Genomic DNA, 115,343 nt, shown 5'->3' with positions numbered 1-115,343 from the left:
GCCTACATCCGCGCCTGGTGCGCGCTGTTCAGCGCCGTGGTCTGGGGGCAGTTGACCCTGGCGCTGTTCCTCGACGCCTTCCACGCCAACTCCCCCTCGCTCAACATCCCGGTCTTCGGCACCCTGACGATGTTCGAGCTGCTGTCCTGCTACATCGCGCGCCGCGACGCGGTGCGGCGCAAGGACACCCTCGAGGGCCAGATCGAAGAGCTAAGGGCGTCGGCCGCTGCGAGCGGTCTGGTGCTCACGCCCAAGCCGCGGGCGCACGGGGGAGAGGTCACCGATGCTTGAGGCCGGGTTCCTGAAGGGGGTCTACGACAGCCTGTCCGGTTTCCCGGTCCTGCAGGCGGCGGTGGGAGCGCTGATCGTAATCTTCGGCCTGAGACTTATGCTCAAGGCCGACAAAGCGAAGGATGCCGCAGCCGCGCCAGCCGCGCCGGCCGGGGCGACGCTCGCCGCGCCGGATGGCGCTCTGCATCTTCAGGGCGCGGTGGCCTTCACGGACATGACCCGGGAGATGCGGGACATCCTGCGCGAGTGCGTCGAGCTTCAGCGCCGGATCGCCGAGTGCGTGAGGATCATGCGCGAGGAGGCCCGGAAGCAGACCGAGATCCTTGAGCGCATCGAGCGGGAGCAGGACGTGCAAGGCCGATCGCGGCACCCATAGCCTCCGCCTTCCCGAGACGCCTTCAGCCCCGCCGGCAGCCGCCGAGCGGGGTTTTTGCGTCTGGGGCCTGCTCATCCGGCTCCAGCATCGTGCGGAACGGCTTGGACTCCATCTTCCATCCGGTCTTGGCCTCAAGACGGGCGTAATGGGCCTGCATATCCATCATCACGCCGACGCGCTTGCCGCCGCAGGACGAGCAGCGGAGGCGGAGCGCGATGTCCGGGAACGGCAGATTGTCCGGGAACCGATCGGTGCTGATGACGACGTGCCGCTGGCAGCCGTGGCAGGTGACGGCCGCGGTGAAATCGCCTTGGGCCCGCATGTCGCCCACGGTCGGCGGCGCAATCTCCCGGCCGGTCTCGTCGTACGCCCGGCGGGGGTTGCGGCGGGTCACTCTTCCCCGCCGCCGGTCATCGCTTGGTCTCCCAGATCGGGATCATGCCCGGCATCTTCACAGGCTCGTGTCGGTAGGCGGTCCACCTCCCGAGCTTGATCCATTCGGGCGTGACCTCGTGGATTTCGACCGAAAGGGTCACGAGGATCCCGCTGTAGTCCCCGCGGATCGTGCCGAGCTCCGGGTGGACGCCGAAAAGCCGCAGCGTGTCCCATCCGGCCTCGTGCGCCTGCATCCCCCACCGCTCGACGAACTCCTGGCAGCGCTGATGCGTCTCGCGCCACTCGTCGGGACGCAGCCCGCGGCACGGAACGACGCCCGGGGAGAGGCTGGCGAGGCCGCGGGACCAGGAAAGGACGGTGTCGGGGATGGTGGGGGTCATGATCCCTGCCCTACCCTGCTAGCGGCACGATGGCGAGATCGAACGGGGCGATTTGGACACAGGTCGGATAATCTTGGACACTCCGGCCAAATGGCCGCATCGTCGCAACCGCCTAAGTCGTTGATGTAGACTAGATAAGTGGTGAGCGCGCTGGGACTCGAACCCAGGACCTACAGATTAAAAGTCCGTTGCTCTACCAGCTGAGCTACGCGCCCGCGTCCCGGACGACGGCGCGGCGCTGGTGGGCCGGCCCGATCCTGCTTGGGACAGACGCGGACATAGGGGGTTGACGCGGCCGGGTCAACCGGGAGACCAGGGCCGCCCACATCAACCCGCGTCCCGATGCTGCCAGACACCGCAACGCCCAGCCCTCCCGCCCACTGGCGGCGTTTCGCCGGCCTGCTCCTCGGCACGGCCGGGGCCCTGGGTCTCGGCGTGCTCGCCTTCGTGACGATCCTCGACCCCTACGGCCTGCGCGCCGCGCCCGGGCGGGCGCCAGGGCCGATCATGGATCTCAACCAGCGCTTCATGTACCCGCAGGTGGTGCGGGGCGGCGCCTTCGACGCGGCGGTGTTCGGCACCTCGACCGCCCGCCTCCTCGATCCCGAAGCTCTCGACCGGGCCTTCGGCGGCCGTTTCGCCAACCTCGCGATGAACGCGGCGACGCCCTGGGAGCAGACCCGGCTCGCCCGGCTCTTCCTCGCGCGGGCGCCGGCGACGGCAGTCCTGTTCGGCCTCGACGCGCCGTGGTGCGAGACGGAGGCCGACACGAAGCGCCTGACCTTCCGGCCCTTCCCGCCCTGGCTGTACCGGGAGCCGCTCGGCTGGGATGCGCCGTTCCATCAGTGGAACCAGCAGAGCGCCGAGATCGCCGGCCGGGTGCTGCTCCACGCCCTCGGACGGATGCCGGCGCGGATCCGTGGCGACGGCTACGAGGTCTTCACCCCGCCGGAATCCCGCTACGACGCCGCGCGGGCGGCGGCGCACATCCACGGCGAGGGACCCGGCCCGGAGGCGCGGTCCGGTGCGGAGGCCGGCGAGCGGCCCGTCTCCCTGCCGGCCCTGCCCTGGCTCGACGACCTCCTCGGCCTCGTCCCGGCGGGGGGGCTCAAGCTCGTCGCCTTCATGCCGGTCAACGTCGCGGCGCAGCCGCGTCCGGGCAGCCGTTCCGCGGCCCGCGAGGCGGCCTGCAAGGCGCAGGTTGCCGAGATCGCCCGGCGGCACGGCGCGACGCTGGTCGATTTCCGGATCCCGTCGGCGGTGACGCGGGACGACACCCTTTATTGGGATGCCCTGCACTACCGCCTGCCGATCGCGGCCCGCATCGTCGCGGGCTTGAAGCGGGCGGTGGAGGATCGGCGCGACGATCCGGACGGGTTCTATCGCGTGCTCGCCGCCCCGCCCGACACGACGAGGTAGGCGCCCGTCCAGGCCTCGGGCGCGGCAGTTCCGGCACTCGAAAAAGCCCGGCGGCACGGGCGGGCCGGAGGCCACGCCCGTCGGCGCCGGGTCGGAAGGCCGTCGGCCTCGCCTACCGGGCCCGCGCGATGCAGAAATCCACCGCCTCGAGCAGCGCCTGCTTCATCGGCGAGTGCGGGAACAGCGCCAGCGCATCCTTGGCCATGGCGCCGTAATGGCGCGCCCGCTCGATCGTGTCCTCGAGGGCATTGTGGCGGCGCATCGTCGCGAGCGCCGTCTCGAGATCGCCGGGCTCCTCGATCTCCTGGCGCTCCAGGGTGCGGCGCCAGAAGGCCCGCTCCTCGTCGCTGCCGCGGCGGAACGACAGCACCACCGGCAGGGTGATCTTGCCCTCGCGAAAATCGTCGCCGACATTCTTGCCGAGATCGGCGCTGGTGCCGCCGTAATCGAGGGCGTCGTCGACGAGCTGGAAGGCGATGCCGAGATTCATGCCGTAGCTGCGGCAGGCGGCGATCTCGGCCGCCGGGCGCGCGGCGATGACCGGGCCGACCTCGCAGGCGGCAGCGAACAACTCGGCGGTCTTCGCCCGGATCACCGCAAGATATTCATCCTCGGTGGTCTCGGTCGAGCGGGCGGCGGTGAGCTGCATCACCTCGCCCTCGGCGATCACCGAGGCGGCGGAGGAGAGGATGTCGAGGGCGCGCAGGGAGCCGACCTCGACCATCATCTTGAAGGCCTGGCCGAGCAGGAAGTCGCCGACGAGGACGCTGGCCTCGTTGCCCCACTTGATCCGCGCCGCGACCTTGCCGCGGCGCATGTCGCTCTCGTCGACGACGTCGTCGTGGAGCAGCGTCGCGGTGTGCATGAACTCGACGCTGGCGGCGAGCTTCACGTCGCCGTCGCTCGCCGGGTCGTAGTTGCTCAAGCTGGCGGTCGCCAGGGTGAGGATCGGGCGCAGGCGCTTGCCGCCCGAGGAGATCAGGTGGTTGGCGACCTCCGGGATCATCGTCACGTCGGAGCCGGTGCGCGACAGGATCATCGCGTTGACGCGCTCCATCCCGCCGGCCACGAGCCCCACCAGGGCGTCGAGGCTGGCCTCCGGATCGGAGGGTCTGTCCTGAAGGGGAAGTACGACGCCCACGCCCGCGCGATCTCCTCAGCGCCGCCCCGCACCACGGGGCTCCTCGATCTACTCCCGCCCCCTTTGGCACGCGAGCGCCCCCGGCGGCAACACGCAAGCTGCCGCAAGGCCCTGAACCCGGGGCCGAGGCCTGGGGATGCGCAGCAACCGGCGCGACACTGTGGTATGGCCGCCGCGATCCGAGCAGGAACCGGCGCAACGCACCATGATCGAGCTGATCCGCACCAACGATCTCGTCCTGATCGGCTTCGCGGAATCCCTTCTCACCGGCGCCGAGATCCCGGTTCTGGTGGCCGACAACCACATCAGCGTGATGGAGGGGATGATCGGCGCCTTCCCGCGCCGGCTGCTGGTGCCGGAGGACCATGCCCGCCAAGCCCGGCGCATCCTCACCGATGCGGGCCTCGCGCACGAGCTGCGTCATGCATGACGCCCCTCCCCCCTCCGAGCCCTGGCTCGGCGGACGGCTCGCCTTGCGCCAGCCGCCGCGGGGCGGTCACCGGGCCGGGACCGACGCGATTCTGCTCGCCGCGGGCGCCGGGGCGCGGCCCGGCGAGACCGTCTGCGACCTCGGTGCCGGCACCGGTGCGGTCGGGCTCGCGGTCGCCCGCGCCTGCCCGGGAGTACGGGTAATGCTGGTCGAGCGCGACGCCGAGGCCGCTTCGCTCGCGCGTCTCAACGTGCAGGAGAACGGTCTGTCCGACCGCGTCGGGGTGATCGAGGCCGACGTGACGGCGCCCGGCCGCGAGCGCCGGAGCGCGGGGCTCCTGCCCGATTCCGTCGATCTGCTTCTCACCAACCCGCCCTTCTTCGAGGCCGGGCGGCATCGCGTCTCGCCGGTCGCGGCCCGGGCTGCCGCCCACGGCTTTCCAGAGCCGGGCGGGCTGGAGGCCTGGCTGCGCACCGCGGCCGACCTCGTCCGCCCCGGCGGCCGCCTGGTGCTGATCCACCGGGCCGATGCGCTGCCCGCCTGCCTCGACGCCCTGGCCGGCCGGTTCGGCGGGCTCACGGTCACGCCGGTCCAGCCCCGGGCGGAGGCGGCGGCGATCCGGGTGCTGGTGGCCGGCATGCGCGGCAGCCGGGCGCCGTTCACCTTGGGGCCGGCCCTGGTGCTGCATGGACCGGATGGGCGGTTTACGGAGCGGGTGGAGGCGATGCACCGGGGCGAGATGCCGTAAGGTTTTGCCACGACATCGTTGTCAGGCCGCTCCCGAATTTCATATCCACCGCGTCATTCCGGGGCCGCGAAAGCGGAGCCCGGAATCCAGAGCCGCCGACCGCTCAGAAAAAGGCTGGTCGGGTTCCGCCTTGTCCTTCTCCACCGGCGTGTCTGGATTCCGGGCTCCGCTGCGCGGCCCCGGAATGACGCGGAGGGTACAAAGATTGTCGAGCCGATCGGCTGGCGCTGGTGTGAGCGTCGATGTCCATATGCGGCTGGTGATGGCTGTTACCGCAGCGACACCGCCCCACCCGGATGCCGCCAGATCTTCCCGTCGAGCTCCAGTTCCATCAACAAGCCCTGGACCACCCGGGCCGACAGCCCGGCCTGCCGCGCCAGGGCGTCGACCGGCACCGGCGAGGGCCCGAGGAGTTCGAGCAGGATCGCCCGTTCGTCCTGGCGCGCCGACGGCGTCGCAGGCTCCTCGAGGGGACGTTGCGCCGGCTCGGCCGCCATGGCGGTGACCGGCTCGGCGGAGAAGTCGATCTCGTCCCAGTAGAGCGCCGGTTCCGGCCGGTCGGCCGCGTCCTCGGCGCCGCTGTCCGGCGCCGGCCCGCCGATCAGGGGTGCGAGCACCGCCATGACGTGCTCGGGGGCGGCGCAGAGGGTGGCGCCGTCGCGGATGAGGTCGTTGGTGCCCTCCGCACGGGGATCGAGGGGCGAGCCCGGCACGGCGAAGACCTCGCGGCCCTGTTCCAGGGCGAAGCGGGCGGTGATGAGCGAGCCGGAGCGGCGCGCCGCCTCGACCACGATCGTGCCGAGGGAGAGCCCCGAGATGATGCGGTTGCGGCGCGGGAAGTCGCGGCCCCGGGGCTCCCAGCCCATCGGCATCTCGGCGACAACCGCGCCGCCGTTGTCGAGGATGCGCGCCACCAGTTCCTCGTGCTCGGAGGGATAGATCCGGTCGTGCCCGCCGGCGAGCACCGCGACGGTGCCGTTCTGGAGTGCGGCCTTGTGGGCGCGCGCATCGACGCCGCGGGCCAGCCCTGAGACGATCACCAGCCCCTCGGCGCCGAGCGCGTGCGACAGCCGCTCGGTGAAGGTGAGGCCGGCGGCGGACGCGTTGCGCGAACCGACGATGGCGACGGAGGGGCGCTTGAGGCAGGCGGCGTCGCCGCGCAGGCAGAGGAGCGGCGGCGCGTCGGCAGTGGCCTGGAGCGGGAGAGGATAATCGGCCTCGCCCATCGCCACGAAGCGCGCGGCGAGGCGGGCCGCCGCCGCGATCTCGCGCTCGGCCTCCGCCTTGGTGGTGACCCGGATCGGCTTGCCCCGAGCCTTGGCGAGGCCGGGCAGGGCTTTGAGCGCCGGCCCGGCCCCGCCGAACTTGTTCACCAGGCCCCGGAAGGTGCGCGGCCCGACGCCCTCGGAGCGGATCAGCCGGAGCCAGTCGAGGCGCTGCGCATCGCTTAACTGCAAGACCCTCTCCCCTCGGCAACCTGCCGAACCTTGGGTGAGGGTCGCTGTCAGACCTTCAGCCCTTCTGCCCGATGCGCCCCTCCGTCCCCGCCAGGAGGCGGCGGATATTGGGGGCGTGCTTCCACCATAGCAGCAGGGCGAGCACGCAGAACAGCACCGCGAGGCGGCCCTGACCGAGGGCCCACAGGGCGGCGGGGGTGGCGGCCGACGCCGCCAGCGCCGAGGCCGAGGAGTAGCGGAGCAGGAATGCGAGTCCGATCCAGATCGCGGCGAAGACCAGCACGCCGAGGGGAAACAGGCCGAGCAGCACGCCGATGAAGGTGGCGACCCCCTTGCCGCCCTTGAAGCCGAGCCAGACCGGGAAGAGGTGTCCGAGGAAGGCGCCGAGCCCGGCCGCCAGCGCGGCTTCCTGCCCGCTGAGGCGGGAGGCGAGCACCACCGCGGCGGTGCCCTTGAGCGCGTCGCCGACGAGCGTCGCGGCGGCGAGGCCTTTCCGGCCGGTGCGCAGCACGTTGGTGGCGCCGATGTTCCCTGAGCCGATCGACCGCACGTCGCCGAGGCCGGCAAACCGCGTGAGGATCAGCCCGAAGGGAATCGCCCCGAACAGGTAGCCGATGCCGAGCCAGAGGGCGATTTGCATCCAGTCCGGCGTCATCAGCGCGTCTCCTCGGCACGGTGGACGATGCGGCCGGCGACCAGGGTGAGCGAGGCCTGGCCCTGCAGCCGCGCCTCGTCGAAGGGCGAGTTCTTCGAGCGCGACTTCAGCTGGCGCTTGTCGAGGACGTAAGGAGCATCCGGGTCGATCAGCACGAGGTCGGCGGGGCACCGGGGCTCAGGCGCCCGGTCTCGCGGCCGAGCACCCGCGAGGGCGCGGCCGAGAGGGCGGCGAGCAGCCGCGGCAGCGCGATGTCGCCGGCATGGACGAGGCGGAGGGCGGCCGCGAGCAGGGTCTCGATGCCGAGCGCCCCGTCGGCGGCCTCGGCGAAGGGCAGGCGCTTGGTCTCGACGTCCTGCGGGTTGTGATCGGACACGATCACGTCGATCACGCCCTCGTTGAGGGCCGCGACCACCGCCTGCCGGTCGGCCTCGGTGCGCAAGGGCGGCGAGAGCTTGCAGAAGGTGCGGTAGTGGCCGATGTCGTTCTCGTTCAGCACCAGGTTGTTGACCGAGACGCCGCAGGTCACCGGCAGGCCGGCATCCTTGGCGCGCCTCACGATCTCGACCGAGTCGGCGCATGAGATCATGGCAGCGTGGTAGCGCCCGCCGGTCAGGCGCACGAGGCGGATGTCGCGCTCGAGCAGGATCGTCTCGGCCTCCCGCGGGATGCCGTGGAGCCCGAGCCGCGAGGCCATCTCGCCCTCGTTCATCACCCCGTCGCCGACCAGCGTCGGCTCCTCGACGTGCTGCATCAGGAGCACGCCGAAATCGCGGGCATAGGTGAGCGCGCGGCGCATCACCTGGGCGTTGGTGACGGCCTTGAGCCCGTCGGTGAAGGCGACGGCGCCGGCCTCGGTCAGCAGGCCGAACTCGGTCATCACCTGGCCGGCGAGGCCCTTGGTGATGGCGGCGGCGGGCAGCACGTGGGTGGTGGCGGTGTCGCGGGCGCGGCGCAGCACGAAATCGACGATGGCCGGCTCGTCGATCGGCGGGTTGGTCTCGGGCATGCACACCAGCGTGGTCACGCCGCCGGCGGCCGCCGCCGCGCTGGCGCTGGCGAGGGTCTCGCGGTGCTCGGCGCCGGGCTCGCCCACGAAGGCGCGGAGATCCACGAGGCCGGCGGTGAGCACCTGGCCGCCGCACTCGATCACCTCGGCGCCCTCGGGCACGGAAGCGGGCGTGCCCCAGTGGATGTCGGCGATCACCCGGTCACGGACGAGCACCGCGCCCGGGCCTTCGCGGCCGGTGGCGGGGTCGATCAGGTGGGCGTTGGTGAGGAGGAGTGTGGTCATGGATCAGGCCGCTCGGGGTTCGGCGGAAGCAGGGCGGAGCGTTGCTCGACTGCCGCGAGTACGGCGTCGAGTGAGAGTTGGGGGTTGCCGAGGAAGGTCTCGTTCGAAACCCGCATGATCTCGAAGGCTTGACCCCGCAACCAGGCATCGCGCGTGGCGTCGCGCTTGCGGCGTTCGGCGGTCTCGTGCGGCTCACCGTCGAGTTCGACGATCAGCCGGGCGGAGGGGCAGAGGAAATCGACGATGTAAGGGGTGATGGGGACCTGCCGCTTGAACGTGTGGCCGGAGAGGCGGCCAGCGCGGACCTGGCTCCAGAACAGGGCCTCGGCGCGAGTCGCAAGAGAGCGCTGATCCTTCGCGAAATCCCTGAGGCGTTCGGAGACCGGATTTCGCTTCTCTTGCTCCACCGATCTCTCCTCAAGCTCGCCGCCCGTAACCCCTCCCCCCTCTGCGGGGGAGGGTGCCCCGCGGATGCGGGGCGGGAGAGGGGACGCCGCTTCCGGATACGTCGCGACCGTAATGAAGGGCGCCAAGTCTTGCAGCGTCGCGCTGCCCCTCTCCCGGCTCGCTCCGCTCGCCACCCTCCCCCGCAGAGGGGGGAGGGTTAATCCGTGGCGCCCTTCACCAAAGTTCACCCATTCAAGGTCACGCGTTCGGCAGGTGCGTCGCCAGAGCCTCCAGCACCGCCATCCGCACCGCGACCCCCATCTCGACCTGCTCGCGGATCAGCGACTGCGCGCCGTCGGCGACCTCGGACGAGATCTCGACGCCGCGGTTCATCGGGCCGGGATGCATCACCAGGGCGTCAGGCTTGGCATGGCTCAGCTTGTCGCCGTCGAGGCCGAAATACCGAAAATACTCCTTCACCGAGGGCACGAAGGAGCCGTTCATCCGCTCGCGCTGGAGGCGCAGCATCATGACGATGTCGACGCCCGCGAGCCCCTTGCGCATGTCGGTGAAGACCTCGACGCCGAAGCGGGCAAGGCCCGGCGGCAGCAGGGTCGAGGGGCCGATCACCCGCACCCGGGCGCCGAGCGCCATCAGCAGGATGATGTTCGAGCGCGCCACCCGCGAATGCAGGACGTCGCCGCAGATCGCGACCTGGAGCCCCTCGATCCGGCCCTTGTTGCGGCGGATGGTGAGGGCATCGAGCAGCGCCTGGGTCGGGTGCTCGTGGGCGCCGTCGCCGGCATTGACCACCGAACAATCGACCTTGCGGGCCAGGAGTTGCACCGCGCCGGCCTGGTGGTGGCGCACCACGATGATGTCGGGGCGCATCGCGTTCAGCGTCGCGGCGGTGTCGATAAGGGTCTCGCCCTTCTTCACCGACGAAGAGGCGACCGACATGTTCATCACGTCGGCGCCGAGGCGCTTGCCAGCCAGCTCGAACGAGGACTGGGTCCGCGTCGAGGGCTCGAAGAACAGGTTGATCTGGGTGCGACCGCGCAGCGTCGTGCGCTTCTTCTCGACCTGGCGGCTGATCTCGACGGCCTCGTCGGCACGGTCGAGGAGCGCCACGATGTCGAGAGGCGAGAGGCCCTCGATGCCGAGAAGGTGGCGGTGCGGGAAGCCGGGGAGTGACTGGGTGCTCATCCTGAGACCAGGGCTATAGGAGCCGGGCGACCGCCCCGCAAGGACGGGCGTGACGGAACGCATCCGACCATCGGCGGTATTTGACAAGCGCCGCGTCATCACCCACTTGTCCGCTTCGCCGCGCGAAAATCCGCGCCAGCCGCCCCGCACAAGTTGAAGCCCGATCTGCCGCGGTGTGCTCTTCGAAGAGGCAGCCCGTCCATGAAAGTCGTCGTCGTCGAGTCGCCCGCCAAAGCCAAGACGATCAATAAATACCTCGGCAGCGACTACGAGGTGCTGGCCTCGTTCGGGCATATCCGGGATCTTCCGGCGAAAGACGGCTCGGTCGATCCCGAGCAGGACTTCCACATGCTGTGGGAGCTGGAGGATCGCGGGGCCAAGCGCGTCGCCGAGATCGCCAAGGCCGTGAAGGGCGCCGACAAGCTGATCCTGGCGACCGACCCGGATCGCGAGGGCGAGGCGATTTCCTGGCACGTGCTCGAGGCGCTCCAGGCCAAGAAAGTGCTCAAGGACATCCCCGTTGAGCGCGTCACCTTCAACGCCATCACCAAGGATGCGGTCGCGACCGCGATGGCCCAGCCGCGGGCGATCGACCAGGCCCTGGTCGATGCCTACCTGGCGCGTCGCGCCCTGGATTACCTCGTCGGCTTCAACCTCTCGCCGGTGCTGTGGCGCAAGCTCCCGGGTGCCCGCTCGGCGGGCCGCGTGCAGTCGGTGGCGCTCCGCCTCGTCTGCGACCGCGAGCGCGAGATCGAGACCTTCAAGCCGCGGGAATACTGGTCGATCGTCGCCACGCTCAAGACCGAGAGCGGCGCGGTGTTCGAGGCTCGCCTCGTCGGCGCCGACGGCAAGCGGATCCAGCGCCTCGATGTCGGCAACGCCGAGGAGGCCGAGGCCTTCCGGCGCGACCTGGAGCTCGCCACCTTCACGGTCGCCTCGGTCGAGGCCAAGCCGGCCAAGCGCCATCCCCAGCCGCCCTTCACCACCTCGACGCTGCAGCAGGAGGCCTCGCGCAAGCTCGGCCTCGCCCCGGCCCAGACCATGCGGGTGGCGCAACGTCTCTACGAGGGCGTCGAGATCGGCGGCGAGACCGTCGGCCTCATCACCTACATGCGGACGGACGGCGTCGACATGGCGCCCGAAGCGGTGGCCCAGGCGCGCGAGGTGATCGGCGCGGAGTACGGCGACGCCTACGTGCCCGGCGCCCCGCGTAAGTACAGCGTCAAGGCGAAGAACGCCCAGGAAGCCCACGAGGCGGTGCGCCCGACCGATCTCGCCCGGCTGCCGAAGGACGTCGCGCGCTACCTCGAGCCCGAGCAGGCCAAGCTCTACGAGCTGATCTGGACCCGCACGGTGGCGAGCCAGATGGAATCGGCGGAACTGGAGCGCACCACCGTCGAGATCTCGGCCCAGGTCGGCCCGCGCCGCATCGACCTGCGCGCCACCGGCCAGGTGGTGAAGTTCGACGGCTTCCTCACCCTCTACCAGGAGGGCAAGGACGACGAGGAGGACGAGGAATCGCGCCGCCTGCCGCCGATGAAGGCCGGCGACGGGCTCACCCGCGAGCGCATCGCCGCGACCCAGCACTTCACCGAGCCGCCGCCGCGCTATTCCGAGGCGAGCCTCGTCAAGCGGATGGAGGAGCTCGGCATCGGCAGGCCCTCGACCTATGCCGCGGTGCTCCAGGTCCTGCGCGACCGCGAATACGTCAAGATCGACAAGAAGCGCCTGGTGCCGGAGGACAAGGGCCGGATCGTCACCGGCTTCCTCGAGAGCTTCTTCCGCCGCTACGTCGAGTACGATTTCACCGCCGACCTGGAGAGCCAGCTCGACCGGGTCTCGAACGCCGAGATCGACTGGCGCGCGGTGCTGCGCGACTTCTGGCGCGACTTCTCCGCGGCGATCGCCGGCACCAAGGAGTTGCGCACCACCGAGGTGCTGGAGGCCCTGAACGGGCTCTTGGCCGAGCACATCTTCCCGGCCAAGGCCGACGGCTCGAACCCGCGCGCCTGCCCGACCTGCGCCAGCGGCCAGCTCTCGCTCAAGCTCGGCAAGTTCGGCGCCTTCGTCGGCTGCTCGAACTACCCCGAGTGCAAGTACACCCGCCAGCTCAACGCGACCGGCCTCGACGGCGACGGCGAGGGCTCCGGCGAAGGCGGCCAGCCCGGCGTGCGGGTGCTCGGCGACGATCCCGAGACCGGCCTGCCCGTCACGCTCCGCGACGGCCGGTTCGGCCCGTTCCTGCAGCTCGGCGAGGCCTCGACCGAGAAGGGGGCGGAGAAGCCCAAGCGCTCCTCCCTGCCCAAGGGCCTCGCTCCTTCGGCGGTGGATCTGGAAAAGGCGCTCAAGCTCCTGTCGCTGCCGCGCGAGGTGGCGCGTCACCCGGAGACCGGCGAGCCGATCCTGGCCAATATCGGCCGCTACGGTCCCTACGTGCAGCACGGCAAGACCTACGCCAATCTCGGCAAGGACGACGACGTGCTGGAGGTGGGCGCCAACCGCGCCATCGACCTGATCGTCCAGAAGGAGCAGGGCGGCGGACGGCGCCCGGCCCAGGATCCCGGCCGCGTGATCGGCACCGCGCCAGGCAGCGACACCCCGATCACCGTCAAGGCCGGCCGCTACGGCGCCTACGTCACCGACGGCGAGATCAACGCGACCCTGCCGAAGGGGGCGGATGCCGAGGCGGTGACCCTCGACGAGGCCCTGCGCCTGATCGCGGCGCGGCGCGAGGCCGGCGGCGGGACGAAGAAGAAGGCGGGGGCGCGAAAGGCGCCGGCGAAGGCAGCGGCCAAGACGAAGACCGCGAAGGCCAAGACCGCGAAGGCGGAGGCTGCCGACGGGGCCGAGGGCGAGGCGGCGACGCCCAAGCCGACGGCCCGGAAGGCGGCGGCCAAAGCACCCGCGACGAAGACCACGACCGCCAAGAAGGCCCCGGCGAAGAAGCCGGCAGCCAAGAGCGCGGCGGGCGAATAGGGGACTGCGCCTGAACCCTCCCCCTTCTGCGGGGGAGAGTTGTCCGGGGAAAAGAAGAGGCGCGGGATCCCCTCTCCCGTGTGGGAGAGGGGTAGGGGTGAGGGTGCTACGGTGCCGCGTATAGCGCGTACCGTGGAGCTGCCAGCACAACGGTCACAGCTTTACACGGAAGCGTGTCACCCTCACCCCCGGCCCCTCTCCCACACGGGAGAGGGGAGGCGCGCCATTCCTTTCCCCGGACAGCCCTGCGCAGAGGGGCGGAGGGTTGAAGCGGCAGCGCCCTACCCCTCCGAAAAATCCTCCTCCCCATCCTCACGCAGCCCGTCGAGCACATCCAGGCAGCCCTGCAGGATGTAGGCGGCCGCCAGCTTGTCGACGAGTTCGCCGCGCCGCGCCCGTGAGGCATCGGCCTCGAGCAGGGTGCGGGTGACGGCGGCCGTCGACAGACGCTCGTCCCAGAACAGCACCGGCAGGGGCAGGATGGGTTTGAGGTTGCGGACGAAGGCCCGGGTCGATTGCACCCGCGGGCCCTCGCTGCCGTCCATGTTGAGCGGCAGCCCGACCACCAGCCCACCGACCGCGTGCTTCGTCGCGATCGCCGCCAGGGCCGCGGCATCGGGCGTGAACTTGACCCGCCGGATCGTCTCCAGCGGCGAGGCGATCCGGCGCTGCACGTCCGAGAGGGCGAGCCCGATCGTCTTGGTGCCGAGATCGAGCCCGAGCAGGCGGGCGCCGCCGCGCGACTCGGCGGCAAAAGCTGCGATCGTCTCCCGGTTCACGGTCGGCCTCCGCGCGTTAGGTAGGCTCTGCCGGCCCTACCCCGCCCGAGCGTCCGGGCGGCCGGCCGCCCATTCCGAAAAATCCTTCGCCCGGAGGTCATCCGATGCGCATCACCTGGTTCGGCCATTCCACCTTCCGCCTCGATTTCGGCTCCCACCACGTGTTGATCGATCCGTTCTTCAGCGGCAACCCGGCCTTCGAGGGCGACCGCAAGGCGGCGACCGCGGGCGCGACCCACATCCTCGTCACCCACGGCCACGGCGACCATGTCGGCGATACGGTCGAGATCGCCGGTGAGACCGGCGCCACGGTCGTCACCAACTACGACCTGTGCATGTGGCTGTCCTCGAAGGGCGTGACGAAACTGGAGCCGATGAATACCGGCGGCACCGTCGACGTCGGGGGTTTCCGGGTCAGCCTGGTGCGGGCCGACCACTCGGCCGGCATGAGCGAGGCCGGGGTGACGGTGCCGCTCGGCCTGCCGAACGGCGTGATCGTGCGCGCCGAGGGCGAGCCGACGATCTACCACATGGGCGACACCGACATCTTCGGCGACATGGCGTTGATCCAGGAGATCTACCGGCCCGACGTGCTGATGGTGCCGATCGGCGACCGCTTCACCATGGGGGCCGAGACCGCGGCGCTGGCGGTGAAGCGCTTCTTCAAGCCGAAGGCGGTGATTCCCTGCCATTACGGCTCCTTCCCGATCGTCGACCAGAGCGCCGAGCGCTTCGTGTCCGCGCTCGACGGCAGCGGCGTGCAGGTGGTCGTGCCGCACAAGGGCACCGCCGTCACGGTGTAGGGGACCGGCGGCCGCCCTCCCCCGGGGCGGCCCTCGCGGACCTGCACGGACGGCGCCGTTAGGGTTAACGAAAGGTTGACGTAGCGGGGCGGCACTGGCGAGATTAACGAAACGTTAATCGCTCGTCTCCCCGCACCGAGGTCGCCGTGGCTGCCGTCATCCTCCCCTTCTCGTCCGGCCCCGGCCGGCAGGACGAAGTCCCCGCGCCGCAGCCCGGCGCTCCGGCCCAGGGGCGGACGACCCTCGACCTCGACGGTGGTGCGAGCCCGCTGCGGGGCGGGAGCTTCGCTCCGGCGGCCCCGGCCCGCCGGGTGCCGGCCGAGGCGATCCTGGCCATCGGCCGCCGGATCTGCCGGGCCGCGGCTCTCCCGGACGAGCCGGCGCCGCAGGCCGGTGCCCCCCGGCGGATGCCGCGCAAGCACAAGCTGATGCTGCTGACCGCGGCCGCCGTGCTCTATACCGGCGGCATGGAGGCGCGCCGGACCTTCAAGCCGCGGGCGGTGATGATCGAGGCGCCGATCAGCCGGGCCCACGACATCGCGGCGCTTCCGCTCCAGCGGCCGGCGGCCTGACCACCCGCCCGTTGCGGCAGCGCGAAAGCCGGTGTTATAGCGCCTCGCGGCCGTGAACCGGCCGCCGGGCTTTCGACGAGCCCGGTTTCCCGCTTGTCCGAACGGAGTGCCCATGTCGGTCGACGCCAAGACGGTCCGGCGCATCGCGCATCTGGCGCGGATCGCGGTCACCGACGACGAGGTGGCGCCGCTCCAGGACGAACTCAACGCCATCCTGTCCTTCGTCGAGCAGCTCGACGCGGTCGACGTCGCGGATGTCGAACCGATGACCTCGGTGACCCCGATGGCGATGAAGAGCCGCGAGGACGTGATCACCGATGGCGGGCATGCCCGCGAGATCGTGTTCAACGCGCCGCTGACCGAGGACAACTACTTCGTGGTGCCGAAGGTCGTCGAGTAGTCGCGTTCGAGACCACCGAGACCGACGACAGCGCACCCATGGCGGCCGCCAGGCCCCGACAGGACGAGACGATCGTGAGCACCAAGCCGGCAGAGCTGACCGACCTCACCCTGGCGCAGGCCCGCGACGGCCTGCGGGCCAAGGACTTCTCCGCCCGGGAGCTGACCCAAGCCCATCTCTCGGCGATCGAGAAGGCCCGCGTGCTCAACGCCTACCTGCTCGAGACGCCCGACCGGGCCCTCGCCATGGCCGACGTCGCCGACCATAAGCTCGCCGCCGGCGAGGCCCGGCCCCTCGAGGGGCTGCCGCTCGGCATCAAGGACCTGTTCTGCACCCACGGGGTGACCACCACGGCGGGCTCGAAGATCCTCGACGGCTTCCAGCCGCACTACGAATCCACCGTCACCCACAACCTGTGGCGCGACGGCGCGGTGATGCTCGGCAAGCTGAACCTCGACGAGTTCGCCATGGGCTCCTCGAACGAGACCAGCGCCTACGGCCCGGTGATCTCGCCCTGGCGGCGCAGGGATTCCGACACCAAGCTGGTGCCCGGCGGTTCGTCGGGCGGCTCGGCCGCCGCGGTCGCCGCCCGCCTGTGCCTGGGCGCCACCGCCACCGATACCGGCGGCTCGATCCGCCAGCCGGCGGCCTTCACCGGCACGGTCGGCATCAAGCCCACCTACGGCCGCTGCTCGCGCTGGGGCACCGTCGCCTTCGCGTCGTCCCTCGACCAGGCCGGGCCGATCGCCCGCACGGTGCAGGACACCGCGATCCTGCTGACCTCGATGTCCGGGCACGACGACAAGGACACGACCTCGGTCAACCTGCCCGTCCCCGATTTCGAGGCGGCGGTGAATCGCGGCGTGAAGGGCCTGACCATCGGCATCCCGAAGGAGTACCGGGTCGACGGGATGCCCGCCGAGATCGAGCGGCTGTGGCAGCAGGGCGCCGACTGGCTGCGCGCGGCCGGCGCCAAGGTGGTCGAGGTCTCGCTGCCGCACACCAAGTATGCTCTGCCGGCCTACTACATCGTCGCCCCGGCCGAGGCCTCCTCGAACCTCGCCCGCTACGACGGCGTCCGCTACGGGTTGCGCGTCCCGGGCAAGGACATCGCCGGGATGTACGAGGCGACCCGCGCCGCCGGCTTCGGCCGCGAGGTCAAGCGCCGGATCATGATCGGCACCTACGTGCTCTCGGCCGGCTATTACGACGCCTATTACGTCCGGGCGCAGAAGATCCGCACGCTGATCAAGCGCGACTTCGAACAGGTCTACGCCTCGGGCGTCGACGCGATCCTCACCCCCACCACCCCGTCCGCCGCCTTCGGCTTCGGCGAGAAGGCCAAGGCCGACCCGGTCGAGATGTACCTCCTCGACGTGTTCACCGTGACGGTGAACATGGCCGGCCTTCCGGGCCTCGCGGTGCCGGCGGGCCTCGACGCGCAGGGTCTGCCGCTCGGCCTCCAGCTGATCGGCCGGCCCTTCGACGAGGAGACCCTGTTCGCGGCGGGCCAGGTGATCGAGGAGGCGGCGGGCCGCATCGCCCTGCCGCAGGCGTGGTGGGCGTGAACCACCCGACCGTTCCCTACTACCCGCCCGAAGTCTGGATCATGGCGGCGTTCGATCCCGTCCTGATCGGGCTCGCCCTGTATCTCGGCTGGAAGGCGGACCAGTTCGGCAAGGTCGTCCTCGTCGCGATGATCGCGCTGGTCGGCTCGGTGCTGGTGTCGTGGGTGCTGACCGGCATCGGCGTGCCCTGGCCGGCCCCGATCGGACGGGAACTCCCGACCTTCTTCCCCGTCCGCACCGCGGCGGCGCTGATCTACGCGATCGTCGGCTACACCGCCCGGCGGACGATCGCGCCGCGCGCTTGACGGCTTCGCGCGGCCCTTCCTACTAGTCGGGAAACCATCCTCTTTCCTGCGGGAGAGGGGACGATCCTGCGAGAATCCGAGACCCTCATGAACGCTCCCGTGAACCCCAAGAAGCTGATCAAGGGCGCGCTGGGCGACTGGGAGGTGGTGATCGGCATGGAGATCCATGCCCAGGTCACCAGCCGCTCCAAGCTGTTTTCCGGCGCGCCGACCGCCTTCGGCGCCGAGCCGAACGACAACGTCTCGCTGGTCGACGCCGCGATGCCCGGCATGCTGCCGGTGATCAACCGCGAATGCGTCGCCCAGGCCGTGCGCACGGGTCTGGGCCTCAAGGCGCAGATCAACCACCGCTCGGTGTTCGACCGGAAGAACTACTTCTACCCGGACCTACCCCAGGGCTACCAGATCAGCCAGTACAAGAGCCCGATCGTCGGCGAGGGCGAGGTGCTGGTCGACCTCCCCGACGGCGAGAGCATCACGGTCGGGATCGAGCGCCTGCACCTGGAGCAGGATGCCGGCAAGTCGCTGCACGACCAGTCCCCGACGATGAGCTTCGTCGACCTCAACCGGTCGGGCGTGGCGCTGATGGAGATCGTCTCGAAGCCGGACCTGCGCTCGTCGGAGGAGGCCAAGGCCTACGTGACGAAGCTGCGCACCATCCTGCGCTACCTCGGCACCTGCGACGGCGACATGGAGAAGGGCAACCTTCGCGCCGACGTGAACGTCTCGGTCCGCAAGGTCGGCGACCCCTTCGGCACCCGCTGCGAGATCAAGAACGTCAACTCGATCCGCTTCATCGGCCAGGCGATCGAGGTCGAGGCGCGGCGCCAGATCGCCATCATCGAGGATGGCGGCACGATCGACCAGGAGACCCGCCTGTTCGACCCGACCAAGGGCGAGACGCGCTCGATGCGCTCGAAGGAAGAGGCGCACGATTACCGCTACTTCCCCGATCCGGACCTGCTGCCGCTCGAATTCGACCAGGCCTTCGTCGATGGGCTGGCCGCCGGCCTGCCGGAACTGCCCGACGCCAAGAAGGCCCGCTTCATCGAGGCCTACGGCCTGTCGCCCTACGACGCGACGGTGCTGGTGGCCGAGCGGGCCTCCGCCGACTATTTCGAGGCGGTGGCCAAGGGCCGCGACGGCAAGATCGCGGCGAACTGGGTCATCAACGAGCTGTTCGGCCGCCTGAACAAGGAGGCTAAGTCGATCGAGGACAGCCCGGTCTCCGCCGCCCAGCTCGGCGCCATCGTCGACCTCATCGGCGACAACACCATCTCGGGCAAGATCGCCAAGGACGTGTTCGAGATCGTCTGGAGCGAGGGCGGCGAGCCGCGCCAGATCGTCGAGAGCCGGGGCCTGCGCCAGGTCACCGATACCGGGGCGATCGAGGCGGCGATCGACCAGATCATCGCGGCCAACCCCGAGAAGGTCGAGCAGGCCAAGGCGAAGCCCACCCTGCTCGGCTGGTTCGTCGGCCAGACCATGAAGGCGACGGGCGGCAAGGCCAACCCGGCGGCGGTGAACGCGCTGCTGAAGGCGAAGCTCGGCATCGAGTGAGGTGCCGACGCGGCCCCGGGGAGGCCCGGGCGATCGCATCCCTTTCCCCGGCCAGCCCTGCCGAGACGGGGGAAGGGTGCGGGGCGCGCGACCTGTGAGGATCATCCGCAACGTGCGCCACCGCACATTCCGACGCCCCCGTCTCAATCGGGCATGCGCGGTTTGTGCGGTGCGGTGAACCTTCCGCTGCGTTCGTCGTTCTATCCCGGAGCCGCCCGCCCCCGATCGACGCGCTGGCGCGTCGCTTGCGTGAGGCGGGCACCAACCAACCCGGCATGACGAGGACCCTTGATGCTGAAGACCATCACCTACGCGATGATCGGTGTCCTGGCCTGCGGGCTCTTGGTGGCCGTGGTCGGCGTGACCGGCGCCATCGGCGGCTGACGCAATCGCCGCGAGGCCCGTCCCGCGCGGGACGGGCCTCGCCCTCGGTTCCCTTTTCTCACTTCTCCCGGAATGCCCTCGCGACCTGGTCGGTGAGCGGCTTGGTGAAGAAGCTCAGCACCGTCCGGCTTTCCGTCTGTATGAAGGCCTCGACCGGCATGCCGGGGGTGAGGCGCACCGTGCCGAGACGCTTCATCTCGGCGTCGGACACGGCGACCCGGGTGGTGTAGGTGCCCTGCCCGGTCCGCGGATCGGTGGTCAGGTCGGGAGAGATCCGCGACACCGTCCCCATGACGACCGGCGTGGTCCGCTGGTTGAAGGCCGAGAACCGCAACGATGCCGCCTGCCCGACATGGACCTGATCGATGTCCTGCGGCGCGAGCTTGGCCTCGACGGCGAGATGATCGGCGGTCGGCACGATCTGCATGATCTCGGCGCCCGGCGCCACCACCCCGCCCACCGTGTGGACCGCGAGCTGGTGGACGAGGCCGTCCTGCGGCGCACGGATCTCGACCCGTCGCAGCTGGTCCTCGGCGGCGATGCGCCGCTCGGCATATTCCGACACCTTGCTGCGGATCTCGGCCAATTCCTTGCCGACCTCGGTGCGCAGGTCCTGGTCGATCTGGAGGATCTGGAGCCGCGTCTCGGTGATCCGGCCGCGCACCTGGGCGATGGTGGAGACCAGCGTCCCCTTCTCGCCCTCGAGCCGGGCGAGGTCGCGCTCGAGCGCGCTCACCCGCTGGATCGGCACCAGCTTCTTCTCCCACAGGTCGCGCACCCCGCCGAGTTCCCGCTCGATCAGGGTGATCTCGCGGGCCTTGGCGGCGATCTGCTCGTCGAGGCCGCGGATCTGCTCGTCGAGCTGGCCGACGCGCTCGGCGAGCTGCGACTTCTGGCCCTCGCGGGCGCTCGCCCGGGTCTGGAACAGGCGGCGCTCGCCGTTGATCAGGCTCGCCACCACCGGGTCGGCGGAACGGGCGGTCAGCTCGGCCGGAACGGCGAGGTCCGAGGCGCCGTCGCGCTCCGCCTCGAGGCGGGCCCGGCGGGCGGTCGATTCGTCGATCGAGCGGGTGACGATGGCGAGGTTGGCCTGCACCACCGTCTCGTCGAGGCGCAGCAGCACGTCCCCGGCGGCGACCCGGTCGCCGTTCTTCACCCGCAACTCGCCGACGACGCCGCCGGTCGGGTGCTGCACCTTCTTGACGTCGGATTCGACCACCAGCGAGCCGGCGGTGACGACGGCGCCGGAGAATTCCGCCGTGGCCGCCCAGCCGCCGGCGCCGACGAACAGGAGGGCGCCGCCGATCGCGCCGGCCAGCAGGTGGCGGCGGATGGAGGCCTGCGTGTCAGGGGTGATCGGGCTCATCACGCGCGCCCTCCCTGGGCGACCTTGAGGGTGAAGGCCGGTGCGAAGCTCGCCGAGCCGGCCTGCATGCCTTGCATCGGGCGCTCCGCCGGCATCGGGCGGGGGCGGTTGAGGGCGGGCAGGACCTCGTCGCGGGGGCCCAGCGCCTGGACGCGGCCCTGGGCCATCACCATCACCTGGTCGAGGGCGGCCAGCGCGCTCGGCCGGTGGGCGACCACCACCACGATGCCGCCGCGCGCCCGCACCCCGGCGATCGCCTCGGTGAGCGCCGCCTCGCCCTCCTGGTCGAGATTCGAGTTCGGCTCGTCGAGCACCACCAGGAAGGGATCGCCGTAGAGGGCGCGGGCGAGCGCCAGGCGCTGGCGCTGGCCGGCCGACAAGAGCGCGCCGCGCTCGCCGATCTGGGTCTGGTAGCCCTCGGGGAGCGCCAGGATCAGGTCGTGGACCCGGGCGGCCTTGGCCGCCGCGATGATCCCGTCGGCCTCGGCCCCCGGCCGGAAGCGCGCGATGTTGGCCGCCACGGTGCCGGGAAACAGCTCGACCTCCTGCGGCAGGTAGCCGACATGGCGCCCGAGATCCCGCGGCCGCCACTGGTCGAGGCGGGCCCCGTCGAGGCGCACCGCGCCGCGATCCGCCGGCCAGATCCCGACGAGGAGGCGGGCGAGCGACGACTTGCCCGAGGCGCTGTGCCCGACGATGCCGAGCCCCTGCCCGGCCGCCAGCGACAGGCTGACGTCGAGGGCGGTGAGGCGCGGCCCGCCGGGCGGGCCGACGCTCGCCTGCTCGACGGTGAGCCCCTCGCGCGGCGCCGGCAGGGTCAGGCCCTCCGGCTCCTCGCCGGCCGCGTTCAAGGCCGCCCCGAGATGGCGCCAGCATTCGCGGGCGGCGGAGAAGGTCTTCCAGTAGCCGATCGCCTGGTCGATCGGTGCCAGCGCCCGGGCGCTCAGGATCGAGCCGGCGATGATGACGCCGGCCGTCGCCTCCTGGCGGATCACCAGGAAGGCGCCGACGCCGAGCACCGCCGATTGCAGCACCACCCGCAGCACCTTCGCGATGTTGTGGATCGCCCCCGTGATCTCGGCGGTGCGCTCCTGGGTGGCGTGCGACGTGGCATTCACCTTCGTCCAGAGCCCGGCGAGGTCGGGCTCCATGCCCATCGCCCGCACGGTCTCGGCGTTGCGCCGGCTCGCCTCGGCGACGAAGCCGCGGGCGGCCGCCGCCTCGCGGGCGTCGCGGGCGTGGTGGCGGGTGAGGATCTCGGCGAGCACCGTCAGGCCGACGAGCGCGAGCGCCCCGAACAGGGCAGTGAGCCCGATCCAGACGTGGAAGGCGAAGAGCAGGCCGAGATAGACCGGAATCCAGGGCAGATCGAACAATGCGCCCGGGCCGCCGCCGGCCAGGGCGGAGCGGATCTGGTCGAGGTCGCGCATCGGCCGCAGGCCGTCGGCCTCCGCCCGCCCGCGCAACGGCAGGGTGACCACGGCGCGAAAGACGTTCCGGCTCAAGGATTCGTCGAAGGCCTTGCCGGCGCGGAGCAGCAGGCGCGAGCGGATCAGGTCGAAATAGCCCTGGCCCAGATAGAGCACGAGCACGATCAGGCTCAGGCCGACCAGCGTCGGCACGCTGCGGCTCGGGATCACCCGGTCGTAGACTTCGAGCATGTAGAACGAGCCGGCGAGCGCCAGCAGGTTCACGGCCCCGCTCAGGACCGCGACGCCGAGGATCACGTGGCGCAGCCGCGCCAGGGCCGCCACCATCGGCGGGGCCGAGGCCGCGCGCGACCGCCCGAGGCCGAAGGCGGTGAGCGCGTCGTGGCGCAAGCCGTCGTCGCCGGGCGCGGCATGTCCGGGCTCGGGCTGGCCGGCTGGCCCGGTGGAGGCGAAGCGATCGCGCAGCCGGTGCAGGGCCGGCGCGGTCAGGCCACGGGCGCGCCGGGCGGCGCCGGCCAGGGAGACGTGCGAATCGGGGGATGTCACGGGATGGCTGGGCTCCGTTCGGCGGCGCGCGGCAACGGGCCCGGACGGGGCAGGCGGCGCAGCGGGAATGAGTGAGGCAATTTCCGATTGAACTTCGAATATCGATGAGGCGCGGGTTTCCCCTCTCCCCGCGGGCGGGGAGAGGGCTGCTGACCCCTTGTCGGGTCAGCGGCAAGCCCGCAGGGCGAGGGTGAGGGGGTGTCTCCGGATGAGGCCCCTCCGGCACCACCCCCTCACCTTCGGCTGCCGCCTCGCTGCGTTCCCTGCACGGGAACACAGCCCTCTCCCCGCCCGCGGGGAGAGGTGACTTAATCTCGATCCGATCAGATCTTTTGGGGACCGCACGAGACGCGAATATCCCCGCCCACCTCCCGGCGGGCGGGGCCGTCACGCCCCTCAGACGAGGTAGTCGTGGAAGGTGAAGTGCTTGGCGCCGTTATCCGCCAGCGTCAGGTGGGCGGTCGGGACGTCCTGGCCGTGATAGCTGGCGCTGTCGACGTAGAGGTTGCGGTCCTTCGCGTCCGTTCCGCCCCAGGCGTCGTTCAGGAACTTGACCGCCACGTCGTGGTCGCCCTGGCCCCAGTCGCCGCGGACCGAGATCAGGTCGGACTGGCCGGCACCGTGCAGGGACTTCGCGGTCTGGACCCCGCCGATCTGCTTGCCGTCCACCGAGATGGTGTATTGCGCGTTGCCGTTATAGGCGTCCTGGCTGATCTTGAGCAGCAGCTGGTCGGAGCCGCTGCCGAGGCTGACGCTCGGCTGCGCCGTGCTGCCGGTGGACGGGACGGTCACGGGGGTCGTGACCGGGGCGGTCGTGACCGGCGTCGTGGTGGCGGGCGTGCCGGTCACGCTGTGGTCGCCGCCGCCCGCCGGGGTCGCGGCGGTGTTGTTCGTCACCATTTCCAGGTGCGAGCGGATCGCCCCCATGTCCTTGAACAGGTTGTCGACCTGGGTCTGGCTCACGCCCTTCTCGAGATAGGCGAGCTGCAGCGTGTTCGGGCCGGCGGTGTCGGTGACGTAGCCGCCGTAATTCTGGTAGGCCTTGGCCAGGGCCATGCCCTCGGAGGTCGTGATGCCGATCTTGGTCAGGTCGACGTCCTTGGGGATCGCGAACAGCGAGCCGAGGGGGATGGAGCCCGAATAGCTGCCGCTGAAGCCGTCGGCGGAGGTCGCCGGCCAGACATAGGGCGTGCTGCTGGAGCCGGCCTGGGTGGTCGAGATCGCCATCGCCACGGCGTGGTCGATATGGCCGGCATCGAGGTCCGCCTTCTGGACCACGCCGCCCATCAGCGACATGCCGGCGGCACGGATGCCCTCGTGCGCGCCCGGCACGTTGGCGATGCCGTCACCCGTCAGGGTGTTCTCGACGACGTAATTGGCGTGGTAGCTGTTGGTGCCGGTCTTCGCGCCGAGCCAGGTCTCGATGTAGTGCTGGCCGTCCTCGGAGACGATGATCGCCCAGCCGTCGCCGGTCTTGAACTGCACGTCGGTCGGCGTCCGCATCTGGAACGAACCGTTCATCGACGAGGTGTTGCCGAAGGTCCAGTCGGCGTTGGTGCCGCGGCTGTCGTAGTTCCAGGTCGCCATCGGGTCGGTCGACTTGGCCTGATAGATCGGAATCGCATCCTGGCCGATCCAGGTGTTGACGCCGGCCTGATGCTGGAGGGAGGCGGTCTGCGCTCCGGATGCAGCCTGGAACTGGGCGTTCGACCCGATCGGGGTGTTCCAAATGCTGCTCGGCGCAAAAGGCTGCGCGACCGTTTCATAAGCCATGTATCACGTCCAGATCTGTGGAACGGGTGCCGGACCGCAGAACGCGGCGGCATCGATGCATCATCGTCAAAAGATCAGCGCCCGACCGGGGCCCGATCCGATGTGCGAGCCGGACAATAAGTAGCAATGTTCGGGTGTCAAGCCTAGGTTAACCATTGTAGTCTTGTCGATACTTTATCAAGTGATTCGGCAGCGATCCGGGATGGGTCGCCGATTCGCGGGAACCGACCGGTAAAATCTGTGCAGTGAATGGCGGCCGGAGCGGCATTCGGCCGTCGTTGCGCCAAGAGATCCGGCCCGACAACTCTCACGCTCGTGATGCAGCGCAGCAACTCGGCCGTATCGAGAGCATGCGGATTGGTCTTCAGGGCGGTCGCGTGGTCTCGATTGGTCGCCGTACATAAGATGAATGATCGTCCCGATGTGAGACATGGCGTGACGGCCGGCGATGAGAGCCGGTGTTGCAGACCGCGAAGCTGTGCCCCGATCTCGCGATGCGTCGGTGACCGGCAGTCCAGACAGACAATACGGGCAATCGACCCGGGCCGGATGATTGCGGCGGCCAAGACGATCCACCGATCGATACCCGCGACGACTTGCGAAAGCCGACCTCTCCTTGGCGCTGCGCAGATCTGTCCAGACGCGGCGCGCCGACGACACAAGCACTCTGTGCACCAATCGTGAAGCACCGTCAAAAGGCGTAGGCGACAGTTGTCGGCAGCGCCGAAAGGCTGCATGCGCCGCGGGCTTAAGGCTCCTTCCACAATCCAGGTCCAGGTGTGACAGTGCCGTTCACCGCGAATCTTTCTTGTCGAAAGCAGACGCCATGCTCTATTCCGACGAGACGACCGTCGATCCGGCGCTCAATCCCATTCAGACCGGCACGAATGCATCGTTCTCGGCAGCGGGATCGATCGAGCCGCCGGCCGCCGCGGTCGGCAGGAGCGACGCGCCGGAGAATGCCCCGTCCGCGAGCAGGGTCGCGGCGCTCACCGGCGCGGCGCCCGTCGGCTCGGGCGGCGTGCCCGATGCGGCCTCCGTCCAGACGGGCCAGGATCTCACGGCAAAGCCGGGACCGGCCGCGACCTCGAACGCGATCTTCTGCTGCGGCACCTGCGGCTACGTGAGCTGCCCGAGCCGGATCCTCGACCTGCCGGCGAGCACCATCCTGTCGGCGGGCGGGCAATTGCCCGGCTACGGCAGCAGCGCGCCGATGGGCGCCGTCACCACCCTGCCCGGCGGGGCGGAGACCGCCACGGCCGGCCCGACCAAGACCCAGATCCCGCGCATGAGCGGCCCGATCACCACCGCGGTGGCGCCGACGAAGGGCACCGGCACCACGAGCTCCCTGACCGTCAACTCGCTCAGCACCACCGCCACCGCGTCGAGCACCAACAAGATCGTCCTGGAGAACCAGAAGGTCGGCAACCCGGTCAGCGAGTGGGGCATCAACGGTTCTGGCGACGACAACATCGAGGGCTTCGCCACCGACATCAGCACCAATGTCGGCAAGACGGTGAACTTCAAGATCGATACCGACTCGAACAACTACCGGATCGACATCTACCGGCTCGGCTATTACGGCGGCCTGGGTGCGCGCAAGATCGACACGATCCAGCATACCGGGGTGCAGACCCAGCCGAATCCCTTGCGCGACGCGGCGACCGGGATGGTCGATGCCGGGAACTGGGCGATCTCCGCCTCGTGGACCGTGCCCACGGATGCGGTCTCGGGCGTCTACATCGCCAAGCTGACGCGCCAGGACGGCACGGCGGGACAGAACGAGATCCCGTTCATCGTCCGGGACGATGCGAGCACGAGCGACATCATCTTCCAGACCGCCGACCAGACCTGGCAGGCCTACAACCCCTGGGGCGGGGCCAACTTCTACGGCGGCAACGGCCCAGCCACCGGCCAGGGCGCCGGCCGCGCCTACGCGGTGAGCTACAACCGGCCGATCACCACCCGCGGCGGCGGCCTCGCGGCGGGTCCCCAGGACTACATCTACGGTGCCGAGTTCCCGGCGATCATGTGGCTGGAGCAGAACGGCTACGACGTCTCGTACATGTCGGGCGTCGATGCCGACCGCAACGGCGGCCTGATCAAGAACCACAAGATGTATCTCGACGTCGGCCACGACGAGTACTGGTCGGGCCCGCAGCGTGCCAACGTCGAGGCGGCGCGGGATGCCGGCGTCAACCTGGCCTTCTGGAGCGGCAACGAGGTCTATTGGCGCACGCGGTTTTCCAACAGCATCAGCAGCGATGCCACCCCGTACCGGACGCTCGTCTCCTACAAGGAGACCTGGAGCGACAACCAGAACCTCGACCCGACCAACCAGTGGACCGGCACCTGGCGCGATCCCCGCGGACCCGCCGGCACGGTCGGCAACAACAGTCCCGAGAATGCGCTCACCGGCACGATGTTCCAGGTCGACGCCTACGTACTCGACACGATCACGGTGCCGTACGACGACGCGAACCTGCGCTTCTGGCGCAATACCAGCGTCGCCAACCTGCAGCCGGGCCAGACCGCCTCGCTCAACAAGAACTATCTCGGCTACGAATGGGACGAGGCGCCCGACAACGCCTCGGCCCCGGCCGGGCTGGTGCGCCTGTCATCGACGACGCTCGACGAGACGACCTATCTCCAGGATTTCGGCAACACCACCGGCAAGGGCACGGCGACCCACAGCCTGACGCTCTACCGCGCGCCGAGCGGCGCCCTCGTCTTCGGCGCCGGCACCGTCTACTGGTCCTGGGGCCTGTCGGCCAACCACGACAACGAGGCGACGCCGACCGATCCGCGGATCCAGCAGGCGATGGTCAACCTGCTCGCCGACATGGGCGTGCAGCCGGGCACCCTCGACCCGAACCTGACGCCCGCCACCGCCTCGACCGACCACACCGCGCCGACCTCGACCATCACCACGCCGAATACGGGCTCCAGCGTGACGGCCTTCACGCCCGTCACGATCACCGGCACGGCGGTGGATGCGGGCGGCGGCGTGGTCGCGGGCGTCGAGGTCTCGACCGACAACGGCGCGACCTGGCGCGCGGCCAAGGGCGACGAGAGCTGGAGCTACACCTTCGCCCCACAGGTCGCCGGCACCTACCAGATCCGCACCCGGGCGAGCGACGACAGCGTCAACCTGGAGACCCCGTCCGCCGGGCGCAGCCTGACGGTGACGGCCTCGCCCTCCCTCACCCTGTTCCCGGGTTCGGCCAAGCCCACGGTGACCAACACCGTCGACAGCACCCCGGTCGAGCTCGGCGTGAAGTTCCAGAGCTCCGCCGCCGGCACGATCAGCGGCATCCGCTTCTACAAGAGCACCCTCGACCGCGGGGTCCATGTCGGGACCCTGTGGTCGAGCACCGGCCAGAAGCTCGCCACCACGACCTTCACCAACGAGACCGCGGATGGCTGGCAGACCGCCACCTTCTCGAACCCGGTCACCATCACTCCGGGCGCGACCTACACCGCCTCCTACTACTCGACCCTCGGGCATTATTCGAGCGACGTGAACTACTTCAGCAGCACCGTTACCAGCGGCCCGCTCTCGGCGGCCGGCGGCAGCAACGGCGTCTACGCCTATGGCAGCACGAGCCAGTTCCCGACCCAGACCTTCAGCAACACCAATTTCTGGGTCGACGTGCTGTTCAACCCGTCCTCCGGCACGGCCAACCAGCCGCCGCAAGCCGTCAACGACACCGGCCCGGCGGTGACGAAGGACACCCCCGTCACCTTCGCGACATCCACGCTGCTGGCCAACGACACCGATCCGAACGGCGACACCCTGACGGTGACGGGGGTGAGCGGGGCGACCAACGGGACGGTCGCGCTCAATGCCAATGCCACCATCACCTTCACGCCGACGACCGGCTACACGGGTGCCGCCGGCTTCACTTACGCGATCTCGGACGGGCGCGGCGGTACCGCGTCGGCGAGCGTCGCACTCACGGTCTCGGCCCCGGGCACCAGCCCCCCGGTCAGCCTGTTCTCGTCCTCGGCGACGCCGGCGGCGACCAACACCAACGACACCAACCCGGTCGAGCTGGGCGTGAAGTTCCAGGCCTCGACCGCCGGCACGGTCAGCGCGATCAAGTTCTACAAGGGCACCCAGGATACCGGCACCCATACCGGCACGCTGTGGTCGAGCAGCGGCCAGGTGCTCGCCACCGCCACCTTCACGGGCGAGAGCGCGAGCGGCTGGCAGACCGCCACCTTCTCGAACCCGGTGACGCTGACGCCGGGCGCCACCTACACCGCCTCCTACCACACCAATGCCGGCCGCTACTCGACGACCGCCAACGGCTTCTCGAGCGCGGTGACGAACGGCCCGCTCACCGCGCCGGCCACGGGCAACGGCGTCTACGCCTATGGCAGCTCCAGCCTGTTTCCGACCAACACCTACCAGAGCACCAATTACTGGGTCGACGTCGTCTTCAATCCGAACGGCAGCGCCGCCAACCAGGCGCCGACGGCCGTCAACGACACCGGCCCGGCGGTCACGAAGAACACCCCGGTCACCTTCTCCACGTCCACGCTGCTCGCCAACGACACCGACCCGAACGGCGATCCCCTGACGGTGACGGGGGTGAGCGGGGCGACCAACGGGACGGTCGCGCTCAATTCCAACGCCACCATCACCTTCACGCCGGCCGCCAACTACACGGGGTCGGCCGGCTTCACCTACGCGATCTCGGACGGGCGCGGCGGCACCTCGTCGGCGAGCGTCGCGCTCACGGTGCTGGCGCCCAGCACCGGCTCGGTCAGCCTGTTCTCCTCATCCGCGACGCCGGCGGCGACCAACACCAACGACCTCAATCCGGTCGAGCTGGGCGTGAAGTTCCAGGCCTCGACCGCCGGCACGGTCAGCGCGATCAAGTTCTACAAGGGCACCCAGGATACCGGGACGCATACCGGCACGCTGTGGTCGAGCACCGGGCAGAAGCTCGCCACCGCGACCTTCACGGGCGAGACCGCCAGCGGCTGGCAGACCGCCACCTTCTCGAACCCGGTCGCGCTCACCGCGGGCGCCACCTACACGGCCTCGTACCACACCAGTGTCGGCCGCTACTCGCAGACCGCGAACGGCTTCGCCACCGCGGTGACGAGCGGCCCGCTCACCGCGCCGGCCACGGGCAACGGCGTCTACGCCTATGGCAGCTCCAGCCTGTTCCCGACCAACACCTACAACAAGACGAATTACTGGGTGGATGTGGTCTTCAACCCGTCGGCGGCGGCGTAATTCCATAAAATTCAGTCTAACACTTCTCAATTTTTGAAAAGTGCGCGCCTCCCCTCCCCCTTGTGGGGAGGGGCTGGGGGTGGGGGTGGTGCCGGATAGAGCGAGGCGGTGCCTCCTGCACCACCCCCACCCCTAACCCCTCCCCACAAGGGGGAGGGGAAAGCGCCTCTTCTTTCCCCAATAGCCTGACAGGACGCGGCAGGCGTCGACTCTGCCGAGTCTTTCAAAAAATGCCACTCGACTGGAGAAAACCCCATGATTCACGAAACCTACACCGACGGCATCAGCGAGATCACCGTCACCGGCTCGATCGTCCGGGTCGACCTGATGAGCCTGTCGCCGTCGGAGCGCGACATCCACGGCAACCCGGTGCCGGTCCTGCGCCAGCGCCTGATCCTGCCGGCCGACGCCTTCGCCAATGCCGCCGACCTGATGCAGCAGGTCAAGAACAGCCTGATCGAATCCGGCGTGATCCAGCCGGGCCAGCCGCCGCAAGAGGCCGTGCCCTTCGCAGGCGCCCGCCCGGGCCGCAACACCTCGCCGAACTTCTCCTGATCCCTCCCAAAACCACTCGGGCGCCGCCGTGGATACCGGACTGCACTGCCTCGTCGCCGTCGCGCGCCACCACGGCGTCGACCTCGATGCCGAACGCCTCGCCCACGCCTACGCGGTGGGGGAGGAGGCGGTCTCGAGCCCGCGCCTGACCCGGATGGCGCGGGAGGTGGGCCTCAGGGCCGGCCGCACCCGCCTGTCCTTCAGGAGCCTCACCGATCTCGGCGGCGCCTTCCCGGCGCTGGCTCATCTCAGGAACGGCAACTGGGTCGTCGTCACCGGCACCGACCGCAACGCCGAGGCGCCGCGCCTGGTCGTGTTCGACCCCAAGGCCGCCCGGCACGAACCGTTCCTCCTCGACGAGGCGGCGTTCTGCGCCGCCTGGGGCGGCGAGGTGCTGCTGATGCGCCCGAAGGCGCGACGGCGCAACGCGGACGGCCGTCGGCCCTTCGGTCTGCTGTGGTTCGTGCCCGAGATCCTGCGCCAGCGCCGGCTCTTCTCCGACGTGATCGTGGCGGCGCTCGCGCTCTACGCCGTCGGCCTGGCCGTCCCGCTCTTCTCGCAGCTCGTCATCGACCGGGTGCTGACCCACGAATCCTATGCCACCCTCACGGTGCTGGCCGGCGGCGTGGTGCTGGCGCTGGTCTTCGAGGCCTGCTTCACTTTCTTAAGGCGCTACCTGCTGCTCTACGCCTCGAACCGCATCGACATCCGGGTCGCGGTGAAGACCTTCGCGCATCTCCTCGGCCTGCCGCTCGCGCATTTCGAGCAGGTGCCGGCGGGCATCCTGGTCAAGCACATGCAGCAGGCCTCCCGGGTGCGGGAATTCCTGACCGGGCGGCTCCTCACCACCGCGCTCGATGCCTGCTCGCTCCTCGTCTTCATCCCGGTGCTGCTGCTCTACAGCCCGAAGCTGACGCTCGTGGTGCTCGCCTTCACGGGCCTCGTGGCGCTCACCATCGCAGCCCTGATCGGGCCGTTCCGGCGCCGGCTCCAGGCGCTCTACGATGCGGAGGGCGAGCGCCAGGCGCTGCTGGTCGAATCGGTCCAGGGCATGCGGACCATCAAGTCCCTGGCGATGGAGCCGTTGCAGGGACGGCAATGGGAGGATTCCTCCGCCCAGGCCGTGCAGATGCGCTACGGCGTCGAGCGCATCTCGGCCATCGCGCAGGCCGTGACGGGCTTGCTCGAAAAGCTCACCTCGGTGGCGATCATCGGGCTCGGGGCGCTCGACGTGTTCGACCGCTCGATGACGGTCGGCGCACTCGTCGCCTTCAACATGCTGGCCGGCCGCGTCTCGGGCCCGCTCGTGCAGATGCTCACCATGGCGCACGAGTACCAGGAAGTGGCGCTGTCGGTCCGGATGCTCGGCGAGGTGATGAACCGGGCCCCCGAGGCGGAAGGGCCGAGCCGCGGCCTGTGCCCGCCGGTGCGCGGCGAGATCACCTTCGAGGATGTCCGCTTCGCCTATGGGCCCGACCGGCCGCCGGCCCTCGATGCGGTGTCCTTCACGCTGGAGGCCGGCAGCATCGTCGGCGTGGTGGGGCGCAGCGGCTCGGGCAAGACCACCATCACCCGGCTGATCCAGCGGCTCTATCCGGTGCAGCAGGGGCTGGTGCGCCTCGACGGGCACGACATCCGCGAGATCGACCTCGCCCATTTGCGCCGCCAGGTCGGGGTGGTGCTCCAGGACAGCTTCCTGTTCCGCGGCACGGTGCGGGAGAACATCGCGGCGGCCAAGCCCTCGGCGAGCTTCGAGGAGATCGCCGAGGCCGCCCGCGCCGCCGGGGCCGACGAGTTCATCGAGCGCCTGCCGCGCGGCTTCGAGACGATGCTGGAGGAGAACGCCTCGAACCTCTCAGGCGGGCAGCGCCAGCGGCTCGCCATCGCCCGGGCCCTCGTCACCGATCCGCGCCTCCTGATCCTCGACGAGGCGACGAGCGCGCTCGATCCCGACAGCGAGGCGATCATCCGGCGCAACCTGCGCCGCATCGCCCGCGGCCGCACGGTGCTGATCGTCTCGCATCGACTGGCCACCCTGGTCGACGCCAACGCGATCCTGGTGATCGATGGCGGCCGCCTCGTCGCGACCGGGCGCCACGACCAGCTGCTGACCTCCTGCACGACCTACCGCCACCTGTGGAACCAGCAGACGAGGCAGGCCGCATGAGCGCTCCCAAGCCCGACGATACGGCCCGGCCCTCTCTCGCCTCGGTCCCGGATTCAGGGCCGGCCCCCGAGACGGCGCCGCCCCGCGGCGAGGTGGTGATGCTGCCGGCCCGGCGCCGGCCGGCCGTGGTCTCGGAGTTCCAGCCCGACGCGCTCGCGGTCGAGGAACGGGCGCCGCCCCGCGTCGCCCGCGCGACGCTCTATGCCGTCGCGGCGCTCCTGGCGACCGGCGTCGCGTGGTCGTGCCTGTCGGAGATCGACGAGATCGCCACGGCGCGGGGCCGGCTCGTCACCACGGTGCCGAACATCGTCGTCCAGCCGCTCGAGACGGCGGCGATCCGTTCGATCGCCGTCACGGTCGGCCAGTCGGTCAGGGCCGGCGAGACGCTGGCCGTCCTCGACCCGACCTTCAGCGAGGCCGACGTGCAGCAGCTCACCGCCCGGCTCGCCGCGGCGGAGGCCCTGGTGCGGCGGCTCGAGGCCGAGGATGCGGACAGGGACGCCGCCTTCGACCTGACGCGCCCCGAACAGTCGCTGGAGGCCCGCCTCGCCCGGCAGCGCCGGGCGCTGCGCGACAGCCGCCTGCGCGGCCTCGACGAGGACCTGGCCCGGGCCGAATCGAGCCTCGCTCGCAACCGCCGCGAGGAGAGCGTGCTGCTCGCCCGCCTCGACGGCCTGCGGGAGATCGAGGGGATGCGCACGACGCTGCTGGAGCAGCAGATCGGCTCGAAGCTTAACCTGCTGCAGACCCGCGACGCCCGCCTCGACGTCGAGGCCTCGCTGGTGCGCACCCGCGGCGCGCAAACCGAGGCGCGTCACGACCTCGCCAAGGCCACCGCCCAACGGCAGGCCTTCCTCGACGAGACCGGCCGCGCGGTGCTCGAAAACCTGGCGGAAGCCCGCGAGAAGCGCATCGTCGCGGCGGAAGAGCTGCGCAAGGCGACCCTGCGCCGTCAGCTCGTCACGCTCACCGCGCCGGCCGACGGCATCGTCCTCGACATCGCCCAGCGCGGCGCCGGCTCGGTGGCCAAGCAGGCCGAGCCCCTGTTCACCCTGGTGCCGGCGGGAAGCCCGCTGGAGGCCGAGGTGATGATCCATCCCCGCGACATCGGCCACGTCGCGGCGGGCCAGACCGCCCGAGTGAAGCTCGACGCGTTCCCGTTCCAGAAGCACGGCACGGTCTCAGGGCATGTCCGCACGGTCAGCCGGGACGCCTTCCCGTCGGATGCGGAAGGCCGCGGCAATCCCGGCCCGGGCCAGCCCCCCGCCCTGTTCTACCGCGCCCGCATCGCCCTCGACGATACCGCCTTGCGCGCCCTGCCCGCGGGCGCCGGCCTGATCCCCGGCATGGCTTTGCAGGGCGAGGTCCGGGTCGGCCAGAAGCGGGTGATCGCGTATTTCCTGTACCCGCTGATGCAGGTGGCGGATGAGGGGATCCGGGAGCCGTGAGAGGCGTCAGGCCAGGCGCCCACCCTCTCGCAGATACAGACGAGGAAAGGCGAGATCGTCATTGTCGATGATCGCGTCGCTCTTCGCCTCGGGGTCGCACAGGCTTTCATACAGGACGTAGGCTGGGCGGTAACGCCCGGCGTAGAGATCCCGCGCCGCCGCCTCGCCACCGAGACGATCCCTGTCCCGGCCGAGCCCCCGCGCCTCTGCAGTTTCCACCGAGGTCCGGACGAACAGCGTCGCATCCCAGTGGTCGCTCAGTTCGGAGCGCTGGAGGAAGGTACCGTCCACGATCAGGATCGCGTCCTCGGCCGCCCGGCGCGGTTCCTGCGCGATTGGCGCGTCGGCATCGAGGTCGAACGACGCCGTGCGGTAAGTGCCATCTCCCCTCGGCCCGAGCGGTGCGAGCAGAAGCGTGACCACCGCCGGCAGATCGCGGGCATCGTGGTAATAGCCTTCGGGCGAGTGGCGACCCCTCGCGTAGCGCTCGACCCGCGGGCGATGGAAGCCGTCGATGGAGGTCCGAATCACGGGTCGCCCCAATCCGACGAGCAGGCCAGCCAGTTCATCGGCCAGGGTGGTCTTGCCGGAGGCCGTGCGCCCGTCGATCGCGACCCGGACCGGATGACCGTGGCGCAGCCGATCGATCCGCTCGGCGACCTCGCGCAGCACCTCCGTCCTGCTCGTTTCACTCATGCTCGCGGCCTCCTGGCTCGGCTTCCGATTCCTGGAAGCCGAGCTTACCGGCAAGGCATGATCATTACGCGTCGCAGTCCTCACCGCACCACCCGCGCCCGCACCCCCACCAGAACCGGCCGGATCGTCTCCCGGACATGCAGGGCCACCGGATGGTCGAGGACCAGCATCGCGACGAGCCAGGCCCCCGCACCGCCGAAGCCCGCGACGACTCCCTCCGGGATGGTCAGCGCGAAGCCCCGGCCCGACAGGGCGATGACGGCGAGCGGCGGCAGGGCGGTGGCGAGCGTGACGAGGGCGCTGACCCTCAGCGCGCCGGCGAGGTCGGCAAGGCTGAACGGCACCCGGCGGCGGATGAAGTGGAGCGCGATCCCGACCTGGAGCGGAACGGTGACGAACTGGCTCGCCGCCACCGCGAGCGGCCCGTGGGCGGCCGAGGCGGCGATGATGGCGGCGCTCGGCGGCAGGCCGATCAGGCTCGCCGTCAGGGTGTCGCGAAGGCCTCCGCTCGCCAAGAGCACCGGATAGGTCAGCATCGCCGGGAAGGTCAGCATCGAGGCGAGCGCCAGCACCTGGACGATCGGCACGCTCGGGAGCCACTGCGCGCCGAGCAGCACCAGCACCACCGGCTGGGCGATGAGCGCGAGCAGCAGGGCCACCGGCCATAGCACCACCGAGATGTTGCCGATCGAGGCGAGGTAGGTCGGCGCGAGGGCCCGCCCGTCGCGGCGTTCGGCGGCGAACATCGGCAGGATCACCGCGCCGAGGCTGCCGAGGATCATCTTGTCGGGCAGCTGGCTCACCACCTGCGCCCGGCCGTAGAGGCCGACGAGGTCGGGCCCGCCGAAGCGTCCGAGAAGGAAGATCGGCAGGAGATCGTAGGCGCGGTTGAGGAGGGTCGTCACGCTGGAAAAACCCCCGATCGCCAGAGCCGTGCGCCAGCCCTGGAGGCACGGACGGTACACTCCCGGCTCCGGCCGGCCGGCAAGGCTCAAGGCCACCGTGGCGACGGCACTCGCGACGGTCGCCCAGGCAAAGCTCATCGCGCCGAAGCCGAGGAGCGCGAGACCTGCCAGCACGAGAGCGTAGGTCAGGCAGGTGCCGACATTGACCCACATCAGGGCGGCGAACTGGAAGTCCCGGCGCATCAACGCCATCAGGGGGCCGGAGAACGGCACCAGGAGGAAGCTCGCCGAGAGCACCCGCAGGTAGGATTCGAGCAGGGGCTGGCCGTAGAGCCTCGCCCACAAACCGGCCGAGGTGAACAGCACCACGGCGAAGACCAGCGACAGGGCGAGGAGCACCGTGAAGGCGGTGCGGGCGCTCTGCCGCGAGGTCGTCGGCTCGTGGATGATGTAGTTGGTGGTGCCGAAATCGCGCAGTCCGTCGACGACCTGCACCAGCGCGACCCCGAGCATCGACAGGCCGACCTCCTGCGGGGTGAGCAGGCGCGAGACAAGCGCGGTCTGGCACAGGGTGATCGAGAGGACGAGGTAGCGCTCGCCCGAGACGAGCAGGACGGCGCGCTTGACGAGGCTCATCAAGAAACCTTTTTCGGTTCGTGGGGAGGCGGGCGGATCAGGGCGAGCCGGCGAGCGCCCGGGGCGCCGGCCCTCCCCATCCGGCGCGCCAGGCGCGGGCATGCGCCGCGAGGTAGCGGGCCGGATCGAGGTCCGGGATGCAGTCCCGCGCCAGCACGGCCCGCGCCTCGGCCGCGCGCCCGAAAGCGGCGAGATTTTCGGAATGGTCGAGCATCAGCCGGTTGCGGCAGCGCCGGGCGGAGGGCGCCAGCTCGGCCGGCACCGCGCCCTCGTCGAGGCGTTCCTTCAGGGTGGCGGCGAGCAAGGGCGGCGCCGGCACGCGCCGCGACGGCGGGACGCGCGCGAGCACCAGGGTCGGCCGGGCGATGATGCGGAACGGTCCCTGCAGCGCGAGGCGCCCCCACAGGTCGAGGTCCGGGCCGGCGCAGCAGCGGGTCGGGAACAGCCCGGCATCGATCGCCGCCGCCCGCTCGATCAGCGCGGCACTCGCCCGGAACGGCACGGTCCCGACCCGGAGCGCGAAATCGAACGGGTCGGAGACCCGCCCCGAGGGCACGCTCATCGGCAGTAGCGGCCGGCCGCCCTCGCCCAGGACCGGATTGCCGAACACCGCGACGGCGTCGCCGAAGCGGGTCGCGGCGACGAGCTCGGCCAGGTGGTCCTCGCGCCACGCATCGCCCGCATCGAGGAAGGCCACCCACTCGGCCCGGGCGGCGGTCACGCCGCGGTTGCGGGCGGCGGCGCGGCCAGACTCACCATCGCGCAAGGCCCGCACCCGCGGATCGGCGGCGAGGGCCGCGACCTCGCCCGCCCCCTCCCCGACCACCAGGACCTCGTAATCGCCGAAGGTCTGGAACCGGAGGGAATCCAGCGCCGGCCCGGTGCAGAAGCCCGCCCGGAGCCGCAGCACGACCGAGACGCGGGGGACGCTCGCCATGGCGCTCACGCCCCCCGTCGCAGGATGCGGGCGGGATTGCCCACCACGGTGGCGCCCGCCGGCACGTCGCGCAGGACGACCGTGCCGAGGCCGACCAGGGCCCGGTCGCCGATCGCGACGCGCTGGCGCAGCGCGCTGCCGGCGCCGACGTAGCAGGACCGCCCCAGGCGCGCGAAGCCGCTGACGACGCAGCCCGGCGCCAGCACCGCCCCGTCCTCGATCACCGTGTCGTGCCCGACGATCGCGCCGGGCCCGATCGCCACATGGGCTCCGACCACGACCCGGCCGGCGACGCTGGCGCCGGCATGGATGCAGGTGCCCGGGCCGAGCACGGCCCGCGACGACACCGCCGCCCGGGCATGGACCAGGGTGGCGAAGCGCGTGGGGTCGAGCCCGGTCCCGGCGACGATCGCCAGCCGCTCGCGGTGGCTCGCCTCGCTGCCGATGGCGTTGAGGAAGGCCGCCTCCGGATTCTCGGCGAGGCGTCGCGCCGCGCCGAGGCGCCCGAGCACCGGCAGCCCGACGATGTGATCGCCCTCCGGCCTCGCATCGTCGAGGAAGCCGGCCACCCGCCAGGGCCCGGGCAGCGACTCGACGAGGTCCAGGATGTCGAGGGCGTTGCCGCCGGTGCCGAGGATGATCAGGGGACGCTGCATGGCGGTGCCGACGCTTCGCCGGGGCTTGGTGGGGCAGGACTGGCCGCGGCTCGTGAGCAGGCTAGCCGGCCCTGTCCGTCGGGTAAGCGTCGCAATCGTCGGCGCCGGGACCTTCGAAAGGCGTAGGTCGGCCCGCCGTTCTGGGCGGGGACGCCGCCGAATTCCGCCGCTCCCGCGCGGGGATGCAGTCCCTAGGCTGGTCGCCAACGATCGCGCGGCGCGAGGATGCCCGCCTCGCGCGCGACGAGACCTCGGGAGCGTCGTCGCCCATGAAGATCGCCTATCTGGTCAACACCGCCCCGGTGACGAGCTCGACCTTCATCCGGCGCGAGATGGCGGCATTGGAGGCGCAAGGCGTCACGGTGCGGCGCTTCGCGCTGCGGCGCTGGCACCAGCCCCTCGTCGATCCCGACGACGTCGCCGACCAGGCGCGGACCCACTACATCCTGAGCGGCAACCTGCGCGGGCTGGCGCTCGCCGCGCTTCGCCAGGCGGTCACCGGCCCGGCGGCGTTCCTGCGGGGGGCCTGGCTCGCCGCGCGGCTCGGCCGCTCGGCCGGCGGGGCGGTGCGGCACGCGGCCTATTTCCTCGAGGCGGTGTATTTCCTGCACGCCCTGCGGCGCGAGGGCATCGCCCACACCCACGTGCATTTCTCGTCGAACGCCGCCGCGGTGGCGCTGATCGCCCGGACCATGGGCGGGCCGTCCTACAGCTTCACCGCCCACGGGCCCGACGAGTTCCTCACCGCCGCCGAGGACGGGCTGGCCCTCAAGCTCTCCGGGGCCGCCTTCGCGGTGGCGATCTCGGATTTCTGCCGCGGGCAGCTCCTGCGCTTCGGCGGCGCCCGGCATCGCGACCGGATCGCCGTGGCGCGCTGCGGCCTCGACCTGAGGGACTTCGTGCCCTCGGACAAACCGGCGGGGGCGAGCCGGATTCTGGTCTGCGTCGGCCGGCTCTGCCCGCAGAAGGGGCAGGTCTACCTGCCGGCGGCGGTGGCGGCGTTGCGCGCCACCGAGGCGCCGTTCCGCCTGGTCCTGATCGGCGACGGCGAGAGCCGCCCGGCGATCGAGGCCGAGATCGCCCGCCACGGCGTCGGCGACCTGATCGAACTGCGCGGCTGGCGCGGCAGCGCCGAGGTCCGCGAGGCCATCGCTCGATCCCGTGCCCTGGTGCTCCCGAGCTTCGCCGAGGGGCTGCCGATCGTGCTCCTCGAAGCCCTGGCCCTGGAGCGGCCGGTGGTGACCACCACCGTGGCGGGCATCCCGGAACTGGTCGACGAGGAGTGCGGCCGCATCGTGCCCCCGGGCGACGCCGCGGCCCTGACGCAAGCCTTGCGCGACATCCTGCGGGCCGACGACGCGACGCTCGCCGCGATGGGTCGGGTCGGCCGCGCCCGCGTCGCCCGCCACCACGACCTCGCGACGCTCGCCACCACCCTGCGGGGGTTGTTCGCGGCGGCGATCGCCCGGGAGGGAGGGACGGCGATGCGGGTGGAGCGGGCGGCCATCGGGCGGGAGGCGGCGGAGGTGGAGTCGTGAGGGCCGCTTTCCTTGACGCGCAATCGTTTCTCCCGACTTCCCTGATACCCTCCGCGTCATTCCGGGGCCGCGCAGCGGAGCCCGGAATCCAGAACCGCTGGCGTTTCAAAAGAAGACGGATCGCTGTCCGCTTTACTCTCTCCGACCTGAGCGTCTGGATTCCGGGCTCCGCTTTCGCGGCCCCGGAATGACGCGGAGGGTGTCAGGGAAGTCGGGGAAATAACCGCCCTCACCGCACCCCCGGCACCTCCCCCGACAGCACCGGCACCGGCCTTCCCGCGAAGGTCCACACCCGGTGGCCCAGAAAATTCCAGAACACCACGACCCCGGTCGCCAGCGCTTGCGCAGCCAGATAGGGCAGGCCGAAGCCGCGGGTGAGCCCCGCCATGATCAGCCAGGTCAGCCCGAAGCCGATCGCCGCCACGACACCGAAACGCCAGGTCGCCTCCGCGTGGGGCCGCGCGCTGGCATAGGTCAGGCGGCGGTTGAGCCCGTAGGAGACCACGGCGCCGGCGAGGTAGCCGGCGAGCGCCGCCGGCACCGGGTCGGCCCGGCCGGTCTCGACCAGGGTGGCGAGCAGGGCGTAATGCACTGCCAGCGCCGCGAGGCTCACCCCGACGTAAGACAGGAATTGCCGCGCCAGGACCGCCAGGGCGCCGGCTTTCCGGGTATTCGCTCTCGGTTCGCTCGCCACGACGCCACTCGACAAGGCCGACGGCCCGGGCCGCCCCGCTCATCTCCTAGCGCCCGGCACTGAACCGAAGATGACCCGAAAGCGGCGGAATTCGTTCATCCTTTCCGGTGATCCCCCTCGGCCGCTCAGCCTTGCAGGCGCGCCGCCACCTTCCGGCTGAGCCAGCGCGGCATCAGCCGGGCGCCGATCACCGCGGCGCGGTTGGCCGCCCCCGGGATCACCACCGCGCGGCCCGCGAGGTAGCCGTCGACCGCGGCACCCGCCACCGCCTCCGGGCTCATCACGTTGCCGGTAAAGCGCTTCGCCCCGCCGACATCGGCCCGCGCCGAGAATTCCGTCGCGGTGGCGCCGGGACAGAGTGCCGTGACGGTGACGCCGCAAGGCCGCGCCTCCTCGTAGAGCGCTTCCGAGAGCGAGAGCAGGTAGGCCTTGGTGGCGTAATAGGCCGCCATGTTGGGCCCCGGCAGGTAACCCACCACCGAGGCGACGTTGAGGATGCCGCCGGATCGACGCGCGATCAGGCCCGGCAGCACGAGGCGGCTGAGCACCGTCGGCGCGGCGACGTTCACCGCCACCATCTCGGCCTGATCCCGCGCCGGCAGCTCGGCGAACCGGCCGCGCAGGCCGAAGCCGGCATTGTTGACGAGGGTGTGGAGAACGATCCCCCGGGCATCGAGCGCCGCGAGCAGCCCCTCCGGCCCGTCCGGCCGCGCCAGGTCCGCCGGCACCACCAGCGTCGGCACCGGCAGTTCCGCGGCCAGGGCCTCCAGCCTGTCCGCCCGCCGGGCGCTCAGGACCAACGGGTACCCCCGGCCTGCGAATTCCTTCGCGATCTCCACGCCGATTCCGCTCGACGCGCCGGTGACCAGCGTCCAGCGCGCATCTCCCCTCTGGTCCATCGCCTCGGCCACACCCTTCCCCTGATCTGTTCGCCTATGCTAAGGGCGCCCAACGCAATCCCCGCCGCTTCCGCCCGTTCCGCTTCCGCCACGACACGCCCCGCCGGGCCCGAGGCCGGAAACGAGGAACGCGGCAGCGCGCCGCACGAGTCTGAAGCGTCCGATGCCCAAGCGCACCGATCTCTCCTCCATCCTCATCATCGGCGCGGGCCCGATCGTCATCGGCCAGGCATGCGAGTTCGACTATTCCGGGACGCAGGCCTGCAAGGCCCTGCGCGAGGAAGGCTACCGGATCATCCTGGTCAACTCGAATCCGGCCACGATCATGACCGATCCGGATCTCGCCGACGCCACCTACGTCGAGCCGATCACCCCGGAGATCGTCGCCCGCATCATCGAGAAGGAGCGGCCCGACGCCCTCCTGCCGACCATGGGCGGCCAGACCGCGCTGAACTGCGCCCTCTCGCTCAAGCGCATGGGCGTGCTGGAGAAGTTCGGCGTCCAGATGATCGGCGCCACCGCCGAGGCGATCGACAAGGCGGAGGATCGCAGCCTCTTCCGCGACGCCATGACCAAGATCGGCCTGGAGACGCCGAAATCGGCGCTCGCCAACGCGTCGGCCGCCAAGAAGGCCGACCGTGAGAAGTACCTCGCCGAGGTGGCCCGCATCGAGGCCGCGGAGAGCGACGAGGGCTCCCGCAAGGCGGCGCTGGCCGCCTTCGAGAAGAAGTGGGCGAGCGGAGAGAACGACCGGCGCAAGCGCTACGGCGAGCACGCGCTCGGCCAGGCGCTCGTCGCGCTCGCCGAGGTCGGCCTGCCGGCGATCATCCGGCCGTCCTTCACCATGGGCGGCACCGGCGGCGGCATCGCCTATAACCGGGAAGAATTCCTCGACATCGTCGAGCGCGGCATCGACGCCTCGCCGACCAACGAGGTCCTGATCGAGGAATCGGTCCTCGGCTGGAAGGAGTACGAGATGGAGGTCGTCCGCGATCGCGCGGATAACTGCATCATCGTCTGCTCGATCGAGAACGTCGACCCGATGGGGGTCCATACCGGCGACTCGATCACCGTCGCCCCGGCGCTGACGCTGACCGACAAGGAATACCAGCGCATGCGCGACGCCTCGCTCGCGGTGCTCCGCGAGATCGGCGTCGAGACCGGCGGCTCGAACGTGCAGTTCGCCGTCGATCCGGCCACCGGCCGGATGATCGTGATCGAGATGAACCCGCGCGTCTCGCGCTCCTCGGCGCTCGCCTCGAAGGCGACCGGCTTCCCGATCGCCAAGGTCGCGGCGAAGCTCGCGGTCGGCTACACCCTCGACGAGATCGCCAACGACATCACCGGCGGGGCCACCCCGGCCTCGTTTGAGCCGACGATCGACTACGTCGTCACCAAGATCCCGCGCTTCGCGTTCGAAAAATTCCCGGGCGCCGAGCCGACGCTGACCACCGCCATGAAGTCGGTCGGCGAGGCGATGGCGATCGGGCGGACCTTCGCCGAGTCGCTCCAGAAGGCCCTGCGCTCGCTCGAGACGGGGCTCACCGGCCTCGACGACATCGAGATCGAGGGCTTGGGGAAAGGCGACGACCGCAACGCCATCAAGGCGGCGATCGGCACGCCCACCCCGGACCGCCTCCTCAAGGTGGCGCAGGCGCTGCGGCTGGGCGTCAGCCACGAGGAGGTCCACGCCTCCTGCAAGATCGACCCGTGGTTCCTGGAGCAGCTCCAGGGCATCATCGACCTCGAGACCAAGGTGAAGCGCTTCGGCCTGCCGAAGACCGCGGGCGCCTTCCGCCAGCTCAAGGCGGCGGGCTTCTCCGACACGCGGCTCGCCGTGCTCGCCGGCATGGACGAGGGCGCCGTGCGCGCCGCCCGCCGTGCGCTGTCGGTGCGGCCGGTCTTCAAGCGGATCGACACCTGCGCGGCCGAGTTCAAGTCGCCGACCGCCTACATGTACTCGACCTACGTGGCCCCGTTCGCCGGGACCGTGGCCGACGAGGCCCAGCCCACGGACGCCAAGAAGGTCATCATCCTCGGCGGCGGCCCGAACCGGATCGGCCAGGGCATCGAGTTCGACTATTGCTGCTGCCACGCCTGCTTCGCGCTGACGGATGCGGGCTACGAGACCATCATGGTCAACTGCAACCCGGAGACGGTGTCGACCGACTACGACACCTCGGACCGGCTCTATTTCGAGCCGCTGACCGCCGAGGACGTGCTGGAGATCATCGAGACCGAGCGCCAGGCCGGCACGCTGCACGGCGTGATCGTGCAGTTCGGCGGCCAGACCCCGCTGAAGCTCGCCCGTGCCCTCGAAGAGGCCGGCGTGCCGATCCTCGGCACCTCGCCGGACGCGATCGACCTCGCCGAGGACCGCGACCGCTTCAAGCGCCTGCTCGACAAGCTGCACATGAAGCAGCCGAAGAACGGCATCGCCTACTCGGTGGAGCAGAGCCGGCTGATCGCCGCCGATCTCGGCCTGCCCTTCGTGGTGCGCCCCTCCTACGTGCTCGGCGGGCGGGCAATGGCGATCATCCGCGACGAGGCCCAGTTCGCCGATTACCTGCTCGACACCCTGCCGAGCCTGATCCCGTCGGACGTCAAGGCGCGCTACCCCAACGACAAGACCGGCCAGATCAACACGGTGCTGGGCAAGAACCCGCTCCTGTTCGACCGCTACCTGTCGGACGCGATCGAGGTCGACGTCGATGCCGTCTCCGACGGCAAGGACGTGTTCATCGCCGGCATCATGGAGCACATCGAGGAGGCGGGCATCCATTCGGGCGATTCCGCCTGCTCGCTGCCGCCGCGCTCGCTGTCGCCCGAGACCATCGCCGAGCTGGAGCGCCAGACCCGCGGCCTCGCGCTCGCGCTGGAGGTCGGCGGCCTGATGAACGTGCAGTACGCGATCAAGGACGGGGTGATCTACGTCCTGGAGGTGAACCCGCGGGCCTCGCGCACCGTGCCGTTCGTCGCCAAGGTGATCGGCGAGCCGATCGCCAAGATCGCCGCCCGGGTGATGGCCGGCGAGCCCCTCGCCTCCTTCGGCCTCAAGCCGAAGACGCTGCCGCACATCGCCGTCAAGGAAGCGGTCTTCCCCTTCGCCCGCTTCCCCGGGGTCGACGTGCTGCTCGGACCGGAGATGCGCTCCACCGGCGAGGTGATCGGCCTCGACCGCGGCTTCGGCGTCGCCTTCGCCAAGAGCCAGCTCGGCTCCGGCACCCAGGTGCCGAAGGCCGGCACGGTCTTCGTCTCGGTGCGCGACGACGACAAGGCGCGCATCCTGCCCTCGATCAAGCTGCTCGCCGAGCTCGGCTTCACGGTGCTCGCCACCGCCGGCACCCAGCGCTACCTCGCCGAGAACGGCGTTCCCTGCGCCCGCATCAACAAGGTGCTGGAGGGCCGGCCGCACGTGGTCGATGCGATCAAGAACGGCGACATCCACCTGGTGTTCAACACCACCGAGGGCGCGGGCGCGCTGTCCGACTCGCGGTCGCTGCGCCGGGCCGCCCTCTTGCATAAAGTGCCGTACTACACCACTCTCGCGGGGGCGATGGCGGCTGCCGAGGGGATCAAGGCCTATCTCGAGGGTGATCTCGAGGTCCGGGCCCTGCAGGAATATTTCGCGGCTTAAGTCGAAAGACCGCGAAAGAGTCCTATCTCATCCCTTCGCGCCCGCGCGAGACAATCGGAAACAGGCCCGGTCGGGAGGATCACCCTCCCGCCGGGCCGATTATTTGTGACGCGAGACGACGACGATGGACAAGGTTCCGATCACGGTACGGGGATTCGCGGCTCTCGAGGCGGAGCTGAAGCGCCGCCAGCAGGAGGAGCGTCCGCGGATCATCCAGGCGATCGCGGAAGCGCGCGCCCTCGGCGACCTGTCGGAGAATGCCGAGTACCATGCCGCCAAGGAGGCGCAGTCGCACAACGAGGGCCGGGTGCTGGAGCTGGAGAGCCTGATCTCCCGCGCCGAGGTCATCGACGTGTCGAAGCTCTCGGGCTCGAAGATCAAGTTCGGCGCCACCGTCAAGCTGATCGACGAGGATACCGAGGAGGAGAAGACCTACCAGATCGTCGGCGAGCCCGAGGCCGACGTCCATGCCGGCCGGGTCTCGATCACCTCGCCGATCGCCCGCGCGCTGATCGGCAAGGGCGTCGGCGACACCGTCGAGGTCGTCACCCCGGGCGGCGGCAAGTCCTACGAGATCACCGGCATCCAGTACGGCGGGTAACGGCACAGGCCGTCCGGCACGCGCGGGACGCGTTGCCGGAACGCCCTCCCGGGGCTATCTCCGCCGTGACGAGGTGGCCCCGTCGGGCGCCGTGGAGACGATCCGGATGCTGCGCTGGTTCAAGACCCTGTTCAGCCGATCCCTGATCGCGGCCGCCCTGCTGGCGGCCGCCGGGCCGGCGAGCGCGCAGGACGCGACCCTGCCGCCGGGCACGCGCTTCTCCGCCATCCGGGTCGATGTCGGCCCCCTCCTCGCCCGCGGCCTCGGCCCCTATGCGGAGACCGTGCGGGCCGAGCTGCAGGCCGCGCTGGCCCGGAACTTCGCCGACCGTGTCGGCGGCCCCGGCCCGACCCTCGTCGTGCGGGTCACCGGCGTCTCGTTCAACCCCTATGCCGGCAGCGAGACCCGCTTCGGCGGCGGCAACGCGACCAACACCGACTATCTCGAAGGTGAGGCCCTGGTGGTCGATCGCGCCGGCAGCGTGCTGTTGCGCCATCCCCAATTGTCCGCCACCAATGCCAGCTCGGGCGGTGCCTGGTACAACCCGGCCTCGGAAGGGCGGCGGGTGACCTATATCAGCGAGCATTATGCGGCTTGGCTGAAGCGCGGGTTGGGGCTGAATTGAGCTCCATCGCAGAGCCCTGGGGATGCCGACCGCCCACCTTCTGTTCGGCATCCTCGGCTCAGGCAAGACGACCCTGGCGCGGGGTCTGGAGCATCGGCATCGGGCGGTGCGCTTCACGCCCGATGAATGGATGGCGTGCCTGTTCGGTGAGAACCCACCGGCCGGCACCTTCCCGCAGCACGCCGATGAAGCGTTCATCGCGGCGGTATCCAAGCCGACTTGATCCGCCCGATATCAGGAGTAGCCCTCACCTCTCCACCCCACAGGGTCATCCCGGGGCCGCGCAGCGGAGCCCGGGATCCAGAACCGCGGGTCGTTCAGGATCGAGCGAGGAGCGTCCCGCTTCGTTCTCCACAACCTGAGGCTCTGGATTCCGGGCTCCGCTGCGCGGCCCCGGAATGACCCTGAGGGCGTACGGGCGCGAGGGGCCGTCTCAATCTGCTGTCTTGCCCGGACGCGTCCTGTCGTGTGAAGCGGGGTGAGTGACGGCGGCCGGCCCCGCCGACCCGGACGCCCGCGATGGAACTCAAGTGGATCGAGGACTTCCTGAGCCTCGCCGAGACCCGCAGCTTCTCGCGCTCGGCGGAGGCCCGCGCGGTGACCCAGTCGGCGTTCAGCCGGCGCATCCGCTCGCTCGAAGTCTGGCTCGGCACCGCGCTCCTCGACCGCAGCACCTACCCGATCACGCTCACCGCCGACGGGCGCCAGTTCCTGGAGACCGCCGAGGAGGTGGTGCGGCTCCTCACCTTGAGCCGGGCGGATTTCCGCGCCCGCAGCGACGGCGCCGGGCTGCCGGTGGTGACGATCACGGCGCTCCACTCGCTCTGCCTGTCGTTCCTGCCGCGCTGGCTCGGCCGGATCCGCGATGCGCTCGGGCCGGTGGCGAGCCGGGTGCTGCCGGACAACTTCAACATCTGCGTCCAGGCGCTGGTCGAGGGCGGCTACGACCTGCTCCTGACCTATCACCATCCGGGCATCCCGATCCCCCTCGATCCCGAGCGCTATCCCTGCCGGATCGTCGGCCGCGACAGCCTCGCGGCGGTCGCCTCCCCGCGCGGGCTGGTGCCGGACGCCAAGGGCCGGCTGCCGCTGCTGCAATATTCCCGCGGCTCGTTCCTCGGGCGCCTCGCCGGCATCGCGCAATCCGGTGACGACGCGCCGGCGACCTACCCGGTCCACACCAACGAGAACTCGATGGCCGAGGCCCTGCGCTCGATGGCGCTCGGCGGCCACGGCATCGCCTGGCTGCCGCGCAGCCTGGTCGAGCCGGAAATCCGCGCCGGGGCGCTCACGGTGCTCGGACGCGAGATGCCGATGGACGTCCGGCTCTATCGCAGCGCCGAGCGCCACCGCTCCTTCCTCGACGAGGTCTGGGCCGTCGCCGCGGAGGATCCGCCAAACTATTCGGATCCGGAATAGTTCTTGGCAAACATAGCATTGGCGCCCTGACGCGGCCGGGATTATCCCGCCGCCATCCGGTGACGGCGCCGCGGCTTCTCGACGAACCGCCCCGCATGTCCCGGCCCCTCGTCCCTTCGACGTGGCCTTGACGCTCCTGCCGCCCCCCGGCGGGCCGGATCGCGGCCGCACGTCAGGAGAGTTTTGATGTCCGACGTTTCGACCCGCATCGAGCACGATCTTCTCGGCGACCGCGAGGTGCCTCGATCCGCCTATTACGGCATCCACACCCTGCGCGCCGTCGAGAACTTCGCGATCACCGGCACCACGCTCGCCACCTGCCCCGACCTGATCCGGGCGCTCGCCGCGATCAAGCAGGCGGCGGCGCTCGCCAACCGCGAACTCGGCCTGCTCGAGCCTGAGCGCTGCGACGCCATCGTGGCGGCCTGCATCGAGATCCGGGGCGGCGCCCTGCACGACCAGTTCGTCGTCGACCAGATCCAGGGCGGGGCCGGCACCTCGACCAACATGAACGCCAACGAGGTGATCGCCAACAGAGCGCTCGAACTGCTGGGCGCGGAGCGGGGCGACTACGCCCGGCTCCACCCCAACGAGCACGTCAACATGGGCCAGAGCACCAACGACGTGTATCCGACGGCGCTCAAGATCGCCGGGATCGGGGCGATCCGCCGGCTGGTCGACGCCATGGCAGCCCTGCGCACCAGCTTCGAGGCGAAACGCGAGGAATTCCACGACGTCCTCAAGATGGGCCGCACCCAGCTGCAGGATGCGGTGCCGATGACCCTCGGCCAGGAATTCGGCACCTATGCCCGGATGCTGGCCGAGGACGAGGCGCGCCTGGGCGAGGCCGAACTGCTGATCCGCGAGATCAATCTCGGCGCGACCGCGATCGGCACCGGCATCACCGCCCACCCGCTCTATGCGGAACTGGTGCGCGAACGCCTCTCGACCATCACGGAAATCCCGCTGATCACGGCGGAAGACTTGGTCGAAGCCACCCAGGATTGCGGCGCCTTCGTGCAGGTGTCGGGGGTGCTCAAGCGCGTCGCCGTCAAGCTGTCGAAGACCTGCAACGACCTGCGCCTGCTCTCGAGCGGGCCCCGGGCCGGATTCGGCGAGATCAACCTGCCGGCGCGCCAGGCCGGCTCCTCGATCATGCCCGGCAAGGTCAACCCGGTGATCCCGGAAGTCGTCAACCAGGTCGCGTTCGAGGTGATCGGCAACGACGTGACGATCTCGTTCGCGGCCGAAGCCGGCCAGCTCCAGCTCAATGCCTTCGAGCCGGTCATCGCCTACAGCCTGTTTCGCAGCCTCGCCCATCTGGAGGCGGCCTGCCGCACCCTCGACGTGCATTGCGTGCGCGGCATCACGGCGAACCGCGAGCGGCTGCGGGCCAGCGTCGAGAACTCGATCGGGATCGTCACGGCGCTCAACCCCTATATCGGCTATCGCAATGCCACGGCGGTCGCTATGGAGGCCCACGCCACGGGCCGGGGCGTCTACGACCTCGTGCTCGAGAAGCGATTGATGGCCCGCGACCAGCTCGACAGGGTGCTGCAACCCGAGCGGCTGACGCGCCCGCAGGCCCTCACGGCGCTCTGACGCGCCGCCACACCATCACGGACGGAAACGCCAGACATCCGCGGGAGACCTCGGGCACGCAGAGTCGCGCCCGGGGCTCTTCCCGCACATCCGTTCACCCTCGGGAGGAACACGAACAATGGCACAGGTTGAATCGACCAAAGGCTCGGGCCGGCTGACGCTCTATACCGGGATCGGCCTCGTCCTCGGTGTCGCGGTCGGCGCGGTCCTGCACGGCATGGCCGCGACACCCGCCGAGGCGAAGGAGATCGCCGGCTACTTCACCATCGGCACCGACATCTTCCTGCGGCTGATCAAGATGATCATCGCGCCGCTGGTCTTCGCCACGATCGTGTCGGGCATCGCGAGCTTCGGCGACACCAAGGCGGTCGGCCGCGTCGCGGGCTTCGCCATGGGCTGGTTCATCACCGCCTCGATCGTCTCGCTGTCGCTCGGCTTCCTCGTCGCCAACATCTTCCAGCCCGGCGCCAGCCTCGGCCTGCCGCTGCCGGACGCCGCGGCGCAGACCGGGCTCAAGGCCGCCTCGATCAACCTGCGCGAATTCATCACCCACGTCTTCCCGACCAGCATCGTCTCGGCGATGGCGACGAACGAGGTGCTGCAGATCCTGGTCTTCTCGGTGTTCTTCGGCTTCGGCCTCAGCGCGATCGACCGCCGCTACGCCGATCCGATGATCCACATGCTGAACGGGCTCGCCGCGGTGATGTTCAAGGTCACCGACGCGGTGATGAAGGTGGCACCGCTGGCGGTCTTCGCCGCCATGGCCTCTGTGATCACCACCCAGGGCCTCGGCGTGCTGATCGATTACGGCAAGTTCATCGCCGTGTTCTATCTCGGGCTGGCCGTCCTGTGGGCGCTGCTGATCGGCGCCGGCTGGCTGGTGCTCGGCCACGGCGTCGTGCGGTTGCTGCGCCTGCTGCGCACCCCGATGATCGTCGCCTTCTCGACCGCCAGCAGCGAGGCCGCCTTCCCGCGCACCGTCGAGGTGCTGGAGAAGTTCGGCGTGCGCCCCCGCGTCACCGGCTTCGTGCTGCCGCTCGGCTACTCGTTCAACCTCGACGGCTCGATGATGTACCAGGCGCTCGCCTCGCTGTTCATCGCCCAGGCCTTCGGCATCCATCTCGGCATCACCGAGCAGTTGACCATGCTGCTCGTCATGATGGTGACCAGCAAGGGCATCGCCGGCGTGCCGCGCGCCTCGCTGGTCGTGGTCGCCGCCACCGTGCCGATGTTCGGCCTGCCCGCCGCCGGCATCCTGCTGATCATGGGGGTCGACCAGATCCTCGACATGGGCCGCACCGTCACCAACGTGCTGGGCAACGGGCTCGCCACCGCCGCGGTCGCCCGCTGGCAGGGCGAGATGCAGGAGGGGACGGAGGACTTGGTCGAGGAGCCCACGGCCGTGGCCCTGCCGACCGGCAAGGCGGCGTAACCGCGGGAGGGCCGGCGGCCGTCGATTGGCGGCCGCCGGCCCGATCAACCGAATTCCTCTGAGCCCTCTCGATGTGGGCTGCAAGACCTGGAGCCCACCATGTCATTCCGGGGCCGCGAAAGCGGAGCCCGGAATCCAGACACTCAGGATCTTCAGAATAGAGCGGGGCGCGTTCTGCTTCGTTCTGCACCACCTACGGTTCTGGATTCCGGGCTCCGCTTTCGCGGTCCCGGAATGACTCGGAGGGTGTGACGCCCGTCGGCGGAAAAACCCCGAAGCACGACCCTACCCCACCCCCGCCAGCACCTCGACAACCTTCTCCGGGTTCGGCACCTCGACATCGTGCGGCACCGCCAGTTCCCGGTACTGCCAGCCGGCCTTGGCCTTGGCCCGCTGCCGGCTCGGCTCGATCGCGGCGAGCGCCGGATTGGTGTAGGCGACGTAGGTCACCGGCAGACCGGCACCGGCGGGTTTCGTGAGCCGCACCGGGCTCTCGTAGGTGCCGATCGGGTGCGGCCGCAGGCGCTGGTGGAACCAGTCCTTGGCCGGACCCGCCGGAATCGGGAAGGCCTCCGGGCCGGGGACCGGCAGGGCGACGCTCGCGCCCTGCTCCATCACCGTCTTCCGCCGGGCATCGGCCATGCCGGCGGGCAGGATCGTGAAGGCGGTGTCGCCGTTCTCGGGGATCAGCGCGTCGAGATAGACGACGTGGCGGATCCGGTCGGTCAGGCGGTCGGCGACCCCGGTCACCGCCATGCCGCCGTAGGAATGCCCGACCAGGATGACGTCGCGCAGGTCCTCGAACGTGATCAGGTTCGCCACGTCCTCGATATGGGTGTCGACGGTGATCTGGCGCGACAGCAGGTGGCTGCGCTCGCCGAGCCCGGTCTGGGTCGGCGTGAAGACCCGGTGCCCCTGGCCGCGCAAGGCGGTGGCGACGTCGCGCCAGATCCAGCCGCCGCCATAGGCGCCATGCACCAGCACGTAGGTTTTCGGCGCCGGACTTTGCGCCTGCCCGGCGCCCGGCGCGAGCGTGGCGGCGAGGGCGGAGACGCCCGCCAGGGCCGTTCTGCGATTGACCGTCACGGTGATGTTTCCTCCGGTTGTTCGTTCTTGAACCCGTTGTAGCGGTCTCGCCGGTCCGATCCACCCTCACGCTTCGATCGCCGCCCATGAATCGCGATCCATGAATCGCCACCCATGAATCGCCACCCATGCGCGGCGCACGGCTCGCGCCTCGCCCCGCCGGTGCTATGGAGGATTTCAGCCGACACGCCTGCCACCCTACGAGGGCACGAGCCACTGATGACCCACGCGGACACCACCCCGGACCTCGCCGCCGGCCTCTCGCCGCGGATGCGCGGCATCGGCACGAGCCAGATCGGCCTCGTCGCCGATCGCGGCCGGGACGACCCGGACGTGGTCAAGCTGTGGATCGGCGAGGGCGACCTGCCGACGCCGCCCTTCATCGTCGAGGCGGCCCACAAGGCGATGCTGGCGGGCCATACCCGCTACGCCACCTCGCTCGGCATCCCCCGCCTGCGCGAGGCGTTGAGCGCCTATCACGCCCGGCACTGGGGCGTGGAGATCCCGGCCGATCGGTTCGCCGTCACCGCCGGCGGCATGAACGCGATCATGCAGGCCGCGCAAGCCCTGCTGGAACCCGGCGACGAGATCATCATCCCCTCGCCCGCCTGGCCGAACCTGGCGGAGGCCGTGCGCATCACCGGCGGCGTCCCGGTGACGGTGCCCTACCGGGTGCAGGGCGACGGGCGCTTCGCCCTGCCGCTCGCCGACATCGAGGCGGCGATCACCCCGCGCACCCGCGTGATCGTGGTGAACTCGCCCTCGAACCCGACCGGCTGGACCATGCCGCTCGAGGAGATGAAGGCCCTTCGCGATCTCGCCCGGGCGCGGGACCTGTGGATCCTCTCCGACGAGGTCTACGCCCACTTCACCTACGGCAACGCCATCGCGCCGTCCTTCCTGCAGATCTGCACCGAGGATGACCGGCTGATCGTCACCAACACCTTCTCGAAGAACTGGGCGATGACCGGCTGGCGCGCCGGCTGGCTGATCGCCCCGCGGGGATTGGCGCCGACCTTCGCCAAGCTCGGCCAGTACAACACCACCTCGATCCCGACCTTCATCCAGCACGCGGCCGTCACCGCCCTGGAAGAGGGCGACGGCTTCATCCGCCAGATGGTCGCCCGCTGCGCCGAGAGCCGCGAGATCCTGGTCGCGGGCCTGTCGCGGCTGCCCGGCGTCACCGTGTCGGTGCCGGAAGGGGCCTTCTACCTGATGGCCCGGGTCGCCGGCCCCGGCACCCCGCGCCCCGAGGAGACCAGCCTCGCCATCGCCTTCCGGCTGCTCGAGGAGGCGAAGGTCGGCGTCGCGCCCGGCACCGCCTTCGGGCCCGAGGGCGAGGGCTTCATCCGCCTGTGCTTTGCCATCAGCCCGGGCCTCGCCCGCGAGGCGGTGGCCCGCCTCACCCCCGTGCTGAGCCGCTGAGGAGAGGGTCCGATGTCCGAGACGATCGCGTTCGTCGGCAATCTCGACGCCGAGGAGGAGGCCGAGTTCCTGGCGGCACTCGGGGCGGCTCTCCCCGAGGAGACCATCCGGCCGTTCCGGCTCCTGAGCGTGGAGGAGCGCGCCGCGATCCGGATCGCCATCGTGGCCAATCCCGATCCCGCCGAGGTGGCGCTGCTGCCGAACCTCGCCTGGATCCACAGCCTGTGGGCCGGGGTCGAGCGGCTGGTACGCGATCTCGGACGAAGCGGCGTGCCGATCGTCCGTCTGGTCGATCCGGAACTCGCCCGCACCATGGCCGAGGCGGTGCTGGCCTGGACCTACTACCTGCAGCGCGACATGCCGGCCTATCGGCGCCAGCAGGAGGCCGGGACCTGGCGCCAGCTCGCCTATCGCCCGCCGGGGGAGACGACGGTCGGGATCCTCGGCCTCGGAACGCTCGGGACCGCAGCGGCGGAGCGGCTGGTCGGGGCGGGTTTCAACGTCGCGGCCTGGAGCCGCTCGCCCAAGGACGTGCCGCCGGGGGTGACGGGCTTCTCGGGGCCGGAGGGCCTGGCCGGCCTGCTGGCCTCGAGCGACATCGCGGTCTGCCTGCTGCCGCTGACCGAGGAGACGCGCGGCCTCCTCGAGGCCGGGCGGATCTCCGCGATGAAGCCGGGGGCGGCGCTGATCAATTTCGGCCGCGGGCCGATCGTCGCGACCGACGCGCTGCTGGCCGCCCTCGATGCGGGCCACCTCTCCCACGCGGTGCTCGACGTGTTCGAGGTCGAGCCGCTGCCGGCGGAATCTCCCCTCTGGCGCCATCCCGGCGTGACCGTGCTGCCGCACATCTCCGGGCCGACCACCCCGGCGAGCGCGGCCGGCATCGTCGCGGCCAACGTGCGGGCCTATCGCGCGACGGGTCGCATCCCGCAGGCGGTGGACGTGGCGCGGGGGTATTGAGAGGCGGCCCGACCTGTCGCGCCGGTCGTCCCGGCACGAGCGCCGATATGTCCCCGCGTCGTCCCCGACTCCGGCGAGCGGGTGCGGGGCGGATGGGAACCGCACCTGCCCCCTTCCGCGGGCAGGGCTGTCGCAGTCGAGCAAAGCAGCTGTTCACCCATGCGCGATCGCCGACGGCCCTTCGCATCTTGTGCTCGAGAGCCTGTTCGAGCGATCGCGCCACTCGATCCGTACAGAGGCCGACATCTCTGTAGGTCGTCCCGGGTTCCGCTTTAGCAGCCCTGGATGACATCGAGGGGTCTCGCTCCGGTCAGCCAACTCACATAAACTCTTAGAGCCTGTTTGACTTGCGAAATTTATCTGCAACGACCTTTTCCATCCCTCTCGCGACCTCATCCTGAGGTGCGACTGAAAGGAGCCTCGAAGGAGGTCTCCAGAAGTATTCGCGATCCCTGGAGCCTTCCTTCGTGGTCAGTCGATTTTCCACCGACTGACACCTCAGGATGAGGTCGTGTGTGGGAGTAAGTGCTTGGATCAAGCAGACAGGCTCTTACAGGCAGCTGCCCCATCCACCCGGGAATAGGGAATTACGCCGCCGCCAGAAGATCCGCCCTGTACAAGCCTTCCACCTCGGCCGGCAGCGACCCAGGCTCGACCTGCCCCGCCGCCGCCATCTCGTCGACCATCCACCGGAGCGCCGCCGGGTCCGGCGTGAGTTCCCGCTCACCCAGCACGAGGTAATCAGCGGCCTCGATCACCGGCCCGCCCGGCGCCGGGCGCAACGTTCCGGCCAGGCCCCGTAGGATCAGCGCCGGATCGAGGCCGAGATGGCGCGGGGCACCCAGTAGGGCGGCCAGGTCCCCGCGGTTGTCCGGATCGCCGCACCAGCGGGCGCTGCGCTTCAGGGCGCGCAGGAGCGGGGCGGCGCGGCCCTCCATCTCGGCGGGCAAAGCCAGCACCTTTTCCGGGCAATCCGGGGCGATCGCGCTGCCAAGGGCCGCGATGCGGCCGACCCCGGCCTCGACGGCGACGCTGCTCCAGGGCGCACCGACGCAGAACCCGTCGATCGCGCCGCTTCCCAAAGCCGCGACGGTGCGGGGCGGCGGCACCACGACGAGCCGGACCGAAGCGAGCGAGCTGCCGCCGAGGGCCAGCAGGCGCCGCCACTGGTAGGTATGGGAGGAATAGGGATGGACGGTGCCGAGCGTCAGCGGACGCCCCTCCCCGGCGCGGGCCTCGGCCACCCGGGCAAGGGCCCGGGCCACGTCCGTCACGGCGTCGGATTCGGCAGCGACTGCCTGCCAGAGCGGCAGCGACAGGGTCACGGCGTTGCCGTTGCGGGCGAGCGCCGCCGGCGCGATCAGGCGGGCCTGCGGTCCGCTCAAGCCCAAATGGCAGGCGAGCGCCAGGGGCGCCAGCATGTGGGCGCCGTCGAGGAGGCCCAGCGCCAGGCGGTCGCGCAAGGTGGCCCAGGACGGCGCCGCCACCAAGTCGACGCCGAGCCCCTCCTCCGCCGTGAAGCCGCGCTCCACCGCGGCGATCAGCACCGCGGCATCGGTGAGCGGGACGTAGCCGAGCTGCAGCCTCATCCGAGCAGGTCCGCGGCGGTGACGATGGCGCGGGCGATGTCGACGATCTTGCGCTTCTCGTTCATGGCCTTGCGCCGGAGCTGCTTGTAGGCCTCGTCCTCGGTCAGCCCCTTGGCGCTCATCAGGATGCCCTTGGCGCGCTCGATCAGCTTGCGGTCGGCCAGTTCGCTCTTCGCCTCGGTCAGCTCCCGCTGAAGCCGCGCGAAGGCGTTGAAGCGCAGGATCGCGATCTCAATGATCGGCTTGATCCGCTCGGCGCGCAAACCGTCGACGATGTAGGCCGAGATGCCGGCATCCACCGCCGCCTGCATCATCGGCGTGTCGGTGCGGTCGACGAACATCGCCACCGGCCGCTCGACCAGGCGCGAGACCCCGAACATCTGCTCCAGGAGGTCGCGGCTCGGGCTCTCGAGGTGGATCACCACCACGTCGGGCGACAGGGCGGAGAGCCGGTCGAGGAGGTCGGCGGTGTCGGGGATGACCACGACCCGGGCGCCCTCGACGGCGCGCAGGCCCTCTTCCAGGATCGCGGCCCGGGCGCGGCTCGGGTCGACGACGGCGATGGTGAGGCTCTCGCCCGGCGGCGGAGCGGAAGAGGCCGGGGCGGGAGAGCCCGCAGGAGGGGTTGCGCGGTCGGGCATGTCGGCGTCGGATCACGCAAATGTTGGGCCTTGCGGGCGGCGGTCCCGCCCGGCTCGGCTGCCCTTACCCCGGGGAGAGCTCAGTGGGGAGGGCCCAGTTGGGGGGAGTATCGGCGCACCCGCCCTCGCCACCGCCCACGGCCCGCCCCTCGACACGAAACCGCAAAGAAACGGCCCCGCTTACGCCCGAAATCCCGGCTTCACTCCGGCATCGATCGGCGAGGAGGTTTGGATGCGGCAGAACGGGCGGATGCGCAGGCCGATGGAGGCGAGCGCGATCGGAAGCCTGCCCGGCGCGTCGCGGGGCTACCTGCCGCTCCTGCCCACGGCCTGCGTGGCGGTCTGTCTCGCGGCCGGCTCGCTGTACTGGCGCGAGGCGCCGCCGCGGGCCCCGAGGGTCACGTCGCCGCGATGCAGCCGCTGCCGCCGGGCGACCTCTTCCGCATCGGCACCGAGGGCGACGGCCGGGCGCGCGCGCCCTACCCGCTCGAATTCGAGCGGCAATTCCCGCTGATCGCCGGCCTGCCGGCCGAGGCCGCCGCGCCGGAACTGCCGACCCTCGAGCCCAGGCCCGACGGCAAGGCCCCGCGCCGCACGGCCGCGCATCGCCCCCACTCGGTGCCGGCCCTGTCCGCGCCCGCGCTAGCGGCTCCCGCGCTCGCGGACCTGCGCCCGCCGCCCCGGCCCGACGACCTCAGGCCCCGCAAGCCGGACGCGGTCAATCCGATGCCGGCGTCCCGCACGGCGAGCACCGGGGGAGAGCCGGAGCGCTCCAGTCCCTGGCTTCCCTTCGCGCCGACCGGCCGGATGGTGACGCAGACCATGGTGGCGCTCGGCGACGGCGTGACCAATGCGGGCGCCGCGATGATCGACCTCATCGACAGCCGGCGCTGACCTCCGCCCCGCACGGATCCGGCCCGCCGGGGCGCGGGTTGGCCGAAGGGAAGGCCGCTCTAGCTAACGGCGTCACGGATTTCGTTCGGGACGCATCATGGCGTTGCTCATCGAGGATTACGCGCTCGTCGGGGATGGGCGCAGCGCGGCGCTGATCGGGCGCGACGGCAGCGTGGACTGGCTGTGCTGGCCGCGCTTCGACGCCTCGGCGTGCTTCGCGGCCCTGCTCGGCACCCGCGAGGATCACGGCCACTGGCGCATCGCGCCCGCCGCCGAGGCGACGACCACCCGGTGCTACCGCGAGAACACCCTGGTGCTCGAGACCACCCACGAGACCGCCGAGGGCGCGGTGCGGGTGGTCGACTTCATGCCCGTCGAGGACGGCACCCATCTCGTGCGCCTGGTCGAGGGCGTGCGCGGCCGGGTGGCGATGCGCATGGACCTGGTGGTGCGCTTCGATTACGGCTCCGCCGTCCCCTGGGTGTCGCGCAGCGAGAACGACGACCTGCGCGCCATCGCCGGGCCGAACAAGCTGGTCCTGCGCACCCGCGCGCCGCTGAAGGGCGTCGGCCAGACCACGGTGTCGGAGTTCACGGTCGAGGCCGGGCAGAGCGTGGCCTTCGTGCTGAGCTACGGCCTCTCGCACGAGGAGGATCCGCCCCCGATCGAGCCGCGCCGGATGCTCGCCGGCACCACCGCCTGGTGGCGCTCCTGGTGCCAGCGCTGCCGCGGCGGGACGCCCTGGGACGCGGTGCTGACCCGCTCGCTCCTGACGCTCAAGGCGCTGATCTACCGGCCGACCGGCGGCATCGTGGCCGCCCCCACCACCTCGCTCCCCGAGCAGATCGGCGGCGTGCGCAACTGGGATTACCGGTTCTGCTGGCTGCGCGACTCGACCTTCACGCTGCTCGCGCTCATGGATGCGGGCTATATCGACGAGGCGCGGGCCTGGCGCGACTGGCTCACCCGGGCGGTGGCCGGCAGCCCCGCCCAGGCCCACATCCTCTACGGCATCGCCGGCGAGCGCCTGCTGCCCGAGATCGAGCTCGACTGGCTGCCCGGCTACGAGGGGTCGCGCCCGGTGCGGATCGGCAACGCGGCGGCCCAGCAATTCCAGCTCGACGTCTACGGCGAGTTGTTCGACGCCCTGTTCCAGGCCCACCAGCGCGGGATGCTGGCCGACGAATCTGGCGTCCGGGTCGGCCGCGCGCTCCTCGATCACCTGGAGCGGGTCTGGCGCGAGCCCGACGAGGGCATCTGGGAGGTGCGCGGCGGGCGCAAGCACTTCGTCCACTCGAAGGTGATGGCCTGGGTCGCCTTCGACCGGGCGATCCGGTTCTACGAGGACCACGTCACCGACGACGAGCCGACGGCCGGCGATTCCGAGGCCGTCGCGCGCTGGCGCGGCGTGCGCGACGAGATCCACCGCGAGGTCTGCGAGAAGGGCTTCGACCGCGAGCGCAACAGCTTCGTGCAGCATTACGGCGCGAAGGACCTGGACGCGAGCCTGCTGCTCATCGCCCATATGGGCTTCCTGCCCCAGGACGACCCGCGGGTCGTCGGCACCGTCGAGGCGATCGGCCGCGACCTGATGCACGAGGGCTTCATCCTGCGCTACGACACCAGCGAGCAGACGACCGACGGCCTGCCCGCCGGCGAAGGCGCGTTCCTGCCGTGCAGCTTCTGGTACGCCGACAACCTGATCGGGCTCGGCCGCTGCGACGAGGCGAGGTCGCTCATCGAGCGACTGCTGTCGCTGTGCAACGATGTCGGGCTGCTGGCCGAGGAGTACGACCCGGTCCGCAAGCGCCAGGTCGGCAATTTTCCGCAGGCGTTCAGCCATGTCGCACTCGTCAACACGCTTCTGAACTTCAGTCGGGCGATCGGACCCGCTAAGGAGCGCGGCGGAGACCCGGACGCGGCGGGCCATCCGGGCGGTCAGCCCGTGATGCACCCGCAGGCGGCCGAGAGCCCCGCGACGTAGAACCGTCGCGGAGCACCGACCCCTTCTTCGACCGACGAGGCCCTGAGATGAGCGCAGCCGACACCAAGCCGAAGGCCGGCACCAGCGAGATCGACCAGCGCAGCATCGACACGATCCGCACGCTGACGATCGATGCGGTGCAGAAGGCCAATTCCGGCCATGCCGGCGCGCCGATGGGCCTCGCCCCCGTCGCCTTCACCCTGTGGAACCACTATCTCCGCTACGATCCGGCGAACCCGCACTGGCCGAACCGCGACCGCTTCGTGCTCTCGGTCGGCCATGCCTCGATGCTGCTCTACAGCCTCCTCCACCTCGCCGAGGTGGCGGAGAAGGACGGGGCCAACGCCCCGGCGGTGAGCCTGGAGGACATCAAGAAGTTCCGCCAGCTCGACAGCCGCACCCCGGGCCACCCGGAATACCACTTCACCACCGGCGTCGAGGTGACCACCGGGCCGCTCGGCCAGGGCGTGGCGAATTCCGTCGGCATGGCGATGGGCGGCCGCTTCCTCGGCGAGCGCCTGGCCTATGGCGACCAGCCGCTCTTCGACTACAACGTCTATGCGATGTGCAGCGACGGCGACCTGATGGAGGGCGTCTCGGCCGAGGCGGCCTCGATCGCCGGGCACCTGCGCCTGTCGAACCTGTGCTGGATCTACGACAACAACACCATCACCATCGAGGGCCATACCGACCTCGCCTTCAGCGAGGAGGTCGCCGCCCGCTTCCTGGCCTATGGCTGGCAGGTGCTGCGCGTCGCCGACGCCAACGACACGGTGGCGGTGTCCCACGCCATCGAGACCTTCCTGCAATCGGGCGACCGCCCGACGCTGATCATCGTCAACTCGGTGATCGGCTACGGCGCGCCGACGAAGCAGGGCACCCCGAAGGCCCATTCGGACGCGCTCGGCCCCGACGAGGTCAAGGGCGCCAAGCGCGCCTATGGCTGGCCGGAGGACTCGCAGTTCCTGGTGCCGGACGGCGTCTACGACAACTTCCGCCAAGGCATCGGCGCCCGCGGCAAGGCCCTGCGGGAGGAGTGGCTGGCGCTGGTCGAGGAGGTGAAGGCCGGGGATGCGGGCCTCGCCAAGGATCTCGCCACCTATCTCGCCGGCGGCCTGCCGGAGGACTGGGATGCCGACATCCCGGTCTTCCCCGCCGACGCCAAGGGGCTGGCCACCCGCGAATCGTCGGGCAAGGTGCTCAACGCCATCGCCAACCGGGTGCCGTGGCTGCTCGGCGGCTCGGCCGACCTCGCGCCCTCGAACAAGACCAAGCTCGAGAGCCCGGAGGCCGGCACCCTCGGGCCGTTCACGCCCGGCGGACGCAACATCCATTTCGGCGTACGCGAGCACGCGATGGGCTCGATCGTCAACGGCCTCGGTCTGGTGGGCCTGCGCGCCTACGGGGCGACCTTCCTGGTCTTCTCCGACTACATGCGCCCGCCGATCCGGCTCGCCGCCCTGATGGAGCTGCCGGTCTTCCACGTCTTCACCCACGATTCGATCGGGGTGGGCGAGGACGGGCCGACCCACCAGCCGGTCGAGCACCTGCTGGCGCTCCGCGCGATCCCCGGCCTCGTCACCTTCCGCCCGGCCGACGCCAACGAGGTGGCGGAGGCCTATCGGGTCATCATGCAGCTCAAGCACCAGCCGGCGGTGCTGGCGCTCAGCCGCCAGCCGCTGCCGACCGTCGACCGGACGAGGTACGCCCCGGCCTCCGGTGTGGCGAAGGGCGCCTACGTGCTCGCTGGCGCCGATGAGGCGAAGCCGGACGTGATCCTGATCGGCACCGGCTCCGAGGTGCAACTCTGCCTTTCCGCCTACGAGACGCTTCGGTCGGAGGGCGTGAAGGCCCGGGTGGTGTCGATGCCGTCCTGGGACCTGTTCGAGCAGCAGGACGAGGCCTACCGCAACAGCGTGCTGCCGCCCGAGGTGACGGCCCGCGTCGCGGTCGAGCAGGGCTCGGTGATCGGCTGGGACCGCTACACCGGCAGCACCGGCACGATCCTGGGCATGCACACCTTCGGCTCCTCGGCGCCGATCAAGGACCTGCAGTCCAAGTTCGGCTTCACGCCGGAGAAGGTGCTGGAGGCGGCGCGCGCGCAGGTGGCGAAGAAGGGCTGAGGCGACGGAAAGACGAAGTCCGCCGGGTTTCTCCGGCGGAACTTCGCATCCTCCCCGTCATTCCGGGGTCGCGTAGCGGAGCCCGGAATTCATAAACTCAGGTTTTTTCCAGGAAAGGCGGAGAGTCTTCCGCCTTACCCTGAACCGCCCTCGGCTCTGGATTCCGGGCTCTCGCCTGCGGCGAGCCCCGGAATGACTCGGTGGGTGCGAGAAAATCCGGTGCGAAAGCTCCGAAAATCGCTACCGCACCGCCAGCACCTCCACCGGCGGCCCCTGCTCGCCCGTGAACACTCCGGCGGTGAGCGGGCCGCCGAACACTGCGCCCGTATCGAGGTTGGTGCGGCGGGCAAGCAGCTCCGGCCGGCCGTCCCGCGTCGGGGTATGTCCGTGGACGACGTGGCGGCCGAAATCGTGGTTCGCGGACAGGAACGGCTCGCGCATCCATAGCCGGGTCTCGCGGTCGCTGCCTTCCGCGCCCCGGGCCGGGTCGAGGCCGCCATGGACGTACCAGCGCCGCGCGTCGCCGTGCAGGGTCGGCAGGGCGGCGATCCAGGCGACGACATCCGCCGGCAGGTCGCAGGGCTGCGTCACGCCGTAGGACCTGAGCGTCGGGCCGCCGCCATTGAGCCGCCACAGGTCGAGGCCGGTTCCGGCGACCGCGTCGAGCAGCATCGCCTCGTGGTTGCCCATCAGGCACGTCACGGAATCCGGCTCGCGGGCCTGGAGGTCGCGCACCATGGCCACCGCTCCGGCGCTGTCCGGACCGCGGTCGATGGCGTCGCCGAGAAAGACCAGGCGGCGCGGGCGCCCGGCGCGGTGCGCCTCGATCCGGGCAAGCAGGCGGGCGAGCCGATCCGCGCGGCCGTGAATGTCGCCGATGGCGTAGGTGAGCATGGCCGACCCCTCCCCTTTCGGGCCGGGCGGCCGGTTCCCGCTCAGGCGACCGCTTGCTGCCGAGCGACCGCCTGGACCGGCCGGATCGCCCGCACCGCCTCGGAATCCAGGTAGCGCAGAGTGTCGGAGAAGCTCATCGGCCGGTGAAAATGGTAGCCCTGCATCAGCATGAAGCCGAGTTCCTCCAGCAGGCGCGACTGCTCGGCGGTCTCGATCCCCTCCACCACGCAGTCGAGCTTCAGGTTGCGGGCGAGCGCGGCGATCGACGTGACGATGTCGCGGCTCGCCGGATCGGTGGTGATCTCGCTGACGAAGCTGCGGTCGATCTTGAGCTTGTCCAGCGGCAGGCGGTGGACGTAGCTCAGGGAGGAGTAGCCGGTGCCGAAATCGTCGAGCGCGATGGCGATGCCGGTGGCCTTCAGGGTCTCGAGCACGGTCTGGGCCTGGGCCACGTCCTGGATCAGCGCGGTCTCGGTCACCTCCAGGATCACCCGCTCCGGCGCAAGACCGCTCGCCCGGATGGCCGCGACGAGGCCGGCGGCGGCCTGCGGCGAGGCGATGTCCGCCATCGACAGGTTGAAGGACAGGGCGACCCGGTCCGGCCAGGCCCGGGCGGCGGCGAGCGCCTGGCCGAACAAGGCCGCGGTGATGCGGGTGATGAGGCCCGAGCGTTCGGCGATCGGCACGAACACCGCAGGCGAGACCGGGCCGAGTTCAGGGCTCGTCCAGCGTGCCAGCGCCTCGAATGCCACCGTGCGGCCGCGCCGCACATCGACGATCGGCTGGAAGACCAGGCTCATCTCGCGGGACAAATCGGCGTGGCGCAGGGCCTGCTCGATCACGCTCTGGGTGCGCAGGAGCCGCTCGTGCTCCTCGGTGAACAGCACGGCGGCGCCGCGGCTCTGCGCCTTGGCGTAGTACAGGGCGTAATCGGCCCGCTCGACCAGCTGGGCCGCCTTGCGGCCCGCCTCCGGATAGGCGGCAAAGCCGATCGACGCGCCGATCTGGGCGCTGCCGCCATGCGGCAGCCGGAACGGCGCCGCGAGCGCGCCGCAGATCGCCTCGCCCGTCGTGGCGAGCGCCGTGGTGCCGCGCAGGATGAGGCCGAACTCGTCGCCGCCGATGCGCGCCACCACGCCGGCCTCGCCCACCACCTCCCGCACGCGCCGGGCCACCTCCTGCAGCACGGCATCGCCCGCGCCGTGCCCGTGGGCGTCGTTCACCGGCTTGAACCCGTCGAGGTCGATGAGGCCGACGACGAACGTCCGAGGCTCCGCCTCCGCCTCGCCCACGGCCTGGTCGAGGGAGGCGAAGAAGCTGCGGCGGTTGGGCAGCTCGGTCAGCATGTCGAGATTGGCGAGGCGCAGGTTCTCCCGGCTCAGGCGGCCGAGCTCGACCTGCTGCCCGATCAGACGGGTGAAGTTGCGGTAGTAGGTCAGGATCACGAAGGCCAGGGCGGCGCTGACGATCACCAGGTTGAGGCCGATCGCCCGCATGACCTGGTTGTCGAGGCTGCTGACGTGGAGGCAGAAGAGAACCGTGACGATCGCCGTCACCAGCAGGGCGGCCGCCCGCAACGGCCCCAGGCAGAACACGCAGGCGATCGTGGTGGTGCCGACATAGAACAGCATGTGGGCCCTGGCGTCGGCGTCGCCATACGCGAAGAGCGTGCAGCACCACGCCATGAAGCCGACCGCCAGCGCGCCGGCGAGAACGACCGTGAGCCGCAGCTTGGCGGCGATCCGGGTCTCGTCGATCGGCTGCCGGGCCCGGCGCAGCCACAGGCCGAGGCGTACGGCGCACACCGCCAGGAGGGCACCCAGCGGATAGAGCGTGAGCCGGTCCGGCGCCGCGCCCAGATAGGTGTAGGCCAGGGCCGTCGAGTTGATCGCCAGGATGACGTAGAGCAAGGGCACCTGGCTGTGCAGGGCCTGGACCTGCGCCCGCATCAGGTCCGGGCTTCCGGTATCGACCCGGAACAGGTCGACGATGGTCTGCACCTTACGCACTGCGCGTCCACCCCGTCCGGTCCCGCCGATCATCGCACCGCGATCCCTGTCAGAAATCACGGCCGCTTGAATCAAAGGTTACCTTCCTGACGCAGTCCAGCAAATGACGGTTAGGGCCGGCCGAAACCCTTCATCCCGTGGCCCCGCGGATCGGGACGGCGTGTCTCGCGGGACGCGCCGCACCGCCAAGCCCAACGCAAGCTTTCTCTTCCCCCGACTGATATTTGAGTGAATTCTGTCATCGGAGCCGGAGCGGTGCCACGGAATTTGCGTCATCGCTCACGGCATCTCCGTCCTCGGGTGGGCGCGTCGACCGGCTGTCCGGTGCTCCCGCGACACGATGCCGTCGCGCCGCGCCCTCCGGCACTTTGCCTCGCGGGCCCGGTTGCGGTTTAACCCCCGGATGCGGGCCGGTCGCGGCACCCCGTCCACGGCGAGGGCAGCGCCCGGTCACGCCCCGATCGGACGCGGCCCCGAGGCCTTTGACCCGGCCGCATGTTCTGCGACGGACGGGTATCCGCTTCGTCGGACGATGCTCCAGCCCCGGCAGCGACAGGAGACGCGATCCCTTGACCGACACGGCCTACGCCCTCTTCCTCGATTTCGACGGGACCCTGGTCGAGATCGCCCCCCGCCCGGACGGCGTCGTGGTGCCGCCCGCCCTGCCGCCGGGACTGGCGCGGCTGCGCGCCCGCCTCGGCGGGGCGCTGGCGCTGGTGACCGGGCGGCCGATCGCCAGCATCGACGGCTTCCTGAGCCCGGAGCGCTTCGACGTCGCCGGCCTGCACGGGGTCGAGATGCGCCGCGGCGGCGAGGTGACCGGCGGCGATCCGGCGGCGCATCCGGCCCTGCGGGCGGGCGTCGAGACCCTGCAGCGGGCGGTGGCCGACCTCGACGGCGTGCTGATCGAGGACAAGGGCTGCTCGGTCGCGGTGCATTGGCGGCTCGCGACCACGGCCGATGCCGCCCGCGCGCAATCGGCCGCCGCTTCCGTCGCCGGAATCCTCGGCGAGGCCTACCGGCTCCAGCAGGGCAAGGCGGTGGCCGAGATCCTGCCCGCCAGCGCCACCAAGGGGCACGCCATCCGGGCCCTCCTGCGCGAGGCGCCCTATGCCGGCCGGCGGGCGATCTTCATCGGCGACGACCTCACCGACGAGAAGGCCTTCGTGCCGGTGAACGAGGATGGCGGGATCACGATCCGGGTCGGGCCCGGCGAGACGGTCGCCCGCCACCGGGTGGCCGATCCGGCGGCGGTGCGGGACCTGCTCCTCGGCTGGGCCGAGGGCGGACCGATCGACCCCGAATCGCTCGCCTTGGCCTGACGCCCTGTCCCTCGACGCCGCTCCGCCCTAACTCAGGTCCCGACGTCACGCACAGGAACGATCCCGTCGATGCGCCGTTCGCCCCTCTTCCTTGCCGGAGCCCTCACGATCGCCATGACCGCCTCAGCCTCCGCCGCCTCGTTCACCACCGCCCCGTCCGGCCTCCAGTACAAGGACGACGTGGTCGGCACCGGCCCGCAGCCGAAGACCGGCCAGACCGTCAACGTCCACTATACCGGCTGGCTCTACCAGGACGGGCAGAAGGGCAAGAAGTTCGACAGCTCCCTCGACCGCGGCCAGCCGCTGAGCTTCGCCGTCGGCACCGGCCAGGTCATCAAGGGCTGGGACGAGGGCCTGTCGACCATGAAGGTCGGCGGCAAGCGCACCCTGGTGATCCCGCCCGAGCTCGGCTACGGCCCCCGCGGCGCCGGCGGCGTGATCCCGCCGAACGCCACGCTGATGTTCGACGTGGAACTGCTCGGCGTGCGCTGAGCGTGTGGCGCAGAGCGGGAGCGACGGCCGCCGCGCGAGAACCCTCCCCCCTCTGCGGGGGAGGGTTCTCGCTCTCGGCCGTCGCGCCTGCCCGCGCAGTGTCCTGTGAACGGCCCTCAGACCTCCAGCCACTCCCGCCGCACCGCCTCGTTGGCGGAGAGCGCCGCCGGCGTGCCCTCGAACACGACGTGGCCGTGGCCCATCACGTAGAGGCGCTGCGACAGCTTCAGGGCGATGGTCAGCTTCTGCTCGACCAGGAGCACCGACACGCCGCGGGCCGCGATCTCGCCGATCATCTCGGCGACGCGGGCGACCATCTGGGGCGACAGCCCTTCCGTCGGCTCGTCGATCATGATGAGGTCGGGATCGCCCATCAGGGTGCGGCAGATCGTGAGCATCTGCTGCTCGCCGCCCGAGAGCACGCCGCCGGGCGTGTCGATCCGCTCCTCCAGCCGCGGGAACAGCCGGAAGATGTCGGCATGGGACCAGCGCCCGCCGCGCTTTCCGCTCTTCTCGCCGAGCGCCAGGTTCTGCCGCACCGTGAGCTTGGGGAAGATCGCCCGCTCCTCCGGCACGTAGCCGAGGCCCCGTCGGGCGACCGCGTAGGGCTTGAGGCCGGCGATGGCTTGACCCTTGAACCGGATCTGCCCGCGGGGCGGCACGTCGCCCATGATCGCCTTGAGCGTCGTCGAGCGCCCTACCCCGTTGCGGCCGAGGATCGACACGATCTCGCCGGCCCCGACCCGGAAGCTCACCCCCTGGAGGATGTGGCTCTTGCCGTAATAGGCGTGCAGGTCCTCGACCTCGAGGAGGGCGGGAGCGGCCGAGACCGCCGGCATTGCGAGGGCGGCGCTCACGCGGCCTCCTCCCCGGTGGCGACGCCAAGATAGGCTTCCTGCACGGCGCGGTTCTCCCGGATGCGGGCGGGCGTGTCGGTGGCGATGATCCGGCCGTAGACCAGGACCGAGATGCGGTCGGCGAGCCCGAACACCACCGCCATGTCGTGCTCGACCATCAGCAGCGTGCGGCCCGTGGTGACCTCGCGGATCAGCTGGGTCGCGTGCTCGCTCTCGCTGTGGCTCATGCCGGCCATCGGTTCGTCGAGCAGGATGACCTTGGCGTCGCTGGCGATCGCGATGCCGATCTCGAGCGCCCGCTGGTCGGCATAGGCCAGGAGCCCCGCCGCCACCGAGGCGCGATGGCCGAGGCGGATGCGGGAGAGGATCTCCTCCGTGCGCTCGGCGACGCCCGGCAAGTTTTCGACCCCGCGCCAGAAGGACGGGCCGTGGCCCATCGCCCGCAGGACCGCGCAGCGCACGTTCTCCCACACGCTGAGCTTGGGGAAGATGTTGGTGACCTGGAAGCTGCGGGCGAGCCCGGCCTTGTTGATCGCCGCCGGGCGCCAGCCGGTGATGTCGCGGCCTTCCAGCTTGATCGTGCCGCTCGTCGGCGCGAAGCGGCCGCTGATCAGGTGGAACAGGGTCGACTTGCCGGCGCCGTTCGGCCCGATGATGGCGTGGCGCTCGCCCACCGGGACGGTGAGATCGACGCCGTTGATGATCTTGGCCGGGCCGAAGCTCTTGTGGACGCCGGACAGTTCGATCGCGGGGGCGCTCATGCCAGCGGGATTCATGCGAGTTTCTCCTTGGCGGCGTCGGAGGCCTCGTGCCAGGCGGCATTCACCCGCGGCAGCACGGCCCGCAGGGCGAGCCCGCCGCCGACCGCCAGCGCGGCGGCCACACACCAGGGCAGGAGATGGGCGGCGTCGAAGGGGATGCCGATCAGGCTCATCTCGGTCCCGTCGCTCGCCTTGACCAGCATCCGGAACGCCATCTCGATCAGCGCGATCACGCCCGCCAGCAGCAGCAGGAACGGCCCGAGCGCCAGCAGGTAGGCCGGCAGGAGGCGCTGCGCGGTGCCGGCGCGCAGGAGCGGGCCGTGCATGAGGGCAAGCCCCGCGATGCCGCCGGGGGCGAACATCACGATGGCGATGAACAGGAGCCCGAAATAGAGCTGCCAGACCTCCGTCAGGTCGCTGAGCGACACCTGGAGCAGCGTCACCACCACGGCGCCGACGACCGGGCCGATGAAGGTGCCGATGCCGCCGATGAAGGTCGCGAGCAGGACCACGCCGGACTGGTGCACCCCGAGATAGGCCGAGTTGGCGATCTCGAAGTTGATCGCCGCCAGCGCCCCGGCGACGCCGGCGAACATCGCGGACAGACAGAAGGCGGTGATGCGGATCGCCTGCGGCTCGTAGCCCAGGAACTCGACCCGCTCGGGGTTCTCGCGCACGGCGTTGCACAACCTCCCGAGCGGCGTGCGGGTGATGGCGTACATCGCGATCGCGCAGATCAGGCACCAGACGGCGATCAGGTAATAGACCTGGATCTGCGGCCCGAAGCTGAGATCGAACACGCGCAGCATCTTGGTGCGGTTGGCGGTGATGCCCTCCTCGCCGCCGAAGAAGCTGTGCAGGATGTGCGAGCCCGACGAGACCAGCTCGGCGATGCCGAGCGAGATCATGGCGAAGACGGTGCCGGCGCGCTTCGTCGAGATCGCCCCGAACAGGATGCCGAAGGCGAGGCCGGCGAGCCCGCCGACGAGCGGCATCAGCGGCAGCGGGATCGGCAGGCGGTTGAGCGCGACCACGTTCATCGCGTGGACGGTGAAGAAGGCGCCCAGGCCGTAATAGACCGCGTGGCCGAAGGACAGGAGCCCGGTCTGGCCGAGCAGCATGTTGTAGGACAGCGAGAACACCACCATGATGCCCATCAGGCTCATCATGGTCAGCGCGGTGCCGCTGGTGAAGATCAGCGGCGCCGCGACGAGGATTCCGGCCGCCGCGAGCCAGGGCAGCACCTGCGCGGCGAGGCCGGCGCCTTTCGGTCGGATCGACGGGCGGGGGCCTGCCTGCGCGAAGGACCCGGACGGCGCGATGTCGGCGAGGTCGCTCATGCTTCGCGGTTCCCGAGCAGGCCGGTCGGCCGCGCGATCAGCACGAGGACCAGCAGGAGATAGGGGATGATCGGCCCGATCTGGGCGATGGTCACGTTCCACAGGTCGCCGAGCACGCCACCCGAGGGCGCGGCGTCGATGCCCAGCGATTGCAGGACGCTGGCGACCGAGACGTCGAGGGAGATGGCGAAGGTCTGGATCAGCCCGATCAGCAGCGAGGCCGCGAAGGCGCCGGTGAGGGAGCCCAGCCCCCCCACCACCACGACCACGAACAGGATCGGCCCGAGCAGGCCCGCCATGTTGGCCTGCGTCACCAGAGCCGGCCCGGCGATGACGCCCGCCACCGCGGCCAAGCCCGTGCCGACGCCGAAGACCAGCATGAACACCTTCGGCACGTCGTGGCCAAGCATCGCCACCATGTTGGGATGGGTCAGCGCCGCCTGGATGATCAGCCCGACCCGGGTGCGGGTGAGCGCCACCAGCAGGGCGATGAAGATCGCGACCGAGATCACCAGCATGAACAGCTTGTAGGCCGGGTAGTTGGTGCCGAAGACCGTGAAGGCCGGGAAGTCGAGCGCGGCCGGCACCCGGTAATCGACCGGCAGCTTGCCCCACACCATCTGCACCACCTCCTCGATCACGTAGGCGAGGCCGAAGGTGAAGAGCAGTTCCGGGACGTGGCCGTGACGGTGGACGTTGCGCAGGCCGTAGCGCTCGACCAGCGCCCCGATCCCGCCGACCACGATCGGCGCGGCGACGAGGCCGATCCAGAACCCGGTGAACTTGCTGATCTGGTAGCCGAAGAACGCGCCCAGCATGTAGAAGCTGGCATGGGCGAAGTTGAGCACGCCCATCATGCTGAAGATCAGGGTCAGGCCGCTCGCCATCAGGAAGAGCAGCATCCCGTAGAGCACGCCGTTCAGCGTCGAGATGATGACGAGTTCGAGCACGCGGGATCTCCTGCCGGTGCGGGGTGCCGAAAGGGCGGATGCGTGGCGGGAGGCACCCGCCGGACTTATGCCAACGGCCTGAGATGCCGACGCATCAATCCGTTGATCGATCTCCAAATCTCAACGCCGAGCCGGTCGCTTGGCACCGTCAGAGGATGGGACGCAGTCTACGACAACGTGGCCGGGCCGCCGCACCTGCCACTCCCACCCACAACCTCATCCTGAGGTGTCAGTCCATCGAGATGGACTGACCTTGAAGGAGGGCTCCAGGAATCGCAGCGACATCTGGAGCCCCCCTTCGAGGCCGCTACGCGGCACCTCAGGATGAGGTCGTGGATTGGGAAAGCTCAACGTGCACAGGGTTCCTGAAGCCCCAGCCGATCGAGGCGCCTTGCCTTTGGCCTCAGCTCGGCCGGTCCATCTTGCAGGTCGTCGGCAGCAGGGTGTCCTTGGCCTCGACCACGCCGTCGCCGGTCCAGCCCCAGCCGGTATTCTCGCTGTCGAGGACCTTCGATGTGTCGACGGGCCCGAAGCGCGAGATGTAGATCGGCTGGAAGATCTGGTGATCGTCCGGACGGATGAAGCTGTCCTTGCCGTAGAGCGTGTCCTGGTGGATCGAATCCATCGCCTTGGCGATGGCCTTCGGATCGGTCGACTTGGCGGCAAGCGTCGCCTTGGCCAGCACGTTCATCAGGTTGACGACCCGCGGATAGGTCAGTTCCTGGCCGGTCTTGGCGCGGAAGGCGGTCTCGAAGTCGTGGCCGGGCTTGTAGTCGATGTTGGCGTAGCCCTCGGAGATCTGGAACACCCGGTCGGGGAGGTTGGCCTGCTTGATCGCAGTCGGACCGCCGCTGCCGCCGCCGTAATAGGTGTAGAAATGGGCCTGGAGCCCGGCATCGCCAGCGGCCTTGAGCAGGAGCGCCATGTCCTGCGCCCAGTTGCCGGTGATCACCGTGTCGGCGCCGGACGCCTTGATCTTGGCGATGTAGGGCGAGAAGTCGTTGACCTTCTGCAGCGGCGCCACCTCGTCGCCGACGATCTGGATGTCGGGCCGCTTCTCCTTCAGCATCGCCCTCGCTGCCGCACGCACCGCCTGGCCGTGCGAGTAGTCCTGGTTGATGAGGTAGACCTTCTTGATCTCCGGCTTGCCCTTGATGTAGTTGGTCAGGGCCGCCATCTTGATGTCGGAATTGGCATCGAACCGGAAGTGCCAGTAATTGCACTTGGCGTTTGTCAGCGCCGGATCGACCGCGGCATAGTTGAGATACAGGATCTCCTTGCCGGGATTGCGATCGTTGTACTTGCCGACGAAATCGATCAGCGCGGCGCCGACCGAGGAGCCGTTGCCCTGCACCACCACGCGGGCGCCGGAATCGATCGCCTTCTGGAGCTGGACCAGGCTCTCCTGCGGGTTGAGCTTGTTGTCGTAGCCCATCACCTCGAACTTGAGGTCGGCGTTCTTGGCGTTGAGCTGGTCGGCCATGAACTGGAAGGTCTTCAGCCCGGCCTCGCCGGTGCTGGCCCCGCCGCCGGAGAGCGGATCGACGAAGGCGATCTTCAGGCTCATCGGCGCGGCGAGCGCAGTCGAGGCCGCCAGGGCCATGAGGCCGGCGGCCGTGATGCGCGCGAGGGTCTTGACCAAGGCGTCCTCCTGGAATGGCGTTCCCGAGTTCTTGCAGCGCGCCGTATTCGGCATCGCCCGGGGTCCTTTGCCCCCTTGGACTGACAGTGCCTCCCCATCCGGGGCCGGTCAAGACGCGAAATGACGATCCGCATCGCGAAACATGTTGCCGAGCCGGCGCCGTGCCGTCACCCTAGGGACGGCCCGGACGAGAGGCTCGGCGACAGGGCGCGGGAGGGAGGCGGCAGCATGGCACAGGCGGTGGCGGCGCGCGCCAAAGCGATCACGCAGGACACGATCGTCGAAAGCCCGATCGGTCGGAATCCAGCCGAGCCGGAGGACGGCGACCGGCAATTCGTCACCGCGCTCGCCCGCGGGCTCCAGGTCCTGCGCGCCTTCCGGGACGCGGCCGAGATGCTGGGCAACCGCGAGATCGCGTCCCGCACCGGCCTGCCGAAGCCCACCGTCTCGCGCCTGACCCACACGCTGCTTTCCCTCGGCTACCTGGTGCACGACCCGGAGGGGGAGCGCTACGGCCTCGGGCCCGCGGTGCTGGCGCTGAGTTCCGCCTTCCTGCGCCAGAACTCGTTCCCGCAGATGGTGAAGCCGTTCCTGCAGGATCTCGCCACCGCCGTGCAGGCGCACGTGGCGCTCGGCCTCCTCGACGGGCTGTCGAGCGTCTACGTCCAGCTCTGGCGCGGCGAGGGCCAGCGCATCGTGCTGTCGAGCGAGGTCGGCTACCGCCTGCCGCTCGCCCGCAGCGCCATGGGCATGGCGACCCTGTCGAGCCTCGACGAGGCGGAGCGCACCGCGCTGATGACCCGCCTGCGCCGCGACGGCGCCGATGCGGGGCGGCTGGAGCAGACCTATCGCCGCTGCGCCGCCGAGATCGCCGAGCACGGCTTCTGCGTCGGCATCGGCATCTGGCACCAGGACATCAACGCCGTCGCCGCCCCGATCCAGGCCCCCGGCGGACGGGGCCACTTCGCCCTCAACATCAGCGGCCCGGCCTTCCTGCTCACCGAGGAGGTGCTGCGCAAGGATACCGGGCCGAAGCTGGTGGAGACGGTCGAGCGGATGCGCGCGCTGGGCATCGTCGATTGAGGGCTCAGCCTTCGTCGAGGCCCGCGAACCACGCCGCATAGGGCGTGTTGCGGGCGAGGTGCCGGTTGTAGTCGGGCGCCCCGTCGGTCCACCAGGGGGGTCCCCGCTCGCCCAGGCCGTGCTTGGCCGCATCGACCGCCGCGCGGGCGCTCGCCAGGGCCGCACCGCCCTCCCCCTTGGCGGCGCGGACCGCGCGGCGGGCCCGCATCAGGTCCTGCACCAGGGCCTCGCGCCGCTCGGCCGTCAGGCCTGGGTCGGAGCGGCGCCACAGCCGCCCGCGCACCACGATGTAGCGCCCGTCCGGCGTGGTCGGAACAGTCTTGCGCGCCGTCACGGTAAGATCGCCGCCCGCGTAGGCTGTCTTGAGGCGGCGTTAAACCTTCGCGCCCAAGATCGTCGCGGGAAGCGGGGGTCCATCCTCCTGCCTGGGGGCGCCATGCACATCGTCGTCGTCGATCCGAGCCGGGTGGTGCTCAAGGTCATCAGCGGGCTCCTGACGCCCCGCGGCCATACCGTGGACGCGTTCACGGATTCGCGCGAGGCGCTCGATTTCGTCACCGACAACGCGTCGGTCACCGCCTTGATCACCAGCCTCGAGGTCCGCCCCCTCGGCGGCCTGGAGCTGTGCTGGTCGGCCCGGCTGCTCGCGGATGCGCATCGGCCGCTCTACATCATCACCATGTCGTCGGCCCGCAACGCCCGCAACCTGTCGGAGGCTCTGGACAGCGGCTCGGACGACTTCATCGACAAGCCGCCGAGCCCGGAAGAGCTCTATGCCCGCCTGCGCGCCGCCGAGCGGATGACCGGGATGCAGCGGGAGCTGATTCGCCTCGCCGAGACCGACGCGCTGACCGGGCTCCTCAACCGCCGCGCCTTCCTGCAACGGGTCGGCGACATGACCGACCGGGCCGGCGCCCACGGCCGGGTGGGGATGGTCGTGGTCGACATCGACCACTTCAAGACCATCAACGACCAGCACGGCCACGATGTCGGCGACACGGCGATCCGGGGCGTCGCCGCCGAGCTGCTGACGGAGGCCGGCGGCGTCGCCGGGCGCATCGGCGGCGAGGAATTCGCCCTGGCGCTGCCGGGACGTACCCTGGAGGAAGCCGAGGCCGCCGCCGGGCGCCTGCGGCTGCGCTGCACGCAGCTGCGCTTCAAGGGCCAGCGCGGCCCGGTGCAGCTCACCGCGAGCTTCGGCGTCAGCGCCTGGTCGGAGGGCGAGACCGTCGGCGGCCTGCTCAAGCGCGCCGACATCGCCCTCTACGAGGCCAAGAGCACCGGCCGCAACCGGGTCGTCTCGGCGGCCACCGACCTGATCCTGGCGCGGGCGGGGTGAGACACGGGTGGGTCGCGCCGTCAGGGAGCCCACCCCCTCCGGCTCGTCGGCGCGCCATCCCGGCCTGACCCAATGCGGGAAAATACCGAGGCCCGCGTTCCAAACTGGTCCGGATTCCCGCGGCGTGCCGCCCTGGTCGCGGGCCCCCTTCGGCCAGACTCTCGCGACATCCTGCCGCGGAGTCGGTCTACCTAGGCATTCCGCCCCTCGGGCGCGCCGTACCGATGCCGCAAAGTCCATCCGCGGCCGCCCTCCTCGGCGGAAGTGGAACGGGGCTTGATCCGTCTCCTCCATGGACACCGCGCCTGTATCGCGCTGGGACGGAGGCAAACGGCATGAGTGACGCCGCCAGGGTTCTGATCATCAACGAGCCGTCGGATCTCGGCGCCTCCTTCCGGGCGACGCTGGAACACAGCCCGGCCCTGCGCACGGTGGGCGAGGAGGAGCTGGAGGATGCAGGCACGACCTGCGTCGTCCTGGCCTTCGCACCCGAATACGGCCCGGAGGCCGTGGCCGCCTTGCGTGAGCGGGCGCCGGAGGCCCGGATCCTGGTGGCGTTCAAGGCCGCCGACGCCGCCGGGATCGGCCGGCTCGTCGCCGCCGGCGCCGACGCCTTCGTGGCGCGCTGCGCCCCCCCGCAGGACATCTGCGCGACGATCCTGGCGCTCGCCCACGGGCTGCCGCTGCACGAGGGCGAGGCGGAGACACCGGCCCCGGAGGCCGCCGCCGAGAGCCTGGGCCTCACCCCGCGGGAGGCCGAGGTGCTGCGCTTCCTCTCCGCCGGCTTCAGCAACAAGGAGGTGGCGCGCCGCCTCACGGTCAGCGTGCGCACCGTCGAGACCCACCGGCTCAACCTGCGCCGCAAGACCAAGACCGGCCGGCTCAAGGACCTGGTGCAGCTCGCCCGGCAGATCGGCCTGGCGCCGGTGCTGGACGGCGAGGCCCGGCCCCTGCGGCGCATCGCCCACGAGGCGCACCGCGTCGTCCCTCACTGAGGGGCGGCGCGGGACCGGGCGGTCCTCGAGAGGACCGCCATCGTCTTGTCGGCCGGCTCAGGCGGCCTTGCGGGCTCCCGCCTTGCCCGAGCGGGTCTTCTCGGATCGCCGGGATTGTCCGGACGACGACGAGCCGCCCTTGACCGAACGCCCCGTCGTCTTCGCGCCCTTCTTGGCATCGGCCTTGGCGCGCGCCGTCTTCACCCCGGCCTTCGTCTCCTGCTCGACACGGGCGAGGCGGCCCTGGAGCAGGCCGAGCACCGCCGTCTCCTCGGGCCGCAGGGAGGCGATCTCGTCGCGGAGCGCCGCCTGGACCTCGTCCTTGACCTGGAGCAGCAATTCGCCCTCGAGGTAGCAGCCGAGGATCTCCGGGTGGACGTAGCACTTGCGGCAGATGGTCGGCGTGTTGCCGAGCCGCTCCGCCACCCGCTCGATCGCCGCGCGCACGTTGCGCTTGGCCTTGGCCTCGCTGTCGAAGGCCTCGAATTCGCGGAGCGCCATGGCGGCCAGCACCGTGCCGGACCAGGTGCGAAAGTCCTTGGCGGTGATGTCGCGCCCGGTGATCTCGCGCAGGTAGGCGTTCACGTCGGCCGAGGTCACGTCGCGCTGCACCCCGTCCTCGTCGAGGTACTGGAACAGCTCCTGGCCGGGCAGGTCCTGGCAGGCCTTGACGATCTTGGCCACCCGGCGGTCGTGGATCGCCAGTTCCCAGACCTTGTTGCTCTTGCCCTTGAAGCGGAACCTGAGCTCCCTGCCCTCCACCTTCACGTGCGGGTCGCGCAGGGTAGTGAGGCCGTAGCTCTTGTTCTGCTTAGCATAGTCGTCGTTGCCGACCCGGATCAGGGTGGTCTCGAGGAGATGCACCACGGTGGCGAGCACCTTCTCGCGCGGCAGACCGCGCCGGCCCATATGCTCCTGCACCGTCGCGCGGATGCCGGGCAGCACCTCCGCAAAGGTCATCATGTGGGCGAACTTGGTGCTCTCCCGCGCCTGGCGGAATTCGGGATGGTAGCGGTACTGCTTGCGGCCGCGGGCGTCGCGCCCGGTCGCCTGGATGTGGCCGTTGGCGTGGCGGCAGATCCACACGTCGGTATAGGCCGGCGGGATCGCCAGGGCCTTGATCCGCGCCAGCGCCTTGGCATCCTGCACCTTGGCGCCCTTGGCATCGACGTAGGCGAAGCCGCGCCCGTTGCGCTTGCGGCGATAGCCGGGCTCCTCGTCGCTGACGTAGGCCAGGCCCGCCTCGCGGGCGGCGTCGCGGGTATCGACGCGATCCTCGGCGGCCGATTCCGCCATCTCGGGATCCGACAGCATGGGGGTCACGACCTCGCAGGCTCTCCAGGTCGATCTCAACCGGCGCGCGGCCGTCCCGGTTCCTGCCGGCCCGGGGCATGGCCGACGGTATCCCGGCGCGGCGCCAGGCTGTAGGGAGGGGGCTCGACGAGGGGGAGAGACCGGGTGCAGCCACAGGACGCGAACCGGGAGGAGAAGCGGGCGCACATCGCCTTCGTGGTCACCGAGGATTGGTTCTTCGCCTCGCATTTCCTGCCGATGGCCCGCGCGGCGGTGGCGGCCGGCCACCCCGTCTCGGTCGTCACCCGGGTGCGGGCCCATCGCGACGCGATCGCCGCGACCGGCGCCCGGGTGGTCGAACTCGAGGCCGAGCGGTCGAGCCTCAACCCGATGGCGGCGGGCTACGCCGCCGGCCAGCTCGCGGCGATCCTGAAGGCCCTGAAGGCCGACATCGTCCACTGCATCGCGTTGCGCGGCATCCTGGTCGGCGGTGCGGCGGCCGTGCTCGCCGGCATCCCGTCCCGGGTCTACGCGCTGACCGGCCTCGGGCTGATCGGCGCCCGGCAGGACCGGACCGGGCGCCTCGCCCGCACCGCCCTGCGGCTCCTGATCCGCGGCCCCCTGGAGACGGCGCGCACCCGCTACCTGTTCGAGAACCCGGACGACGCCCGGCTGCTGGGCCTCGACCCCGACAACCCCCGCGTCACGATCGTCGGCGGTGCCGGCATCGACCCGGACGCCTGGGCGCCGCAACCCCTGCCGCCGCAGCCCCCGCTGCGGATCGCGCTCACCGCCCGGATGCTGTGGTCGAAGGGGGTCGACACGGCGGTGGAGGCCGCGCGCCTCGCGAAGGCCGAGGGCGTGAACCTCGAATTGTCGCTCTACGGTGCCCCCGACCCGTCGAACCGCCGGGCGATCCCCGAGGCCACCCTGCGGGACTGGTCGCGGGACGGCGTCGCCTGGCACGGCGCCACCGGCGACGTCGCCGCGGTCCTGGCCCGGGCCCATGTCGCCTGCCTGCCCTCGCGGGGCGGCGAGGGGCTGCCGCGGGCGCTCCTCGAAGCCGCGGCCGGCGGGCGGGCGATCCTCACCACCGACGTGCCGGGCTGCCGGACCCTGGTGCGGGACGGGATCGAGGGGCTGGTCGTCCCGCCGGACGATTCCAAGGCGCTCGCCGCCGCGATGGTGCGGCTCGCCGCCGACCCGGCCCTCGTCGCCCGGATGGGCGCGGCGGCCCGGGCCCGCATCGTCGAGGGCGGCTTCACCGAGGCGGCAGTGACGCGGGCCGTGTTGCGGCTCTACGCGGACCTCGCCTGATGGACCCCCTCGCCTTCATCCGCGCCCACACGGCCTTGCGCCCGGTGCCGCACGCCCCCGCCATCCGCCTGCACGTCGCCGACGAGGCGACGGAATTGTGGGGCCGCACCGAGGAGGAACTCGGCGAGATCGGCCTGCCGCCGCCGTTCTGGGCCTTCGCCTGGGCCGGCGGCCAGGCGCTCGCGGCCTACCTGCTGGCAAACCCGGAGACGGTGGCCGGCGCCCGGGTGCTCGACTTCGCCTCGGGCTCCGGCCTCGTCGCCATCGCGGCCGCGATGGCGGGGGCGGCGTCGGTCGAGGCGAGCGACCTCGACCCCTTCGCGCTGGCGGCGATCGGCCTCAACGCGGCCGAGAACGGCGTCGCGGATCGGATCACCGCGATAAGCGCCGACCTGATCGGCCGCGACGAGGGCTGGGACTGCGTGCTCGCCGCCGACATCTTCTACGAGCGCGACCTCGCCGCGCGGGTCGGCGACTGGCTGGCCGGCCTGCACGCCCGCGGCGCCCGGGTGCTGGTGGGCGATCCCGGCCGCGCCTACCTGCCGAAGGACCGGCTGGACACCCTCGCGACCTACGAGGTTCCGGTGACCCGGGCGCTGGAGGATTCCGAGATCAAGCGGACGGGGGTATGGCGGTTCCGGGGGTGAGGGGATCGAGACCGTGCCGATCCCCGGCTCTCCCCCTCTCGGCTAAGTGCGCCCCACAAAACTCCCGTTGCACCGACGCTGCCACAGCGAGCGACGACGGCGATCGGGAGTTTTGTGAGAGACACTAAGCCGCCCGGACCTCGTCCAGGAAGCTGCGGACCGCCCGGCTGAGCCCGTCGGACCGCACCGCGAGGGTGCGCGCGGCGCCGAGAACCTGTGTCGCGGCCGATCCGGTCTCGCTCGCCCCGGCGCGCACCGACCCGATATGGCCCGTGACCTGCCGGGTGCCCTGCGCGGCCTCCTGGACGTTCCGGGCGATCTCGCGCGTGGCCGCGCCCTGCTCCTCGATCGCCGAGGCGATGTGGGTGGCGATGCCGGACATGTCGTCGATCGTGCGGCTCACGCCCTGGACCGCCTCGACCGCGCCGCGGGTGGCGGACTGGATCGCGCCGATCCGGGCGGTAATCTCCTGGGTCGCCCGGGCGGTCTGCTCGGCCAGCGTCTTGACCTCGGCGGCCACCACCGCGAAGCCGCGTCCGGCTTCGCCGGCCCGGGCCGCCTCGATGGTGGCGTTCAGCGCCAGGAGGTTGGTCTGGCTCGCCACGCCCGAGATCAGACCCGCCGCGGCGCCGATCCGGTCGGCGCTGTCCGACAATTCCCGGATGATGGTGCCGGTCTCCTGCGCCCGCGCGATGGCCGAGGCGGCGATTCCGACCGAATGCGTCACCTGCCCGCTGATCTCCTGGACGGAGGCCGCCATCTCCTCGGTCGCGCTCGCGACCTGCTGCACGTTGCCCGATGTCTGCTCGGCGGCCACCGAGACGTTGGTCGCGAGCGTGGTGGTCTGCGCGGCGATCTCCGTCATCGAGGCGGCGGTGGCCTCCATCTCGGTCGCGGCGGCCGCCAGTTCCTCGGTGAGCGCGCCGGCCTCGGTCTCGAAGCCGCGGGTGATCCGGTCGAGGATCTCGGCCCGGCGCATCTTGGCGGCGTCGGCCTCGGCCTGCAGGGCCGCCAGCCGCCGGGCCTCGATGCTCGCCTCCTTGAAGACCTGCACGGCATCGGCGATCTGGCCGATCTCGTTCGGCTCGCCCTGATGCGGGATCGCGACCGAGAGGTCGCCGGCCGCGAGTTTGCGCATCGGCCCCAGGACGGCACGGACGCTGGCCGAGATACTGCGCACGATCAGCGTTCCCAGCGAGGTGGCAAGCACGAGCGCGACGACGCCGATCGCCAGCATGAGCCGACGGGCATCGGATGCGGTGACCTCCCCTTCGGCGACGGCCTTCCGGCCGTTGTCGTTGTTGAGGGCGACGATCCTCTCGAGCGTCTCGGAGGCCGCCTTGATGTGAGGGCGGACGCTGACGAGGTTCTCGCGCATCGCCAGATCCTTGCGCCCCGTTCGCGAGTGTTCCAGCACCGCCGGGATGGCCGCGAGGTAGCTCTTCCATTCGCGATCGAACGCATCGAAGAGGTCACGCTCCGCCGCACCATCGACGAGACGCTCGTAGTGGTGCATCGCGGCGGTCACGGCCTCGGTCTTCTGCGACAGGGCCGCCTCCTCGGTCCGCATCCGCGCGGGGTCGGAGTAGAGGATGTGGTTGACGACGCTGACCCGCACATCGATCACGTTGCCGCGCAGCTCGCCGGCATATCGCACGCTGGGCAGCGCGTTGTTGCCGAGGCGGCTCTGGTCGTCGGCAAGAGTGCCGACGGCATGCAGGCCGACGCCGTTCACGACGAGCAGACAGACGATCAGGACGCCGAGGACACCGGCAATCCGGTGCCTGATCGACAGTTTCGCGAACCAGGATGTCATCGGCCGAGCGCAGCTCCGGGGAAGAGCGGCGAGCATGAATGGCCGGCTATAAATTTTCGCTAATTCGGCGCTTGTCGCTTCGCCATTCCGATACGCAGTCGGGCAATCGAAGATTGCATTACCGTAAGATGTGTCCCGTCATGCCGCAACGTCCATTCTGGCGCGGGCGCAAGCTCGTCGCGGGCGACGGAGCCGGGCGAGGCTGGATTCAGAAGGATCGGCGTCCGGACAGGAGGGCCGGGCATCGGAGACGGTTCGGGTTGGCCGACCGACGCGAGACCCTCGCCGTCATCCCGGGACCGCGGCAGCGGAACCCGGGATGACGGCGAGAGATGCCGGCCCGTGTGCCAGATCGAGCGGCGCAAACCGCCCAAACACGCTCTCCACATCCCGTCTGGACCTTCGCACCGAGCCCGGGCCGAAGACCGGCCTCAATGCGCGCTCTGCTGCTTGGCCCGCGCCACGATCTGCGTCGGGTTGACGAAGCGCAAGGCGATCACGAGCCAGACCAGCGTCACCGCCATGTAGACCACCGCCATCGCGTCGATCGACTGCCCGGCGCGCACGCCCGCGGCGAAGACCGCGTAGTAGAGCGCCACCACCAGGGTCTGGCTCGTCGGCCCCGCGACCAGGAAGGTCAGCTCGAACATCGCGATGGTGCGCACCAGCACCAGCAGAAGCGCCGCCAGGATGCCCGGGATGAGGAGCGGCAGCAGCACCCGCAGGAAGAGCTGGCGCGTGCCGGCGCCGAAGACCCGGGCCGCCGCCTCGATGCGCGGGTCGATCTGCTCGATGAACGGGATCATCACCAGCACCACGAAGGGCACGCTCGGCACGAGGTTGGCGAGCACCACGCCCCAGAGCGTGCCGGCGAGCCCCGCCCGGTAGAGCACGGTGGCGAGCGGGATGCCGTAGGTGATCGGCGGCACCAGGAGCGGCAGCAGGAAGACCAGCATCACCAGCCGCTTGCCCGGAAAGTCGCGTCGCGCCAGGGCATAGGCCGCCGTGACCCCGAGGAGCCCCGACAGGAAGACCACCAGGAACACCACCTGGAGGGTCACCACCAGCACGTCGCCGAGCTGGAACTCGTCCCAGGCCGAGGCGTACCAGCGGGTGGTGAGGCCGAGCGGCAGCCAGGTGCCGAGCCAGCGCGTGGCGAAGGAGTTGAGCACCACCGCGGCGATCATCGCCAGGAGGTTGAGGCAGAACAGCAGCGTGACGGCCCAGACCGCCATCCGCCACAGGCGCGAGCCGAGGCCGGTGTCGCGGATCATCCCTTGGTGCCTCCGACCGGGCCGGTATAGAGCAGCGTGCGGCCCCAGAGCAGCAGGCCGACGATGGCGAGCTGCACCGCCGCCATGATCATCGCGATCGCCGAGGCGAGCGAGTAATCGTATTCCTCGAACGCCGCCTGGTAGGCCGCGATCGAGATCACCCGCGTGGAGCCGGCCGGGGCGCCGAGCAGCACGGCGGAGGGAAACACCGAGAAGGCCTGGACGAAGGACAGGCAGAAGGTCACGGCAAGTCCCGGCAGGATCAGCGGCAGGATCACCGTCCTGAAGCGCTGCCAGGCATTCGCCCCGTGGGTCGCCGCCGCCTGCTCCAGCGCCGGATCGATGCCGGTGACGGAGGAGAGCGTGAGCAGGAAGGCGAACGGGAAGCCGGTGATGAGGAGCGAGGCGAACACGCCCCAGTAATTGTTGGTGAGCTTGAGCGGCCCGGCGATCACCCCGAGCCAGACCAGCGAGCGGTTGAACCAGCCCTGCGGCCCGAGGAAGTTCAGCAGGCCCTCGGCCACCAGCACCGTGCCGAGGGTGATCGGCAGGACCAGGATGGTGGTGAGCAGGCGCTGGCTGCGCATCAGCCGCACGCGCAAGGCGATCGGGACCGCGAGCGCCAGGTTGAGCAGCGTCACGGGGAGCGCGAGGCGCAACGTCGCGCCGATCGTGTCGGTGAGGAACGGGTCGGAGAAGAAGCGGGCGTAGTTCGCCCACCACGCCCCGGCCTTCGGCTGCAACGACAGCACCAAGCCGTAGGCGAAGGGATAGACGAACAGGCCGAGGATCGCGAGGAGCGCCGGCAGCACCAGGAGCGTGGTGCCGTCGAGGCCCCGGGCGGCGAGCCGCACCGAGAGCGGCGGCGCCTCCTCGCGGGCCGGGGCGGCCTTCGAGAGCGAGGCCTTGGGGAGCGAGGCCGAGGTCACGCCGCCTCCCCGGGGAAGACCAGGACCCGCGGCGGGGCGGCGGCGAGGCGCAGCAGCTCGTCCTGCGCCACCGCGCGGTCGGAGCGGAAAAAGAGTTCGGTCCCGTCCTGCGCCACGGCGGTGCCGAAGAAGGCCCGGCCGCGATATTCCACGCTGGCGACCCGGGCCGGCAGGCCGTCGGCCGCGATGGTCAGGTCCTCCGGGCGGATCGCCGCGACCGCAGGCGCGCCGGGGCTCAAAGCGTCCCGCAGGGTGCCGGCGAGCCGGGTGCCGCAGATCTCGATCTCGGCCCGGTCGCCGCTCACGGCGACGGTCCGGCCGCGCAGGCGATTGCGGAATCCCATGAAGTCGGCGACGTCCGGGTGGCTCGGGCGCTCGTAGAGGTCCTCCGGCGTGCCGACCTGGCGGATGCGCCCGTCGCGCATCACCACGACCCGGTCGGCCATCGACAGGGCCTCGTCCTGGTCGTGGGTGACGTAGATCGTGGTCGAGCCGATGGCGTCGTGAATGCGCCGGATCTCGGCCCGCATCTCCAGGCGCAGCTTGGCGTCGAGGTTCGACAGCGGCTCGTCCATCAGCACCACCGGCGGCTCGATCACGATCGCCCGGGCGATGGCGACGCGCTGCTGCTGGCCGCCGGACATCTGGCCCGGCAGCTTGGCGGCCTGCGACTGCAGCCGCACCAGCGCCAGCGCATCGTCGACCCGGCGTGCGGCCGCCTCGCCCTTGATGCCCCGCATGGCGAGGCCGAAGCCGACATTCTTCGCCACATTCATGTGCGGGAAGAGCGCGTAGCTCTGGAACACCATGCCGAAGCCGCGCTCCTCGGGCTTCAGCCGGTCGATCCGGCGCTCGCCGAGATGGATCGACCCGCCGGTGAGCGGCAGCAGCCCGGCGATGCAGTTGAGCGCCGTCGACTTGCCGCAGCCCGACGGCCCGAGCAGCGCGATGAACTCGCCGCCCCGGATCGTGAGGTCGAGCCCGTCCAGCGCGGTCATCGCGCCGAACCGGCGGCTCAGGCCGCTCAATGACAGGTCCTGCGGCGCCTCGTGATGGCGTGCCATCGGTGTCCTCTCCTGCCGTATCGCCTCTTCCGGGCGACCGTTGCGGCGTTAGAGCATTTCCCGACGAAGCGGAGACTGGCTCGTCATAGAAAATGCAGCAAAATAAAAGATATAGAGTAGCGACCAGTTGTAACGCCACTGTACAAGACGGGACGGTTCATGTGCGGCACCGGCCTTATCCCACCCGCGACCTCATCCTGAGGTGCCGGAGCAGAGCGGAGGCCTCGAAGGAGGGCTCCAGTTGGCTCGGAGACTTCTGGAGCCCTCCTTCGAGGTCAGTCGATCTCCGATGGACCGACACCTGAGGATGAGGTTGCGGGTGGGATAGGGCCGGACGCCGTCGTGTATCGGACGCGGCTCACCGCTTCTTGCCGGAACCGACCTGCTCGTCCCAGCGGCGGAAGGCCACCACCATCTTGTCGGCGTCGAGGGGCATCTCGATCGGGTGGTCGGCGATCATCTTGTCGTATTCCGGCCGACCGAATTCCTTGAGCGCCGCGCGGCTCTCCGGCGGCGCCATGTCGAGGGTGACGCCCTTCACGGCCGGGCCGGGATAGAAGTAGCCCTCGTCGTAGGTATAGGCCTGCTGCGCCGGCTGGAGCAGGAAGGCCATCAGGTCGAGGATGACCGCCAGCTTCTCCTCGGGCACGCCCTTCGGCACCGCCATGTAATGGGCGTCCGCCACCCACCTGAAATTCTTGAGCGCCCCGACCTTGGCCTCGGCCGGCACCACGCCGAGCACCCGGGGATTGATGTCCCAGCCGGTGGTCGAGACCACGATGTCGCGGCTGCCCTCGCCGAGCTCCTTCATCGTCTGCGAGGTGCCGCCCGGGTAGTAGTCGACCGTCTCGCCGATCGCCTTCAGGTACTCCCAGGTCTTGTCCCAGCCCTTGTCCGGGTCGGTCGGGTTCGCGTCGCCGAGGATGTAGGGCAGGCCCATGATCCAGGTGCGGCCGGGACCGGAATTGGCCGGCCGGGCATACATGAACTTGCCCTTGTTCTGGCGCGCCCAGGCCAGAAGCTCGTCCGCCGTCGTCGGCACCGTCTTCACCCGCTCGGGCATGTACTCGATCAGCGGGCCCGAGGGATACCAGGCGACGCACAGGCCCTGGCCCTGCGCCAGGCCGTTCAGCCGGAGCGCGGCGGGCTGGTAGATGTCGGCGGGCTTCGGCAGCTGGCCGGCATAGGGCTTGAGATCGACCCACAGCTTCTGCTCGATGCCGGCGGCGATGCCGTCGGTCCCGGTGAGCACGAGGTCGATGTCGACCCGGCCGGCGGCCTGCTGCGCCTTGAGCTTCGAGGGCAGTTCCGGCGCCGGCGCCTTGGTGAAGGCGAAGCGCGAGACGATGCCGGGCTTTGCCCGGCGATAGGCCTCGATCGCCTTCTGGGTCAGCGCCAGGTTGCCCGCCACGTCGACCACCGTGACGACCACGGGCGATTTCGGCAGGGCCAGATCGGCCCGGGCGCGACCGCCGAGGACGAGCCCCGCCCCGGCCACGAGCCCCGCGACCGCCTTGCGGCGTGTGATCGTCATGTTTCCCCCGTCTTGCTGCGCGCGGGCTCTGCCGGCCCTTGATCGGGTACGGATCGCTCCGTACTTTCGTCCATTGGTGCACTAATATTTTAGGGCGTCAAGTCTGCGGGTGGGACAGGCGGCGGGGTGCATGCCACGGTGCGGGCCTGCCAGACGAGACATGCTGGTCCGGATCGCGACGACGCGAACGGCGCTTCTGGCAGACTGCAGAAAAGTGAACGATTTCCGCTTGATCCGTTGAAGAAAGGTAAGACGCGCTCCCCTCTCCCGTGTGGGAGAGGGGCCGGGGGTGAGGGTGGCGACGGTTCAGAAAAGAACTGAGCGATTGAGCCGCCCGCACGATGGCCTGAGCTTTACACGGAAACGCGCCACCCTCACCCCTACCCCTCTCCCACACGGGAGAGGGGATCCCGCGCCCGACTGGTCTCGGAACAGATCAGGCGAAATCCGCATCGCACCCGCGGGCAACCTCCCGAACACCATTGCTCCTCGGTAACCGAACGGCTAAGCTTGCGCCCGACGGTTCCCCTCGGGGATCAAAAGGGAACGCGGTGAGGGCGACGAGCCCGAGGCCGCGGCTGCCCCCGCAACTGTAAGCGGCGAGCCTTCCATCACTCATGTCACTGGGGACCCTCAAAGGTCCCTGGGAAGACGATGGCAGGCGTTGACCCGTAAGCCAGGAGACCTGCCGTCAGCCGTGGTCACACGCGAGCACGTCGGGCGGGGTGTCCTGATGGGTGTCGAGGCGAATGGCGAGGAGCCGTCGCCCCGCTGTCGTTCGCGGTGACGTGCCACAGCCTCGCGCCGTCCCGCCATGCCCGCCGCCCTCTCCGTCCGCCCCGCCGACCGGATGCGCTCGACGCCTCCCGCGGCTCGCCCGGGATTGTTCAAATGTAACTTTATAACGTTACATTTTTGGCGGGAACGGCTACGGACGGGACGACAGCCTGCCCTGGACTCCTTCATGCCCGCGCAACGCGCTCGCCGCTCCACCGCCCTCGCCACCACGATCCTGCTTGCCGCCGCACCGGCCTCCTCCGAGGAGATCGGCCTCGAGCGCATCGATGTCGCGGGTGCCCGCACCCGGGAGGAGGCCGCGCCCGGCCTCAACCTCGCGACGCCGTCGCGCTCCGGGTCCCGCCTCGGCCTCACCCCGTTCGAGACCCCGGGGAGCCTCGACGTCATCTCCGGCGAGACCATCCGGGCCCGGGGCCAGAACACCGTCGAGGAGGCGGTGACCCAGAACGCCGTCGGCATCTCCAGCGTCGCCGGGCCGGGCAACGGCAACCTGTCGTTTGCCAGCCGCGGCTTCGTCGGGCCGGGCTCGGTGCAGCAGCTCTATGACGGCACCCGGCTCTATGTCGGGGTCGGCACCGTCACCTTCCCGTTCGACACCTGGTCGGCGGAGCGGATCGAGGTCCTGCGCGGCCCCGCCTCGGTGCTCTACGGCGAGGGCGCGATCGGCGGCATCATCAACGTGGTGCCGAAGAAGCCGGTCTTTTCCCCGATCGGCGAGGCGCGGGCGGCGATCGGCTCGGACGGCCTGGCGCGGCTCGCCCTCGACACCGGCGGGCCGGTCGGCGAGAACCTGGCCTACCGGTTCAACCTCAGCGGCAACCGGGCCGACGGCTGGGTCAAGCCCGACGGCGACTTCCGCAATCTCGCCCTCTCCGCCGCGGTGACCTGGCGGGCGGCGCCCGATCTGAGCGTCACGCTCTCGCACGACCTCGGCTACAACGAGCCGACCCGCTACTGGGGCTCGCCGCTGATCGGCGGCCGGGTGCCCGACCGGCTGCGCTTCACCAACTACAACATCCAGGATTCGCAGATCGCCTGGTTCGACAACTGGACGCAGCTGCGCGCCGAGTGGAACCCCACCCCGGACATCACGATCCGCAACACCGCCTACCGCCTCTCGACCGAGCGGCATTGGCGCGACGTCGAGCAATACGCCTACCAGCCCGCGACCGGCCTGATCCGGCGCAGCGACTACATCGAGATCCTCCACCACGAGGAGCAGATCGGCAACCGCCTCGACGCGACGGTCCGCGGCAGCCTGTTCGGGTTCAAGACGGCGACGGTCGTGGGCTTCGACGTCAACCACATCGATTTCAGCCGCGACAGCAACGCGCCGTTCGACGGCGAGAGCGTCGTCGATCCGTACAACTTCGCCCAGGGCCGCTTCATCAACGTCGCGGGCACCCGCACCGACATCGTCTCGCGCACCCGCCAGGCCTCGGTCTTCGCCGAGAACCGGCTGGAGCTGACGCCGCAATTCGCCCTGGTGACGGGCGTGCGCTACGACGTGCCCCGGGTGGCGGTGAACCGGCCGCTCGCGGGCGCCGCCTTCGAGAAGACCTTCGACTCGGTGAGCACCCGCGTCGGCGCCGTCTACAACCCGACGCCCGACCTCGCCCTCTATGCCCAGTACGCCACCGCCGCCGATCCCCTGAGCAACCTGATCACCACCAGCGTGGCGCAGGCGCAGTTCCAGCTCGCCACCGGCGAGCAGGTCGAGGCCGGCGCCAAGGGCCTGTTCGACGGCGGGCGCGGCGAGTGGACCTTCGCCGCCTACCACATCCGCAAGGACAACCTGCTGAGCCCGGTCCCCGACCGGCCGACGCAGGTGGCCCCGGTCGGCAGCCAGTCCTCCCGCGGCGTCGAGGTCGCCTTCGCCTACCAGCTGTCGGACGCCTGGCGCATCGAGGCCAACACCGCCCTGCTGCGGGCCCGCTACGATGCCTTCGCGCAGAACACCGATGCCGGCCTGGTGTCGTTCGCCGGCAAGGTCCCGGTCGACGTGCCCCAGCGCGTGACGAACGTCTGGCTCTCCTACGCCTTCGCATCGGGCTGGATGGCGCGGCTCGGGATCAACGATGTCGGGCCGGTGTTCAGCGACTTCGCCAACACGGTGAAGCGGCCCGGCTACACGCTCCTGAATGCCAGCCTGGACTGGCAGGTGACGCCGACCTCGCGCCTGTCGCTGCGCGGCTACAACCTCACCGACCAGATCTACGCGGTGCGGGGCAACGTCAATTCCTGGCTGCTCGGCCGCCCGCGCTCGGTCGAGCTCGCCTATCACGTCACGTTCTGATGAAGGGGCTCGTCAAGCGCCTGAAGCGATGGCTGCATCTCGGCCATCGCTGGCTCGGCATCGCGACGGGGCTCTTCGTCGTCGCCTGGTTCGTCTCCGGGCTGGTGATGCTGACCGTCGGCTTTCCCGGCCTCACCGCGGCGGAGCGGGTCGCGGCCTTGGCCCCGCTCACCCTTGAGGCCGTGCGGCTGACGCCGCAAGGCGCGCTGGAGCGGTCGGGCAGCGCGCAGTTTCCCGCCCGCCTCGCCCTGGCGATGCGGGGATCCGAGCCCACCTACTGGATCACGCACGCCGACGGGCGCCGCCAGGCGCTATCGGCGGTGACCGGGGAGACCGTCCCGCCGCTCGACGGGACGAGCGCCGCGGCGCTCGCCGCCACCCATCCGGCGGCGCGCCACGCGACCGATCTCGGCCCCGTCACCCGCGACCGGTGGACCGTGACGGCGCGCTTCGATCCGCTGCGGCCGTTCCGGGTCGTGGCTCTGGGCGATGCGGCCGGGACCGAGCTCTACCTGTCGGTCGCCACGGGCGAGCTCGTTCTCGACACGACCCGGACCGAGCGGGTGTGGAACTGGGCCGGCGCCCTGATCCACTGGATCTACGTCACGCCGCTGCGCGCCCGGGCGGGTCTGTGGCAGGACGTGGTGCTGTGGGTCTCCGGCGCCGCTCTCGCCGGCGCCGTCACCGGCTACGCCCTGGGCTTCGTCCGGCTGATGCGCGGCCGGCTCACGCCGTATCGCGGCTGGGCCGCCTGGCATCACCTCGCCGGCGTGGCGGGCGGCCTCGTCGTCGTCACCTTCCTGCTCAGCGGCTGGCTGTCGATGAACCCGCGCGGCTGGTTCGGGCCGCGGATGCCCGACGCCGCCATGCGGGCGGGCTATGCCGGGCAGACCGCCCCCGTCTTCCCGACCGGCCTCGACGACCTCGCGCGGGCACCCGCCGGCACGCGCGAGATCGATTTCGCCTGGATCGGCGGAAAACCCCTCGTCGTCGCCACCGGCCCCGGCGGCGCAGCCCCGTGCTGCGGCACGGACCTTACCCCCGACACGATCGTGGCGGCCGCTCGCGCGATGCAGCCGGGGACGCCGCCCCGGTCGGTGACCCGGCTCGAGGCGCCGGATGCCTACTGGTACGACCGCCACGGCGCCCCGCCCCTGCCGGTCCTGCGGCTCGCCTTCGACGATCCGGCCGGAACCTGGTTCCACATCGATCCCGCCACCGGGACGATCCTGGGGCGGACCGACCGCAGCGGGCGAGCCAATCGCTGGCTGTTCGACGCCCTCCACACCCTCGATGCCGGCCCGCTGGCGCAACACCCGACCCTGCGGCTGACGGCGATCGTCGCCCTCAGCGCGCTCGGCCTGGTGATCGCGGGCAGCGGCGCGGTCCTCGGCTGGCGCCGCCTGCGCCGCCCGTGAGCAGACAGCTCTTTCCCGCTGCCCGCGGCGCGTGAAAGCAAGAGATTCCGCGTCCAATACCGGGCGGACGACGACGCGACCTCGCTTCTGCCGGATCCGTTCGGTCGGGGACCGCCGGGCGCCCCCGTTTCACGGGCACACCGTTTCGAAGTCCAGCGAATACGCTGGCTCATCTCGCGGCGGCGTTCGCGAAGACCGCGGATGCACGCGATGCGGCCGCATCGCGGTTCATCGGCGGCGCTTGGGCCGCCGGAATGATGGACTCGAGCGCGATCGACTACGTTAACCGAGTGACGTGTAGAGTTTGGCTGTCCCGAAAATGCCGGGATCGGGCCGGCGCCGCGACGCGCAAAATGCAACCTGAACTACCCCAGGTTGTGGCTTCCCATATGGTCTTGCGCCGGACCCGGTCTGCCGGCACGTCGACGTGTCGGCGCAGCCTTCGTCACGCTCGTAGGCTGCTATAGAATTCAGCCTATACCATCAGAAATCGGGGCAAATCGGCAAACAACTTATCAGTTGGGGCGACGGTCATTTCAGCTATACCATTGCGATAGCGCGCAGAAGAATGGTAATCGCGCTCCGCGATTTAGATAACGATAACTTTTCGGGCGATATAGTGACCGGGATCGAAGCCGCTGGACGAGCCGGGATGGCCCTGCACCTCAAGCAATTTCCCAGATTCCTGGCAGAGCGCCGCGGGCCGGTGATCTTCGGCCTGATCGTGGTGGCGATGCTGTGGGTCGGCGTGGCGGCCAAGCACGAGAACGACGTCAGGACCGCGTTGCAGGATTCCGAGCGCACCACGCACAATTTCGCGATGGTGTTCGAGGAGAACGTGCTGCGCTCGATCGGCGAGATCGACAAGTCGCTGCTCTACATGCGCCGCAGCATCGAGAGCCGCGCGGGCAAGGAGGATTACGCGACGATCGTCAACACGACCGATCTCCTGAGCGAGATCATCGTGCAGGTGGCGATCATCGGGCCCGACGGGATCATGCGGGCGACCAATGCCGGCCCGCAGCCGGCGCCGGCGACCGACCTCAGCGACCGCGACCATTTCCGGATCCACCTCGAGAGCACCGACGATGTGCTCTACATCAGCCGTCCGGTGATCGGGCGGGCGAGCGGCCGGGTCTCGGTGCAGATCAGCCGCCGCTTCCGCGGGCCGGACGGGGAGTTCGGCGGCGTGGTGGTGGCCTCGCTCAACCCGAGCCACCTGACCCGGTTCTACGACAAGATCGACCTCGGCACCCCGGCCTCGATCTCGCTCATCGGCAGCGACGGGGTGGTGCGCTCCAGCGGCGGCGTCGGCGGCGGCTTCGGGGTCGGGGCCGACCTGACCCGGACCGAGACCTACCGGAAGATCCAGTCCGGCCGGTCGGGCACCTTCACCCTCGACATGCCGGACGGGGCCGAGAGCCGGCTGGTGACGATCCGCAAGGTCCGCGAGCACCCCCTCTGGGTCAGCGTGAGCGTGCCGGAGAGCGAGATCTACAAGGATTCCCGCGCCACCCTGCGGATGGATGCCGTGATGGCGGCCCTGCTGACGCTGCTGGTCGGGATCGCGGTCGAGAAGCTGCTGCGCATCGAGGCCAAGCGCTCCGAGGCCGAGGCCCGGGTGGTGCGGCTGGCCTCCCTCGATCCCCTGACCGACCTGCCGAACCGCCGGGTGTTCCGCGCCTCCCTCGAGGCGATGGCGGAGGCGGCGCGGGCGACGCCGGAGGCGACCTATGCGGTTCTGTTCCTCGACCTCGACCGCTTCAAGATCGTCAACGACACCCTCGGCCACAAGGTCGGCGATCACCTGCTCCAGGCGGTGGGCGAGCGGCTCTCGGCGGTGCTGGTGCCCGGCCAGCTCCTGGCCCGCCTCGGCGGCGACGAATTCGCCCTGCTGGTGCCCGCCGCTGGCGACCGGGACGCGATCGAGGCCCTGGCCCGGCGCATCGCCGAGGCGGTGCTGCCGCCCTTCGAGATCGGCAGCCACCAGATCCGCTCCAGCGTCAGCATCGGCATCGCGGTCGGGCCCGCGGACGGCACCTCCGCCGACGACCTCCTGATCGCCGCCGACCTCGCGCTCTACGCCGTGAAGGGAGGCAAGCGCGGCACCTTCCGGTTCTACGACCGGCAGATGAGCGAGGGGCTGGAGGAGCGGCGCCAGATCGAGGCCGACCTGCGCCGGGCGATCGAGCGGGGCGAGCTGGAGCTGCACTACCAGCCCTCCGTCATCCTCAGGACCGGCGAGATCGCCGGGTTCGAGGCGCTGGCGCGCTGGCGACACCCGGAGCGGGGCAACGTGCCGCCCTCGCTGTTCATCGCGATCGCCGAGGAATGCGGCCTGATCCACGCGCTGGGCGAGTGGGCCCTCGAGGAGGCCTGCCGGCAGGCCGGGACCTGGCCCGAGCGGCTGAAAATCGCCGTCAACCTGTCGCCGGTGCAGTTCTCGGGGCCGGACCTCGTCGGGATGGTGCGCGGGGTGCTGGGGCGGACCGGCCTGCCGGCCCACCGCCTCGAGCTCGAGATCACCGAGCAGATGCTGCTCGACAGCGGCGAGGCGACGCTCGCCATCCTGCGCGACCTGAAGGCGCTGGGCCTGCACGTGGCGATGGACGATTTCGGCACCGGCTACTCCTCGCTCAACTACCTGAGGAGCTTCCCCTTCGACCGCATCAAGATCGACCGCAGCTTCGTCACCGGGCTCGGCACCGGTGCGCAGAACGCCGCGATCGTCCGCGCCGTCATCGACATCGCCCGGGTGCTCGGCATGCGCACCACCGCCGAGGGCATCGAGACCGCCGACCAGCAGCGGGTCCTGGCGCTGCTCGGCTGCGACGAGGTCCAGGGCTACCTGTTCAGCCGCCCGGTGCCCGCCGCGGAGGTGCGCACGCTGATCGGCCGCTGGTGCCCCGAGAACCAGAAGGCCAAGACGCTGGCGGCGTGACGACCCTGGCGTGACGACCCTGGCGTGACGACCCTTGCGGCGCGATCGGCTCACGCGGCGACCGTCACCAGGGTCGCCGCGTCGAGGTCGAAGCTCCCGTCCGGGCCGATCGCGAAATGCGCCCTGACGATGTCGGGCGCCCGCTCCTGGAGCGAACGGATCGCCTCGGCGTGGAGTGCGGGTGTCCGGGTCCGGGCCGTCCAGGCCGGAAACTCCATCCGCAGCCGCCGCATCGTGACGCCCTCGACCGCCAGGCCCGCGCGCGCCAGGGCCGAGACCAGCTCGGCCGTGGTGGCGTTGCGGACATGCGAGGCGTCGCGCAGGAGCTCGATCGCCTGCAGGTGGCTGTCGAGGACGCGGTCGGCCGGCGCGACCGTATCGATGAGGACGGCCCGGCCGCCGGGCTTGAGGACGCGGCGCGCCTCCCGCAAGCCGGCCTCCAGATCCTGCCAGTGATGGGCGCTGAAGCGGCACAGGACGAGGTCGAACGACGCGGCCGCGAACGGCAGCGCCTCCGCCGCCGCCTGCCGGACGGTGAGGTTGGCCAGGCCGCGCTCCGCCGCCGTGGCGGCGACGGCGTCGAGCATGGCCTGGGTGATGTCGCAGGCGACCACCTCGGCGACGTGGGGCGCCACCCGGTAGCCGACATGGCCGCCGCCGCAGCCCAGGTCGAGCACCCGGGCGGTGCGCGCGCCGCGGACGATCTCCTCGACCTGATCGAGGTCGGCCCCGGCACTGTGGACCGCGCTGGTGACGTAGTCCGAGGCCCGAACGCCATATTCCTGGGCGACGAAGGCGTGCTGCGTTGTCATGGGGGTGCTCCGCTGTGGCGCCATCACCCTGATCCCGTCGTCATGCTGGTACAAGTTGGCCGGATATCCTGGTATATCCGCCACCCGCATGACCCTGCCCGTCGACCAGCGCCGTCGCCTCGGCGCCTTCCTGCGCGCCCGCCGCGAGGCGCTGGCCCCTGCGGCGATCGGGCTGCCGACCGGCCGCCGGCGCACGCCCGGCCTGCGGCGCGAGGAGGTGGCGCAGCTCAGCGGGCTCAGCACGACCTGGTACAGCTGGGTCGAGCAGGGACGGGACATCGCCCTGTCGGCACCCGCCCTCGCCCGGCTGGCGGAGGCGTTGCGCCTCAGCCCGGCGGAGCGCGCCTACCTGTTCGAGCTGACGCGGCGGCGCGACCCCGCCGCGCCCGCGACGCGGGTGCCGGATGCCGCGCCGCCCGAGCTGCTCGACACGCTTCACGCCCTGTCGGCGCCGGTCTACCTCCTCGACCGGCTGTGGCAGGCCCGCGGCTGGAACGCGGCCGCCGGGCGCCTGTTCGCCCCCTGGCTCGACAGCGGCGAGCCCTGCCTTTTGCGCTTCGTGTTCCTGCACGCGGCGGCGCGCCGCTTCATCCACGATTGGGAGGACCGCGCCCGCCGCCTCCTCGCCGAGTTCCGGGCCGATACCGGCCACAACCCGGACGATCCCGCGATGGACGACCTCGTCCGCGATCTGCGCGGGCGCAGCGCCGAGTTCGCGACGTTCTGGAACGATCATGCGGTTCTGGCGCGGGAAGGGGGTCTGCGGACGTTCGATCACCCGCAGGATGGAACCTCGCGCTACGAACAGGTCACCTTCGTTCCGGCGAGCCGGCCGGATCATAAGCTCGTCGTGCTGTTGCCGCGGTCGTGCGGCGAAGGCTTGCGCACGCAGCCGGTCGATAGTCGGGTCGAGACCCGATCGACTTGACCCTGCGAAGGGCTGCGCGCGACCGTCGGCGGCGGATGGAACCCCTCGTGACGGGGGCCGACCCTGAACGGCCGCGGCGACCATCGCCACCGCGTTCGACGGCGTCGCGGGAGCTCGCCGGATTCAGGCCCTCGGCACCGGCGCCATGCTCGAACGCGACCGCCATGCTGCATTCGGCCGCAACGGCACACAACACTTTGCTCAGGTTCCGCAGGCAGTTTCTCCCCGCTGCGATGGGAGGCTGGACGGCGGTGATGCGGGTTGTCTCAGGTGATGACGAGCGGGCGAGGACCGTTCAGCTCGCCGACGTTCTCGGGGCGCTCAGCCATGCGCTCGACCTGACGGAAGGTCAGCCGGTCGGTCATTGCGTCCGCGCGACCTGGATCGGCTTCCATATCGGCCGGAAGATGGGCCTGCCGGACCTGCAGCTGTGGGAACTCTACCACACGGTCATGCTGAAGGATCTGGGCTGCTCCAGCAACGCCGCGCGCATCTGCGAACTGTATCTGTCCGACGATCTCAGCTTCAAGCGCGACTTCAAGACGGTCAGCGACAGCCTGCCCAAGGTGCTCGGCTTCGTCTTCTCCCATACCGGGTTGAAGGCGGGCTTGGCCGAACGGTTCCGAGCCGTGCTCAACATCCTGCAGAACGGTGGGGCGATCGTCGACGACCTCATCCAGACCCGTTGCCAGCGCGGGGCGCAGATCGCCCGCCAGCTCCGTTTTCCGGCCAGCGTCTGCGAGGCCATTCACGCCCTGGACGAGCACTGGAACGGTGCCGGCCGGCCGGACCGTCTCGCGGGACCGGCCATCCCGCTCTACGCCCGCATCGCCCTCCTCGCCCAAGTGGTCGACGTGTTCCACACCGCAGCCGGCCCCGCCGCGGCAATGGCCGAGATGCGCGGTCGCTCGGGCACGTGGTTCGATCCCGAGGTCGTCGCCTGCTTCGAGAGGGTCGCCACCGAACCGGGCTTCTGGGAGACGCTGGCCTCGGAGGAGGTCGAGGCGGCGGTGCTCGCGTTGGCGCCGGTCAGCCCGATCGTCGTCGACGAGGACTATCTCGATGACATCGCCCGCGCCTTCGCACAGATCATCGATGCCAAGAGCCCCTTCACCTCCGGCCATTCCGAGCGTGTCGCGGTCTATTCCGACATGATCGCGGCCGAACTCGGCTACACGCCGGAGCGTCGCCGCTGGTTGAAGCGGGCCGCCCTCCTGCACGACGTCGGCAAGCTCGGGGTCTCGAACGCCATCCTCGACAAGAACGGCAAGCTGGACGAGGCGGAGTGGCAGGACATGCGCAACCACGCGGCTCTGTCCGAGACCATTCTGGCCCGGGTCCCGGTGTTCCACGAGATGGCCTCTATCGGCGGCGGACATCACGAGCGGCTGGACGGCAAGGGCTATCCGCGCGGGCTGACGGGCGACGAGATCGCCCCCGAGACCCGCATCGTCTCGGTCGCCGACGTCTTCGACGCCCTGACTGCCGACCGGCCCTACCGGGCGGCCATGCCGCTGGAGAAGGCGCTGGGTCTCATGCGCGCGGATCTCGGCACCGCATTCGACCCGACCTGTTTCGCCGCGCTGGAGCGGGTGCTGGCCGCGATCGAAGGCGATCTCGCTCGGGCGGCGTGAGAAAACCCAATCAGCCTCACCGCGCGAAAGGCTCCTTTCCAGCCTCGACGGCCCTTCGCACGGCCAAACCGTGGGGTTCCGCCCCGGGGGCGGACCCCTTCCTCACCCCGCGAAATCCCGCGACAGCCCGAGCGCCACCGGCCTGTGCAGCCGATGGACCTCGGGGCGGGACAGCCGCACCGGCCCGCTCTCGCGCCCGCGCATCCAGGCCTCGACCCAGGCCGGCATCCGCGCCGCGTGCCCCCGCCGCATCACGGTCTCGTGCCACAGGAGCAGGGCGCCGGCCGCCACCACGATCACGCCGCCGACGACGAGGTGCGCATTCGGGACCTCGCCGAAGGCGAGGTAGCCCAAGCCCATGCCCCAGACCAGCATCAGGTAGTAGAACGGCGACACCGCGGTGGCCGGCGCCGAGGCGAGTGCCCGGGTCCAGAGATACTGCGCCCCGACATTCGAGGCGCCGAGCAACCCGAACAGGACGGCATCCGCCCCGGTGGGCCAGCGGAAGCCGAAGACCAGCAGCAGCGAATGCGCCGCCGCCATCACGGCCATCTGCCAGATCAGCAGGGTCGAGGCCTTCTCGGTCTTGGCCATGCCGCGCACCGCCACCGTGACGGTGCCGTACATCACGGCGTTGCCGAGCGCGAACAACGCCCCGACCTGGAGTGAATCGGCGCCCGGATTGGTCACCACCAGCACGCCGAGGAAGCCCACCAGCAGCACGCCCCAGCGCACCGGGTCCGACGCCTCCTTGTGCCAGAGGATCGCCACCACGGCGGCAAAGAGCGGCGCCGAGAAGCCGATCGCCGTGACGCCGGCGAGCGGCATCAGGCCGAGCGCCAGCACCGTCAGCGTCTGGGAGATCGCCTGCGACAGCCCGCGGCCGAGATGGGCCCCGGGCCGCTTGGTGCGGAACACCCCGAGCCCCGTCGCCGGCAGCAGGAACGCGCAGACCAGGCCGAAGGCGATCGAGGAGCGCAGGAACATCACCTCGCCGACCGGGTAATGGGCGACGAGGTGCTTCGAGAAGGCGTTCGACAGGGTCAGCAGCACGGTCGCGCCGATCATCAGCGCGATGCCGCGGGGGACGTTGTCGGCCGGGCGGGCGGCCTCGGCCGGCCGCGCATCCACGGCCGACGCGCGCGTGGCGCTCTGCATGGCGTGTCTCCGGGGCAGGCGGATCAGGCGGCCGGCCCGGAATCCGGCTCGGGGACGATGAACCAGGGCTTCACCCCGACGCCGCGGCGCAGGGAGTACATGTAGAAGATCGGCATGGTCGCCGGGAACAGGTCGCGGAACTCGCTGCCGTTGAAGGTGACGAACACCGCCTCGGGGAAGGCCGCCGCCACGGCGCGCTTCTCGACCATGTTCATGCGGTGGTAGTCGAGGGCGCCCTGCTCGGTGGAGCCCTCGCCGCGATACCACTTGGCCGCGCAGGCGATCAGGCTCGCCAGGATCGCGCCGGAGGGCTCCTCCTCGGGGGTGTCCGCCCCGATCTCGCGGGCGAAGGCGACGACGTCGCTGAGCCGGGTGCTGGCGAAGCCGCGGGCTTGCGCCGCGGCATCGATGGCGCCGAAATAGGCATCCGCCGCCGCGGCCGGGTGTCCGTTCAGCGCCGCATGGGTGTCGGTGAAGATCAGCCGGAAGACCGCCCCCGGCGCATAGGCCTGGCGCACCCGCTCGGCGAGCTGGCCGAGATAATCGAGGCAGGCGAGATCCGGCGCGGCGATTTCGGCCCGCGGGCCCTTGCCCCAGTACAGCACGAATTCGAGCGGCCGCCCGGCCCGCATCGCCGCCTCGACCGCAGGCACCAGCCGCTCGGGATTGCCGGGCTGTTCGCGCTTGAATGCCCAGGTATTGAACGACTTGATGATCAACTCGGGATTGAGCGACCTGGTTGACGTCGCGCCGTTCCGAACTTTCTTTCGTGTCGATGCCATGTCGAACGGCAGCGGCGCGGCTTCGATGATGCCGGCGTCGCTGGGATAGGCCGATTGCATGTCCTTCACCCCTGTCTCGCGTCCCAACGTAAAGCCGGAAATAAACTTTTCTAGCTTCGGCATGATGGCGGCCTGCTCATCGTCCCGCGATGCGCGATAAGGGCGTTAACGACTTACTAAAGTCAATCGAGAATCTAACAGAAGGTTAATACGCTCACAGCAATTGTTATGAATTCACGGGGGCGGCGGGCCGGGGCTGGACGCTCCGCTCGGCGGCACGGCGTAGGCCGCCCGGCCCGCACGAGCCCTGCCGCATTGGACGCGATCTTGCCTTACGATAGCGGCGGCCCCGTCCGGGGGGCGCAGGCGGGAGGCGCGCGAGAACGCTCATGGATCTCGACAGCATCACGGAGGTGGTGGCGCCCCGCAGCCGCGCCGCCCTGCCGGCCTGGCGCCCGGGCGATGCCTGGCTCGCCGGCGGGACCTGGCTGTTCTCGGAGCCGCAGGAGGGGGTGAGCCGGCTGGTCGACCTGCCCTCCCTCGGCTGGGAGGCCTACGCCCTGACGGAGCGGGGCCTCGCGATCGCCGCGACCTGCACCATCGCGGCCCTCGACCGGATCGAGCTGCCGGCCGCTTACGCCGCAGCACCCCTGATCGGGCGGTGCTGCCGGGCGCTCCTCGGCTCGTTCAAGATCTGGAACGCCGCGACCGTCGGCGGCAACGTCTGCCTGGCGCTCCCCGCCGGACCGATGATCGCGCTGGCGGTCGCCCTCGACGGCACCGCCCTGATCTGGACGCCGGAGGGCGGCGAGAGGACCTTGAGCGTCCGCGACCTCGTGACGGGGCCGCAGGCGACGGCGCTCGCGCCCGGCGAGATCCTGCGGGAGATCGCCCTGCCGGCGGCGGCGCTCAAGCGACGCGCCGCCTTCCGGCGCCTGTCTCTCAGCCCCAACGGCCGCTCCGGCGCACTGACCATCGCCACCCTGGACGCCTCGGGCGCCTTCGCCCTCACGGTGACGGCCGCGACCCGGCGCCCGGTGCGGATCGACGTCGCCCACCTGCCGGAGGCCGGGGAGCTGGCGGCGGCGCTCGCCGCCGCGATCCCCGACGATCTCTGGTACGACGACGTCCACGGGGCGCCGGACTGGCGCCGCCACGTCACCGGGCTCCTGGCCGAGGAGGCCCGGGCCGAACTCGCGGGAGGCGGCGCATGAAACCGGCGAGCATGAGGCTGACGGTCAACGGAACGGTCCAGGAGGCCGCACCCCGGGCCGGGCAGTGCCTGCGCACCTTCCTGCGCGAACTCGGCTGGTTCGGGGTCAAGAAGGGCTGCGATACGGGTGATTGCGGCGCCTGCACGGTGCATGTCGACGGCGAGCCGCTACATGCCTGCCTGGTACCGGCCTTCCGGGCGGCGAACCGCAGCATCACCACGATCGAGGGGCTGGCCGGCCCCTGCGCGCCGGGGGACGGCGTGCCCGACAGCCTCCACCCGGTCCAGGCAGCCTTCGTCGCCGCGCAAGGCTTCCAGTGCGGCTTCTGCACCTCCGGGATGGTGATGACGGCGGCCGCCCTCGACCAGGGCCAGCGGCGCGACCTGCCGGCGGCGCTGAAGGGCAATCTCTGCCGTTGCACCGGCTACCGGTCGATCGCTGACGCGATCGACAACATCGCCGACGCCACCGACAACATCGCCGACGCGATCGCGGGCATCGACGGCCAGGTTCCAGCGTTCCGCCCGGCGCCCTGCGAGCACAGCCCGCCGGCCCCCGCCAGCGCCGCCATCGTCAGCGGCCGGGCGCGCTACACCCTCGACCTCACCGTTGCCGGCAGCCTGCACCTCAAGGTTCTGCGCTCGCCCCACGCCCATGCGCGCGTGCTGCGCATCGACGCGACGGCCGCGCTCGCCCTGCCCGGGGTGGTGCGGGTGCTGACCCATGCGGATGCGCCGGACCGGCTGTTCTCCACCGCCCGGCACCAGAACCCCGCCGACGATGCCAGCGACACGCGGGTGCTCGATTCGGTGATGCGCTTCGTCGGCCAGCGCGTCGCGGCGGTGGTCGCCGAGAGCGAGGCGGCGGCGGAGGCCGGCTGCCGCGCCCTGATCGTCGAGTACGAGGTGCTGCCGGCCTGCCTCGATCCCGAGCGGGCGCTCGCTCCCGACGCGCCGCTCGTCCACGGCGTGCGGCCGACGGGCGAGGACGCGCCGCCGCTCCATCCCCATCCCAACCTCGCCGCCGAGGCGCATGGCGAGATCGGCGATGTCACGGCCGGCCTCGCCGCGGCGGACGTGGTGCACGAGGGCACCTACCGCTCGCAGCGGATCCAGCACGCCCATCTCGAGACCCATGCGGCGATCGGCTGGCGCGATCCCGACGGGCGCCTCGTCATCCGCTCCAGCACCCAGGTGCCGTTCCTCACCCGCGACGCCCTCTGCGCCCTGTTCGATCTCCCGCGCGATGGGGTTCGGGTCGAGTGCGGCCGGGTCGGCGGCGGCTTCGGAGGCAAGCAGGAGATGCTGACCGAGGACCTGGTGGCGCTCGCCGTGCTCGCCACCGGCCGGCCGGTGCGCTGGGAACTGACCCGCACCGAGCAGTTCACCGCCACCACCACCCGCCACCCGATGCGGGTGCGGGTGCGCCTCGGCGCCCGCCGCGATGGCACCCTGACGGCGATCGACCTTCAGGTCCTGTCAAATACCGGCGCCTACGGCAACCATGCCGGCGGCGTGCTGCATCACGGCTGCAACGAGGTGATCGCGGTCTATCGCTGCGCCAACAAGCGGATCGACGGCTACGCCGTCCACACCCACACCCTGCCAGCCGGCGCGTTTCGCGGCTACGGCCTGAGCCAGACCATCTTCGCGGTCGAATCCGCCATGGACGAGCTCGCCCGGGCGCTCGACCTCGACCCGTTCGAGTTGCGGCGGCGCAACGTGGTCCGCCCCGGCGACCCGATGGTCTCGACGAGCCTGGAGCCGCACGACGTCCGGTACGGCAGCTACGGCCTCGACCAGTGCCTCGACGCGGTGGCCGTCGCCCTGGCCGAGCCCCTCCCCCCGCCCCGCCGGGCTGGCGCACGGGCTCGGGCATGGCGCTCTCGATGATCGACACCATCCCGCCGCGGGGCCACTTCGCCGAGGCCCGGATCGCGCTCGGGGAAGACGGGCTCTACGCCCTGCGCGTCGGCACGGTGGAGTTCGGCAACGGCACCTCGACGGTGCACGGCCAGATCGCCGCGGAAGTCTTAGAAACCACCCCGGACCGCATCGCCCTCCGCCAGGGCGACACCGACGCGGTCGGGCACGATACCGGCGCCTATGGCAGCACCGGCATCGTGGTGGCGGGCCAGGCCACGTTACGGGCCGCGGAGAGCCTGGCCGCGATCCTGCGCGACCGCGCGGCTGCCCGGCTCGGGCTCGATCCCGCCGCCTGCCGCCTCGACGGCGACGCGGTCACGGCCGCCGACGCCCGGGTGGCGCTCGCGGAGCTCGGCCCCGCCGAGGCCGTGGGGCAGGCCGACGGCAGCCCGCGCTCGGTGGCGTTCAACGTCCAGGGCTTCCAGGTCGCGGTGCATCCGGGGACGGGTGAGCTGCGCATCCTGCGGAGCGTCCACGCCGCCGATGCGGGCCGGGTGATGAACCCGGTTCAGTGCCGCGGCCAGATCGAGGGCGGCGTCGCCCAGGCGCTCGGCGCCGCGCTCTACGAGGATCTCCGGATCGACGGCGATGGCCGGGTCGCGACCCCGTCCTTCCGCACCTACCACATCCCGGCCATCGCCGACGTGCCCCGCACCGAGGTGATCTTTGCCGCCACCCACGACGCGGTCGGGCCGCTCGGCGCCAAGTCGATGAGCGAGAGCCCGTTCAACCCCGTCGCGGCGGCCTTGGGGAACGCCATCCGGGACGCGACCGGCGCGCGGCTGACCGCGACGCCCTTCGCGCCCGACCGGATCTACCGACAGATCAGCCAGAGCGCTGAGGAGGAGCGATGGACCTGAAGCGCGACGACGGCCTGACCCGGCCCAACGGATTTCTGGAGCGCACCTTCGCGCTCTCGGCCCACGGCACGACCGTGCGCACCGAGATGCTGGCCGGGCTGACCACCTTCCTGACGATGGCCTACATCGTCTTCGTCAATCCCAACATCCTGGGCGATGCCGGGATGCCCAAGGGGGCGGTGTTCGTCGCCACCTGCCTCGTCGCGGCGATCGGCTCGCTGGTGATGGCTTTCTACGCCAACTACCCGATCGCGCTGGCGCCGGGCATGGGGCTCAACGCCTACTTCGCCTACGTGGTGGTGCTCCAGATGGGCTACACCTGGCAGGCGGCTTTGGGCGCGGTGTTCATCTCCGGCCTGTGCTTCATGGTCGTCACGCTGACGGGGTTGCGACGGATCATCGTCGAGGGCATCCCCCGCTCGATGCGCATCGCCATCACGGTCGGCATCGGGCTTTTCCTGGCGATCATCGCACTCAAAAGTGCCGGGGTGGTGACGGCGAGCCCGGCGACCTTCGTGACGCTGGGCGACCTGCACAAGCCGAGCACGGTGCTGGCGGTGCTGGGCTTCCTGATCGTCGCGGTGCTCTCGGTGCGCAAGGTCCGCGGCGCGCTGCTCGCCGGCATCCTCACCGTCACGGCGTTGAGCTTCATCGTCGCCGACAACACCTTCCAGGGCGTCGCCTCGCTGCCGCCCTCGATCGCCCCGACCCTGTTTGCCCTCGACATCAAGGGCGCCCTGTCGGGCGGTCTCCTCAACGTGATCCTGGTGTTCTTCCTCGTCGAATTGTTCGATGCCACCGGCACGCTGATGGGTGTCGCCAACCGGGCGGGGCTGCTGACCGAGGGCAAGATGGAGCGCCTCGACAAGGCGCTGATGGCGGATTCGTCCTCGATCTTCGTCGGCTCGCTGCTGGGCACGTCGAGCACCACCGCCTACCTCGAGAGCGCGTCCGGCGTCGAGGAGGGCGGCCGCACCGGCCTCACCGCCGCCACGGTGGCGGTCCTGTTCCTCGCCTGCCTGTTCTTCGCGCCGCTCGCCGGCTCGGTTCCGGCCTACGCCACGGCGCCGGCCCTGTTCTACGTCGCCTGCCTGATGCTGCACGAACTGGTCGATCTCGACTGGGACGACCTGACCGAGGTGCTGCCGGCCTGCGTGACGGCGCTGCTGATGCCCTTCACCTACTCGATCGCCAACGGCGTCGCCTTCGGCTTCATCACCTACGCGGTGATCAAGCTGCTCACCGGGCGGTTCCGGGAGGTGAAGCCGGTGGTGTGGGTGATCGCCGGGGTGTTCCTGTTCAAGTTCGTCGCAACGGGGAGCGCGCACTGACGGGCGCGACGCATCTGTACCCTCCCCCCTCTGCGGGGGAGGGTGCCCCGCGGATGCGGGGCGGGAGAGGGGAACCACGCTTCCGGAAAGGGAGCGACCATGGTGACGGGCGCCACCTGGAACAGCGTCGCGCTGCCCCTCTCCCGGCCCCTGCTGACGCAGGGACTACCCTCCCCCGCAGAGGGGGGAGGGTTGAGCGATGCGCCAATCCCCGAATCGATTCAGTACTTCCGCACTAGGCTCACCAGCCTTCCCTGGATCCGCACCCGGTCCGGCCCGAGCACGCGGGTCTCGTAGGCCGGGTTGGCGGCTTCCAGCGCAATCGACGAGCCGCGGCGGCGCAGGCGCTTCAGGGTCGCCTCCTCGTCGTCGATCAGGGCCACGATGATGTCGCCGGTATTGGCGGTCTCCTGGCGGCGGATGACCACGAGGTCGCCGTCGAGGATGCCGGCCTCGATCATCGAATCGCCGCGCACCTCCAGGGCGTAATGCTCGCCGCTGGCCAGGAAGTCCGGCGACATCGCCACCGTACGGCTCTGGCTCTGGATCGCCGAGATCGGCGTACCGGCGGCGATCCGGCCCATCACCGGCACGCTGACCGAGTGACCGTTCTCGTCCGAGGCGGTCGCCATGGCGGGGATGCCGGCTTGCCGCTTCGGCTCGTGGGCACGCCCACCCTCGACCACGCTGGGGTTGAACCGCACCACCTCGGCCCCGGGGGCGGGCGCGGCCTGCGCCGGCCCCGTCACCGTGTCGGGCAGGCGGATCACCTCGATCGCCCGGGCCCGGTTCGGCAGGCGGCGCAGGAAGCCGCGCTCCTCCAGGGCGGTGATCAGGCGATGGATGCCCGATTTCGACTTGAGGTCGAGGGCGTCCTTCATCTCGTCGAAGGACGGGGGAACGCCCGTCTCCCGCATCCTCTGCTGAATGAAGCGGAGCAGGTCCAACTGCTTACGCGTGAGCATGTGACACTCTCATCCCCGCGCTGCCGCGCTCCGGAAACAAATCGCGAACATGGTAAGCGTTCCGCAAGTGTTCCGCAAGCGGGTTCGAAAAGGCGGCGCGAAGGGTGGGCGCGTCGAAGCTTTTTGGCGGCGGGCGATCGGAGATGTTTGGCGACAGCTTCGGAAAACTCTCACTATATCAACAACTTATTCCGATGCCGATTGGTAAGGCGAGGTCGCAGGGCACTCCGCCGCCAGATATCTGTAACATGCTGCGAGCACGCGTTTTCCCGTGCAACATGCGCCGGATCAAGCGCGCTCTCCCTGTGGCTATCATCGGCTCGCCGGACCTTTACAGGGCCGTGAGGGCTGGGCTCGTGGCCCAAGGCACCACTCTCGATAAGGAGCGGGTCGCTAAAGGCGTCAACAGACAAACTGTCGATAAAGCCCCCAAAGGGGAACGTCGTAGCAAACGCAGCCAAGCAATCATCAACGAATTGATGGCCGCAGCCCTGGACGTTGAAGAGGGGCAACCGTGAAAAATTCTACGGCGCCGCTGGAATCGCGCAGGCTGCAGGGATCACCCGGCAAGCATTCCATAAGGTCTGCCGACGATTTCACACAGGACGGACCACGCCCTGGCGGGGTGTCGTTCCCGAAATTCGGACGGCGCATGGTCAAGGTGGCCGCTCTGGTCAGATCTGCGAAGTTCGCTTCGACAGCCTTCCGCATGAAATTCAAGCCCGCTTGACGGAGCTTCACGGCCCCGTCGAAGCCCCCTTGAAGCGCGATGATGCTACATCGACCGAGTGCCAGTAGCGCCATGCACTGATCCGACCTGCCCCTACTGCGCCCAAGCGCTCGATGGAACGGGCCCGCATCATCAAGGACATCGCCAGCCGCGACCACATCAACCCCAAGGGTCGGCGCGAACGCGTCGCCAAGCCGGATTCGCCCGCGAGCACCTGCGCCGCATCGCCCGGCGCGAGGTGAAGGATGAAGAAGTTCACGGTCCCAATCCCGAGCATCACTACCGCCATCTGGGGGAGCCGCCGCGCCCAGAAACGCCGTCCCGTCGTCGCGCGCGTCACCGGCTTGGTTGCTCTTCGTGTCGGTGCCGCGGGCGCTGCTTGTGTCGGTGCCGCGGGCGCTTGTCCCCGTGTCGAACCAGGCGTGCTTCAGCGAGCCGTAGATCCGGTCGCCGCGGGTGACCACGTCCTTCAGGTTGGCCGCGTGGAGCGAGAAGAAGCGCAGCTCGATCAGCGAAATCGATGGTAGGTCGCGCTGCACGATCTGCTGGAACTGCTTGAGATCGCGACCCGGGCGGCCGGGTCCGGCTCGGCCTGGGCCTGGACCTTGGCGATCAGCCCGTCGATCTCCGGGTTGCGGTAGCCCGAACCGTTGGTCCAGGGCGTGTTCTTGCCGATCCAGCCCAACCGATAGGCCCGCGTCACCCCGACCTGCGGATCGGAGAAAGCGGCGAACCACGTGCTCGAGATGTCGAAGTCGCGGTCGCCGTAGACGCGCCGGGTGAAGGCCGCGGTGTCCTGGCTGCGGATGGTCACGTCGATGCCGACGCGCTTCAACCCCTGCTTCAGGTACTCCCCGGTCCGCTTACGTCGCCGCCGTAAGGGAGGAAGTCGTGGGTAAGCGAGAAGCGGATGCCGTCCGGCCCGCACTTGAACCCGGCCTCGTCGAGCAGCGCCTCGGCGCGCCTCACGTCGAACGGATATTGCGGCACGCTATCGTCGTGGAAGGCGGCGAGCGTCGAGGCGACCTGGCTGATCGCCGGCTTGCCGAAGCCGGACCAGACGATGTTGGCGATCGCCGCCGTTCAGCCGCCGTGAACCGGTACGACGGAGCCACGGTACTTCTCGCAGATGAAGGTCGCGACCTCGGGCGAGGCGAGGAGCGCCGAGAGGTGCTGCACCCACGGGTCCTTCTCCGGGACCTGCGTGGTGACGAAGATGTTGGCGTAAGGGTTGTTCTCGGCCTTCTCGAGCGCCAGCGCGTCCTTCGCCGGGGTTAGGCCTGCCTCGAGCGCGTAGTTGCCGTTGATGACCGCGAGCGTCACGTCGTCGATGGAACGCGGCAATTGGGCGGGGCGACCTGCACGAGGGCGATCCGCTTCGGGTTGTCGGCGATATCCGACGGCGTTGCGAGCTGGCCGTCCTAGAGGCCGGCTCTTAGGCTGATTAGGCCGTCTGCCTGCAACAGGTTCAAGGCGCGGCTGAGATTCGTCGCGTTGTTGGGCAGGGCTACGGTGGCGCCGGCCGGCACGTCGGCGAGGCTCTTCACCTTGCGCGAGTAGATCCCGAGCGGCTCGATATGGGTGGCGGCGATCACCGCGAAGGTGGTGCCGATCTGGCCCCCTCGGTGTGCAGGTAGGGCGCATACTGGAAGAAGTTCGCGTCGGCGTCGCCGTTGAGGATCAGGGAGTTCGGCCGGATGTCGCCGGAGATCTCGATGATCTTGATGTCGAGACCGGGGGCGAGCTTCTCCTTCACGAAGCGCAGGATCTCGGCATGCGGCACCGAGGAGGCGGCGATCCGCAACGGTGCGGCGAGAGCGGCGCCAGAGAGGAGCGAGAGAGCCGCGGCAGCGAGCAGGGTGCGTCTGTCAAAGGCAAGCATGGTTCCGTCCCGTGGAAGAGGTCCGAAAAGCGCCGCGTCCCGCATCCGGACCTATGCCGACGAATGCAGGATCGTTCCTCACAAAGAACGCTTGGCAACGGACGAAGGAGCAGAGCTTGTCGCGGAAACCGGCTCACGGGACAAGGCCCCGCAGATATAAGAGTATCAACAAGTGAAATTTGAAATAAACGCACTAAATCAATTATCAGGAGAGAGTCCGCCTCCAACTAAATCGTTCTTCAAAAAGAATATTTTCATTGACTTGAGGCTGCGATGGAGTGGAGCATGCCGATCCCGCGCCGCGCCCGAACCCGATGCGCGGGTGCCGCCACGGCCGGGCGACTCCGGCCGAGCGCACGGCCTCCCGCTCTCCTCAAGTTCGAGGCTTGTCATGCCGGACCGCCGCCAAGCCCTCGCCTTCCTGTCCTCGATGAACCGCCCCGGATTTCCCGGAGGCTCCAACTTCTGAGAGTCCGTTTGGAAAGTCTGACATCAGTATATTTAAAGGTTATGCGGAATGGCAGCACGTCGTGAATGGCTTGATGGCTCGGCCGTGGTTTGGACCAAAGAGAATAGGGCGCGGTATGACCGCCGCAACCAGAGATATCCGAGCGATCTGACGCCGGACGAATGGCGCGAATTGGAGCCATTCCTGTCCATCGCTCAAGGGATCGGCAGGCCACGGACCTACAGCCTTCAGGAGATCATCAATGGCATCCGCTACGTGCAGCGGTACGGCATCCCGTGGGATGCCATGCCCAAAGATCTCCCGCCGTCCAGCACCTGTTACGACTACTGGCGAGCTCTGGTCGATGGCGGTCACTTGGATCGCATCAACCATCATCTCGTGATGCGTGACCGTGAGCAAGACAGGCGCGAGGCCAGTCCGACCCTCGCGATCATCGATGCTCAGTCGGTCAAGTGCGATGCCCCGCAAGGCGAGCGCGGCTATGACGCGGGCAAGAAAGTGCTCGGCCGCAAGCGACACCTGGTGGTGGACAGCGGCGGGCGTCTGTTGGCCGTCAGCGTGACACCGGCCAACGTCCAGGATCAGGATGGAGGCCTCGCCTTGGTCAAGCGCCTGGTGCGCCTCTATCCTTGGGTGGAGACCATTGTCGTCGATGCCGTTCAGTCTGGGTTGAAGCGGGCGGTCGAGGTCGTCCTTCGACCGGAGGGGGCGAAGGGCTTTGTTCTTCTGCCAAAGCGGTGGAAGGTCGAGCAGAGCATAGCCGCTCTCACGGGCTCGCGGCACCTCAAGACCGACAACGAAACGCTCCTCCATGTCTCGGCAGGTGCGATGCTGTTCGCATCAATCGGCCGATTGCTCGCGTCAATTACTATGGGTTAACTCTTTCCTAACGGACTCTCAAGTCCGCTGGTCAGGTCGAGCTCGCGAGCGTTGCATCTGCTCTAGACTGGCGCCGTACCGAGATTCTTCTTCGACACGCGAATACTGCGTATCTTGACTACGAGCGAGCGAAGACGAGGTGAAGCGCTGGTCAGGTCATCGTCCATCAACGCCTGATGGGCTTCCGGTGAGTAGCGTGGTGTAGCTGCTTGTGGTCCACCACGATGACCGGCAGGGCCGGACTGATCAGACTGCGAGGTTTGGCAGGCTGACGAGGGGATCATCGTCGATCGGGGCGATGCGGTGGTTCTGGCGCACCTTCACGTAGGTGGCGTCGATCCAGAGATAGGGCCACTCGCCCTCGATCGGCCGGTCGAGGAAGGCGTTCACCCGCTCGTCGATCTCCTGGCACAGCCGGCTGACCTGGCTCTTGGAGATGCCCGTCCCGCCCAGCGCCTGGACCAGATCGTCGACCGCGCGGGTTGAGATGCCCTGGACGTAGGCCTCCTGGATCACCGCGGTCAGCGCCTTCTCGGTCATCCGACGTGGTTCCAGGAAGCTTGGGAAGTCGCTCCCCGTCCGCAGCTTCGGGATGCGCAGCTCGACGGTGCCGGCCCGCGTCTGCCAGTCCCGGTCACGGTACCCGTTGCGCTGGGCCAGCCGCTCCGGGGCCTTCTCGCCATGGGCCGCGCCGGTCAGGCCGCCCACCTCCAGTTCCATCAGACGTTGCGCGGCAAAGCCGATCATCTCGCGCAGCACGTCCGCGTCGGCGCTCTTCTCAGCCAGCGCCCGTAGGCTCATAACGGCATCGGTCATCGGAGGTCTCCCGGGTTCGGGGTTGGTGGCTCACAACCCGATCCTAACCCGTCACCGCCGATGGCCACCGCCGCGTGAGATCCCGCCTGCTACAGCGCTGTGAGGGCGCGCAGGCGGGCTCTCCCGCTCTCGTCCAGCTACACCACTCCAAGGGACACGACCATGGATTAGCCGAGAATGGCCCACACACGACCGATTGTTACATGAAATGGCATACTTACACCTCCCGATATTGGGCTATCAGGGGTGACGCGCCATAAAATTCATAATCCCAAGATAAACGCCAATGGCAAAAATTAAAATTCCGATGGAAATAACCACCCATTGGAGTTGGCGATATGACAAAACGGAAAATTGCCACGATCTGCGCATTGCTGCGCCAACCTCCTTGGAGCCCTGCTTCTAACTTTCTCATTCTCGACCACATCTTCTGATTTCTGTCTCATCACGATAAAGAATTTTGATATCAAAGGCAATTCAGCCCCCCTTAAAGATATCATATGCTATTTGCGTAAATCAGAACGCGATTTTGGTAATAGTTACAAGCGCGTTTGTTGGCATGGGCATGAAGTAGTACCCAATGAGAAAATAGTAAACCTATCGCATTAGTAAATTTATAATATCATTATCTTTTTTGGCCGGCATTATTCTCATTTTGTTTGGCTTTCTCGGTCAGCTCACAATATTTTTTCTCGAAGATGACCGCGGCCCAATACGATTTGTTGCGCCAGTTAGCCCGCAGCCCAAACGACGACGGCGGAGATGACCTCCGGCACCTACCTCGCCCTCACCTCCGTCCTGGTGCTGGCCTGCGCCTGGGTCGCGGTGGGAGGCCTGAGGCGGGCGGCGCAGCGGCTGGATGGGAGGGGAGACGGCGGGCGCCTACGGGATATGCCGACACGCTCGACACCTCGCTCAACCGCGTCGTGAACCGCGGCGAGCGCATCTCGAACTTCGTCGACCAAGTGCGCTTCTCGACCAGCCCCGCCCTCGCCGGCACGACGGTGCCACATCCGAACCGGCTGTTGCAGGCGTCCATGGCCGCCGTCAGCGCACCGGACTTTTCCCGCTCGAGGGTCCGAATAGTGGGCGGGGGGCCCCGTCGAGCGGTACCAGATCCTTCGTGACGAGCCCGCCTTGCCGTAGCGCCAGGGCGTCAGCCCCTGCTCCTTCCAGGTCTTCGCCACGCCATGGAGGGCAGCCTGGATCAGGTGGCAGCTGTCGTTCGTCGCCTCGGGGAGATGCACCACCGTCGAGACCGCGCGCATCGGGTCGCCGCGGTCGTGCGCGCTGGTGTGGCAGAAGATCGTCACGGCCGAGACTGCGAGTCCGCCCCACCGCAGCTTCTCGCCGAGCCGTATGGCGTGCGCCGCCGCCTGCTCCAGCATCGTCCTCTCGGTGATCCGGCTGGAGAAGCCACGGGCGACGGCGCACCCTTCCGGCGCGCCGGCACGATCTCAAGCGGCAGGCAGGCGTGGCCGCACAGCGTATGGATTATGCATTTATTTTGTTTTTATATACCAATCATCAAAATCAGAAAAGTTCGCGAAAACACGCCTATAGCCGTTTTTTGATAGCAAATCAAATATCTCGCGTCTTTGTTTTGTATAGTTATGCTCGATAGAAATCAGACCTATATCGTATTTACTGAAATCAAAAGATAGCAGGATATCTATCTCACTGCCCTCCGTATCTATACTCATGTAATCAATAATTTTTGGAGATTTTGCCTCAATTAGAAAATCCTCAAGAGTAATTGTTTCTACTGGATAGCGCAAGCCGCTTTCGCGCAAAGTTGCATGATGATCGCAAGACGTAAAAGTTTCAAGAGTCGACAGCGCAGGATCAGATGTCTGATTGAATTCTAATATGTGTCCCGTTTGAGAAAATATGCATTTGCTGCTTATATAGCATGAACGGGAGTTATAAAGCTTATCATGCCACTCCTTACAAGGCTCTGCCACTGCGCCATCCCATCCAAAAATTTTTTCAAGTAAGATAGTATTGCTGAGTTTTTCGCCATCGCAAGCACCAAATTCTACAAAATATCCATCTTTTTTTTCTCGCGTATTGAACAAAACCCAAAGATCCTGGAACAATTGACTGCTTGACAAATGAGCATTTTGAACGACATACGCTACAAATTCACGCTCTCTCGAATTATATAAAGACGATGTACTAAAATTGCTGCGTAACGAATGGCAGACTTTAAGAATTTCATGCACCGACATTTTTCTGCTCTGATTATTATCATGAGACACTCGAAAATATCACAAATTTGATATAAGTCAAGATGAATTTATGAAAAAAATACCAGGTATTTCGTGTAATACTTTCCATTACAGTAATTTATTGGAATATTTGGAGACTCAATCGATCTAAAAAGATATCTTTTACAATTATTACGAGAAACTTGCTGTGCAGACCCCGACCATGAACCTTGAAGACGTTCTTGATCGAAGCCGACAGCGTTAATCTGTGCAGGTGTGGGTTATCGTGATCAGACGCCCGCGCTATGCCTGTCGCGCCTGCGAGAACGTGGTCGTACAGACCTCCGCGCCCGCCTGCTGATCGAGGACGGACTGTCCACCGGCGGCCTCGTTGCGCAGGTCCTCGTCTCCAGAGCAGATCTCCACCTCCGGCGCGAACTGCCGGTGGATCGTGTTCGCCCGGGCCGAAATGTCGCCGTAGAGGGCATAGTTCGAGGAGAAAACCCGCACGTTCTTCTGGCGGCACAGGTTGCGGATTTTGAAGAAGGGCTCGCCCATCTTGATCCCGAGCGCCTTGGCCTCGGCGTTGCGGGCGATGGCGCAGCCGTCGTTGTTCGAGAGCACGATCACTGGAACACCGGCGAGCTTCGGGTTGAACACGCGCTCGCAGGAACAATAGAAGCTGTTGCCGTCGATAAGCGCGATGGCGTGGCTCATCGCACGAGACTCGCCCGGGCCTTTACGTCGTGCCAGCGCACCGAGAACAACAGCACGCCCCAGATTAGGCCTTCCTCTAGGTCCTCCAGAGCGAATTCCTGGTCCGTCTCTTGGTTATAGAACGTGAGGGACAGCCGGCTCCCGATCAAGGCCACGCTTCGAGCCTGTGTGGAGCAGGGATGACAGGATCAGGAGATCGTCGTGGGGATGCGGACGACGTTCATGGTGCAGACGTTCGGGATCCACCGGAAGCGGCTGCGGCCGGGCGCGCGGGATGTTGCGCCGACCGAGAATGGGGCGCTCAAGCGGGCGGAGGTGATCGTCAAGCGGATGCCGGGCACGGCGGCGCTGCGCATCGTGGCGGACGACGAAACGGGCGAACTCGAGAGCGCGACGATCCTCGGTCAGTTCGGCGAGGTGCCGGAGGACTTCGCCGAGATAGTGGGGCAGCTGGCGAAACTCTTTAGCGCCTACACAGTGGGACGAGGAGACCAGAAATTAGGACGCCTGGGCATTGGGTACATGTCGTAGGGGAGGATAATATGCATAAAATCACGAGGTGGAACGATGTTCATTATATAACTAATTATGTGGAATATGCTTGGTCATGTCGCCAAGTTTCGCAGAAAACTATCAGATCTTGCTATTGTCGCTTTGCTTGAACTCGTTTTGACAGAGCTGGTGCGTCAGGCTGAAGCTGACGGCTTGTCAGTCCGCACGACAAGATGCCACAGCGCTGCGCTTCCTATCGGAGTAAGCACCTCAAGCGATTGGGGCTTCTTTCTCCAGAAATGACCCTTGGCATGCCCGAGAACATTCAGCCTATCAGCACGTACATTCCGTTACTAGAGGGCCTTTATATACGTAAGGCGCGATAATCGCTGCGGTTTTAGTCCGGCATGACGCCGCGAGGCCAAAGCAGAAAACATCAAGGATTAGACAATGTTACTATCTTACATTCAGAAGCGTATTAAGTATCATAGACCAACAAACGGAAGCCTAGAATTGACATTAAGCAAGGATATGCTCCATGATATATTGAGAGGCGCGCTCGCCAGCATAGAAGTTGATGAGGACTGGTATTTGGAGCGGCATCAAGACGTCAAACTTTCCATTGAGGCTGGATCGATTGCAAGCGCAAAAGAACATTTCGTAAAATACGGCTATTTTGAAGGAAAATTACCATATAAAATACCAGTTGACGAGCAATATTACCTACGTGAAAATCCTGATGTAAAATCTGCTATCAAATCAGGAAGCATTAATAGCGCCGCTGAGCATTTTTATTCGGCTGGAGCATACGAAGGGCGATTGCCGTCAAAGAATTTTTCGCTCTTTAAAGCGTAAATATTTCTGAAATAAACATAAATAAACTTACATGATCCAAAGCCGGCCCTGAGGAAAATTACAGTGAACACATTTGCGGTCCTTGCACATTTTCCTGATGTAGGGGGCATAAGAACTCAGTTAAACAGAGTATCTTTGAATTTTAACGAATGGGATACGAAAAAATCCCCGCTCGGCGGCTGCCGCGGGGCTGAAAGCGGGGTCTCGGGTCCACTGAAGATCCGCCGGGCCAACGGGTAGGCGGCGGGACGGGTTCCGAGGTCAGTCGTGGCCGTGTTGGCGAACCTGCTCCCGGTCGATGCTGCGGAGCAGGTCTGTCTGCGCCGTCAGCTGCTCTCGCGCGGCTCGCTGGCATTCAGCTATCCGGGCCAGGTGCTCGACCTGCTGACGGCCGATCTCCCGCAGGTCGCGCAGGATGTTCAGGTACTCGGCCAGCCCTTGCAGGTGGACCATAGCGTCCCCCACCGTGCCGGGCGCCGGGGGCGGCACCTCGTGCTTGTCCTTGTTCGCCCGCAGCACCATGGCGACGCACATCATGGCAACGGCGCCACCGACGAAGACCTGGAGCGCCGGCATCGACGACAGCAGGGGGAGCAGTGCGATCAGGTGCTCCATGTTATTTCATCCGCTCCAGCACCGCGAGGGCCTGGCCCAGCCGGGTTCGGCGATCGACCGCATCGAGGCGTGCCACGTAGCACGAGATGGCCTCGAACACGGTCAGGGTCCCGAAGACCGGGATGACGAAGGACGGTGCCTCGGCGGTGAAGGCGTCGACCACCAGGGCGAGGGTCAGCTGCCCCATCACCAGGGCGCCGAGCGCCGAGCACACGGCCCGGACGTTGGCACCGTTCGGCTTTGTAATGCTGTTGTTGATGTGGCCATTGAGCCAGAGAGCGGTGACCCGCAGCACGCCCACCGCCCCGAAGAAGAAGGCCATGTTGCCGTCGTTGAAGCCAACCTCCGCAATCGGCTTCAGCGCGGCCTGCTCCATCGTGTCGCCCGGCATCGCGAGCGTCACGGCGATCAGCAGCATCATGACCGCCATGGCCCATTCGAATAGGCGGTTGAAGCTGTAGGCGCCCGCCGGGTGGGCGGGTGCGCTCGGGCCGGCGGGGAACAGCATGGCACCCTACCGCGCCGTCGCCGGTAGGGAGGCGATGACCGGCGCCAGGGTGTTGTGCTCGTTGGCGTCATGATCGAGATTGAGCTTGCGGAATACGATCTCGGTGAGACCGGCCTGCCCACCGGCCGCTTCGATCGCCTTAGCCGGCGCCGCGTCAACCGCCCGCTGCACCGCCTTGGCGATGACCTGCGAGCCAACGTTGATCGACAGCCTGCCCTCCGTCACCGAGCCCGGAACGGCGTTGTTGGCGTACTCGGTCACGGCGTTCGCCATCTGCTCGATGTGAACCGCTCCGGGTTTCTCGGAGGCTGTTTGTGTTGGGTCAGGCGGCCAAGGCTTGGTCGCTGACGTGGGTATAATAGTGCGCCTCGGCCTCGGCCTCGGCGGGAGGGATGTTGCCGATCGGCGCGAGCAGGCGGTGGTGGTTGTACCAGTCGACCCATTCCAGGGTGGCGTACTCGACCGCCTCGAAGGAGCGCCATGGGCCGCGTCGGTGGATCACCTCTGCCTTGAACAAGCCGTTGATCGTCTCCGCGAGGGCATTGTCGTATGAGTCGCCGACGCTGCCGACGGACGGCTCGATACCCGCTCCGGCCAAGCGCTCAGTGTAGCGCAAAGCCAAGTATTGCGAGCCGCGGTCCGAATGATGAACCAGGCCGCTGCCCTGGACAGGACGACGCTCGTACAGCGCCTGTTCCAGAGCATCCAGAACGAAGCTCGCGTGAGCACTGCGCGAGGCTCGCCAGCCGGAGCCTGCCCTCGGGCCGGCGAAGCCGGACCCGGGGGATGCGTCGGGCGAACACATCGATGACGAAGGCCACATAGACGAAGCCCGACCACGTCGCCACGTAGGTGAAGTCGCTGACCCACAGAGCATTCGGCCGGGGCGCCTTGAACTGACGGTTGACGCGGTCGAGGGGGCAAGCTGCGGCCGGGTCAGGGATCGTGGTGCGAACGGTTCTGCCACGCACCACCCCCGCCAAGCCCATCCTGCGCATCAGCCGCGCCACCGTGCATCGCGCGGTCACGATCCCCTCTCGGGCCAGCTGCCGCCAGATCTTACGCACGCCGTAGACACAGAAGTTCGCCTCGAACACGCGCTGGATCTCGATCATCAACGCGGCGTCGCTGCGAGTGCGAACCGGCTGCTTCTCGGGATCGGCACGCCGGGCAGCGTGCAGGTAGTAGGTCGACGGGGCGATCGGCAGCACCCTGCAGATCGGCCTCATCCTGAGGCTCTCGAAGGACGACCCCGTAGACGGCCCGATGATCGTCGATGAAGCTGATCATGGCCGAGACCGGCGGTCGAGCTCCGCCATCGCGAAATATGCGCTCGCCTTGCGCAGGATCTCGTTGGCCTGGCGTAGCTCACGGTTCTCCCGTTCGAGCGCCTCGATCCGCTCGCGCTCGTCCGTCGTCCGGCCAGGACGCACGCCCTGGTCGCGTTCGGACTGGCGCACCCAGTTCCGCAGTGTCTCGCCCGAGCAGCCAATCTTGGCGGCGATCGA

The 115,343-nt window shown here is 69.4% G+C and carries 94 protein-coding genes, 1 tRNA gene, 8 pseudogenes, 1 riboswitch and 1 other annotated feature (2 of these 105 only partly in view); of the genes and pseudogenes, 49 read left to right on the top strand and 54 right to left on the bottom strand.

Annotation, left to right across the window (positions count from 1 at the left end; all coding sequences use genetic code 11):
• A protein-coding gene (locus F1D61_RS30905; RefSeq protein ID WP_246775624.1) for a hypothetical protein crosses the window boundary here: on the top strand, positions 1-291 show its 3' portion. 273 nt of this gene lie to the left of the window's left edge; only the last 291 of its 564 coding nucleotides appear in the window; its start codon lies beyond the left edge, outside the window; its stop codon occupies positions 289-291.
• A complete protein-coding gene (locus F1D61_RS30900) occupies positions 284-667 on the top strand; it encodes a hypothetical protein (protein ID WP_203155729.1) in 384 nt (127 codons plus the stop codon). The genes F1D61_RS30905 and F1D61_RS30900 overlap by 8 nt, the downstream gene beginning before the upstream one ends.
• A 22-nt stretch (positions 668-689) precedes the next feature.
• On the opposite strand, the gene F1D61_RS30895 is transcribed toward F1D61_RS30900, so the two are convergent.
• The 3 genes from F1D61_RS30895 to F1D61_RS30885 all read right to left on the bottom strand — a co-directional run bounded on the left by F1D61_RS30895 (position 690) and on the right by F1D61_RS30885 (position 1,658).
• Entirely contained in the window at positions 690-1,061 is a 372-nt protein-coding gene (locus F1D61_RS30895) for a hypothetical protein (RefSeq protein WP_246775623.1), read from the bottom strand.
• 16 nt (positions 1,062-1,077) lie between these two features.
• Complete coding sequence (locus F1D61_RS30890; protein WP_203155728.1) at positions 1,078-1,443, bottom strand: hypothetical protein; 366 nt, start codon at positions 1,441-1,443, stop codon at positions 1,078-1,080.
• A gap of 139 nt (positions 1,444-1,582) precedes the next feature.
• Positions 1,583-1,658, bottom strand: a tRNA-Lys gene (locus F1D61_RS30885).
• Positions 1,659-1,785: 127 nt separating this feature from the next.
• On the opposite strand from F1D61_RS30885, the gene F1D61_RS30880 reads away from it, so the two are divergent.
• Complete coding sequence (locus tag F1D61_RS30880; RefSeq protein WP_203155727.1) at positions 1,786-2,862, top strand: hypothetical protein; 1,077 nt, start codon at positions 1,786-1,788, stop codon at positions 2,860-2,862.
• Between the two features lie 112 nt (positions 2,863-2,974).
• Here F1D61_RS30880 and F1D61_RS30875 read toward each other — a convergent pair whose 3' ends face one another.
• Positions 2,975-4,003: a polyprenyl synthetase family protein gene (locus F1D61_RS30875; RefSeq protein ID WP_203155726.1), complete on the bottom strand. Its 1,029-nt coding sequence runs from the start codon at positions 4,001-4,003 to the stop codon at positions 2,975-2,977.
• A 205-nt stretch (positions 4,004-4,208) separates the two neighbouring features.
• Between F1D61_RS30875 and F1D61_RS30870 the strand changes: the two genes are divergently transcribed.
• Positions 4,209-4,433 (top strand): DUF2007 domain-containing protein, encoded by a 225-nt coding sequence (locus tag F1D61_RS30870; RefSeq protein ID WP_203155725.1) that lies wholly within the window; start codon positions 4,209-4,211, stop codon positions 4,431-4,433.
• Positions 4,426-5,181, top strand: a complete 756-nt coding sequence (locus tag F1D61_RS30865) for a tRNA1(Val) (adenine(37)-N6)-methyltransferase (RefSeq protein ID WP_203155724.1) — start codon at positions 4,426-4,428, stop codon at positions 5,179-5,181. The genes F1D61_RS30870 and F1D61_RS30865 overlap by 8 nt, the downstream gene beginning before the upstream one ends.
• A gap of 269 nt (positions 5,182-5,450) precedes the next feature.
• Here F1D61_RS30865 and dprA read toward each other — a convergent pair whose 3' ends face one another.
• The 5 genes and pseudogenes from dprA to F1D61_RS30840 all read right to left on the bottom strand — a co-directional run bounded on the left by dprA (position 5,451) and on the right by F1D61_RS30840 (position 10,180).
• Positions 5,451-6,638 (bottom strand): DNA-processing protein DprA, encoded by a 1,188-nt coding sequence (dprA, locus tag F1D61_RS30860; protein ID WP_203155723.1) that lies wholly within the window; start codon positions 6,636-6,638, stop codon positions 5,451-5,453.
• Positions 6,639-6,693: 55 nt separating this feature from the next.
• Complete coding sequence (gene plsY, locus F1D61_RS30855) at positions 6,694-7,293, bottom strand: glycerol-3-phosphate 1-O-acyltransferase PlsY (protein WP_203155722.1); 600 nt, start codon at positions 7,291-7,293, stop codon at positions 6,694-6,696.
• Positions 7,293-8,587, bottom strand: a pseudogene (locus F1D61_RS30850) (dihydroorotase). The gene plsY and the pseudogene F1D61_RS30850 overlap by 1 nt, the downstream one beginning before the upstream one ends.
• Positions 8,584-8,994, bottom strand: coding sequence for an endonuclease domain-containing protein (locus F1D61_RS30845; protein WP_203155721.1), 411 nt, complete (start codon positions 8,992-8,994; stop codon positions 8,584-8,586). The pseudogene F1D61_RS30850 and the gene F1D61_RS30845 overlap by 4 nt, the downstream one beginning before the upstream one ends.
• A gap of 238 nt (positions 8,995-9,232) precedes the next feature.
• Complete coding sequence (locus F1D61_RS30840; protein ID WP_203155720.1) at positions 9,233-10,180, bottom strand: aspartate carbamoyltransferase catalytic subunit; 948 nt, start codon at positions 10,178-10,180, stop codon at positions 9,233-9,235.
• 201 nt (positions 10,181-10,381) lie between these two features.
• On the opposite strand from F1D61_RS30840, the gene topA reads away from it, so the two are divergent.
• Complete coding sequence (gene topA, locus F1D61_RS30835) at positions 10,382-13,156, top strand: type I DNA topoisomerase (RefSeq protein ID WP_203155719.1); 2,775 nt, start codon at positions 10,382-10,384, stop codon at positions 13,154-13,156.
• A 281-nt stretch (positions 13,157-13,437) separates the two neighbouring features.
• Here the strand turns inward: topA and ruvX are convergent, their stop codons facing one another.
• On the bottom strand, positions 13,438-13,935 hold the full coding sequence (gene ruvX, locus F1D61_RS30830; RefSeq protein WP_203155718.1) for a Holliday junction resolvase RuvX: 498 nt from the start codon (positions 13,933-13,935) through the stop codon (positions 13,438-13,440).
• A gap of 104 nt (positions 13,936-14,039) precedes the next feature.
• On the opposite strand from ruvX, the gene F1D61_RS30825 reads away from it, so the two are divergent.
• The 6 genes from F1D61_RS30825 to gatB all read left to right on the top strand — a co-directional run bounded on the left by F1D61_RS30825 (position 14,040) and on the right by gatB (position 19,143).
• Entirely contained in the window at positions 14,040-14,738 is a 699-nt protein-coding gene (locus F1D61_RS30825) for a metal-dependent hydrolase (RefSeq protein WP_203155717.1), read from the top strand.
• 146 nt (positions 14,739-14,884) lie between these two features.
• Entirely contained in the window at positions 14,885-15,310 is a 426-nt protein-coding gene (locus F1D61_RS30820) for a hypothetical protein (protein WP_203155716.1), read from the top strand.
• A gap of 112 nt (positions 15,311-15,422) precedes the next feature.
• Positions 15,423-15,710, top strand: a complete 288-nt coding sequence (gatC, locus tag F1D61_RS30815; RefSeq protein ID WP_203155715.1) for an Asp-tRNA(Asn)/Glu-tRNA(Gln) amidotransferase subunit GatC — start codon at positions 15,423-15,425, stop codon at positions 15,708-15,710.
• Between the two features lie 38 nt (positions 15,711-15,748).
• Positions 15,749-17,278, top strand: coding sequence for an Asp-tRNA(Asn)/Glu-tRNA(Gln) amidotransferase subunit GatA (gene gatA, locus F1D61_RS30810; RefSeq protein ID WP_203155714.1), 1,530 nt, complete (start codon positions 15,749-15,751; stop codon positions 17,276-17,278).
• A 41-nt stretch (positions 17,279-17,319) separates the two neighbouring features.
• Positions 17,320-17,583 carry a hypothetical protein gene (locus tag F1D61_RS30805; RefSeq protein ID WP_203159361.1) on the top strand — a complete coding sequence of 88 codons (264 nt, stop codon included), beginning with the start codon at positions 17,320-17,322 and terminating at the stop codon, positions 17,581-17,583.
• Between the two features lie 87 nt (positions 17,584-17,670).
• Complete coding sequence (gene gatB / locus F1D61_RS30800; RefSeq protein ID WP_203155713.1) at positions 17,671-19,143, top strand: Asp-tRNA(Asn)/Glu-tRNA(Gln) amidotransferase subunit GatB; 1,473 nt, start codon at positions 17,671-17,673, stop codon at positions 19,141-19,143.
• 442 nt (positions 19,144-19,585) lie between these two features.
• Here gatB and F1D61_RS30795 read toward each other — a convergent pair whose 3' ends face one another.
• From F1D61_RS30795 to F1D61_RS30785, 3 genes are all read right to left on the bottom strand, one after another.
• Positions 19,586-20,893 (bottom strand): HlyD family type I secretion periplasmic adaptor subunit, encoded by a 1,308-nt coding sequence (locus tag F1D61_RS30795; protein ID WP_203155712.1) that lies wholly within the window; start codon positions 20,891-20,893, stop codon positions 19,586-19,588.
• Positions 20,893-22,869 carry a type I secretion system permease/ATPase gene (locus tag F1D61_RS30790; protein WP_246775621.1) on the bottom strand — a complete coding sequence of 659 codons (1,977 nt, stop codon included), beginning with the start codon at positions 22,867-22,869 and terminating at the stop codon, positions 20,893-20,895. The genes F1D61_RS30795 and F1D61_RS30790 overlap by 1 nt, the downstream gene beginning before the upstream one ends.
• A 396-nt stretch (positions 22,870-23,265) precedes the next feature.
• Positions 23,266-24,642 (bottom strand): carbohydrate-binding domain-containing protein, encoded by a 1,377-nt coding sequence (locus F1D61_RS30785; protein ID WP_246775620.1) that lies wholly within the window; start codon positions 24,640-24,642, stop codon positions 23,266-23,268.
• Between the two features lie 808 nt (positions 24,643-25,450).
• Between F1D61_RS30785 and F1D61_RS30780 the strand changes: the two genes are divergently transcribed.
• The 4 genes from F1D61_RS30780 (at position 25,451) to F1D61_RS30765 (ending at position 34,063) form a co-directional block, all read left to right on the top strand.
• On the top strand, positions 25,451-29,893 hold the full coding sequence (locus F1D61_RS30780) for a DUF4082 domain-containing protein (protein WP_246775619.1): 4,443 nt from the start codon (positions 25,451-25,453) through the stop codon (positions 29,891-29,893).
• Positions 29,894-30,148: 255 nt separating this feature from the next.
• On the top strand, positions 30,149-30,448 hold the full coding sequence (locus tag F1D61_RS30775; protein WP_203155711.1) for a hypothetical protein: 300 nt from the start codon (positions 30,149-30,151) through the stop codon (positions 30,446-30,448).
• A 28-nt stretch (positions 30,449-30,476) separates the two neighbouring features.
• Positions 30,477-32,615 carry a peptidase domain-containing ABC transporter gene (locus F1D61_RS30770; protein WP_203155710.1) on the top strand — a complete coding sequence of 713 codons (2,139 nt, stop codon included), beginning with the start codon at positions 30,477-30,479 and terminating at the stop codon, positions 32,613-32,615.
• Positions 32,612-34,063: an HlyD family type I secretion periplasmic adaptor subunit gene (locus tag F1D61_RS30765; protein WP_203155709.1), complete on the top strand. Its 1,452-nt coding sequence runs from the start codon at positions 32,612-32,614 to the stop codon at positions 34,061-34,063. The genes F1D61_RS30770 and F1D61_RS30765 overlap by 4 nt, the downstream gene beginning before the upstream one ends.
• A 6-nt stretch (positions 34,064-34,069) precedes the next feature.
• Here F1D61_RS30765 and F1D61_RS30760 read toward each other — a convergent pair whose 3' ends face one another.
• The 4 genes from F1D61_RS30760 to F1D61_RS30745 all read right to left on the bottom strand — a co-directional run bounded on the left by F1D61_RS30760 (position 34,070) and on the right by F1D61_RS30745 (position 37,893).
• Entirely contained in the window at positions 34,070-34,759 is a 690-nt protein-coding gene (locus tag F1D61_RS30760) for a uridylate kinase (RefSeq protein WP_203155708.1), read from the bottom strand.
• Positions 34,760-34,839: 80 nt separating this feature from the next.
• Positions 34,840-36,300, bottom strand: a complete 1,461-nt coding sequence (locus F1D61_RS30755; RefSeq protein ID WP_203155707.1) for an oligosaccharide flippase family protein — start codon at positions 36,298-36,300, stop codon at positions 34,840-34,842.
• A 37-nt stretch (positions 36,301-36,337) separates the two neighbouring features.
• A complete protein-coding gene (locus F1D61_RS30750) occupies positions 36,338-37,237 on the bottom strand; it encodes a glycosyltransferase family 2 protein (RefSeq protein ID WP_203155706.1) in 900 nt (299 codons plus the stop codon).
• Between the two features lie 5 nt (positions 37,238-37,242).
• Positions 37,243-37,893, bottom strand: a complete 651-nt coding sequence (locus tag F1D61_RS30745; protein WP_203155705.1) for a NeuD/PglB/VioB family sugar acetyltransferase — start codon at positions 37,891-37,893, stop codon at positions 37,243-37,245.
• A 269-nt stretch (positions 37,894-38,162) separates the two neighbouring features.
• Here F1D61_RS30745 and F1D61_RS30740 point away from each other — a divergent pair, with 269 nt between their 5' ends.
• Positions 38,163-39,431, top strand: a complete 1,269-nt coding sequence (locus tag F1D61_RS30740) for a glycosyltransferase family 4 protein (RefSeq protein WP_203155704.1) — start codon at positions 38,163-38,165, stop codon at positions 39,429-39,431.
• 229 nt (positions 39,432-39,660) lie between these two features.
• On the opposite strand, the gene F1D61_RS30735 is transcribed toward F1D61_RS30740, so the two are convergent.
• A complete protein-coding gene (locus F1D61_RS30735; RefSeq protein WP_246775618.1) occupies positions 39,661-40,125 on the bottom strand; it encodes a GtrA family protein in 465 nt (154 codons plus the stop codon).
• Positions 40,126-40,250: 125 nt separating this feature from the next.
• On the bottom strand, positions 40,251-41,024 hold the full coding sequence (locus F1D61_RS30730; RefSeq protein WP_203155703.1) for an SDR family NAD(P)-dependent oxidoreductase: 774 nt from the start codon (positions 41,022-41,024) through the stop codon (positions 40,251-40,253).
• A 163-nt stretch (positions 41,025-41,187) separates the two neighbouring features.
• On the opposite strand from F1D61_RS30730, the gene carB reads away from it, so the two are divergent.
• From carB to F1D61_RS30695, 7 genes are all read left to right on the top strand, one after another.
• Positions 41,188-44,661 carry a carbamoyl-phosphate synthase large subunit gene (gene carB / locus F1D61_RS30725; protein ID WP_203155702.1) on the top strand — a complete coding sequence of 1,158 codons (3,474 nt, stop codon included), beginning with the start codon at positions 41,188-41,190 and terminating at the stop codon, positions 44,659-44,661.
• Between the two features lie 124 nt (positions 44,662-44,785).
• Positions 44,786-45,262: a transcription elongation factor GreA gene (gene greA, locus F1D61_RS30720; RefSeq protein ID WP_203155701.1), complete on the top strand. Its 477-nt coding sequence runs from the start codon at positions 44,786-44,788 to the stop codon at positions 45,260-45,262.
• Positions 45,263-45,368: 106 nt separating this feature from the next.
• Complete coding sequence (locus F1D61_RS30715) at positions 45,369-45,887, top strand: hypothetical protein (protein ID WP_203155700.1); 519 nt, start codon at positions 45,369-45,371, stop codon at positions 45,885-45,887.
• Between the two features lie 22 nt (positions 45,888-45,909).
• Positions 45,910-46,110: an AAA family ATPase gene (locus tag F1D61_RS30710; protein ID WP_203155699.1), complete on the top strand. Its 201-nt coding sequence runs from the start codon at positions 45,910-45,912 to the stop codon at positions 46,108-46,110.
• Positions 46,111-46,406: 296 nt separating this feature from the next.
• Positions 46,407-47,306, top strand: coding sequence for a LysR family transcriptional regulator (locus F1D61_RS30705; protein WP_203155698.1), 900 nt, complete (start codon positions 46,407-46,409; stop codon positions 47,304-47,306).
• 186 nt (positions 47,307-47,492) lie between these two features.
• Positions 47,493-48,908, top strand: a complete 1,416-nt coding sequence (aspA, locus tag F1D61_RS30700) for an aspartate ammonia-lyase (RefSeq protein WP_203155697.1) — start codon at positions 47,493-47,495, stop codon at positions 48,906-48,908.
• Positions 48,909-49,026: 118 nt separating this feature from the next.
• Positions 49,027-50,340 carry a dicarboxylate/amino acid:cation symporter gene (locus F1D61_RS30695; RefSeq protein WP_203155696.1) on the top strand — a complete coding sequence of 438 codons (1,314 nt, stop codon included), beginning with the start codon at positions 49,027-49,029 and terminating at the stop codon, positions 50,338-50,340.
• A gap of 285 nt (positions 50,341-50,625) precedes the next feature.
• Here F1D61_RS30695 and F1D61_RS30690 read toward each other — a convergent pair whose 3' ends face one another.
• On the bottom strand, positions 50,626-51,426 hold the full coding sequence (locus F1D61_RS30690) for an alpha/beta hydrolase (protein WP_246775617.1): 801 nt from the start codon (positions 51,424-51,426) through the stop codon (positions 50,626-50,628).
• Positions 51,427-51,645: 219 nt separating this feature from the next.
• Here F1D61_RS30690 and F1D61_RS30685 point away from each other — a divergent pair, with 219 nt between their 5' ends.
• Both F1D61_RS30685 and F1D61_RS30680 read left to right on the top strand, forming a co-directional pair.
• Entirely contained in the window at positions 51,646-52,851 is a 1,206-nt protein-coding gene (locus F1D61_RS30685; RefSeq protein ID WP_203155695.1) for a pyridoxal phosphate-dependent aminotransferase, read from the top strand.
• A 12-nt stretch (positions 52,852-52,863) separates the two neighbouring features.
• Positions 52,864-53,811: a 2-hydroxyacid dehydrogenase gene (locus tag F1D61_RS30680; protein ID WP_203155694.1), complete on the top strand. Its 948-nt coding sequence runs from the start codon at positions 52,864-52,866 to the stop codon at positions 53,809-53,811.
• Positions 53,812-54,398: 587 nt separating this feature from the next.
• Here F1D61_RS30680 and F1D61_RS30675 read toward each other — a convergent pair.
• Together F1D61_RS30675 and F1D61_RS30670 are read right to left on the bottom strand one after the other, a co-directional pair.
• Positions 54,399-55,400 (bottom strand): CmpA/NrtA family ABC transporter substrate-binding protein, encoded by a 1,002-nt coding sequence (locus F1D61_RS30675; protein ID WP_203155693.1) that lies wholly within the window; start codon positions 55,398-55,400, stop codon positions 54,399-54,401.
• Positions 55,397-56,041: an ANTAR domain-containing response regulator gene (locus F1D61_RS30670; protein WP_246775616.1), complete on the bottom strand. Its 645-nt coding sequence runs from the start codon at positions 56,039-56,041 to the stop codon at positions 55,397-55,399. Before F1D61_RS30670 ends, F1D61_RS30675 begins: the two co-directional genes overlap by 4 nt.
• A gap of 411 nt (positions 56,042-56,452) precedes the next feature.
• Between F1D61_RS30670 and F1D61_RS30665 the strand changes: the two genes are divergently transcribed.
• From F1D61_RS30665 to tkt, 3 genes are all read left to right on the top strand, one after another.
• Positions 56,453-56,935 carry a hypothetical protein gene (locus F1D61_RS30665; protein ID WP_203155692.1) on the top strand — a complete coding sequence of 161 codons (483 nt, stop codon included), beginning with the start codon at positions 56,453-56,455 and terminating at the stop codon, positions 56,933-56,935.
• Between the two features lie 97 nt (positions 56,936-57,032).
• Complete coding sequence (locus F1D61_RS30660) at positions 57,033-58,919, top strand: glycoside hydrolase family 15 protein (protein WP_203155691.1); 1,887 nt, start codon at positions 57,033-57,035, stop codon at positions 58,917-58,919.
• A 47-nt stretch (positions 58,920-58,966) separates the two neighbouring features.
• Complete coding sequence (gene tkt, locus F1D61_RS30655) at positions 58,967-61,042, top strand: transketolase (protein ID WP_203155690.1); 2,076 nt, start codon at positions 58,967-58,969, stop codon at positions 61,040-61,042.
• A gap of 240 nt (positions 61,043-61,282) precedes the next feature.
• On the opposite strand, the gene F1D61_RS30650 is transcribed toward tkt, so the two are convergent.
• Entirely contained in the window at positions 61,283-61,936 is a 654-nt protein-coding gene (locus tag F1D61_RS30650) for a metallophosphoesterase family protein (RefSeq protein ID WP_203155689.1), read from the bottom strand.
• Between the two features lie 41 nt (positions 61,937-61,977).
• Positions 61,978-63,945 (bottom strand): putative bifunctional diguanylate cyclase/phosphodiesterase, encoded by a 1,968-nt coding sequence (locus tag F1D61_RS30645; RefSeq protein ID WP_203155688.1) that lies wholly within the window; start codon positions 63,943-63,945, stop codon positions 61,978-61,980.
• A gap of 569 nt (positions 63,946-64,514) precedes the next feature.
• Here F1D61_RS30645 and otsB point away from each other — a divergent pair.
• On the top strand, positions 64,515-65,267 hold the full coding sequence (gene otsB, locus F1D61_RS30640; RefSeq protein ID WP_203155687.1) for a trehalose-phosphatase: 753 nt from the start codon (positions 64,515-64,517) through the stop codon (positions 65,265-65,267).
• A 69-nt stretch (positions 65,268-65,336) separates the two neighbouring features.
• Complete coding sequence (locus tag F1D61_RS30635) at positions 65,337-65,759, top strand: FKBP-type peptidyl-prolyl cis-trans isomerase (protein ID WP_203155686.1); 423 nt, start codon at positions 65,337-65,339, stop codon at positions 65,757-65,759.
• 116 nt (positions 65,760-65,875) lie between these two features.
• Here the strand turns inward: F1D61_RS30635 and F1D61_RS30630 are convergent, their stop codons facing one another.
• From F1D61_RS30630 to F1D61_RS30610, 5 genes are all read right to left on the bottom strand, one after another.
• On the bottom strand, positions 65,876-66,598 hold the full coding sequence (locus F1D61_RS30630; RefSeq protein ID WP_203159354.1) for an ABC transporter ATP-binding protein: 723 nt from the start codon (positions 66,596-66,598) through the stop codon (positions 65,876-65,878).
• A gap of 14 nt (positions 66,599-66,612) precedes the next feature.
• Complete coding sequence (locus tag F1D61_RS30625; protein WP_203159353.1) at positions 66,613-67,377, bottom strand: ABC transporter ATP-binding protein; 765 nt, start codon at positions 67,375-67,377, stop codon at positions 66,613-66,615.
• Between the two features lie 11 nt (positions 67,378-67,388).
• Positions 67,389-68,717 carry a branched-chain amino acid ABC transporter permease gene (locus tag F1D61_RS30620; RefSeq protein ID WP_203155685.1) on the bottom strand — a complete coding sequence of 443 codons (1,329 nt, stop codon included), beginning with the start codon at positions 68,715-68,717 and terminating at the stop codon, positions 67,389-67,391.
• Entirely contained in the window at positions 68,714-69,667 is a 954-nt protein-coding gene (locus F1D61_RS30615) for a branched-chain amino acid ABC transporter permease (RefSeq protein ID WP_203155684.1), read from the bottom strand. The genes F1D61_RS30620 and F1D61_RS30615 overlap by 4 nt, the downstream gene beginning before the upstream one ends.
• Before the next feature lie 403 nt (positions 69,668-70,070).
• A complete protein-coding gene (locus F1D61_RS30610) occupies positions 70,071-71,270 on the bottom strand; it encodes a branched-chain amino acid ABC transporter substrate-binding protein (protein ID WP_203159352.1) in 1,200 nt (399 codons plus the stop codon).
• A 267-nt stretch (positions 71,271-71,537) separates the two neighbouring features.
• On the opposite strand from F1D61_RS30610, the gene F1D61_RS30605 reads away from it, so the two are divergent.
• Entirely contained in the window at positions 71,538-72,392 is an 855-nt protein-coding gene (locus F1D61_RS30605) for an IclR family transcriptional regulator (RefSeq protein ID WP_203155683.1), read from the top strand.
• 4 nt (positions 72,393-72,396) lie between these two features.
• Here the strand turns inward: F1D61_RS30605 and F1D61_RS30600 are convergent, their stop codons facing one another.
• Entirely contained in the window at positions 72,397-72,726 is a 330-nt protein-coding gene (locus tag F1D61_RS30600; RefSeq protein ID WP_203155682.1) for a hypothetical protein, read from the bottom strand.
• A gap of 102 nt (positions 72,727-72,828) precedes the next feature.
• Here F1D61_RS30600 and F1D61_RS30595 point away from each other — a divergent pair, with 102 nt between their 5' ends.
• Positions 72,829-73,731: a GGDEF domain-containing response regulator gene (locus F1D61_RS30595; protein WP_203155681.1), complete on the top strand. Its 903-nt coding sequence runs from the start codon at positions 72,829-72,831 to the stop codon at positions 73,729-73,731.
• Between the two features lie 335 nt (positions 73,732-74,066).
• Complete coding sequence (locus F1D61_RS30590; RefSeq protein WP_203155680.1) at positions 74,067-74,726, top strand: LuxR C-terminal-related transcriptional regulator; 660 nt, start codon at positions 74,067-74,069, stop codon at positions 74,724-74,726.
• A 57-nt stretch (positions 74,727-74,783) separates the two neighbouring features.
• Here the strand turns inward: F1D61_RS30590 and F1D61_RS30585 are convergent, their stop codons facing one another.
• On the bottom strand, positions 74,784-76,040 hold the full coding sequence (locus F1D61_RS30585; protein WP_203155679.1) for a DNA topoisomerase IB: 1,257 nt from the start codon (positions 76,038-76,040) through the stop codon (positions 74,784-74,786).
• Positions 76,041-76,184: 144 nt separating this feature from the next.
• Between F1D61_RS30585 and F1D61_RS30580 the strand changes: the two genes are divergently transcribed.
• Together F1D61_RS30580 and F1D61_RS30575 are read left to right on the top strand one after the other, a co-directional pair.
• Positions 76,185-77,336, top strand: coding sequence for a glycosyltransferase family 4 protein (locus F1D61_RS30580; protein ID WP_203155678.1), 1,152 nt, complete (start codon positions 76,185-76,187; stop codon positions 77,334-77,336).
• On the top strand, positions 77,336-77,983 hold the full coding sequence (locus F1D61_RS30575) for a class I SAM-dependent methyltransferase (protein WP_203155677.1): 648 nt from the start codon (positions 77,336-77,338) through the stop codon (positions 77,981-77,983). The genes F1D61_RS30580 and F1D61_RS30575 overlap by 1 nt, the downstream gene beginning before the upstream one ends.
• Positions 77,984-78,107: 124 nt before the next feature.
• Here F1D61_RS30575 and F1D61_RS30570 read toward each other — a convergent pair whose 3' ends face one another.
• The 5 genes from F1D61_RS30570 to F1D61_RS30550 all read right to left on the bottom strand — a co-directional run bounded on the left by F1D61_RS30570 (position 78,108) and on the right by F1D61_RS30550 (position 84,600).
• The gene (locus F1D61_RS30570; RefSeq protein ID WP_203155676.1) at positions 78,108-79,799 is read right to left on the bottom strand and encodes a methyl-accepting chemotaxis protein; all 1,692 of its coding nucleotides are present in this window, start codon (positions 79,797-79,799) and stop codon (positions 78,108-78,110) included.
• A 431-nt stretch (positions 79,800-80,230) separates the two neighbouring features.
• Positions 80,231-81,073: an ABC transporter permease gene (locus F1D61_RS30565; RefSeq protein WP_203155675.1), complete on the bottom strand. Its 843-nt coding sequence runs from the start codon at positions 81,071-81,073 to the stop codon at positions 80,231-80,233.
• A complete protein-coding gene (locus F1D61_RS30560) occupies positions 81,070-81,927 on the bottom strand; it encodes an ABC transporter permease (RefSeq protein WP_203159351.1) in 858 nt (285 codons plus the stop codon). Before F1D61_RS30560 ends, F1D61_RS30565 begins: the two co-directional genes overlap by 4 nt.
• 71 nt (positions 81,928-81,998) lie before the next feature.
• Entirely contained in the window at positions 81,999-83,066 is a 1,068-nt protein-coding gene (locus F1D61_RS30555) for an ABC transporter ATP-binding protein (protein WP_203155674.1), read from the bottom strand.
• Positions 83,067-83,424: 358 nt separating this feature from the next.
• Positions 83,425-84,600 carry an ABC transporter substrate-binding protein gene (locus tag F1D61_RS30550; protein WP_203155673.1) on the bottom strand — a complete coding sequence of 392 codons (1,176 nt, stop codon included), beginning with the start codon at positions 84,598-84,600 and terminating at the stop codon, positions 83,425-83,427.
• 503 nt (positions 84,601-85,103) lie between these two features.
• Positions 85,104-85,307: riboswitch (cobalamin riboswitch) on the top strand.
• Between the two features lie 257 nt (positions 85,308-85,564).
• Between F1D61_RS30550 and F1D61_RS30545 the strand changes: the two genes are divergently transcribed.
• The 3 genes from F1D61_RS30545 (at position 85,565) to F1D61_RS30535 (ending at position 92,053) form a co-directional block, all read left to right on the top strand.
• Entirely contained in the window at positions 85,565-87,694 is a 2,130-nt protein-coding gene (locus F1D61_RS30545) for a TonB-dependent receptor (RefSeq protein ID WP_203155672.1), read from the top strand.
• Positions 87,694-89,112 (top strand): PepSY domain-containing protein, encoded by a 1,419-nt coding sequence (locus tag F1D61_RS30540; RefSeq protein WP_203155671.1) that lies wholly within the window; start codon positions 87,694-87,696, stop codon positions 89,110-89,112. Before F1D61_RS30545 ends, F1D61_RS30540 begins: the two co-directional genes overlap by 1 nt.
• A 652-nt stretch (positions 89,113-89,764) precedes the next feature.
• Entirely contained in the window at positions 89,765-92,053 is a 2,289-nt protein-coding gene (locus tag F1D61_RS30535; protein WP_203155670.1) for a putative bifunctional diguanylate cyclase/phosphodiesterase, read from the top strand.
• Positions 92,054-92,103: 50 nt separating this feature from the next.
• Here the strand turns inward: F1D61_RS30535 and F1D61_RS30530 are convergent, their stop codons facing one another.
• Positions 92,104-92,865, bottom strand: coding sequence for a class I SAM-dependent methyltransferase (locus tag F1D61_RS30530; RefSeq protein WP_203155669.1), 762 nt, complete (start codon positions 92,863-92,865; stop codon positions 92,104-92,106).
• Positions 92,866-92,953: 88 nt separating this feature from the next.
• Between F1D61_RS30530 and F1D61_RS30525 the strand changes: the two genes are divergently transcribed.
• Together F1D61_RS30525 and F1D61_RS30520 are read left to right on the top strand one after the other, a co-directional pair.
• On the top strand, positions 92,954-93,793 hold the full coding sequence (locus F1D61_RS30525) for a helix-turn-helix transcriptional regulator (protein WP_203155668.1): 840 nt from the start codon (positions 92,954-92,956) through the stop codon (positions 93,791-93,793).
• 254 nt (positions 93,794-94,047) lie between these two features.
• Positions 94,048-95,427: an HD-GYP domain-containing protein gene (locus tag F1D61_RS30520; RefSeq protein WP_203159350.1), complete on the top strand. Its 1,380-nt coding sequence runs from the start codon at positions 94,048-94,050 to the stop codon at positions 95,425-95,427.
• A 102-nt stretch (positions 95,428-95,529) separates the two neighbouring features.
• Here the strand turns inward: F1D61_RS30520 and F1D61_RS30515 are convergent, their stop codons facing one another.
• Positions 95,530-96,585 carry a DMT family transporter gene (locus F1D61_RS30515; protein ID WP_203155667.1) on the bottom strand — a complete coding sequence of 352 codons (1,056 nt, stop codon included), beginning with the start codon at positions 96,583-96,585 and terminating at the stop codon, positions 95,530-95,532.
• Between the two features lie 23 nt (positions 96,586-96,608).
• Positions 96,609-97,436 carry a hypothetical protein gene (locus F1D61_RS30510; RefSeq protein WP_203155666.1) on the bottom strand — a complete coding sequence of 276 codons (828 nt, stop codon included), beginning with the start codon at positions 97,434-97,436 and terminating at the stop codon, positions 96,609-96,611.
• A 320-nt stretch (positions 97,437-97,756) separates the two neighbouring features.
• Between F1D61_RS30510 and F1D61_RS30505 the strand changes: the two genes are divergently transcribed.
• From F1D61_RS30505 to F1D61_RS30495, 3 genes and pseudogenes are all read left to right on the top strand, one after another.
• Entirely contained in the window at positions 97,757-98,581 is an 825-nt protein-coding gene (locus tag F1D61_RS30505; protein WP_203155665.1) for an FAD binding domain-containing protein, read from the top strand.
• Between the two features lie 11 nt (positions 98,582-98,592).
• Positions 98,593-101,366, top strand: a pseudogene (locus tag F1D61_RS30500) (molybdopterin-dependent oxidoreductase).
• A complete protein-coding gene (locus F1D61_RS30495) occupies positions 101,357-102,697 on the top strand; it encodes an NCS2 family permease (RefSeq protein ID WP_203155664.1) in 1,341 nt (446 codons plus the stop codon). The pseudogene F1D61_RS30500 and the gene F1D61_RS30495 overlap by 10 nt, the downstream one beginning before the upstream one ends.
• 221 nt (positions 102,698-102,918) lie before the next feature.
• Here the strand turns inward: F1D61_RS30495 and lexA are convergent, their stop codons facing one another.
• Positions 102,919-103,662 carry a transcriptional repressor LexA gene (gene lexA, locus F1D61_RS30490; protein WP_203155663.1) on the bottom strand — a complete coding sequence of 248 codons (744 nt, stop codon included), beginning with the start codon at positions 103,660-103,662 and terminating at the stop codon, positions 102,919-102,921.
• A gap of 104 nt (positions 103,663-103,766) precedes the next feature.
• Here lexA and F1D61_RS30485 point away from each other — a divergent pair, with 104 nt between their 5' ends.
• Positions 103,767-104,180, top strand: coding sequence for a hypothetical protein (locus tag F1D61_RS30485; RefSeq protein WP_203155662.1), 414 nt, complete (start codon positions 103,767-103,769; stop codon positions 104,178-104,180).
• A 219-nt stretch (positions 104,181-104,399) separates the two neighbouring features.
• Here the strand turns inward: F1D61_RS30485 and F1D61_RS35495 are convergent, their stop codons facing one another.
• The 6 genes from F1D61_RS35495 to F1D61_RS34885 form a co-directional block, all read right to left on the bottom strand.
• On the bottom strand, positions 104,400-104,651 hold the full coding sequence (locus tag F1D61_RS35495; RefSeq protein ID WP_203159392.1) for a hypothetical protein: 252 nt from the start codon (positions 104,649-104,651) through the stop codon (positions 104,400-104,402).
• Between the two features lie 249 nt (positions 104,652-104,900).
• Positions 104,901-105,227: a hypothetical protein gene (locus F1D61_RS30475; protein ID WP_203155661.1), complete on the bottom strand. Its 327-nt coding sequence runs from the start codon at positions 105,225-105,227 to the stop codon at positions 104,901-104,903.
• Positions 105,228-105,235: 8 nt separating this feature from the next.
• Entirely contained in the window at positions 105,236-105,427 is a 192-nt protein-coding gene (locus tag F1D61_RS35160; RefSeq protein ID WP_348649473.1) for a hypothetical protein, read from the bottom strand.
• A 48-nt stretch (positions 105,428-105,475) separates the two neighbouring features.
• The gene (locus tag F1D61_RS34895; RefSeq protein WP_281437029.1) at positions 105,476-105,736 is read right to left on the bottom strand and encodes a MetQ/NlpA family ABC transporter substrate-binding protein; all 261 of its coding nucleotides are present in this window, start codon (positions 105,734-105,736) and stop codon (positions 105,476-105,478) included.
• A gap of 77 nt (positions 105,737-105,813) precedes the next feature.
• Positions 105,814-105,987, bottom strand: coding sequence for a MetQ/NlpA family ABC transporter substrate-binding protein (locus F1D61_RS34890; protein ID WP_281437028.1), 174 nt, complete (start codon positions 105,985-105,987; stop codon positions 105,814-105,816).
• Positions 105,984-106,274, bottom strand: a complete 291-nt coding sequence (locus F1D61_RS34885; protein WP_281437027.1) for a MetQ/NlpA family ABC transporter substrate-binding protein — start codon at positions 106,272-106,274, stop codon at positions 105,984-105,986. Before F1D61_RS34885 ends, F1D61_RS34890 begins: the two co-directional genes overlap by 4 nt.
• Positions 106,275-106,791: 517 nt before the next feature.
• Between F1D61_RS34885 and F1D61_RS30460 the strand changes: the two genes are divergently transcribed.
• The gene (locus F1D61_RS30460; protein WP_203155659.1) at positions 106,792-107,622 is read left to right on the top strand and encodes an IS5 family transposase; all 831 of its coding nucleotides are present in this window, start codon (positions 106,792-106,794) and stop codon (positions 107,620-107,622) included.
• 288 nt (positions 107,623-107,910) lie between these two features.
• Here F1D61_RS30460 and F1D61_RS30455 read toward each other — a convergent pair.
• The 3 genes and pseudogenes from F1D61_RS30455 to F1D61_RS30445 form a co-directional block, all read right to left on the bottom strand.
• Positions 107,911-108,438, bottom strand: a pseudogene (locus tag F1D61_RS30455) (transposase); the annotation flags it as partial.
• A gap of 892 nt (positions 108,439-109,330) precedes the next feature.
• Positions 109,331-109,936 (bottom strand): annotated as a pseudogene (locus F1D61_RS30450) (DUF4113 domain-containing protein); the annotation flags it as partial.
• A 4-nt stretch (positions 109,937-109,940) separates the two neighbouring features.
• On the bottom strand, positions 109,941-110,669 hold the full coding sequence (locus tag F1D61_RS30445; protein ID WP_203155658.1) for an FkbM family methyltransferase: 729 nt from the start codon (positions 110,667-110,669) through the stop codon (positions 109,941-109,943).
• A gap of 250 nt (positions 110,670-110,919) precedes the next feature.
• On the opposite strand from F1D61_RS30445, the pseudogene F1D61_RS35490 reads away from it, so the two are divergent.
• Positions 110,920-111,077 (top strand): annotated as a pseudogene (locus F1D61_RS35490) (IS66 family transposase); the annotation flags it as partial.
• Here F1D61_RS35490 and F1D61_RS30440 read toward each other — a convergent pair.
• A pseudogene (locus tag F1D61_RS30440) lies at positions 111,051-111,365 on the bottom strand (Y-family DNA polymerase); the annotation flags it as partial. The pseudogenes F1D61_RS35490 and F1D61_RS30440 overlap by 27 nt on opposite strands.
• Before the next feature lie 201 nt (positions 111,366-111,566).
• Between F1D61_RS30440 and F1D61_RS30435 the strand changes: the two are divergent.
• Positions 111,567-111,803, top strand: a pseudogene (locus F1D61_RS30435) (hypothetical protein); the annotation flags it as partial.
• 567 nt (positions 111,804-112,370) lie between these two features.
• Positions 112,371-112,712 carry a hypothetical protein gene (locus F1D61_RS30430; RefSeq protein WP_203155657.1) on the top strand — a complete coding sequence of 114 codons (342 nt, stop codon included), beginning with the start codon at positions 112,371-112,373 and terminating at the stop codon, positions 112,710-112,712.
• A 261-nt stretch (positions 112,713-112,973) separates the two neighbouring features.
• Here the strand turns inward: F1D61_RS30430 and F1D61_RS30425 are convergent, their stop codons facing one another.
• The 4 genes and pseudogenes from F1D61_RS30425 to F1D61_RS30410 all read right to left on the bottom strand — a co-directional run.
• Positions 112,974-113,327 (bottom strand): hypothetical protein, encoded by a 354-nt coding sequence (locus tag F1D61_RS30425; RefSeq protein ID WP_203155656.1) that lies wholly within the window; start codon positions 113,325-113,327, stop codon positions 112,974-112,976.
• A 1-nt stretch (position 113,328) separates the two neighbouring features.
• On the bottom strand, positions 113,329-113,835 hold the full coding sequence (locus F1D61_RS30420; protein WP_203155655.1) for a hypothetical protein: 507 nt from the start codon (positions 113,833-113,835) through the stop codon (positions 113,329-113,331).
• Between the two features lie 6 nt (positions 113,836-113,841).
• Positions 113,842-114,108: a hypothetical protein gene (locus F1D61_RS30415; protein ID WP_203155654.1), complete on the bottom strand. Its 267-nt coding sequence runs from the start codon at positions 114,106-114,108 to the stop codon at positions 113,842-113,844.
• 49 nt (positions 114,109-114,157) lie between these two features.
• Positions 114,158-115,343, bottom strand: a pseudogene (locus tag F1D61_RS30410) (IS3 family transposase) (it continues 105 nt past the right edge of the window).
• Positions 115,029-115,167: a sequence feature (AL1L pseudoknot), on the bottom strand. Its footprint overlaps the pseudogene before it by 139 nt.

The sequence above is a fragment of the Methylobacterium aquaticum genome, from assembly GCF_016804325.1.
GTDB lineage: Bacteria > Pseudomonadota > Alphaproteobacteria > Rhizobiales > Beijerinckiaceae > Methylobacterium > Methylobacterium aquaticum_C.
The sequence above is the reverse complement of the archived record's forward strand: the minus strand, read 5'-3'. Positions and strand labels throughout refer to the sequence as shown.

Excerpts from the sequence above, each read along its gene's own strand:
- F1D61_RS30900 (WP_203155729.1), top strand. The coding sequence starts at position 284 with ATGCTTGAGGCCGGGTTCCTGAAGGGGGTCTACGACAGCCTGTCCGGT.
- F1D61_RS30890 (WP_203155728.1), bottom strand. The coding sequence starts at position 1,443 with ATGACCCCCACCATCCCCGACACCGTCCTTTCCTGGTCCCGCGGCCTC.
- F1D61_RS30880 (WP_203155727.1), top strand. The coding sequence starts at position 1,786 with ATGCTGCCAGACACCGCAACGCCCAGCCCTCCCGCCCACTGGCGGCGT.
- F1D61_RS30870 (WP_203155725.1), top strand. The coding sequence starts at position 4,209 with ATGATCGAGCTGATCCGCACCAACGATCTCGTCCTGATCGGCTTCGCG.
- F1D61_RS30865 (WP_203155724.1), top strand. The coding sequence starts at position 4,426 with ATGCATGACGCCCCTCCCCCCTCCGAGCCCTGGCTCGGCGGACGGCTC.
- plsY (WP_203155722.1), bottom strand. The coding sequence starts at position 7,293 with ATGACGCCGGACTGGATGCAAATCGCCCTCTGGCTCGGCATCGGCTAC.
- F1D61_RS30840 (WP_203155720.1), bottom strand. The coding sequence starts at position 10,180 with ATGAGCACCCAGTCACTCCCCGGCTTCCCGCACCGCCACCTTCTCGGC.
- topA (WP_203155719.1), top strand. The coding sequence starts at position 10,382 with ATGAAAGTCGTCGTCGTCGAGTCGCCCGCCAAAGCCAAGACGATCAAT.
- F1D61_RS30825 (WP_203155717.1), top strand. The coding sequence starts at position 14,040 with ATGCGCATCACCTGGTTCGGCCATTCCACCTTCCGCCTCGATTTCGGC.
- gatC (WP_203155715.1), top strand. The coding sequence starts at position 15,423 with ATGTCGGTCGACGCCAAGACGGTCCGGCGCATCGCGCATCTGGCGCGG.
- gatA (WP_203155714.1), top strand. The coding sequence starts at position 15,749 with ATGGCGGCCGCCAGGCCCCGACAGGACGAGACGATCGTGAGCACCAAG.
- F1D61_RS30805 (WP_203159361.1), top strand. The coding sequence starts at position 17,320 with ATGGCGGCGTTCGATCCCGTCCTGATCGGGCTCGCCCTGTATCTCGGC.
- gatB (WP_203155713.1), top strand. The coding sequence starts at position 17,671 with ATGAACGCTCCCGTGAACCCCAAGAAGCTGATCAAGGGCGCGCTGGGC.
- F1D61_RS30795 (WP_203155712.1), bottom strand. The coding sequence starts at position 20,893 with ATGAGCCCGATCACCCCTGACACGCAGGCCTCCATCCGCCGCCACCTG.
- F1D61_RS30785 (WP_246775620.1), bottom strand. The coding sequence starts at position 24,642 with ATGGCTTATGAAACGGTCGCGCAGCCTTTTGCGCCGAGCAGCATTTGG.
- F1D61_RS30775 (WP_203155711.1), top strand. The coding sequence starts at position 30,149 with ATGATTCACGAAACCTACACCGACGGCATCAGCGAGATCACCGTCACC.
- F1D61_RS30765 (WP_203155709.1), top strand. The coding sequence starts at position 32,612 with ATGAGCGCTCCCAAGCCCGACGATACGGCCCGGCCCTCTCTCGCCTCG.
- F1D61_RS30760 (WP_203155708.1), bottom strand. The coding sequence starts at position 34,759 with ATGAGTGAAACGAGCAGGACGGAGGTGCTGCGCGAGGTCGCCGAGCGG.
- F1D61_RS30755 (WP_203155707.1), bottom strand. The coding sequence starts at position 36,300 with ATGAGCCTCGTCAAGCGCGCCGTCCTGCTCGTCTCGGGCGAGCGCTAC.
- F1D61_RS30750 (WP_203155706.1), bottom strand. The coding sequence starts at position 37,237 with ATGGCGAGCGTCCCCCGCGTCTCGGTCGTGCTGCGGCTCCGGGCGGGC.
- F1D61_RS30745 (WP_203155705.1), bottom strand. The coding sequence starts at position 37,893 with ATGCAGCGTCCCCTGATCATCCTCGGCACCGGCGGCAACGCCCTCGAC.
- F1D61_RS30740 (WP_203155704.1), top strand. The coding sequence starts at position 38,163 with ATGAAGATCGCCTATCTGGTCAACACCGCCCCGGTGACGAGCTCGACC.
- F1D61_RS30730 (WP_203155703.1), bottom strand. The coding sequence starts at position 41,024 with ATGGACCAGAGGGGAGATGCGCGCTGGACGCTGGTCACCGGCGCGTCG.
- carB (WP_203155702.1), top strand. The coding sequence starts at position 41,188 with ATGCCCAAGCGCACCGATCTCTCCTCCATCCTCATCATCGGCGCGGGC.
- greA (WP_203155701.1), top strand. The coding sequence starts at position 44,786 with ATGGACAAGGTTCCGATCACGGTACGGGGATTCGCGGCTCTCGAGGCG.
- F1D61_RS30715 (WP_203155700.1), top strand. The coding sequence starts at position 45,369 with ATGCTGCGCTGGTTCAAGACCCTGTTCAGCCGATCCCTGATCGCGGCC.
- F1D61_RS30710 (WP_203155699.1), top strand. The coding sequence starts at position 45,910 with ATGCCGACCGCCCACCTTCTGTTCGGCATCCTCGGCTCAGGCAAGACG.
- F1D61_RS30705 (WP_203155698.1), top strand. The coding sequence starts at position 46,407 with ATGGAACTCAAGTGGATCGAGGACTTCCTGAGCCTCGCCGAGACCCGC.
- aspA (WP_203155697.1), top strand. The coding sequence starts at position 47,493 with ATGTCCGACGTTTCGACCCGCATCGAGCACGATCTTCTCGGCGACCGC.
- F1D61_RS30695 (WP_203155696.1), top strand. The coding sequence starts at position 49,027 with ATGGCACAGGTTGAATCGACCAAAGGCTCGGGCCGGCTGACGCTCTAT.
- F1D61_RS30685 (WP_203155695.1), top strand. The coding sequence starts at position 51,646 with ATGACCCACGCGGACACCACCCCGGACCTCGCCGCCGGCCTCTCGCCG.
- F1D61_RS30680 (WP_203155694.1), top strand. The coding sequence starts at position 52,864 with ATGTCCGAGACGATCGCGTTCGTCGGCAATCTCGACGCCGAGGAGGAG.
- F1D61_RS30675 (WP_203155693.1), bottom strand. The coding sequence starts at position 55,400 with ATGAGGCTGCAGCTCGGCTACGTCCCGCTCACCGATGCCGCGGTGCTG.
- F1D61_RS30670 (WP_246775616.1), bottom strand. The coding sequence starts at position 56,041 with ATGCCCGACCGCGCAACCCCTCCTGCGGGCTCTCCCGCCCCGGCCTCT.
- F1D61_RS30665 (WP_203155692.1), top strand. The coding sequence starts at position 56,453 with ATGCAGCCGCTGCCGCCGGGCGACCTCTTCCGCATCGGCACCGAGGGC.
- F1D61_RS30660 (WP_203155691.1), top strand. The coding sequence starts at position 57,033 with ATGGCGTTGCTCATCGAGGATTACGCGCTCGTCGGGGATGGGCGCAGC.
- tkt (WP_203155690.1), top strand. The coding sequence starts at position 58,967 with ATGAGCGCAGCCGACACCAAGCCGAAGGCCGGCACCAGCGAGATCGAC.
- F1D61_RS30650 (WP_203155689.1), bottom strand. The coding sequence starts at position 61,936 with ATGCTCACCTACGCCATCGGCGACATTCACGGCCGCGCGGATCGGCTC.
- F1D61_RS30635 (WP_203155686.1), top strand. The coding sequence starts at position 65,337 with ATGCGCCGTTCGCCCCTCTTCCTTGCCGGAGCCCTCACGATCGCCATG.
- F1D61_RS30630 (WP_203159354.1), bottom strand. The coding sequence starts at position 66,598 with ATGCCGGCGGTCTCGGCCGCTCCCGCCCTCCTCGAGGTCGAGGACCTG.
- F1D61_RS30625 (WP_203159353.1), bottom strand. The coding sequence starts at position 67,377 with ATGAGCGCCCCCGCGATCGAACTGTCCGGCGTCCACAAGAGCTTCGGC.
- F1D61_RS30620 (WP_203155685.1), bottom strand. The coding sequence starts at position 68,717 with ATGAGCGACCTCGCCGACATCGCGCCGTCCGGGTCCTTCGCGCAGGCA.
- F1D61_RS30610 (WP_203159352.1), bottom strand. The coding sequence starts at position 71,270 with ATGGCCCTGGCGGCCTCGACTGCGCTCGCCGCGCCGATGAGCCTGAAG.
- F1D61_RS30605 (WP_203155683.1), top strand. The coding sequence starts at position 71,538 with ATGGCACAGGCGGTGGCGGCGCGCGCCAAAGCGATCACGCAGGACACG.
- F1D61_RS30595 (WP_203155681.1), top strand. The coding sequence starts at position 72,829 with ATGCACATCGTCGTCGTCGATCCGAGCCGGGTGGTGCTCAAGGTCATC.
- F1D61_RS30590 (WP_203155680.1), top strand. The coding sequence starts at position 74,067 with ATGAGTGACGCCGCCAGGGTTCTGATCATCAACGAGCCGTCGGATCTC.
- F1D61_RS30585 (WP_203155679.1), bottom strand. The coding sequence starts at position 76,040 with ATGCTGTCGGATCCCGAGATGGCGGAATCGGCCGCCGAGGATCGCGTC.
- F1D61_RS30575 (WP_203155677.1), top strand. The coding sequence starts at position 77,336 with ATGGACCCCCTCGCCTTCATCCGCGCCCACACGGCCTTGCGCCCGGTG.
- F1D61_RS30570 (WP_203155676.1), bottom strand. The coding sequence starts at position 79,799 with ATGACATCCTGGTTCGCGAAACTGTCGATCAGGCACCGGATTGCCGGT.
- F1D61_RS30565 (WP_203155675.1), bottom strand. The coding sequence starts at position 81,073 with ATGATCCGCGACACCGGCCTCGGCTCGCGCCTGTGGCGGATGGCGGTC.
- F1D61_RS30555 (WP_203155674.1), bottom strand. The coding sequence starts at position 83,066 with ATGGCACGCCATCACGAGGCGCCGCAGGACCTGTCATTGAGCGGCCTG.
- F1D61_RS30550 (WP_203155673.1), bottom strand. The coding sequence starts at position 84,600 with ATGACGATCACACGCCGCAAGGCGGTCGCGGGGCTCGTGGCCGGGGCG.
- F1D61_RS30545 (WP_203155672.1), top strand. The coding sequence starts at position 85,565 with ATGCCCGCGCAACGCGCTCGCCGCTCCACCGCCCTCGCCACCACGATC.
- F1D61_RS30540 (WP_203155671.1), top strand. The coding sequence starts at position 87,694 with ATGAAGGGGCTCGTCAAGCGCCTGAAGCGATGGCTGCATCTCGGCCAT.
- F1D61_RS30535 (WP_203155670.1), top strand. The coding sequence starts at position 89,765 with ATGGCCCTGCACCTCAAGCAATTTCCCAGATTCCTGGCAGAGCGCCGC.
- F1D61_RS30530 (WP_203155669.1), bottom strand. The coding sequence starts at position 92,865 with ATGACAACGCAGCACGCCTTCGTCGCCCAGGAATATGGCGTTCGGGCC.
- F1D61_RS30525 (WP_203155668.1), top strand. The coding sequence starts at position 92,954 with ATGACCCTGCCCGTCGACCAGCGCCGTCGCCTCGGCGCCTTCCTGCGC.
- F1D61_RS30520 (WP_203159350.1), top strand. The coding sequence starts at position 94,048 with ATGCGGGTTGTCTCAGGTGATGACGAGCGGGCGAGGACCGTTCAGCTC.
- F1D61_RS30515 (WP_203155667.1), bottom strand. The coding sequence starts at position 96,585 with ATGCAGAGCGCCACGCGCGCGTCGGCCGTGGATGCGCGGCCGGCCGAG.
- F1D61_RS30505 (WP_203155665.1), top strand. The coding sequence starts at position 97,757 with ATGGATCTCGACAGCATCACGGAGGTGGTGGCGCCCCGCAGCCGCGCC.
- F1D61_RS30495 (WP_203155664.1), top strand. The coding sequence starts at position 101,357 with ATGGACCTGAAGCGCGACGACGGCCTGACCCGGCCCAACGGATTTCTG.
- lexA (WP_203155663.1), bottom strand. The coding sequence starts at position 103,662 with ATGCTCACGCGTAAGCAGTTGGACCTGCTCCGCTTCATTCAGCAGAGG.
- F1D61_RS34885 (WP_281437027.1), bottom strand. The coding sequence starts at position 106,274 with ATGCTTGCCTTTGACAGACGCACCCTGCTCGCTGCCGCGGCTCTCTCG.
- F1D61_RS30460 (WP_203155659.1), top strand. The coding sequence starts at position 106,792 with ATGGCAGCACGTCGTGAATGGCTTGATGGCTCGGCCGTGGTTTGGACC.
- F1D61_RS30445 (WP_203155658.1), bottom strand. The coding sequence starts at position 110,669 with ATGTCGGTGCATGAAATTCTTAAAGTCTGCCATTCGTTACGCAGCAAT.
- F1D61_RS30425 (WP_203155656.1), bottom strand. The coding sequence starts at position 113,327 with ATGGAGCACCTGATCGCACTGCTCCCCCTGCTGTCGTCGATGCCGGCG.
- F1D61_RS30420 (WP_203155655.1), bottom strand. The coding sequence starts at position 113,835 with ATGCTGTTCCCCGCCGGCCCGAGCGCACCCGCCCACCCGGCGGGCGCC.
- F1D61_RS30415 (WP_203155654.1), bottom strand. The coding sequence starts at position 114,108 with ATGGCGAACGCCGTGACCGAGTACGCCAACAACGCCGTTCCGGGCTCG.